Annotated in this window: 91 protein-coding genes, 1 rRNA gene and 2 riboswitches; of the genes, 89 read left to right on the plus strand and 3 right to left on the minus strand. The window is 53.5% G+C overall.

Translation table 11 applies throughout. The features are described from left to right. Positions 1-157 precede the first annotated feature (157 nt). Positions 158-274: ribosomal RNA gene (gene rrf / locus ACFO9Q_RS10215) — 5S ribosomal RNA — on the plus strand. A 104-nt stretch (positions 275-378) separates the two neighbouring features. Here rrf and ACFO9Q_RS10220 read toward each other — a convergent pair. Continuing rightward, complete coding sequence (locus tag ACFO9Q_RS10220; RefSeq protein ID WP_379181464.1) at positions 379-984, minus strand: transposase; 606 nt, start codon at positions 982-984, stop codon at positions 379-381. Positions 985-1,121: 137 nt separating this feature from the next. On the opposite strand from ACFO9Q_RS10220, the gene ACFO9Q_RS10225 reads away from it, so the two are divergent. The 10 genes from ACFO9Q_RS10225 (at position 1,122) to rsmI (ending at position 8,568) form a co-directional block, all read left to right on the plus strand. Further along, the gene (locus ACFO9Q_RS10225) at positions 1,122-1,313 is read left to right on the plus strand and encodes a sigma factor G inhibitor Gin (protein ID WP_379181466.1); all 192 of its coding nucleotides are present in this window, start codon (positions 1,122-1,124) and stop codon (positions 1,311-1,313) included. A 104-nt stretch (positions 1,314-1,417) separates the two neighbouring features. After that, positions 1,418-2,941, plus strand: a complete 1,524-nt coding sequence (locus ACFO9Q_RS10230) for an aminotransferase class I/II-fold pyridoxal phosphate-dependent enzyme (RefSeq protein WP_379181468.1) — start codon at positions 1,418-1,420, stop codon at positions 2,939-2,941. Positions 2,942-3,012: 71 nt separating this feature from the next. Then, a complete protein-coding gene (gene tmk, locus ACFO9Q_RS10235; protein ID WP_379181470.1) occupies positions 3,013-3,645 on the plus strand; it encodes a dTMP kinase in 633 nt (210 codons plus the stop codon). Positions 3,646-3,671: 26 nt separating this feature from the next. Continuing rightward, entirely contained in the window at positions 3,672-4,001 is a 330-nt protein-coding gene (locus ACFO9Q_RS10240; protein ID WP_379181472.1) for a cyclic-di-AMP receptor, read from the plus strand. Between the two features lie 18 nt (positions 4,002-4,019). Further along, positions 4,020-4,463 carry a YaaR family protein gene (locus tag ACFO9Q_RS10245; protein ID WP_379181474.1) on the plus strand — a complete coding sequence of 148 codons (444 nt, stop codon included), beginning with the start codon at positions 4,020-4,022 and terminating at the stop codon, positions 4,461-4,463. 28 nt (positions 4,464-4,491) lie between these two features. Continuing rightward, positions 4,492-5,469, plus strand: coding sequence for a DNA polymerase III subunit delta' (gene holB, locus ACFO9Q_RS10250; RefSeq protein ID WP_379181476.1), 978 nt, complete (start codon positions 4,492-4,494; stop codon positions 5,467-5,469). 4 nt (positions 5,470-5,473) lie between these two features. Next, positions 5,474-6,277 carry a PSP1 domain-containing protein gene (locus tag ACFO9Q_RS10255; protein WP_379181478.1) on the plus strand — a complete coding sequence of 268 codons (804 nt, stop codon included), beginning with the start codon at positions 5,474-5,476 and terminating at the stop codon, positions 6,275-6,277. Between the two features lie 115 nt (positions 6,278-6,392). Continuing rightward, complete coding sequence (locus ACFO9Q_RS10260) at positions 6,393-6,806, plus strand: initiation-control protein YabA (protein ID WP_379181640.1); 414 nt, start codon at positions 6,393-6,395, stop codon at positions 6,804-6,806. Between the two features lie 116 nt (positions 6,807-6,922). Further along, positions 6,923-7,573 carry a tRNA1(Val) (adenine(37)-N6)-methyltransferase gene (locus ACFO9Q_RS10265; protein ID WP_379181642.1) on the plus strand — a complete coding sequence of 217 codons (651 nt, stop codon included), beginning with the start codon at positions 6,923-6,925 and terminating at the stop codon, positions 7,571-7,573. Between the two features lie 98 nt (positions 7,574-7,671). Further along, positions 7,672-8,568 (plus strand): 16S rRNA (cytidine(1402)-2'-O)-methyltransferase, encoded by an 897-nt coding sequence (gene rsmI / locus ACFO9Q_RS10270; RefSeq protein ID WP_379181480.1) that lies wholly within the window; start codon positions 7,672-7,674, stop codon positions 8,566-8,568. Between the two features lie 112 nt (positions 8,569-8,680). Here rsmI and ACFO9Q_RS10275 read toward each other — a convergent pair whose 3' ends face one another. After that, entirely contained in the window at positions 8,681-8,935 is a 255-nt protein-coding gene (locus ACFO9Q_RS10275) for an AbrB/MazE/SpoVT family DNA-binding domain-containing protein (RefSeq protein ID WP_012772023.1), read from the minus strand. Positions 8,936-9,209: 274 nt separating this feature from the next. Between ACFO9Q_RS10275 and ACFO9Q_RS10280 the strand changes: the two genes are divergently transcribed. The 34 genes from ACFO9Q_RS10280 to ACFO9Q_RS10445 all read left to right on the plus strand — a co-directional run bounded on the left by ACFO9Q_RS10280 (position 9,210) and on the right by ACFO9Q_RS10445 (position 46,552). Further along, on the plus strand, positions 9,210-10,508 hold the full coding sequence (locus ACFO9Q_RS10280) for an HD domain-containing protein (protein ID WP_379181483.1): 1,299 nt from the start codon (positions 9,210-9,212) through the stop codon (positions 10,506-10,508). A gap of 80 nt (positions 10,509-10,588) precedes the next feature. Further along, positions 10,589-11,365 carry a TatD family hydrolase gene (locus ACFO9Q_RS10285; protein WP_379181485.1) on the plus strand — a complete coding sequence of 259 codons (777 nt, stop codon included), beginning with the start codon at positions 10,589-10,591 and terminating at the stop codon, positions 11,363-11,365. 181 nt (positions 11,366-11,546) lie between these two features. Continuing rightward, a riboswitch (cyclic di-AMP (ydaO/yuaA leader) is annotated at positions 11,547-11,765 on the plus strand. A gap of 239 nt (positions 11,766-12,004) precedes the next feature. Beyond that, complete coding sequence (locus tag ACFO9Q_RS10290) at positions 12,005-13,144, plus strand: ubiquitin-like domain-containing protein (RefSeq protein WP_379181488.1); 1,140 nt, start codon at positions 12,005-12,007, stop codon at positions 13,142-13,144. A 137-nt stretch (positions 13,145-13,281) separates the two neighbouring features. Then, the gene (gene rnmV, locus ACFO9Q_RS10295) at positions 13,282-13,830 is read left to right on the plus strand and encodes a ribonuclease M5 (RefSeq protein ID WP_379181645.1); all 549 of its coding nucleotides are present in this window, start codon (positions 13,282-13,284) and stop codon (positions 13,828-13,830) included. Continuing rightward, positions 13,827-14,705 (plus strand): 16S rRNA (adenine(1518)-N(6)/adenine(1519)-N(6))-dimethyltransferase RsmA, encoded by an 879-nt coding sequence (rsmA, locus tag ACFO9Q_RS10300; RefSeq protein ID WP_379181490.1) that lies wholly within the window; start codon positions 13,827-13,829, stop codon positions 14,703-14,705. Before rnmV ends, rsmA begins: the two co-directional genes overlap by 4 nt. A gap of 123 nt (positions 14,706-14,828) precedes the next feature. Beyond that, entirely contained in the window at positions 14,829-15,728 is a 900-nt protein-coding gene (gene yabG / locus ACFO9Q_RS10305; RefSeq protein WP_379181492.1) for a sporulation peptidase YabG, read from the plus strand. Between the two features lie 157 nt (positions 15,729-15,885). Further along, positions 15,886-16,158 carry a biofilm formation stimulator Veg gene (veg, locus tag ACFO9Q_RS10310; RefSeq protein ID WP_379181495.1) on the plus strand — a complete coding sequence of 91 codons (273 nt, stop codon included), beginning with the start codon at positions 15,886-15,888 and terminating at the stop codon, positions 16,156-16,158. 179 nt (positions 16,159-16,337) lie between these two features. Continuing rightward, a complete protein-coding gene (locus ACFO9Q_RS10315; RefSeq protein WP_379181497.1) occupies positions 16,338-16,526 on the plus strand; it encodes a small, acid-soluble spore protein, alpha/beta type in 189 nt (62 codons plus the stop codon). Between the two features lie 133 nt (positions 16,527-16,659). Then, positions 16,660-17,514, plus strand: coding sequence for a 4-(cytidine 5'-diphospho)-2-C-methyl-D-erythritol kinase (gene ispE / locus ACFO9Q_RS10320; protein WP_379181500.1), 855 nt, complete (start codon positions 16,660-16,662; stop codon positions 17,512-17,514). Between the two features lie 82 nt (positions 17,515-17,596). Further along, a complete protein-coding gene (gene purR / locus ACFO9Q_RS10325) occupies positions 17,597-18,421 on the plus strand; it encodes a pur operon repressor (protein WP_379181502.1) in 825 nt (274 codons plus the stop codon). Between the two features lie 15 nt (positions 18,422-18,436). Then, a complete protein-coding gene (locus ACFO9Q_RS10330) occupies positions 18,437-18,829 on the plus strand; it encodes a RidA family protein (RefSeq protein ID WP_379181505.1) in 393 nt (130 codons plus the stop codon). A gap of 130 nt (positions 18,830-18,959) precedes the next feature. Then, a complete protein-coding gene (gene spoVG, locus ACFO9Q_RS10335) occupies positions 18,960-19,247 on the plus strand; it encodes a septation regulator SpoVG (RefSeq protein WP_379181508.1) in 288 nt (95 codons plus the stop codon). Between the two features lie 123 nt (positions 19,248-19,370). Continuing rightward, the gene (glmU, locus tag ACFO9Q_RS10340; RefSeq protein WP_379181511.1) at positions 19,371-20,771 is read left to right on the plus strand and encodes a bifunctional UDP-N-acetylglucosamine diphosphorylase/glucosamine-1-phosphate N-acetyltransferase GlmU; all 1,401 of its coding nucleotides are present in this window, start codon (positions 19,371-19,373) and stop codon (positions 20,769-20,771) included. A 119-nt stretch (positions 20,772-20,890) separates the two neighbouring features. Next, positions 20,891-21,541: a 50S ribosomal protein L25/general stress protein Ctc gene (locus ACFO9Q_RS10345; RefSeq protein WP_379181513.1), complete on the plus strand. Its 651-nt coding sequence runs from the start codon at positions 20,891-20,893 to the stop codon at positions 21,539-21,541. 196 nt (positions 21,542-21,737) lie between these two features. After that, entirely contained in the window at positions 21,738-22,298 is a 561-nt protein-coding gene (pth, locus tag ACFO9Q_RS10350) for an aminoacyl-tRNA hydrolase (protein WP_379181647.1), read from the plus strand. Positions 22,299-22,372: 74 nt separating this feature from the next. Beyond that, positions 22,373-22,603, plus strand: a complete 231-nt coding sequence (locus ACFO9Q_RS10355; RefSeq protein WP_379181515.1) for an anti-sigma-F factor Fin — start codon at positions 22,373-22,375, stop codon at positions 22,601-22,603. 103 nt (positions 22,604-22,706) lie between these two features. Continuing rightward, positions 22,707-26,213: a transcription-repair coupling factor gene (mfd, locus tag ACFO9Q_RS10360; protein ID WP_379181649.1), complete on the plus strand. Its 3,507-nt coding sequence runs from the start codon at positions 22,707-22,709 to the stop codon at positions 26,211-26,213. Positions 26,214-26,288: 75 nt separating this feature from the next. After that, complete coding sequence (locus ACFO9Q_RS10365; protein ID WP_379181517.1) at positions 26,289-27,380, plus strand: peptidylprolyl isomerase; 1,092 nt, start codon at positions 26,289-26,291, stop codon at positions 27,378-27,380. Positions 27,381-27,486: 106 nt separating this feature from the next. Further along, positions 27,487-28,008, plus strand: a complete 522-nt coding sequence (locus ACFO9Q_RS10370; RefSeq protein ID WP_379181519.1) for a hypothetical protein — start codon at positions 27,487-27,489, stop codon at positions 28,006-28,008. A gap of 617 nt (positions 28,009-28,625) precedes the next feature. Beyond that, positions 28,626-29,897 carry an urea ABC transporter substrate-binding protein gene (urtA, locus tag ACFO9Q_RS10375; protein ID WP_379181521.1) on the plus strand — a complete coding sequence of 424 codons (1,272 nt, stop codon included), beginning with the start codon at positions 28,626-28,628 and terminating at the stop codon, positions 29,895-29,897. 129 nt (positions 29,898-30,026) lie between these two features. Beyond that, complete coding sequence (gene urtB, locus ACFO9Q_RS10380; RefSeq protein WP_379181523.1) at positions 30,027-30,932, plus strand: urea ABC transporter permease subunit UrtB; 906 nt, start codon at positions 30,027-30,029, stop codon at positions 30,930-30,932. A gap of 28 nt (positions 30,933-30,960) precedes the next feature. Next, positions 30,961-32,046, plus strand: a complete 1,086-nt coding sequence (gene urtC, locus ACFO9Q_RS10385; protein WP_379181525.1) for an urea ABC transporter permease subunit UrtC — start codon at positions 30,961-30,963, stop codon at positions 32,044-32,046. Further along, the gene (gene urtD / locus ACFO9Q_RS10390; protein ID WP_379181527.1) at positions 32,015-32,794 is read left to right on the plus strand and encodes an urea ABC transporter ATP-binding protein UrtD; all 780 of its coding nucleotides are present in this window, start codon (positions 32,015-32,017) and stop codon (positions 32,792-32,794) included. The genes urtC and urtD overlap by 32 nt, the downstream gene beginning before the upstream one ends. Then, on the plus strand, positions 32,772-33,467 hold the full coding sequence (gene urtE / locus ACFO9Q_RS10395; protein WP_379181529.1) for an urea ABC transporter ATP-binding subunit UrtE: 696 nt from the start codon (positions 32,772-32,774) through the stop codon (positions 33,465-33,467). Before urtD ends, urtE begins: the two co-directional genes overlap by 23 nt. Before the next feature lie 363 nt (positions 33,468-33,830). Then, entirely contained in the window at positions 33,831-34,553 is a 723-nt protein-coding gene (locus tag ACFO9Q_RS10400) for an urea amidolyase associated protein UAAP1 (RefSeq protein ID WP_379181531.1), read from the plus strand. A 41-nt stretch (positions 34,554-34,594) separates the two neighbouring features. Beyond that, the gene (locus ACFO9Q_RS10405) at positions 34,595-35,245 is read left to right on the plus strand and encodes an urea amidolyase associated protein UAAP2 (RefSeq protein ID WP_379181533.1); all 651 of its coding nucleotides are present in this window, start codon (positions 34,595-34,597) and stop codon (positions 35,243-35,245) included. A 98-nt stretch (positions 35,246-35,343) separates the two neighbouring features. Then, positions 35,344-39,081, plus strand: coding sequence for an urea carboxylase (uca, locus tag ACFO9Q_RS10410; RefSeq protein WP_379181535.1), 3,738 nt, complete (start codon positions 35,344-35,346; stop codon positions 39,079-39,081). Positions 39,082-39,083: 2 nt separating this feature from the next. Next, positions 39,084-40,985, plus strand: a complete 1,902-nt coding sequence (atzF, locus tag ACFO9Q_RS10415; RefSeq protein WP_379181651.1) for an allophanate hydrolase — start codon at positions 39,084-39,086, stop codon at positions 40,983-40,985. 683 nt (positions 40,986-41,668) lie between these two features. Next, a riboswitch (guanidine-I (ykkC/yxkD leader) is annotated at positions 41,669-41,794 on the plus strand. Positions 41,795-41,911: 117 nt separating this feature from the next. After that, on the plus strand, positions 41,912-43,150 hold the full coding sequence (locus ACFO9Q_RS10420) for an ABC transporter substrate-binding protein (RefSeq protein WP_379181537.1): 1,239 nt from the start codon (positions 41,912-41,914) through the stop codon (positions 43,148-43,150). A gap of 7 nt (positions 43,151-43,157) precedes the next feature. Continuing rightward, on the plus strand, positions 43,158-43,955 hold the full coding sequence (locus tag ACFO9Q_RS10425) for an ABC transporter permease (protein ID WP_379181539.1): 798 nt from the start codon (positions 43,158-43,160) through the stop codon (positions 43,953-43,955). A 54-nt stretch (positions 43,956-44,009) separates the two neighbouring features. Continuing rightward, positions 44,010-44,846 carry an ABC transporter ATP-binding protein gene (locus tag ACFO9Q_RS10430; protein WP_379181541.1) on the plus strand — a complete coding sequence of 279 codons (837 nt, stop codon included), beginning with the start codon at positions 44,010-44,012 and terminating at the stop codon, positions 44,844-44,846. Positions 44,847-44,869: 23 nt separating this feature from the next. Then, the gene (locus ACFO9Q_RS10435) at positions 44,870-45,013 is read left to right on the plus strand and encodes a hypothetical protein (protein WP_379181543.1); all 144 of its coding nucleotides are present in this window, start codon (positions 44,870-44,872) and stop codon (positions 45,011-45,013) included. Positions 45,014-45,318: 305 nt separating this feature from the next. After that, positions 45,319-45,858 carry a stage V sporulation protein T gene (gene spoVT, locus ACFO9Q_RS10440; RefSeq protein WP_379181545.1) on the plus strand — a complete coding sequence of 180 codons (540 nt, stop codon included), beginning with the start codon at positions 45,319-45,321 and terminating at the stop codon, positions 45,856-45,858. A gap of 340 nt (positions 45,859-46,198) precedes the next feature. Further along, a complete protein-coding gene (locus ACFO9Q_RS10445; protein WP_379181547.1) occupies positions 46,199-46,552 on the plus strand; it encodes a hypothetical protein in 354 nt (117 codons plus the stop codon). Positions 46,553-46,971: 419 nt separating this feature from the next. Here the strand turns inward: ACFO9Q_RS10445 and ACFO9Q_RS10450 are convergent, their stop codons facing one another. Next, complete coding sequence (locus ACFO9Q_RS10450) at positions 46,972-48,069, minus strand: DUF4397 domain-containing protein (protein WP_379181549.1); 1,098 nt, start codon at positions 48,067-48,069, stop codon at positions 46,972-46,974. A gap of 174 nt (positions 48,070-48,243) precedes the next feature. Between ACFO9Q_RS10450 and ACFO9Q_RS10455 the strand changes: the two genes are divergently transcribed. The 44 genes from ACFO9Q_RS10455 to lysS all read left to right on the plus strand — a co-directional run bounded on the left by ACFO9Q_RS10455 (position 48,244) and on the right by lysS (position 94,254). Continuing rightward, entirely contained in the window at positions 48,244-50,178 is a 1,935-nt protein-coding gene (locus ACFO9Q_RS10455) for an oligosaccharide flippase family protein (RefSeq protein WP_379181551.1), read from the plus strand. A gap of 142 nt (positions 50,179-50,320) precedes the next feature. Then, positions 50,321-50,800 (plus strand): hypothetical protein, encoded by a 480-nt coding sequence (locus ACFO9Q_RS10460; RefSeq protein ID WP_379181554.1) that lies wholly within the window; start codon positions 50,321-50,323, stop codon positions 50,798-50,800. 38 nt (positions 50,801-50,838) lie between these two features. Beyond that, a complete protein-coding gene (locus ACFO9Q_RS10465) occupies positions 50,839-51,267 on the plus strand; it encodes an oxidoreductase (protein ID WP_379181556.1) in 429 nt (142 codons plus the stop codon). Between the two features lie 61 nt (positions 51,268-51,328). Continuing rightward, positions 51,329-51,718, plus strand: coding sequence for a hypothetical protein (locus ACFO9Q_RS10470; RefSeq protein ID WP_379181558.1), 390 nt, complete (start codon positions 51,329-51,331; stop codon positions 51,716-51,718). Further along, entirely contained in the window at positions 51,715-52,440 is a 726-nt protein-coding gene (locus ACFO9Q_RS10475) for an RDD family protein (RefSeq protein WP_379181560.1), read from the plus strand. Before ACFO9Q_RS10470 ends, ACFO9Q_RS10475 begins: the two co-directional genes overlap by 4 nt. Positions 52,441-52,624: 184 nt before the next feature. After that, a complete protein-coding gene (gene mazG, locus ACFO9Q_RS10480) occupies positions 52,625-54,100 on the plus strand; it encodes a nucleoside triphosphate pyrophosphohydrolase (RefSeq protein WP_379181653.1) in 1,476 nt (491 codons plus the stop codon). A gap of 199 nt (positions 54,101-54,299) precedes the next feature. Then, complete coding sequence (locus tag ACFO9Q_RS10485) at positions 54,300-54,572, plus strand: HU family DNA-binding protein (RefSeq protein ID WP_379181562.1); 273 nt, start codon at positions 54,300-54,302, stop codon at positions 54,570-54,572. A 4-nt stretch (positions 54,573-54,576) separates the two neighbouring features. After that, complete coding sequence (locus ACFO9Q_RS10490) at positions 54,577-54,855, plus strand: RNA-binding S4 domain-containing protein (protein ID WP_379181564.1); 279 nt, start codon at positions 54,577-54,579, stop codon at positions 54,853-54,855. A 344-nt stretch (positions 54,856-55,199) separates the two neighbouring features. Beyond that, the gene (locus tag ACFO9Q_RS10495) at positions 55,200-58,130 is read left to right on the plus strand and encodes a carbohydrate-binding protein (protein ID WP_379181566.1); all 2,931 of its coding nucleotides are present in this window, start codon (positions 55,200-55,202) and stop codon (positions 58,128-58,130) included. A gap of 150 nt (positions 58,131-58,280) precedes the next feature. After that, positions 58,281-59,084 carry a DUF817 domain-containing protein gene (locus ACFO9Q_RS10500; RefSeq protein WP_379181568.1) on the plus strand — a complete coding sequence of 268 codons (804 nt, stop codon included), beginning with the start codon at positions 58,281-58,283 and terminating at the stop codon, positions 59,082-59,084. 110 nt (positions 59,085-59,194) lie between these two features. After that, on the plus strand, positions 59,195-60,115 hold the full coding sequence (locus ACFO9Q_RS10505; RefSeq protein WP_379181571.1) for a VOC family protein: 921 nt from the start codon (positions 59,195-59,197) through the stop codon (positions 60,113-60,115). Between the two features lie 26 nt (positions 60,116-60,141). Further along, positions 60,142-60,588 (plus strand): hypothetical protein, encoded by a 447-nt coding sequence (locus tag ACFO9Q_RS10510; protein WP_379181573.1) that lies wholly within the window; start codon positions 60,142-60,144, stop codon positions 60,586-60,588. 108 nt (positions 60,589-60,696) lie between these two features. Further along, the gene (yabP, locus tag ACFO9Q_RS10515) at positions 60,697-60,981 is read left to right on the plus strand and encodes a sporulation protein YabP (RefSeq protein ID WP_379181575.1); all 285 of its coding nucleotides are present in this window, start codon (positions 60,697-60,699) and stop codon (positions 60,979-60,981) included. Next, a complete protein-coding gene (gene yabQ / locus ACFO9Q_RS10520; protein ID WP_379181578.1) occupies positions 60,978-61,580 on the plus strand; it encodes a spore cortex biosynthesis protein YabQ in 603 nt (200 codons plus the stop codon). The genes yabP and yabQ overlap by 4 nt, the downstream gene beginning before the upstream one ends. Positions 61,581-61,593: 13 nt before the next feature. After that, positions 61,594-61,902, plus strand: a complete 309-nt coding sequence (locus tag ACFO9Q_RS10525) for an FtsB family cell division protein (RefSeq protein ID WP_379181580.1) — start codon at positions 61,594-61,596, stop codon at positions 61,900-61,902. 104 nt (positions 61,903-62,006) lie between these two features. Next, positions 62,007-62,549, plus strand: coding sequence for a S1 domain-containing RNA-binding protein (locus ACFO9Q_RS10530; RefSeq protein ID WP_379181583.1), 543 nt, complete (start codon positions 62,007-62,009; stop codon positions 62,547-62,549). Between the two features lie 794 nt (positions 62,550-63,343). Continuing rightward, on the plus strand, positions 63,344-65,815 hold the full coding sequence (spoIIE, locus tag ACFO9Q_RS10535) for a stage II sporulation protein E (RefSeq protein ID WP_379181585.1): 2,472 nt from the start codon (positions 63,344-63,346) through the stop codon (positions 65,813-65,815). Position 65,816: 1 nt separating this feature from the next. After that, positions 65,817-66,479, plus strand: coding sequence for a hypothetical protein (locus tag ACFO9Q_RS10540; RefSeq protein ID WP_379181587.1), 663 nt, complete (start codon positions 65,817-65,819; stop codon positions 66,477-66,479). 275 nt (positions 66,480-66,754) lie between these two features. Continuing rightward, entirely contained in the window at positions 66,755-67,480 is a 726-nt protein-coding gene (locus ACFO9Q_RS10545) for a vWA domain-containing protein (protein ID WP_379181589.1), read from the plus strand. Then, complete coding sequence (locus ACFO9Q_RS10550) at positions 67,464-68,399, plus strand: serine/threonine protein kinase (RefSeq protein WP_379181591.1); 936 nt, start codon at positions 67,464-67,466, stop codon at positions 68,397-68,399. The genes ACFO9Q_RS10545 and ACFO9Q_RS10550 overlap by 17 nt, the downstream gene beginning before the upstream one ends. 45 nt (positions 68,400-68,444) lie before the next feature. Next, positions 68,445-69,875, plus strand: a complete 1,431-nt coding sequence (gene tilS / locus ACFO9Q_RS10555; RefSeq protein ID WP_379181593.1) for a tRNA lysidine(34) synthetase TilS — start codon at positions 68,445-68,447, stop codon at positions 69,873-69,875. A 53-nt stretch (positions 69,876-69,928) separates the two neighbouring features. Beyond that, positions 69,929-70,465 carry a hypoxanthine phosphoribosyltransferase gene (hpt, locus tag ACFO9Q_RS10560; RefSeq protein WP_379181595.1) on the plus strand — a complete coding sequence of 179 codons (537 nt, stop codon included), beginning with the start codon at positions 69,929-69,931 and terminating at the stop codon, positions 70,463-70,465. Between the two features lie 111 nt (positions 70,466-70,576). Beyond that, positions 70,577-72,580 (plus strand): ATP-dependent zinc metalloprotease FtsH, encoded by a 2,004-nt coding sequence (gene ftsH / locus ACFO9Q_RS10565; protein ID WP_379181597.1) that lies wholly within the window; start codon positions 70,577-70,579, stop codon positions 72,578-72,580. A 458-nt stretch (positions 72,581-73,038) separates the two neighbouring features. Continuing rightward, a complete protein-coding gene (locus ACFO9Q_RS10570) occupies positions 73,039-74,112 on the plus strand; it encodes a BMP family lipoprotein (RefSeq protein WP_379181600.1) in 1,074 nt (357 codons plus the stop codon). A gap of 145 nt (positions 74,113-74,257) precedes the next feature. After that, positions 74,258-75,793 (plus strand): ABC transporter ATP-binding protein, encoded by a 1,536-nt coding sequence (locus tag ACFO9Q_RS10575; RefSeq protein ID WP_379181602.1) that lies wholly within the window; start codon positions 74,258-74,260, stop codon positions 75,791-75,793. After that, entirely contained in the window at positions 75,790-76,875 is a 1,086-nt protein-coding gene (locus ACFO9Q_RS10580) for an ABC transporter permease (RefSeq protein WP_379181604.1), read from the plus strand. The genes ACFO9Q_RS10575 and ACFO9Q_RS10580 overlap by 4 nt, the downstream gene beginning before the upstream one ends. A 1-nt stretch (position 76,876) precedes the next feature. Then, the gene (locus ACFO9Q_RS10585; protein WP_379181606.1) at positions 76,877-77,830 is read left to right on the plus strand and encodes an ABC transporter permease; all 954 of its coding nucleotides are present in this window, start codon (positions 76,877-76,879) and stop codon (positions 77,828-77,830) included. 298 nt (positions 77,831-78,128) lie between these two features. Further along, positions 78,129-79,067, plus strand: a complete 939-nt coding sequence (nadA, locus tag ACFO9Q_RS10590) for a quinolinate synthase NadA (protein ID WP_379181608.1) — start codon at positions 78,129-78,131, stop codon at positions 79,065-79,067. 34 nt (positions 79,068-79,101) lie between these two features. Next, positions 79,102-80,715 carry an L-aspartate oxidase gene (gene nadB / locus ACFO9Q_RS10595; RefSeq protein ID WP_379181610.1) on the plus strand — a complete coding sequence of 538 codons (1,614 nt, stop codon included), beginning with the start codon at positions 79,102-79,104 and terminating at the stop codon, positions 80,713-80,715. Continuing rightward, the gene (nadC, locus tag ACFO9Q_RS10600; RefSeq protein ID WP_379181612.1) at positions 80,708-81,592 is read left to right on the plus strand and encodes a carboxylating nicotinate-nucleotide diphosphorylase; all 885 of its coding nucleotides are present in this window, start codon (positions 80,708-80,710) and stop codon (positions 81,590-81,592) included. Before nadB ends, nadC begins: the two co-directional genes overlap by 8 nt. Further along, positions 81,589-82,359: a type III pantothenate kinase gene (locus ACFO9Q_RS10605; protein ID WP_379181614.1), complete on the plus strand. Its 771-nt coding sequence runs from the start codon at positions 81,589-81,591 to the stop codon at positions 82,357-82,359. The genes nadC and ACFO9Q_RS10605 overlap by 4 nt, the downstream gene beginning before the upstream one ends. 2 nt (positions 82,360-82,361) lie before the next feature. After that, entirely contained in the window at positions 82,362-83,261 is a 900-nt protein-coding gene (gene hslO / locus ACFO9Q_RS10610) for an Hsp33 family molecular chaperone HslO (protein ID WP_379181616.1), read from the plus strand. Between the two features lie 33 nt (positions 83,262-83,294). Beyond that, positions 83,295-84,260: a peptidylprolyl isomerase gene (locus ACFO9Q_RS10615; protein WP_379181618.1), complete on the plus strand. Its 966-nt coding sequence runs from the start codon at positions 83,295-83,297 to the stop codon at positions 84,258-84,260. 107 nt (positions 84,261-84,367) lie between these two features. After that, positions 84,368-85,306, plus strand: a complete 939-nt coding sequence (gene cysK, locus ACFO9Q_RS10620) for a cysteine synthase A (RefSeq protein ID WP_379181620.1) — start codon at positions 84,368-84,370, stop codon at positions 85,304-85,306. 191 nt (positions 85,307-85,497) lie between these two features. After that, the gene (locus ACFO9Q_RS10625; protein WP_379181655.1) at positions 85,498-87,165 is read left to right on the plus strand and encodes an anthranilate synthase component I family protein; all 1,668 of its coding nucleotides are present in this window, start codon (positions 85,498-85,500) and stop codon (positions 87,163-87,165) included. Then, entirely contained in the window at positions 87,162-87,743 is a 582-nt protein-coding gene (gene pabA, locus ACFO9Q_RS10630; RefSeq protein ID WP_379181622.1) for an aminodeoxychorismate/anthranilate synthase component II, read from the plus strand. Before ACFO9Q_RS10625 ends, pabA begins: the two co-directional genes overlap by 4 nt. Positions 87,744-87,784: 41 nt before the next feature. Further along, complete coding sequence (locus ACFO9Q_RS10635) at positions 87,785-88,615, plus strand: aminotransferase class IV (protein ID WP_379181624.1); 831 nt, start codon at positions 87,785-87,787, stop codon at positions 88,613-88,615. A 35-nt stretch (positions 88,616-88,650) separates the two neighbouring features. Beyond that, the gene (gene folP, locus ACFO9Q_RS10640) at positions 88,651-89,712 is read left to right on the plus strand and encodes a dihydropteroate synthase (RefSeq protein WP_379181626.1); all 1,062 of its coding nucleotides are present in this window, start codon (positions 88,651-88,653) and stop codon (positions 89,710-89,712) included. Between the two features lie 7 nt (positions 89,713-89,719). Further along, positions 89,720-90,106 carry a dihydroneopterin aldolase gene (folB, locus tag ACFO9Q_RS10645; protein WP_379181628.1) on the plus strand — a complete coding sequence of 129 codons (387 nt, stop codon included), beginning with the start codon at positions 89,720-89,722 and terminating at the stop codon, positions 90,104-90,106. Then, entirely contained in the window at positions 90,084-90,614 is a 531-nt protein-coding gene (folK, locus tag ACFO9Q_RS10650) for a 2-amino-4-hydroxy-6-hydroxymethyldihydropteridine diphosphokinase (protein WP_379181630.1), read from the plus strand. The genes folB and folK overlap by 23 nt, the downstream gene beginning before the upstream one ends. Beyond that, the gene (locus tag ACFO9Q_RS10655; RefSeq protein ID WP_379181632.1) at positions 90,596-90,811 is read left to right on the plus strand and encodes a helix-turn-helix domain-containing protein; all 216 of its coding nucleotides are present in this window, start codon (positions 90,596-90,598) and stop codon (positions 90,809-90,811) included. Before folK ends, ACFO9Q_RS10655 begins: the two co-directional genes overlap by 19 nt. A 44-nt stretch (positions 90,812-90,855) precedes the next feature. Continuing rightward, complete coding sequence (gene dusB / locus ACFO9Q_RS10660; protein WP_379181634.1) at positions 90,856-91,860, plus strand: tRNA dihydrouridine synthase DusB; 1,005 nt, start codon at positions 90,856-90,858, stop codon at positions 91,858-91,860. Between the two features lie 184 nt (positions 91,861-92,044). Further along, positions 92,045-92,521, plus strand: coding sequence for a transcription elongation factor GreA (gene greA / locus ACFO9Q_RS10665; protein WP_379181636.1), 477 nt, complete (start codon positions 92,045-92,047; stop codon positions 92,519-92,521). Between the two features lie 209 nt (positions 92,522-92,730). After that, complete coding sequence (lysS, locus tag ACFO9Q_RS10670; RefSeq protein WP_379181638.1) at positions 92,731-94,254, plus strand: lysine--tRNA ligase; 1,524 nt, start codon at positions 92,731-92,733, stop codon at positions 94,252-94,254. Positions 94,255-94,449: the final 195 nt, after the last annotated feature.

Raw genomic sequence — 94,449 nt, forward strand, 5'->3', positions numbered from 1 at the left:
GGAAGTGCAGCAATGCATGCAGCTGACGAATACTAATCGGTCGAGGGCTTATCCTACTATGTAAGACCTTAAGATGACTTCAGCACTCATCGCTTTCGCATCCAGTTTTCAGGGTACAATACCCTATGCGCAGCCGGTTATTCCGGTATACGCACCGTTTGGTGGCGATGGCGGAGGGGAACCACGCGTTCCCATCTCGAACACGACCGTTAAGCCCTCCAGCGTCGATGGTACTTGGACCGCAGGGTTCTGGGAGAGTAGAACGTCGCCAAGCACGAGGAACCTACTGCATATATGCAGTAGGTTTTTTGTTGTCTATAATAACCACTGAGATTCTGAGATTGATGTAGATATATGTTGCACTTAGAACCACCGAGCTTAGCGGTGGTAATAGGATACCTCGTGGCTCTGGAGACGAAGGACTCCGTCAGAGCGTTCACGGCGCAGGGAGCGGATAAGGAGTAGTCTCGGACCTAATGTCCATAATTGCCAGCTGACCAGGCTAATCATCAGCGATTCACTAATCCAAGGATACAGCAGCGCAACGAAGCATAGTCCTACCCAGAATAGATGGCGATGCACTCGGCGGAAGGCGCTGAATGTTAAGTCGCCAGCTGGGCGGTAGCCAATCCAAGGTAGTCCCAGTCGCCAGTTCCAGCGGCGGTCCTCAGCCATCTCTACGCGAATGAAGGTCAGCAATAAGATGATCTGTTGGATGAGCTGGAGGAGGCAGAATCCAAGCAGACAGGCTATCAGGCCATCTACCCCATACATAAGTGCATGGAAGGTGAAGAAGAGGATAGCAATACAGGCATGGCTCCACCTGAGCTCACTTCTAATCGTAATGCGTCTTATTAACTTATATTGATAGATCGTTGCACTCAACTGGTCTTCTAAGCTGCGGCGCACGTTCAACATCCTCTCTGCGGCCTTGTAAGTCTCGTACTTATATATCGGCTGGCTGCGCTGAATTGTCCATAGCACCGAATAGATTCACCAATCGCCCAGTTCCAGCATATGATATATAAATATTTGAAATACGCTATGAAACAGGTATACTCTGCTAGAATCTGTGCCATAATAGTAGGTAAATGAGTTACGCATAAAAGGTGGCGATAACGATGCATGATGAGCTCCACGTGGAATGTATTATATGCGGTGAGACTAAGACTGCAGGAGAAGGCATTCGCATTATATCCGAATTCATCTGTGATTCCTGTGAGACAGAGATGGTTCGCACCGATGTGATGGATGCGAAGTATCCCTTCTTCATTCATCAATTGAAGCAAATCTTTATAGAAAAGAATGCATGAGCGGACATCCATTATAGGAGTATCCGCTCTTTTTTTTGCAGAACAAATGATCCATCTATGATATAACAAGGGTATAAAGGTAGAAAAGAGGTCGTAATCTGTCGATGTATGCCCCACTATATGAAGCCTTGCTGAAGCATGTGAGCACCAATCCGACTCCTTACCATGTACCTGGTCACCAGCATGGACGAGCCTTCAGGGTGAATCAGGAGATAGAGGAATATACCCGCCCGCTGTATCCCATGGCTATGCTCGATCTGACGGAGATTCGTGCTACCGATGATCTTCATCATCCGGAAGCATCCATTCATGAAGCGGCATCGCTGGCAGCTGCATGCTATGGAGCAGAGGAGAGCTTCTTCCTCGTAGGCGGCAGCACGGCCGGTAATGTAGCGATGATTCTCACCGCTTGCAGCCAGCCAGACGATATCATCCTAGTTCAGAGGAACGTACATAAGTCAGTGCTGAATGGGCTGAAGCTAGCGGGTGCATCGGCTGTATTCCTAGCTCCTCAGATAGATGAGAGCAGCGGCGTTGCTACGGTTCCTACATTGAATCACGTTAGACAAGCATTGGAAGCCTATCCGCAAGCTAGAGCTGTGCTGCTCAGTAATCCGAATTATTATGGAATGGGTACCGAATTAACGGAGTATGCCAGCCTTATTCATAGCTATGAGTGTATACTGCTAGTCGACGAGGCACATGGTGCGCACTATGGCCTGCATCCAGAGCTTCCACCCTCTGCGCTGCAAGCAGGCGCCGATGCAGTCGTTCAATCCACTCATAAGACACTAACTGCCCTTACGATGGGGGCTATGCTTCACGTTCAAGGATCGCGAATACAGAGACAACAGCTTCGCCATATTTTATCAATGGTACAGAGTTCCAGTCCATCATTCCCGATTATGGCTTCGCTGGATATTGCCCGAGCAATGGTAGACCATTATGGAGAGGCGCTTTTTGAACCGTGCTTAGCTAGTGCCAGCTCTATTCGAGGATGGATTAGACAATCTCAATCCGTGATCGGGTTATTAGAAGATATGGATCGTGAAGGAATTCCTGCCTATGAGCATAGCGATCCTCTTCGTCTCGTTATCTATGATCGAACCGGTACACATTCCGGTGTAGCTCTGCAACGGAAGCTGGAAGAGAGCGGAATCTGGACGGAGATGGCTGACGACCGCTATGTAGTACTAGTCATAGGCATTGGTTCAACGGCAGAGGACCGTAATAAGCTGATTGCGGCACTCGAGACCGTGTCACTTGACGTACTTAAGGATAAGGAGACAGTAGGGGATGGTCAGTCATTCGTATGGAACACTAGCTCTAGCCCGCAGATGCTAATGCCGCCGGAGGAGCAAGTGGCAGCCCCCGTTCCATTCCATCGATTCTTCATTTCAGCTGATGAGGTCGAGATCGTCCCACTGAATGAGGCAGTAGGGAGACGGTCAGCCGAGATGATCATCCCCTATCCACCTGGTATCCCCGTTCTCTATGAAGGGGAGGTCATCATGGAGAGCACGGTGCAGCTTCTGCAGAAGCTGTCGGATGCTGGTGCTAAGCTGCAGGGGGCATCTGATCCCAGCGTCTTGCGAATTAAGGTGATGCAGCCGCCGCAATCCCCGTAACTGCTCATTGTACAAGGTGATTCGCTTTGTTATGATAGGGTTAACTTAAATGTAAGGAGCAACCTTAGCCCGTGAACAAAGGGATATTCATAACCATAGAAGGTGGTGAAGGTGCAGGCAAATCTACACTCATCGAGCGAATCTCGCATAAGATGCAGGAGATGGGCTATGCAGTAACCACGACAAGAGAGCCAGGCGGCATTCCGATTGCTGAGCAGATTCGATCGGTCATTCTGGACCGCAGCCATGTGGCGATGGACGCACGCACGGAAGCATTGCTCTACGCTGCTTCGAGGAGACAGCATCTTGTAGAGAAGGTAATCCCCGTACTTCAAGCCGGAGGAATGGTCATCTGTGATCGATTCGTCGACAGCAGCCTCGCCTATCAAGGATATGCAAGAGGGCTTGGCATGGAAGAGATATGGGCCATTAATCAATTCGCTATTGAAGATACCATGCCGGATCTAACCATCTACATGGATATTCCGCCGGAGATTGGCTTAAGCCGAATCAAGCAAGCAGATGAGCGTGAGCTGAATCGCCTGGATCTTGAGAAGCTTGAGTTCCATCATAAGGTACGTGAAGGCTATCTTAAGCTGCTCAAGCTCCACCCAGAGAGAATCGTTCGCGTCGACGCGAACCAGGCGGTGGATGCGGTGCTGAAGGATGTGCTGGAAGCGATTAGACTGAGGCTTGGCAGATAGTCACTTCGAACATAGGAGGAATTAGAATGAAGTTAGTCATTGCGATTATTCAAGATAAAGACAGCAATCGGCTGTCGAATGCACTGATTAAGGAAGGATTCCGTGCGACCAAGCTAGCCAGTACCGGCGGATTCCTCCGTGCCGGCAATACAACGTTCATGATCGGGATTGAAGATGAGCGCGTGCATGAAGTGCTGAAGGTCATCTCCTCTAACTGCAAGGTGCGAGACCAGCTCGTAACGCCGGTATCCCCGATCGGCGGATCTACGGATTCCTATATTCCATTCCCTGTTGAAGTGCAAGTTGGAGGCGCGGCTGTGTTCGTCGTTCCTGTCGAACGCTTCGAACACTTCTAGGATAGGTGCGACTCCGACATGAAGATTGATCCAGGATTCCGCCCCTTAGGACAGAACAGAACGAGCAATGACAACCCAGCGAAGCTGGTTGCGCCTAAGAACTTCTCCGACGTGATGGTCGGCCAGGAAGCTCAGCGCACACAGGAGCAGCTGCAGCTTAAGCTTCAGGAGATTCACAATCAAGGAGAGCGCTTGACGCGGTCGATGACGATTCGCGAGCTTAAGCTGTATCAGGTAATGGTGAAGCGGTTCCTTGAGGATACAGCTAGGCGTGGAATAGGGCTGAAGGAGATGCGGGGGTTCGATCGCAGAGGCCGTACGAAGCGATACAAGCTGCTCGATGAGATCGATGCAACCCTCATTACCCTCACGGAAGAGATGCTCGACTCCGAGCAAGGACGAATCGAGCTGCTTCAGAAGATCGGGGAGATTCGCGGCCTCTTGATTAACTTACTATTCTAGAATAGAAGCAAGGAAGGGTACAGTAGGTATGAGCTTGGAACAAGTGACTGGACAATGGAAGGCGAAGCGAATCCTGAAGCATGCTCTGCGCAGCGGTAAGGTGTCGCATGCTTATCTCTTCACAGGACCTTCAGGAACCGGCCGTCTGGAGATGGCACAAGCGTTCGCTAAGGCGCTGTTCTGCGAAGCTGGAGGAGAAGACGCCTGCGGGCATTGCCTGGAATGTCGCAAGTTCGAGCATGGCAATCAGCCGGATCTCATTCGGATTGCGCCGGACGGTCAGTCCATCAAGATAGACCAGATTCGCGAGCTTCAGCATGAATTCGCCTACAAGAACAGCGGGACGAAGCGCAAGGTATACATTATGGAACGAGCGGACAAGATGACGCTCCAGGCTGCGAACAGTCTGCTTAAGTTCCTGGAGGAGCCGGTATCTCCTCTAGTTGCGATTCTAATTACTGATAATGGACAAGCCGTCCTCCCAACCATTCGTTCCAGAGCGCAATGGATTCCGTTCTTGCCGAGAGCTGCTGAAGAGATGCTGAAGGTATTAACGGCAGAGGGTGCTCCGCCTCTAATGGCTCGTGCAGCCGTACAATTATCTTCCGGGCTTGATGGCGCTAGAGAAACTATCCAGCAGAATGGGTTTGCAGAAATTAGAAGCCTAGTGATACAATTAGGCAAGGAGTGTCTGACCCGATTCACCGCGGCGATGATTACGGCCCAGCAGCAATTATTCAAGACAGAACTTGCCGAACATGTGCAATTATTTCTGTCGATGTTGGTTTTATGGTTCAAAGATATGATTCACTTCCAGGCCGGAAGGCAGGAAAGCATCGTTTTCATAGATCAGATGGATTGGATAGGCAAGCAGGCGTTCTCAAGATCAATAGCCGGATGGGTATCCTGTATAGAGCATACTCTTGAAGCTGGCAAGCGAATTCGAGCGAACGTGGCCCCACAGCTTGCAGTCGAGCAATTATTGGTTAACTTACAGGAGGGCTAATTCCTTGTACAATGTCGTAGGTGTCCGCTTCAAGAAGGCGGGCAAGATATATTACTTCGACCCGGCCCTGCACCCCGTTGACAGCGATCAGCATGTGATTGTGGAGACAGCGCGAGGTATCGAGTATGGTAAGGTAGTAGTGGGACAGAAGCAAGTCGGTGAATCGGATGTAGTACTCCCGCTTAAGAAGGTCATACGCATTGCAAGCGAAGCAGATGCTAAGATTGTAGACGAGAATAAGTCTGCAGCGAAGAACGCATTCGCGATATGTCTGGAGAAGATCAGAGGTCATCAGCTCAAGATGAAGCTGGTTGATGTGGAATTCACATTCGACCGCAACAAGATTATATTCTACTTCACTGCTGAAGGAAGGGTAGACTTCCGTGAGCTCGTGAAGGACCTCGCTAGTGTATTCCGTACCCGCATTGAACTGCGTCAGATTGGGGTGCGTGATGAAGCGAAGATGCTGGGGGGCATCGGACCGTGCGGCAGAGTATTATGCTGCTCCTCATGGCTAGGCGACTTCGAGCCCGTATCGATCAAGATGGCGAAGGATCAGAATCTATCCCTCAACCCAACGAAGATCTCCGGTCTATGCGGACGTCTCATGTGCTGCTTGAAGTTCGAGCATGATAACTACGAGAGTGTTCGGGAGGAGCTTCCTGCAATCGGGAAGGTCGTCATTACTTCGTATGGAGAAGGCAAGGTTACCGGAATTAATACTTCAACCAAGTCGGTCTATGTCCAATTGTTCGATATCTCGGGCAAGCCGAAGGAACTGCCGTTAGATGATGTTGTTGTGAAGTAATTCAATCTCACAGCAGCATGTTGGTCCAAATGACTAAGCACGGCCTCCACGGAGGCTGATCTCAAGCTTGACGCTCTGGGGTGGGAAGTTGGATAAGTTAGATATATTCATTCAAATGGACGAGTTGGATCAGCGGATGGGTGCCTTCCATAGTGAACTTGGAGCACTCAAGCTGCGAATCAAGGAACTAGTAGAAGAGAATAAGCGACTCAGCATAGAGAACCATCAATTGCGCAAAATATTAAAGAGAGAAAATGCGCCGCTGACGGATCCAGCTTGGGATACTGAAGTCGACGGCAATACGAATGCCGATGCGGGGCCAAGAACGGAACAAGCTAGGGCTGCCAAGCCTTCCTCTAAGGAAGCAGCTGAGTCCTTCGCAGCTGCCATAGCGGCAACGGCCGTAGGCGAAGGCCATGACAACCTGGCTCGCTTGTACCATGAAGGGTTCCATATCTGCAATGTCTACTACGGCCATCTCAGAACTGAGGGAGATTGCTTGTTCTGCCTGTCGTTCTTAAACAAATAAGGTAGTGCCGTGCCGTCCTCTGCGAGAAGAGGACGGCCTATTTTATGATCATAAAGGGGAATGCATCTGTGACTGAATCCGTAACACTACTGGAAGGCGAGAGGCTCGACGACTTAATGACGGAGAACGGCCTTCGCATCATACAGAGCAGAGAAGTGTTCTCCTTCTCCCTAGATGCCGTCTTGTTGTCCAAGTTCGCTAGCGTGCCGAAGCGGGGCAGAATATTAGATCTATGCACGGGCAATGGAGTTATTCCATTCCTGCTGACGACTAGAACGAATGCTCAGATTGATGGGGTGGAGATTCAGCCTAGACTTGCGGAGATGGCGAGAAGGAGCAATCGGCTGAATGGTCTCGAGCATCAAGTCAATATTATGGAAGGAGATCTGAAGGAGTATGTGCATACGGCCGGTTACGGAGTGTACGATGCCATTACGGTGAATCCGCCCTATATGCAGGTAACGACTGGGGAGCAGAATGAGAATGAGCATTATGCCATAGCCAGACATGAGATGCTGTGTACGCTGGAGGACGTAGTGGAGGCTGCTGCTAAGCTAGTTAAGTCTGGCGGGAAGGTAGCGATGGTCCATCGGCCAGCACGCCTCCTCGACATTGTCGAATCGATGCGCAGATGGAAGCTGGAGCCGAAGAGATTACAGTTCGTCCATCCTCGAGCTGACGGAGAAGCGAATATGGTATTAATTGAAGCAATGCGTGACGGGAAGCCAGAGCTCCGTCTGCTGCCTCCCATTATCATCTACGAATGAACCGAGCGAGTTATTGATGAGTTCTGTTAAGAATTAAGTGAAGAGTCATGTGAAGAGTTATGTGAAGCGATATGCGAAGGGCAGGTTGAAGGTTAGCGATGGTGACGGTACAGAAGAGCTATGTGGATCAAGGAAGCCGTACAAGTGGAATATTATACTTAGTAGCTACACCTATAGGCAATCTTGAGGATATGACGTTCCGTGCCATTCGGACGCTTAAGGAAGTAGATGTGATCGCCGCAGAGGATACGAGGCAGACGCGGAAGCTGGTCACCCACTTCGAGATTCCGACCAAGCTGGTGAGCTACCATGAGCACAATAAGCAGTCCAGCGGTGTAGAGCTTATTAGACTGCTGCTTGAAGGCCGCTCCATCGCTATTGTGAGCGATGCAGGCTTGCCAGCTATCTCGGACCCAGGAGCAGATCTAGTAGCTGAGGCAGTAGCACAGGGAATTGCTGTCGTCCCTATTCCGGGCGCGAATGCGGCACTGTCGGCCCTGATCATGTCAGGACTGCCTACTGAGCGATTCCTGTTCGCGGGATTCCCTCCACGGGATAACAAGACTCGACTAGCATGGCTCGAGAAGCTTCGCAAGCAAGAGGGCACCTTAATGCTCTACGAGTCCCCTCACCGTCTTCGGAAGACACTGCAAGCCATGCTCGAGGTGCTGGGCAATCGGCGCATAGCGATCATTCGTGAATTAACGAAGCGGTATGAGGAAGCAGTGCGAGGAACGATAGAGGAGTGTATGATCCGCATAGAGGAGCATCAGCCGCTTGGAGAGTATTGCCTCATTATAGAAGGGGCAGAGAGCTATACAGAGCTGCGTGAACAATATATCGAGGAAGCTGGAGATTGGTGGGCAGAGCTTACACTGGATGCTCATGTGGCACACTATGAAGCAGCTAATCTGGATCGGAAGGAAGCCATCAAGAAGGTCGCGGTCGAACGAGGACTGCCGAAGCGGGACGTCTATAATGCAGTGAATCGATAATCTGGGTATAAAAAAAGACCTTCCTGGCCGGGTTCTAGCGCAGGAAGGCATCAAGGAGTATGATAAAGGTTAGAATTAACAAGTGCGGTAAATTTATTATAACCTATTTTGTTTATTTTGTCACAGGTGAAGGCATTTCTGATAAGCAAATGTGACAAACAATTTTTCCTTTGAAGTAGGAGACGTTCTCAGCATTGCCGCAGAAGATACAAGCTGGCTCGTATTTCTTAAGCATGATCCGCTCACCGTCTACATAAATCTCCAGTGCATCTTTTTCTCCGATTCCAAGTGTACGGCGAAGCTCGATTGGAATAACAACACGGCCTAACTCATCGACTTTACGAACAATACCTGTGGATTTCATCATAATCTATTGTTTCCCCTCTCAAAGTGAAATTCGTCACTATTCGACATAGTTTTTCTTTTTATAGTACCTATAATACCAACTTATACCAGATTAGTCAACCATGAAAATACGAGTGAAAATCTTATTTTTTCAGTGTCTTACTATACAGTAAGCGCTAAAATTCTTATTATAGAATACAACAAGATCCGACGAAATGGAAATGATAATGCGACACTATTCGACATTTAATCGACATTGTGTGTCGAAAAATTGAACAAATGGGATGTGATTACCAATGAATCGGCCGCTTACGGAAGAGAAAGTGTTCAAGGACCCTGTCCACAAGTATATCTATGTACAAGATCTGACGATCTGGAATCTGATCAATACAAAAGAGTTCCAGAGATTAAGAAGAATCAGGCAGCTAGGAACCTCATACCTAACCTTCCATGGCGCTGAGCACAGCCGATTCTCTCACTCCCTGGGAGTCTATGAGATTACCCGTAAAATCATCTCTCAATTCGAGCGAAGCGGCTATCCGGATTGGCCTCGCGAAGAGAGGCTCGTCTCGCTGTGCGCAGCCCTTCTCCATGACGTTGGACATGGACCCTTCTCGCATTCCATAGAAGAGATATTCGACACTCAGCACGAGGAGTGGACCTGCCGTATTATATTAGAAGAAACAGATATCAATCGGGTGCTTCGAGAGGTATCTGAGGACTTCCCAGACCGCGTGGCTGCGGTCATTCGGAAGACTTATCCGAAGCCGATCGTCATCAGCCTCGTATCGAGCCAGATGGATGCGGACCGCATGGATTATCTGCTCAGAGACGCCTACTATACGGGGGTTAACTATGGAACCTTCGATCTGGAACGAATTCTAAGGGTACTTCGCCCTTATCAAGGCCAGATCGTTGTGAAGGAGTCGGGGATGCATGCGGTGGAGGATTATCTCATGTCCCGATATCAGATGTATTGGCAGGTATACTTCCATCCGGTGACAAGGAGCTCTGAGATTATACTCAGGCAGATCTTCCGCCGAGCGAAGGAGTTAACCGAACAGGGCTATACCTTCGGATGGATGGCGAGACCGATTGACAGCCTGATTCGGCAGACCCTATCCGCACAAGATTATTACCGTCTCGACGAGGCGCTCATTCAGACAGCCTTCATGGAATGGTCAGAGGAAAGAGACCCTCTATTATCGGACTTATGCTGCCGATTCTTAGACAGACGGTTGTACAAGTATATAACCATTGAAGAGCCGGATGAAACCTTGTTGGCTGAGATTGCAAGGCAATGGCTGCGTATCGGCCTTGATCCAGACTATCATATGGAGATTGACTTCCCATTTGACCTGCCTTACGATGTCTATCGACCAGACTCGAATAAAGAAGATAAAAAAGAAAAAGCCCCGATTTTGCTGCTGGACGGACAAGATCGAACCGCTGAAATCTCAGCAAAATCTGACATTATCCGCTCCATAACCGGCTTGCATCAAGGCCGTTATCACCTCTATTATCCAGAGGAGCCGCTTCAGGCAGCCAAGGACAAGCTGGATGGACGAATACGGGCTCTTTTTGGAATCGGGTAGAAGGTTTGCTACTATAAGAACAGATAAGCTGATCTCAATCAGCTTCCCATCATGGCTTCATAAGCAGGAGGAATGCCCGCATGACTTATTCATTCATGGACACCCATACGCACCTCGATTCGGAGAAATTCGACGGCGAACGTGAGGAGATCATCGCTCGAGCAACAGAAGCTGGCATCAGCCATCTCATCAATATAGGATTCAATCGAGATACCATACCGACCACATTGGAGCTGGCTGAGCAGTATGACTTCATCTACGCGGCAGTTGGCTGGCATCCAGTAGACAGTATAGACATGAAGCCTGAGGATCTGGAGTGGATTGAACAATTGTGTGCCCACCCTAAGGTTGTGGCGATTGGGGAGATTGGCCTGGATTACCACTGGGATACCTCCCCGAAGGATGTTCAGCAGCGCGTATTCAGAGAACAGATTCGATTGGCCCGCAAGGTGAAGAAGCCAATCGTCATTCATAACCGAGATGCGCATGAGGATGTCGTTCGCATTCTTCGGGAGGAGCATGCGGAGGAGGTCGGGGGAGTCATGCACTGCTTCTCAGGCAGCTGGGAGACCGCGAAGCAATGCCTCGATATGAACTTCTATATTTCGTTCGGCGGACCCCTTACTTTTCAGAATGCAAGAGTTCCCAAGGAAGTGCTCGGGAAGGTTCCGCTTGACCGAATATTAATCGAGACGGACAGCCCATATATGGCTCCTCATCCAAAAAGAGGCAAGAGGAACGAGTCCTCCTATGTGGTTCTCGTCGCAGAGGCTGCAGCTGAAATATTAGGAAAATCTCTGGAAGAGATAGCAAAAATAACAACCGAAAACGGAAAAAATTGTTTTGGTATTGTGTGAAAGCCCTTCAGATCAAGAGGAATTGAGACCTTTCCGGCGATAAAACTAATTTTTGCCCATAAAATCAGCGTTTTATTGCATGGATTTCCTAAAATTTCGTGAATATCGGATTTTATCGCATCTTTACAACCTAGGGCTAGGGAAGGTATGATTCATTTCAGGACATCAGTAATGTATTGTATTTCCAGTCACGCTTAATCTCCGAATTGGAGAGCGGGGGAACCAAGTGTACATAATCCGAGCAAGGGAATGAACCCTTCTCAGCACGTGAACACATGAATTCTTCTTGGGGTGAATTCTGATTCTACTGTCTATGACCGGACGGACATGTGGAACAGATAGGGCAGCTCTCTCGCCCGAACCCGACAGCTAACCTCGTAAGCGTCTATAGAGAGCGATCAACTCGTGCATCCATTTCCATGAATCTCGTGTGTCAACCCGAGAAGCCACGAAACAGATCCTCTGTCGAAGGCTTCTTTTATTTTTGAATAACTCGTAAAGCGTCGACATAGGGTTATTCATGGAGGTATGGGCAGGGTTATGTACCTGGAAAGCGTGCTTGCACGCTAATAAACCAATAGTCGCGTCATGTATCATGCGTAACACACGGCGGCGAGGCTATGAAGGAGGACCGATGAAGTGGGCATTACTCAAGTGAAGGAGACCCATGGGAAACGATCATCCAGCATGTCCAACGCATTGCGATGGAAGCATGAGAATTTGCGTTTGGTTCTACTAAGTGCCATTATCTCAATCGCTATGACTTTCATGTTTTTGGTGTTGTTGTACGGATCGGCTGATAAGAGCGTATCCGTAGTAGTGAATGGACAAGAGACCGTTGTGAAGACTAAGCAATGGGTCCTGCAACGCCTACTGGATGAACAAGCTATCACGATAGGACCGCATGACAAGGTATCTCTCCCGCTGAATGCAACAGTGAAGGATGGAGACCGAGTCGAAGTAACCCATGCGGTAGCTGTCTTAGTGAAGGCTGACGGCAAGACATCGACGGTGTACACGACAGAGAAGACAGTGCAGGCAGCGATCGAGGAATCCAATATTCCTGTTCGTAGTCAAGATAAGATAAGCCCATCCCTCAGCACAGCCATTGAGCCGAATATGACGGTCTCGGTTGTACGAGTGGATACCCGTGTGTCTGAGACACAGCGGAAAGTTCCATTCACTGTCGTGAAGAAACAAGATTCTACTCTTGCCCATGGCAAAGAGAAGCTGGTTCAAACCGGCAAAGAAGGAACCGTCGTTGAACAAGTTGAGAAAGTATACGAGGATGGAGTTCTCGTGTCGGAGAGATTAGTGAACAAGGTCGTATCCGCAGCCGCTGTCAATCAGGTCGTTGCTATTGGTACGAAGAAGGAGCAGCCTAAGATTCAGGTGCTCTCTGCAAGTTCAACCTCCATGACCAAGGGCGGACGTACTTTCAAGGCGAAGAAGATTATTAAGAACGTAACACTGACCGCTTATTCGGCCGGTGTAGCAAGTACAGGCAAGGATGTGAATCATCCGGGCTATGGCATTACTGCTTCAGGTGCAAGAGTTCAGGAAGGCCGTACCATTGCGGTTGACCCTAAGGTCATTCCGCTTGGCTGGTGGGTGTATATCGAAGGAATAGGCTTCCGCCGCGCTGAGGATACTGGCGGTGCCGTCAAGGGCAACAAGATTGACGTGTACTTCGATAGTACCAAGTATGCCAATAAGTTCGGCAGGAAGAAGGGCTTCACGGTCTATGTCCTAGGTCCGAATAAGCCAAGTGCAAGCTAGAGCGGGGATAGGCTTCGAGAAGAAGAGAAGTCAATTCTGCTTGTGAATTATTCATACGTATTTGTCAGCCAAATATGCCATGATAAGGAGAGGCAACGCCTCTTCTTTTTGCATGTTACAAGGAAGGAATGGTCTTGGTGATTAAGGAGATCATTGTCGTCGAAGGCAAGGATGACACCACAGCGATTAAGCGAGCCGTAGAGGCCGATACGATAGAGACGAATGGCTCGGCTATCGGTGAAGATGTGCTTCGCCGAATCGAGCTGGCCCAGCAGCGCAGGGGCATTATTATATTCACAGATCCGGATCATGCCGGTGAGCGTATCCGTAAGATTGTCGCGAGGCGGGTGCCGGGCTGCAAGCATGCGTTCCTTCCGCAAGAGCAGGCGTTGTACAAGGGAGATATCGGCGTGGAGAATGCTTCACCTGAAGCCATTAGGCAAGCTCTGCTGGATGTTCGAACGGAAGCGCCGGAAGGTTCAGGGGATATTACGTGGGAGCATCTCATGGATGCAGGTCTCATCGTACACCCACAGGCCGCTGACCGCAGGCTGCGGATGGGTAAGCTGCTCGGAATCGGATATGCTAATGGCAAGCAGTTCTATAAGCGCTGTACAAGCTTCCGCATCTCCAAGGAAGAGTTCGCGGAAGCGCTGCGTGAGATGGAACAGGGGGAGAGAGCATGAAGGCAGCTGAAGTAGGTACACCGAAGCGAACGAAGGAGATCATAGCGAAGTACGGATTCTCCTTCAAGAAGAGTCTGGGGCAGAACTTCCTGATTGACCAGAATATATTGCATAACATTGTAGCGGCAGCCGAGCTCGACAAGTCCAAGGGCGCGCTGGAGATTGGGCCGGGTATCGGAGCACTCACCCAGCAGCTTGCGGAGGAAGCGGGTACGGTGACTGCGGTGGAGATTGACCAGCGACTTATCCCGATACTTAGAGATGTACTGGCCGAACAGCCACATGTTGAGGTTATCCACGGCGACGTGCTGAAGCTCGACTTGAAGCAGCTGTTCCAAGAGCAGTTCTCTAAGGTAGAGCGAGTCAGTGTCGTCGCGAATCTGCCCTACTATGTGACTACGCCGATCCTGATGAAGCTGCTTGAAGAGCGTCTTCCCTTGGAGAATATCGTAGTCATGATTCAGAAGGAAGTGGCGCAGCGCATGGCAGCGAAGCCAGGCGGGAAGGAGTACGGCAGCCTTAGCGTCGCCGTTCAATACTACTGTGAGCCGAAGCTCGTCTGCATCGTCCCTCACACCGTATTCATTCCACAGCCGAATGTAGATTCAGCCGTCATCAAGCTAACACTGCGGGACACACCGGCCGTAGAGGTCCCAGATGAGGACCATTACTTCCGAATCGTGCAGGGAAGCTTCACACAGCGCCGTAAGACGCTTGCGAACAACTTGACCAGTCTTGTAGGCAAGGAGAACCGTGAAGCGCTTACAGAGCTGCTGACGGCGTCTGGGATCGATCCAACCCGCCGGGGTGAGACCTTGTCTCTTGAAGAGTTCGCCGTCATTAGCCGGGCATTCCTGGCCAAGGGCTGGGGGTAACGGAGTTCAGAAGCTGTTCATCAGTCTATAGGCTGCTGAACAGCTTCTTGCTCGTTCTGGTCGTGAAGTGTTCACCAAACTTCTCGTCCTTCCATAGGATAGACGAGAAGAGGTGATATGCCCATGAAACAAGGGGACCTGGTCGTCCGCAAATCGTACGGCGGTGACGTGCTGTTCCGTATCGAAGCAATCCAGCAAACCCATGCAGTCTTAAAAGGAACGGATTACCGCCTGCTTGCGGATTCTCCAATACCCGACCTGTCAGTCGTTCGTGATCCGGAATACACGAGCGCATCGCAGCAAGTGCGAATTAAGGTCAACGAGTCGATGAAGCGTATGCACAAGCAGCGAGAGCTGCAGTCTGAGCAGACGGAAGAAGAGATACGGGTAGCGCTGCAGCAGACGCAGCCCTACTTCGAGGTACCAGGCAAGGTACTGCATCTGGATGGCGACAATAATTACTTAAAGAAAAGTATGCAGCTCTACTCCAGCATGAGAGTGCCTGCACATGGCATACATGCCCATGAATCACAGATGTCCGATATGCTCTACCGGCTACTACCCCAGTTCCGGCCCGATATCGTCGTCATTACGGGTCATGATGGTGTGCTTAAGAACCGGAGGCAAGAGGACCTGCTCAGCCTCTCCAGCTACAAGAATTCACAGAACTTCGTAAATGCGGTCCGAGTCGCCAGAGACTACGAGAAGAACCGTGATGGTCTGATAATCGTAGCCGGCGCTTGCCAGTCCCACTTCGAAGCATTGCTCCAGACAGGAGCGAACTTCGCGAGCTCACCTGGCCGCATTCTCATCCACGCTCTGGATCCCGTATACATCGCAATTAAGGCAAGCTACACCTCTATCCGGGAGACGATTAACCTGGCTGATGTTATTCATGGCACAATTAGCGGAGTGGACGGAGTCGGAGGCATAGAGACGTTAGGACGTCATCGGGTAGGAATGCCTAAGTCTAAGGTCACCCCGGCAGCCACTACGCTCGCTTCTATACGCAGGACAACTTGATAATATGCCTCTTATTAGCCAAAAAATACATCGGCTTATAAAAATGGGCGAAAACACCGTTGACAACCCGAACACCCTACTGATATAATATTTTGCTTTGTTTGACAACCCCTCTCCTATTGGTTATAATGGACAAGGAAAGAGGTGGTAGTGGACAATGGCAAAAAATGCGCTGTTGGAGATTAAACGCAACTTGGAAGCTCACGTAGGTTCCAAAATTCGTCTTCGAGCTAACGGTGGCCGGCGAAAGACCATCGAACGTACCGGTGTCTTGGAAGAAATCTACCCATCTGTTTTCATTGTCAAGCTGGATCAGGAGCAGCATGCATTCAAGCGCGTCTCCTACAGTTATGCCGATATATTGACGGAATCGGTGGAAGTGACCGTGTGCAACGACGAAGGTCAAGTCCGTATTACCCATATTCAATAACAGAATCTATATATAGCCTGAACAAGGCTGTTCCGAGCGCAGAGACATTCTGTGCTCTTTTTTTTGTCCCCCCATGAGCGAGGTTCCTTCCTTGCATGTCCACCTCGTTAACCGCGCATACTACGGGTAGCCTCAGGTACATGCTGCACGAGCGAATGTCCTACACTAGGAGGGTTAAGATGAGCCGAAGAAGGCGCAGTGTCATGTCGGAACAGCTCAAGTACGAGCTGGCCAAGGATCTTGGATTCTACAACACGGTTCAGGAAGAAGGCTGGGGAGGTATAAGGGCGAAGGATGCCGGCAATATGGTGAAGCGGGCGATTCAGCTCGCGGAGCAGGCAGCGGCGAATAAGACCAACAATCCTTAGGCTTACAAGAGGTCCAACCCACAGAAGCTAAGAGACGAACAGCGGCAGCGGCTGCCTGTTCATTTCTTAGCTTTTATTCAGTCTGTTTGTTATAATGGGCAATATGCTAACGAACGAACGGGTGGACGTAGAGATGAAAATATACGAAAAAGCTCCTGCAAAAATAAACCTGCTGCTTGACGTCATGCGCAAGCGCCAGGATGGCTTCCATGAGGTCGAGATGATTATGACCATGGTGGATCTAGCCGATCGATTGGAGATGGAAGAGCTCCCTCGCGATACGATTATTATCTCAAGCCAAGCGGGATATATCCCTCTCGATGAGAAGAATCTAGCGTTCCAAGCAGCCAAGCTGATCAAGGACCGCTATGACGTGCGCAAGGGAGTATACATTCATCTCGACAAAAAAATACCGGTAGCCGCCGGGCTCGCTGGCGGATCCAGTGATGCTGCAGCAACGCTGCGCGGGCTTAACCGGCTGTGGCAGCTGAATATACCTGAGCAGGAGCTGTGCGAGCTCGGAGCCGAGCTTGGTTCGGATGTGCCCTTCTGCGTAACGGGGGGAACCGCGCTTGCGACCGGGCGCGGTGAGAAGCTGGAGCGGATCGACAACCCGCCTCAATGCTGGGTAGTGCTAGCCAAGCCGCCGATTAATGTATCGACTGCGGACGTATATGGCCGTCTCCGAGCGAATGAGCTGAAGAAGCATCCTTCCGTGCCCAATATGCTTGAAGCGATCAAGGCTGGCTCCTTCGGCGACATCTGCTCCGAGATGGGCAATGTGCTGGAGACCGTAACGCTCGACCTCTATCCGGAAGTGCTTCAGCTTAAGGAGAGTATGCAGCGGCTTGGGGCGGATGGCGTCCTCATGTCAGGCAGCGGGCCTACGGTATTCGGTCTCGTATCCAAGCCAGCGAAGCTCTCCCGCATCTATAATGGGCTGCGCGGCTTCTGCAAGGAAGTCTACGTGGTAAGAATGCTCACATGAACCGGACGTTGTTCTTGATTAAATCCGTATAAAGATGTTATATTGTCTTTATATTATTCGGATTTAGCGGGGTGAGAAGTTGTTGAAGAAGTTGAAACGCAGTGCAAGACTGGTAGAAATGACACAATACCTGCTAAGTCGTCCTCACACGTTAATTTCGCTGACAGCATTTGCTGATCGATACCAGTCGGCCAAGTCTTCCATTAGCGAGGATCTAGCCATCATTAAGGAAGTCTTCGAAGAAGAAGGCTTAGGTGAACTGCATACCTTAGCCGGCGCTGCCGGCGGTGTGAAATATATTCCGAAGATGAACACAAGAACGGCTCTGAACATTATGACGAGCATCTGCCGCCAGCTCGAGCAGCCGGAGCGGGTACTGCCAGGCGGATATCTCTATATGACCGATATGCTCGGACAGCCGGACTTGCTTGCCGATGTAGGCAGAATGTTCGCTACCGCCTTCGCGGATCGCCGAATCGACGTCATCATGACGGTCGAGACGAAGGGCATTCCACTGGCCTATGCGACAGCGGCCTGTCTGAACATTCCTGTTGTTATCGTACGGAGAGACAATAAGGTGACCGAGGGGTCAGCCGTTAGCATCAATTATGTATCAGGCTCGAATAAGAGAATTCAGACCATGTCCTTGGCGCGCAGAGCGCTCAAGGAGCAATCCAGGGTTCTCATTATAGATGACTTCATGAAGGCGGGCGGCACCATCCAAGGCATGATGGACTTGCTCTTCGAGTTCAAGGCCACAGTGGCTGGTGTCGGCGTCTTCGTAGAATCCAGCGAGTTCGAGGTGGAGGACCGTCTGCTCGAGGATTACGTATCTCTAGCGAAGCTGAGTGCGGTAGATCTGAAGTCGAAGCAGACCACGGTCGTTCTAGGCAACTATTTCGGATAGAGAGGCGGAAGCCCAGTGACAACGAACCTGCAAGTAATCTCAACAGACCAAGCTCCTGCAGCGATTGGACCTTATTCTCAGGCTATCCAGATGGGCGGACTGCTCTTCACGTCAGGACAGATTCCTCTGAATGCAGCCGGACAGCTTGTAGAGGGCGGGATGGCGGAGCAGACGCATCAAGTATTCCGCAATCTAGAGGCTGTACTCGCTGCGGCGGGGACGAGCTTCCAGCATGTGGTTAAGGCTACTGTATTCCTGAAGGACATGAATCAGTTCCAGATTATGAATGAAGTCTATTCTTCTTACTTTGGAGAGCATAAGCCAGCTCGCTCCGCTGTAGAGGTAGCAAGGCTGCCGAAGGATGTTCTTGTCGAAATAGAACTCATTGCATCGACTATTGTCGAATAGCAACGAAAAAAGTTAATACCTAAAAAAATATTTTAAGCGGAGCATTATTTTACCAAAAAGGCAGAAGGATTTTGCATGTAAACGTGGAATTATACACCAAGTCTCTGATAGGCAAAGGTGGTGAACACAAGTGCAAATTACTGATGTCAGACTCCGCCGCGTAAATTCGGAAGGGCGTATGAAAGCTATTGCTTCAATTACCATTGACAACGAATTCGTCGTTCACGATATTCGCGTCATTGACGGTAACAATGGTATGTTCGTAGCAATGCCAAGCAAACGCACTCCGGATGGAGAATTTCGGGATATCGCTCACCCGATTTCTTCAACGACACGGGAGAAGATCCAAGCTGCTGTTCTCGCTGAATATGAGCGTGCAGCAACGGAAGAAGTTGTGGCGATTGAAGAAGGAGCTTAAGACTGGGTGAGTGGAGAAGAGGGCCTTTGGGCTCTCTTTTCTTTTGTAATGGAATGGGATATAGTCTTACGTATACTTCAACTATATACTATCGATATACGATAAGGCAGGAGGAATTGGAACGTGAAGAGGTTAGCGATTGTGCTTGCAGCAGGACAGGGCAAGCGAATGAAATCGAAATTATATAAGGTTCTCCATCCGGTGTGCGGCAAGCCTATGGTAGGACATGTAACGGATATTGTGAAGGAAGCGGCTTGTGAGCGGACGGTTGTCATTGTCGGTCACGGAGCAGAAGCGGTTCAAGCTTATCTGGGAGATGGAGCCGAGTACGTGCTGCAAGCACAGCAGCTCGGAACCGGCCATGCCGTCCGTCAGGCGGAGCAGCTGCTTGGGCAAGAGGAAGGGACGACCATTGTCGTCTGTGGAGATACGCCGCTAGTTACAGCGGAGACAATCGAGGCCATGCTGGAGCTGCATGCATCGAGCGGTGCTGCTGCAACGGTGCTGACGGCCTCATTCGATAACCCGACAGGCTATGGGCGGGTTATTCGCGGTGCGGACGGTGCGGTTCAGCGTATCGTGGAGCAGAAGGATTGTTCGCCAGAGGAAGCTGCTGTGAAGGAGATCAATACGGGTACCTATTGCTTCGATAATCAGAAGCTGTTCGCTGCGCTGGCGCAGGTAACGAGCAATAACGCACAGGGGGAATTCTACCTGACTGACGTTGTTGGTATTTTCCGGGAGGCGGGCGAAGTGGTTCAAGGGTATTGCACGTCCGATCTGGCAGAAGCTATCGGGGTGAATGACCGGGTTGCGCTGGCTGAAGCGGAACGTCTCATGCGGGAGCGTCTGAACCGGCATCATCTGCTAGGCGGCGTGACGATCATTGATCCGGCGTCTACTTATATAGAAGCAGGAGTGGAGATTGGCTCCGATACGGTGCTGTATCCGGGAACGATACTGCGTGCGGGGACGAAGATCGGGGAGGATTGTGTAATCGGTCCGCAAGCGGACATTGCAGGATCATCCATTGGCAACGGCGTGACGGTGAAGTATTCGACGGTTGCGGATTCCGTCATCGGTGACGAGTCAGCGGTAGGTCCCTATGCGAATCTCCGTCCAGGCTCGAAGCTCGGCCGCGGCTGCAAGATCGGCGACTTCGTCGAGCTTAAGAATGCTACGCTGGATGATGGCAGCAAGGTGTCCCATCTGAGCTATATCGGAGACGCTGAGGTAGGCAAGGAAGTGAATATCGGCTGCGGTGCGATTACGGTCAACTACGACGGCTACAACAAGTTCAAGACGGTCGTAGGCGATCATGCCTTCGTGGGCAGCAACGTCAACTTGATTGCGCCAATTACGGTAGGAGAAGGGGCTTATATCGTAGCGGGCTCTACCGTTACGCATGATGTTCCGGCCGGGGATCTGTCCATAGCGCGGGAGCGCCAAGTGAACAAGCCGGGCTATGCGGAGAAGATCCGCAATCGAGCGAAGGCGAAGAAGGAGAACAGCCGCAAGGAATAGAACCGAATAGAACCCGTGAAGCCAGTCTAATCGAGCCTGCTTGTTTAATCTAACCGCGTTATGGGTAAGAATATATGGAACTTACATCAACCTGAAGAATCATTTAGGAGGGTTACCATATGTCAATTACAATGAATGCGGAACAACGGACGACAAGCACGAAGGGCGAGCTGCGCCAGCTGCGGAAGCAAGGAAGAGTGCCTGGTGTTATATACGGCAAGAAGCTGGATGCTCCGGCTGCCATCACGGTAGAGGAGAAGGAGCTGCAGGCGCTGCTTCGTTCGCATCCCAATGCGGTGCTGGAGATTAACATTCCATCCACGGGCAAGCAGCCGGTCATGATTACCGATGTGCAGCGCGACCCGATGTCACGCCAGGTTCTTCATATTGATCTGCATCAGATTAATATGAATGAAGAAGTGAAGACGGCCGTTCGAGTCGAGGTGACGGGTGATTCTGCCGGCGTCAGAGAAGGCGGAGTGCTGCAGATCAACCTTCATGAGGTAGAGGTGCAGTGTCTGCCGGGCAGCATTCCTGAATCCATTGAAGTTGATGTGACGTCCTTGAATGTCGGGGATAACTTGCTCGTCAGCGATCTGAAGGCGCCGAAGGGTGTCGAGATCAAGACCGATGGTGAGCAGGTTGTCGTAGGCGTGCTGGCGCCGCAGAAGGAGATCACCGAGGAGGAAGCGGAGGACGCTGCAGTGGAAGCTGTGGAGGCGGAGTCCCGTTCCGAGGAAGCGAACCGGGCCGAGATGGAGAAGGCTTAACAGCAGATACACCGAAGTAGGACTTAAGTCGGGATTGCGAGCAAGCAGCAAGAGCCGAAGAAGGAATCGAAGTGTGCGTTACGGGAAGAGTCGCTTGTATAGCGGCTCTTTTTGTATGCGGAGCGGGCATGGTATGATGAGTAGGATGATCGATGACGCAGATGCTGCAACAGGCAGGCAAGGAGTGGAATGGAGTATGAAGTGGATTGTTGGGCTGGGCAACCCTGGAACGAACTACGCGGGTACGAGGCATAATGTAGGCTTCATGGTGGTGGATGAGCTGGCGAAGCGATGGGGCATATCGGTGAGTCAGAGCAAGTTCAAGGCACTCATAGGCGAGGGCAATGTGCAGGGGACGAAGGTATTCCTGATCAAGCCGATGACCTATATGAATCTATCGGGGGAGTCTGTAAGGGCATTCCTGGACTTCTACAAGGGAGATATCGAAGACGGGCTGATTCTCTATGATGACCTGGATACGGAGGTAGGACGCATTCGGCTGCGATATCAGGGCAGCTCAGGCGGGCATAACGGGATTAAGTCCTTAATTCAGCATCTGGGAACACAGAGCTTCAATCGCGTGAGGATTGGCATCTCCAGGCCGCAGCCGGGTATGAATATTGCCGATTATGTCCTATCTACCTTCCCTAAGGGGGAGCAGGAGCTGCTGGCGAAGATGGTAGAGGATGCTGCTGATGCCGTAGAGTTCTCCTTGAAGGCGGAGTTCGAGCAGACGATGGCGAAGTTCAACCGATAATCTGGGCATCCATCTATAGATTGGTTCTCATCTGGGCATACTGACCAGTATAACTGCTTGTCAGGAGGCATAAGATGGCTATACATTATGTGTGCCGGCATTGCCGGACGCCGATTGGCTCCATCCACCGGGATGAGATTACGGAGCAGCAGCTTGGCTTCCATTTCTTGACCCCTGAGGAACGCGGCGATATAATAGCGTATGACCCCAGTGGGGATGTCACTGTGAAGGTTAGCTGCGATTATTGCCGCGAAGCCTATGAAGCGAATCCCGAATTACACCTGGTAACCAGTCCGCTGCAATAGGACGGGTTGCCGGTTATAGTTGTAAGGCCTTGGCATGTGGCTGAGGCTTCTTTGCGTGTATAGAAGCGAGGTGCCACTAACGTTGAAAGCGTTAATTCAAGCAATGACTGCGGATGCTGATGTTCAGAATGTACTGACCGGAATTCGCAAGGGGATGCGAGAGCAGATGATCTCAGGGCTCGCGGGCTCGTCCAGGCAAGTGCTGATCGCTGCACTGCGGCAGGAGATCGATCGTCCAATGCTTGTCGTCACTCATAATATGTTCGCTGCTCAGAAGATTGCGGATGATCTGCTTGAATGCTTATCACCGGATGAAGTGCTGCTCTATCCTGCGAATGAACTCATGGCTGCGGAAGCGGCGATCTCGAGTCCCGAGACGCTGTCGCAGCGGGTGGATGTCCTCATCCGTCTGTCCCAAGGGTTCCGCGGGATTGTTGTCGTGCCATTCTCCGGCGTGCGTCGTTATCTGCCGATCAGCGGCGTCATGGCAGAGGCGCAGGTTCAGATTCGAGTGGGTGAGACGCTGGCCATGGACAGCTTCCTGCGCAAGCTGTCGGGACTCGGTTACTCACGTGTGGATCGCGTCGAGGGCAAGGGTGAGATGAGCGTTCGAGGCGGAATCGTCGACTTCTACCCGCTGACGACTGCTCAGGCCTATCGCGTAGAGTGGTTCGATGATGAGATTGATTCCATTCGAACCTTCGACCCGGCCGATCAGCGCTCGCTTGCGAAGGTGGAGACGATCATCGTGCCGCCTAGCCAGGAGATTCTGGCTGATGGTCACAGGTTCGAGACGGCCGCTCAGCACGCTGCCTCTCTGCTCGAGAAGCAGCTGGAGAAGATGGCGGACCGTACCGCGAAGGAGCGGCTGCGCGCCGAGATCGGCGGCGAGATTGAGCGTCTCCGTGAGCATATGTACTTCCCTGAAATTTATAAATACATCTCCTTGTTATATCCGGAACGTCAGACGATTCTTGACTACATGCCAAGCGACACGCTGCTCATCCTAGACGAGCCTACGAGGCTCATAGAGACGGCGCGCCAGCTGGAGCGGGATGAAGCAGAGTGGGCCACTCATCTGCTACAGAACGGGAAGTCGCTGCAGGGCTTCGTCCTCGCACGGGCAACCGAAGATGTGCTGCATCATCGTCCATTCCCGACGCTGTTCCTGTCCCTGTTCCTGCGGCAGATTCCGCATACCCAGCCGCAGAACATCCTGAACATGACCTCTCGGGCGATGCAGAACTTCCACGGCCAGATGAATGTGCTGAAGGCCGAGATGGACCGCTGGCGCAAGGCGGGAGCGAATGTGATCATGCTGGCCGGCAATGCCGAGCGGATGGACCGGATGCGCCGGGTGCTGCAGGACTACAGCATCGAGCCTCCTCAGCTGCTCGAGGGCAATCTGCAGTCCGGCTTCGAGCTTCCGTCTTCACATCTGGTCGTCATTACCGAAGGCGAGATGTTCTCGCAGAAGCAGCGGAAGGCGCGGAAGATGGACCGCAAGATCGACAATGCGGAGCGAATCAAGAGCTATACGGAGCTGAAGGTCGGAGACTATGTTGTTCACCAGAACCACGGTATCGGCAAGTACCTGGGCATCGGCACGCTCGAGATCGGCGGCATTCATAAGGATTACCTTCATATTCTGTATGCGGGCGGCGACAAGCTGTCGGTGCCGGTCGATCAGGTTGACCTGATTCAGAGGTATGTAGGCAACGAAGACAAGGAACCGAAGGTGAACAAGCTCGGCGGCAGCGAGTGGACGAGAGCGAAGAGCAAGGTGCGCGCCTCCGTTCAGGACATTGCCGACGATCTCATCAAGCTGTATGCGCAGCGTCAGACCGCGACAGGCTTCGGGTTCGGACCGGACACGGCCTATCAGCAGGAGTTCGAGGCCATGTTCCCCTATGATGAGACGCGGGATCAGCTGCGTGCCATCGAGGAGATTAAGAAGGACATGGAGGCCGGCCGGCCGATGGACCGTCTGCTCTGCGGCGACGTGGGCTACGGGAAGACGGAGGTTGCGGTGCGCGCGGCGTTCAAGTCGGCGATTGAAGGCAAGCAGGTGGCCATCTTAGTTCCTACGACGATACTAGCTCAGCAGCATTACGAGACGTTCCGCGAGCGATTCTCCGGCTATCCCTTCAACATTCAAGTGCTAAGCCGCTTCCGCTCCCGCAAGGAGCAGAACGAGACGATGAAGGGGCTGAAGGCTGGTTCGGTCGATGTCGTCATCGGCACGCACCGTCTGCTGTCTCAAGACATTGTCTTCAAGGATCTCGGCCTGCTCATAGTGGATGAAGAGCAGCGCTTCGGTGTGTCCCACAAGGAGAAGCTGAAGCGGTTGAAAACAAACGTAGACGTCCTCACCCTGACCGCCACGCCAATCCCAAGAACCCTTCACATGTCGATGCTCGGCGTGCGCGACCTGTCTGTCATTGAGACCCCGCCGGAGAACCGGTTCCCGGTCCAGACGTATGTGGTCGAGTACAGTCCATCGCTCGTGCGGGAGTCTATCGAGCGGGAGCTGGCGCGCGGCGGCCAAGTCTACTACTTGTACAACCGGGTGCAGGGAATCTATCAGATGGCGGAGCATATTAACGAGCTTGTCCCGGATGCTAAGGTGGCGGTCGGTCACGGGCAGATGTCCGAGCAGGAGCTGGAGAAGACGATACTCGACTTCCTGGACGGCGAATCCGATGTACTCGTCTCGACCAGCATTATAGAGACAGGCGTAGATATACCGAACGTGAACACGCTCATCGTGCATGATGCGGACAAGATGGGCCTGTCCCAGCTCTATCAGCTGAGGGGACGCGTAGGCCGGTCGAACCGGATTGCCTACGCCTACTTCACCTATCAGCGGGATAAGGTGCTGACGGAGGTGGCTGAGAAGCGGCTGCAGTCCATCAAGGAATTCACCGAGCTGGGCTCCGGCTTCAAGATTGCGATGCGTGACCTTGCGATCCGCGGAGCGGGTAATCTGCTCGGCGCCGAGCAGCATGGCTTCATCGCCTCGGTAGGCTTCGATCTGTATTCACAGATGCTGGCCGATGAGATTGCGAAGCGCAAGGCGGAGATGCACGGCGAAGAGGTGAAGATCGAGCGCGCTGTCTCCACTCTCATCGACGTCAGCATTGATGCCTATCTGCCATCCGACTACATCTACGACAGTATTCAGAAGATCGAGATCTACAAGAAGGTGGCGTCCGCCAAGACCTTCGAGGAAGCCGATGATCTGAACGAGGAGATTATCGACCGGTTCGGCGACCTGCCGGCTGCGGTGGAGAGCTTGCTAACCGTAGGCCGGTTGAAAATATACGGAGCCGAGTACGGCATCGAAGTCATCTCCCAGAAGGGAGATGATCTCGAGCTGAAGTTCGCCGCGGCTCAGAAGGCACGCATCGATACGAAGAAGGTAGATCAGCTCTGCTTGTCCTTCGAGAATCGGTTCAAGCAAGGCAGCCATCAGGAGCCTAATCCCTTGGTGGTGCTCCGCGGCAAGGGAATGACCATTGAACAGAAGATCGAGCTGCTGGAGCGGTTCCTGCAGCACTTCAAGGATGTGCTGAAGCCGAAGGAGACGCTTCAGAAGGCGACGCTCTAAGACGGACGGTTGGCGCGCACCAGCCGTCATCTGTTACAATACAGACAAGCTAGTTACTACGAGAGGGGTTAAGGCATGTTGCATAGTACACGCAAGTCGGCATGGCAGAGACGCGTATTGCTTGCTGTGGCAGCGGTGCTCGTTATGACAATCATGGCGGCCTGCGGAGCCAAGAACGATGAGAAGGACTCGATTGCCATTCCAGGAGCTGGAGATGGCAAGACGGTGGCTACTTACAAGGATGGAGAAGTGACACAGCCTGAGTTCGACAAGTACTTGAATATTTTCAGCGTGATGAACCCTGGGTATGAACAGATCATTACGATCGGCGAGTTCAAGGAAGAGCTGCTTAAGCAATATGTCGCCTACAAGGTGCTTGGCGCTGAAGCGTCCAAGGATACGGTGAAGGATGCGAAGGAGCAGGCGGATTCACAGTTCGAGCAGTTCAAGGCTCAGCTGGAGAAGGATCAGGCTGCGAAGGATGCGATGGCGAAGGCTAAGGTTACGAATGATGACATTAAGGCATACATGAACCTGATGCTGACGGTCGTTACCCATATGAATTCGAAGGTAACGGAAGACGATATGAAGGCGGAGTTCGATAAGAACAAGTCGGATTACGATATTGTATCCGTCCGTCATATTCTGATTGGCACTACGGATCCGCAGACGAAGAAGGAAATGCGCAAGAAGGAAGACGCACTGAAGCGTGCGAAGGAAGTGAAGGCGAAGCTGGAGGCCGGCGGCGACTGGAACAAGCTCGCTAAGGAATACTCGGATGATACCGGATCGAAGGACAAGGGCGGCCTGTATGAAGATGCTCAAGCTAAGGGCTGGGTAGAGGGCTTCAAAAAAGCCGCAACCACACAGGAAGTCGGCAAGATTGGCGAACCGGTGGAGACCGAATTCGGCTACCATGTGATGAAGGTCGAGAAGCGTACGTCCACGGAGTATGCGAAGCTGGATGAAGCAACGAAGGAAGAGCTGAAGAGCGGTGTAGCTTACGCCCTCATGAACAAGTTCATGACGGAGGATCTGACGAAGCTGGATCTGAAGATCACGCTTCCGAAGGATGAGAAGCCTGCGGCATCCCCGGATGCATCTGCCGCTCCTTCTCCTGACGCATCAGCGTCGCCTGAAGCTACGGCTTCACCTGCAGCGAAGTAAAACAGCATATGAACAAAAAGTTGCCTGAGGATTCTATCCTTGGGCAACTTTTTTTATAAATTGACGTTGATAAAAAGGAAGATATACAAATACAAGGAGTGTATACATGAAAAAATCGGTATGGCTTGGGTCGATAATTGTTCTGACCCTTCTCTTTATTATTGTGTTAACTCCATTAAGTACAAGTAAGGAAAGAACCTCTAACAAGTTTGCAGAGCATCTCTTTAATTATTCACTTCCACCGGAGACATCACTTGTTGCAAAGCATCAGTCTAATGGGAAAAACTTTGTTGATGGCGGCGGCAGTGGTGGTTATTGGAATGTAGCAGCTGTCATGGAATTAAGCTCAAAGCTCACGAGGAATGAGATTCTTGCATATTATCAGAATGTTGGGTCCTTTCCATATCCGAAAGGAAATCAACGGGGGGTACCATTGGAGTTGTATTTTAAGGAGGAGAGTCGAAGAGTTGAAAGGTCCGACGGATTTTATTATCGCAGTCAGACGGGCGAGATCAGGACTGTTCACTCATACCCTCTTGACACTAATTCAGTAACCCTAATCAAAGGTGAAACAAAGTATATTCTACAACTAGTAAGTGGTTTTGATTACTTTCTCAACTTTAATTAAGTAAATATTGCGTTACTACTTAGGTACCTCCTTGCTAGCTAACCAATAGGTGCAGTTTATACCTTATTCACGGTCGTATGACCTCGCTAGCTAACCAATAGGTGCAGTTTATACCTTATTCACGGTCGCATGACCTCGCTAGCTAACTAATAGGTGCAATATATACCTTATCTACGCTCGTATGACCTCGCTCGCTAACTAATCTAAGAAACTGAATTGATCACTTAGCGCTCCGTGGACAAGACCCTTTCTAAAGAGACCTAAGTAGTAACAATATTACTGCTTAAAAGCCAAAATGGCTTTTGAGCAGTTTTTTGTATCCTTGCTTATTAAGGAAGAGCAAGTTTGAACGTTAGATATCATGTATCAGTATATAGAGAAGTGACAAAAGTCCTATTATATCTAGTTATAATGTAACTAAACCTAACATAAAGTTTTAGTTAAAGTGACTGAATGGGATGGTGAGAGCTCCGAATGTAAAAGTTTAAAATTTTTCATGTAAACTATCTTGACATAAAAGCTGACCCCAACCTATAATAAGGACACGAACGTTGGAATAACATTCCATGGAAACGTTCGGAAATGGATAAATACATAGAGAGTTGGGGAGTGGAGAGATGAAGAAGAAGTTGTTCGCACAGATGGGGTTCTTATTACTTGCACTTAGCTTGGTACTGGCGGCATGCGGCGGGAATAACAATGAGCCGGCTTCCAGCGCAACGAATGCACCGAAGACTACCGATGATGGCGGGACGACAGCTGAAGGCGGAGAGATCAAGGTCGGCGTACTTCATTCTCTCAGCGGCACGATGGCAATCAGCGAAGTGTCCGTTCAGAAGGCGGAGCTGATGGCGATCGAAGAGATCAACGCAGCTGGCGGCGTACTAGGCAAGAAGATCGTTCCGGTCATCGAGGATGGCGCATCTGACTGGCCGACCTTCGCAGAGAAGGCGCGCAAGCTTATCTCGGAAGATAAGGTAGCTACCGTGTTCGGCGGATGGACGTCATCCTCCCGTAAGACGATGCTTCCGGTATTCGAAGAGCTGAATGCATTGCTCTGGTACCCGGTTCAGTATGAGGGACTTGAGGCGTCGAAGAATATCTTCTACACCGGGGCGACTACGAACCAGCAGATCGTGCCTGCGGTTAGTTACTTGCTCGAGCAGGGCAAGAAGAAGTTCTACCTGCTGGGCTCTGACTATGTATTCCCTCGCACGGCGAACATGATCATTAAGGAACAGCTGAAGGCGGAAGGCGGCGAGCTGGCAGGCGAAGAGTATACACCGCTCGGCCACACCGACTACAGCACGATTATAAGCAAGATTAAGGAAGCGAAGCCGGATGTCGTGTTCAACACGCTGAACGGCGACTCCAATGTAGCGTTCTTCAAGCAATTGAAGGATGCCGGCATTAGCGCGAAGGATCTGACGACTCTGTCGGTGTCCGTAGCGGAAGAAGAGATTCGCGGAATTGGTGTAGACGTGCTGGAAGGCCACTTGGCAGCATGGAACTACTACCAGACGACCGATACCCCTGCGAACAAGACATTCGTGGCCAACTACAAGAAGAAGTATGGGGAAGATACCGTAACAGCTGACCCGATTGAAGCGGGTTACACAGCGGTCTACCTGTGGAAGGCGGCAGTTGAGAAGGCTGGCTCTGCGGAAGTGGATAAGGTTCGCGAAGCGGCGAAGGAGCTGGAGTGGGATGCTCCAGAGGGCAAGGTTAAGATTGACGGCGAGACGCAGCATCTGTACAAGACGGTTCGAATCGGTGAAGTGCAGGCGGACGGTCAATTCAAGGAAGTGTGGAACTCAGGCGAGCCGATTAAGCCGGATCCGTACCTGAAGGGCTACGAGTGGGCGAAGAACCTGAACACCGGCCAATAGTCTAAGTCTAATCGTACTCATATATGCAGCCATACAGGGGGAAGTATTCGGTACCTTCGGATGCTTCCTTTCCTGTATCGTTACGCAGACAGCTAGATATTTTTTTCCCACTAATTAAGGGGTGAATTCATGGACGTATTCGTACTGCAACTGTTCAATGGATTAAGCGTAAGCTCCATCCTGCTGCTCATTGCACTGGGTCTGGCGATAACCTTCGGCCTCATGAAGGTCATTAATATGGCGCATGGCGAGCTTATTATGATTGGCGCCTATGCAACGTATCTGACACAGAACCTGTTCCAGGACTACCTTCCGAAGTCTATGTTCGACTGGTACTTCGTGCTGGCGATTCCGGTCAGCTTCGCCATCGCATTCCTGATCGGCCTTGTGCTGGAGGTCGTGCTTATTCGATTCCTCTACGGCCGGCCGCTGGACAGTCTGCTTGCTACTTGGGGAGTGGGGCTGGTGCTGCAGCAGCTTGCCCGTACGATCTTCGGAGCGCCTAATGTAGGGGTCACCAGTCCGAAGTGGCTGGAAGGCGGAATGACGATTATGGGTGATGTCGTCCTTCCTTACAAGAGATTGTTCATCATTGCACTTGTTGCCGCTTGTCTCATTGCGATGTACTTCTATATCTACCGCAGTCATGAAGGAAGAAGAATGCGCGCCGTGATGCAGAATCGGGATATGGCCGCCTGCCTCGGAGTCTCTACGCGCCGGGTCGATGCCATCACGTTCGCGATTGGTTCAGGAATTGCCGGCATTGCGGGTTGTGCGCTCACGTTAATCGGACCGATAGGTCCGGCGATTGGCACTTATTATATTGTGGATGCCTTCATGGTCGTCGTGCTCGGCGGCGTAGGCAAGCTCGTTGGCACGGTGTTCGGCGCTCTCGGCATCGGCGTGTTCAACACTCTCTTCGAATATTGGACGACGGCGTCCCTTGGCAAGGTGCTCGTCTTCTTACTCATAGTGGCATTCCTGCAATGGCGACCAATGGGTCTGGTAGCTATGCGTACGCGATCGCTCGACTAATCTTGATGAAAAGTAGGTGGGTAACCTCATGCGAATGCGAACTCTATCGCCCCAGCGGATATGGATCTTAATCGGCTATGCTGCCGCTGCTGCGGCCTTGTTCTCTGCTCCTCTATTCGTTAGCGACTTCCGGCTTAACCTGCTTGCCAAGTTCCTGGCCTTCGCCATCGTGGCGCTCGGGCTGGATCTCATCTGGGGCTTCACCGGCATACTCAGCCTCGGACATGGCGTCTTCTTCGGCCTCGGCGCCTATGCGATGGCGATGCACTTGAAGCTGCAAGCCAGCGGTGGCAAGCTCCCCGACTTCATGGGGTGGAGCGGGGTGAAGGAGATGCCGTGGTTCTGGCTTCCCTTCGAATCGTTCGGGGCAGCTATTGCGCTTGGCATCTTGCTGCCAGCCGTGCTGGCGCTCATTCTCGGCTCCTTCACCTTCCGGAATCGAATTCGCGGCGTCTACTTCACGATCCTAACGCAGGCGCTCGTCGTCATTACCGTCACGCTGTTCATTGGCCAGCAGGCCTTCACCGGCGGAACGAACGGAATTACCGGCTATGGCAAGCTGCTTGGTTATTCCTTAGGATCTCCGGATACGAAGCGTGCTCTGTACTTTATTACAGCTGCTGTGCTCATCCTCGTCTTCATCGGCTGCCGCTACCTGGTAGGGAGCCGCTTCGGCAAGGTGCTTCGTGCCATTCGAGATGGCGAGAATCGGGTGAGATTCATCGGGTACAATCCCGCTATGTATCAGATGGTTGTTTTCACCATATCGGCTGCGATTGCGGGTCTGGCTGGTATGCTGTTCGTGCTTCATGTCGGCATTATCTCTCCATCCATGATGGGAATCGTCCCATCAATTGAGATGGTGCTATGGGTAGCGATAGGCGGGCGCGGCACTCTAATCGGCGCAGCGCTCGGAGCCATCGTCATGAACTGGGCGAAGAGTACGTTCAGTGAGACGTATCCGGATGGTTGGTTGTTCTTCATGGGGCTGCTGTTCGTTGTCGTCGTTGTGTTCTTGCCGAAGGGCATTGTCGGTCTGGTGAGCCAGATTAGATTGCGCAAGAGAAGGAGTGGAGCGGAGCATGAAGAAGGAATCCGTTATCCTGCAGTGTAGTGAGGTAACCGTTGAGTTCGACGGCTTCAAGGCGGTTCAAGGGATGAACCTGAAGCTGGAGCAAGGGGAGCTTCGCTTCCTCATTGGTCCGAATGGAGCAGGCAAGACGACGATATTAGATGTCATCTGTGGCAAGGTGAAGCCAGCTGCCGGCAAGGTGACCTTCAATGGGAATATCGATATTACCCGCCGCAAGGAGCATCAGATTGCGGAGCTTGGTATCGGACGCAAGTTCCAAGCTCCATCGATCTTCCCAACGATGACGGTGGAGGAGAACCTGGAGATCTCCATGCGTCAGCGCCGCAGTGTATTCGCTACCCTGTTCGCACGTATGCAGGGAGAAGAGCGTGACCGGATCGAGGCGCAGCTGGAGATGATTGGACTTCAAGATAAGGCTTCCTGGCGTGCGGGTGGACTATCCCACGGAGAGAAGCAATGGCTGGAGATCGGTATGATGCTGCTGCAGGAGCCGGAGATTCTGCTGCTCGATGAACCGGTAGCGGGTATGACGGATAAGGAGACCGATAAGACGGGCGAGCTGCTGAAGCAGATTGCGCGCAAGCGCTCAATTGTCGTCGTGGAGCATGATATGGAGTTCGTGCGCAACTTCGCCAGCAAGGTGACGGTTATGCATGAGGGCAAGCTGCTTAAGGAAGGCTCGATGGATGAGATTCAGCGGGACGACCGAGTGGCGGAAGTGTACCTAGGGAAGCGGAGGGATGCTGATGTTAGCCGTTCAACAGCTTGAATCCGGATATGGCGAGAGCGTCATCCTGCGCAATGTGACGCTGAAGGTGAAGCCCGGGCAGGTCGTGTGCCTCTTGGGGCGCAACGGAGTGGGCAAGTCTACGCTGATGAAGTCGATTATGGGGCTGCTTAAGGCGCGGCGGGGGACGGTATCCTTCGCGGGGGCGGACCTGACGAAGAGGGCTCCTGGTCAGCGAGCGCGGAAGGGTATTGGGTATGTTCCGCAAGGCAGGGAGATCTTCGGGCAGTTGTCTGTGTATGAAAATATCCTGCTAGGCCTAGAGGCCTCGCGCGACGGAGGCAAGGAGATTCCAGAGGAGGCTATCGCGAAGTTCCCGGTGCTGCCGACCATGTATGATCGCCGTGGAGGCGACCTGTCCGGCGGGCAGCAGCAGCAGCTGGCCTTCGCACGGGCGCTGGCCTCCAAGCCGGAAGTGCTGCTGCTCGATGAGCCATGCGAAGGGATTCAGCCCTCGATTGTGGATGATATCCGCGATGTGATCCGTGGCATCAAGGCGGACGGCAAGACGGCCATCCTGCTCGTGGAGCAGAGCCTGGAGTTCGTGAAGAGTGTAGGGGATTACTTCTACATTCTGGAGAAGGGTGCAGTCGCTTGGGAAGGTGGACTCGACTCGCTGAGCGATGATGTCATTAAGAAGTATCTGACGGTGTAGGTGTATGTTATAATACCTGACATAGTTATTGACAGTTTCAATGCAGCCCCGCTATACTACGAATTAACGTTATGTTATCTGACAATTGAATAAGGTTCTCCCTTGTGTAAGGAGGAGGACGACAAGCTGTCTAGGGTTCCGTTGTTAGGTGCTCTGCCCCGAATGCCAGTGTGCGGGACAGAAGTGAGCTGAGCAAGTTTGGTCCAAGAGACGGCGTACAGCGAGTAAGCGGCGTTGCCTGGAGTTAACGCGGAGTGCGGCTGTATAACACGGAAGGACAAAAGCCTGGGAGATGATCTCCTTGGCTTTTTTTTAATTTATCTTAGAACCAGAACTAGCAAATTGCCTTGGGGAGGTTACGGGATGGAGAACATTCGAGAGAGTTGGAGTAAGACGATTGGTGCGGGCGGCAAGTGGTCGGGGGTCGTGGGGCGCGGGAAGGTGCTGCGGTTCACAGCACTGGAATCAGGAGCGAATGTATCGCTGCTCCTCTACCATGCGAAGGACCTGACGGAGCGGTACAACATGCCGGATACGCTGAAGGCGCAGTATACGGCTCATCTGACGAGAGGGAATGTGCTCATGAGTGATAATGGCCGCGCAATGGCCAGCATCGTAGAGGATAGCTTAGGCTGGCATGATCCGCTCGGCGGATATACAACGAGGGAGATGACGGACGAGAAGTATGGGGTGACCAGCTACCAGGCTGAGCGGAATGAATGGCTGCGGAGCGGGCAGGAGAACTTGACGGTTGAGCTGGTACGGAGCGGGCTGAGACCGCGTGATCTCGTCCCGGTGGTGAATCTGTTCTCGAAGATTGCTGTGCAGCATAATGGCGCGATGGTCTATGAGCTGGGGCATTGCCCTGCAGGAGCAACCGTCACGCTGAGGACAGAGATGGAGCTGCTGGTCGTGCTGTCCAATACGCCGCATCCACTTGACCCGCGTGAAGCGTATCCGGCTGTGCCTGTTCAGCTGGAGGTGCTGGAGGCTGAAGCGGTGGAGGAGACGGATTACTGCTTGAACTTCCGGGGGGAGAACCGCCGGGCGTTCGAGAACACGCGGGAATATTACGCTCTTCTGTAGGTTAGTGGAGTAATCATAGATACATGGAGGAGGAGTAGGCAATGGCTGTATTCAACCGAGTGGAGAGCTCTCGCAAGCTGGAGGATGCCATCTATAGCAAGACTGTGCTCGCTGGAGATGGGTGGTCTCGGGAGCTGGAGCCGGGACAAGTGCTGCGAATCGTAGACCTGGAAGGGAATCAGGCGGCGGATACGCTGTTCTACGACGCGGACAATCCGGAAGATCACTATAGTGCTGCAGCGACTATCGCGGGGCAAGGGAATATCTACTTAACGACAGGCTCCGTACTGAGAGCGGAGTCGGGAGAGGTGCTGCTGGAGATGGTTGCGGATACCTGCGGGCGACATGACACGATTGGCGGGGCTTGCTCGGCGCAGAGCAATACTGTGCGTTATTCGCATGATACGCTGCCCATGCACAATTGCCGCGATACCTTCATGCTGCAGCTGGCCGAGCAGGATGGGCGATATTCGAAGCGGGATCTGGCGCCGAATATTAACTTCTTCATGAACGTCCCGGTCACGCCTGAGGGCGGGCTGACGTTCGCGGACGGCGTGTCCGCGCCAGGGTGCTATGTCGAGCTCCAGTCGAAGCGCCGGACGCTAGCTGTGATAAGCAATTGCCCGCAGCTCAACAATCCATGCAATGCGTATAATCCAACGCCTATACAGGTGTTGATCTGGGATAAGTAACAAGTTCGGCTAGGTCAATAAGGTCAGCATGTTCAGTAAAGTTCAAGGTCATCCAGCTCAACAAGTTCAATTAAGGCTCATCAAGGGAGTGGTTCACGATGTTCACGAAGATTCTAATCGCCAATCGCGGCGCGATTGCAGTACGTATCGAGCGTACGCTGAAGAAGCTAGGCATTGCGTCAGTCGCTGTCTACACTAGTGCGGATCAAGATAGTCTGCATGTGGATGGGGCGGATGAAGCGGTTCTCATCGGCGAAGGAGCAGCTAAGGACAGCTACTTGAATGCCGAGCTCATCCTGAAGACGGCAATCGAGACGGGGGCTCAGGCGATTCACCCGGGGTACGGCTTCCTGAGTGAGAATGCCACCTTCGCGAGAGCCTGCCGCGAGCATGGCCTGGTGTTCATCGGACCAACTCCTGAGCAGATGGAGCTGTTCGGGCTGAAGCATTCCGCTCGCGAGATCGCGGAGCGGGCACAGGTGCCGATGCTGCCGGGAACGCCGCTCATCGACCAGCTGGAGGAAGCGGTGAGCGAGGCTTCACGCATCGGCTATCCGGTCATCTTGAAGAGCACGGCCGGCGGCGGCGGGATCGGGATGCGCATCTGTGAGGACGAGGAGACGCTTCGCTCGGCTTACGATGCAGTGTGTCATCTCGCCGAGACGAACTTTAAGAACGGCGGTGTGTTCCTGGAGAAGTACATTGCGAGGGCTCGGCATGTGGAGGTTCAGATTTTCGGCAACGGGTTCGGGGAGGTCGTGGCTCTTGGGGAGCGGGATTGCTCCATTCAGCGGCGGAATCAGAAGGTAATCGAAGAGAGTCCGGCTCCGCTGCTGTCGGATGAGGTGCGGCAGGCCATGTATGAGGCGGCACAGAGGCTGGCGGCGGAAGCGGGCTATCGGAGCGCGGGGACGGTGGAGTTCCTCTATGATCCGGAGAGCTGCGAATTCTACTTCCTCGAGGTGAACACCAGGCTGCAAGTGGAGCACGGCGTCACTGAGGAGGTGCTTGGAGTCGACTTGGTGGAGTGGATGGTTCGCGAGGCGGCGAATGAGCTTACCGGGCTGGCAGCCAAGGTGCCTCAGCCGCAAGGTCATAGTATACAAGCGAGAATCTACGCGGAGGACTGTATCCATGACTTCCGTCCAAGCGCCGGCCAGCTGGATGCCGCGATATTCTCACCCTCTGCTCGTGTGGAGACCTGGGTGCGCGACGGCCTGACGGTAACCTCCCTATATGATCCTATGCTTGCCAAAATCATCGTACACGCAGACACTCGCGAAGCGGCCATCGCTAAGCTGATTGAGGCGCTGGAGGAGACGCGTCTGTATGGATTGACGACGAATCTGCAGTACCTTCAGGCGCTGCTTGGTGAAGAAGCGGTTCGCGCGGGGGAAGTCTACACGCGGATGCTGAATGGCTACCAGCCTGAAGAGCGTGCGCTGGAGGTAGTGGACGGCGGTGTGCAGACGACCGTGCAGGATTGGCCGGGCCGGACGGGCCACTGGGATGTCGGCGTACCGCCTTGCGGTCCGATGGACCCGCTGTCCTTCCGAACCGGGAATAAGCTGCTAGGCAATGCCGATGATGCGGCGGGGCTGGAGCTTACCCTTCGCGGCGGAGCCTATCGCTTCCGCAGTGAAGCTTGGTTCTGCTTGACCGGCGCAGATATGCAGCCGGAGCTGGATGGGTTGCCGGTGCCGATGTACCAGCCGGTGCTGGCTGGCCGCGGTCAGGAGCTCGTGTTCGGCGAGGCAAGGGAAGGGATGCGGACCTATCTGCTCATTAAGGGCGGACTCGATATGCCGAAGATTCTCGGGAGCTCCGCTACGTTCACTCTAGGCGGCTTCGGCGGTCATGGCGGGCGGGCGCTCCGAACGGGGGATGTGCTGGGCATTGCGCGTTCTTCATCAGCGTTGGAAGCTCCAGCGGAGCTCCTTGCGCTGGATGAGCCTTCCCGGCCGGCTATGACCAGGGAATGGACAATTGGCGTCATTCCCGGTCCCCACTGCTCCGAGGAATTCTTGCAGCCAGATTACCTTAAGCAGCTCACGGATACGTCTTGGGAGGTTCACTTCAACTCCTCACGGACGGGGGTGCGGCTCATTGGTCCTGCCCCGCATTGGACGCGGGAAGACGGAGGGGAAGCGGGACTTCACCCTTCCAATATTCACGATAATGCGTATGCCGTTGGTACGCTTGATCTGACCGGTGACATGCCGATTCTGCTCGGACCGGACGGTCCTAGTCTAGGGGGATTCGTCTGCCCGGTCACGACGGCATCGGCTGAGTTCTGGAAGCTGGGGCAGCTGCATGCGGGTGACCGGGTGAAGTTCCGTCTGGTGACGCTGGAACAGGCAGATGCTCTGCGCAGCGCGCAAGAGCTGGGTCTTGCGGCGATTGGGAGAGGGGAGCGGGCGGCTCTGCTTAGTGGTAGTCTAGTTGAACCAGCTGAGCTAATGGATCGATTAGCCCCAGTCACCTCACTCGACCCGGCCGATCTAGTAGAACGAGCTGACCTGGCAGCGCCTGTTCAACCGCTCGAGCATAATCCATCCTATCCGCTGCTGGTTGAGGAGTCTGATGGACGCAGATTCCCTATTGTCATTCGGTGTGCTGGGGATGAGAATCTGCTGATCGAGTACGGTGCGATGGAGCTGGATCTGCTGCTGCGCTTCCAAGTGCATGCTCTCATGACCGCTATCGTAGAGTCTGAATCCATTCCAGTATTGGATCTGACACCGGGCATCCGCTCGCTGCAGGTACATCTGGATCGCACGCGCATCACGGTTCGTGAAGCTTGCCGCCTCATCCTGGAGCTGGACAGTGCGCTGCCTCCTCTTGAGTCGATCCAAGTTCCGTCGCGCATCGTGCGCCTGCCGCTCTCGTGGGATGATCCTGCGACTCAGCTGGCAATCGATCGCTATCAACAGAATGTCCGCCCGGACGCTCCTTGGTGCCCGAGCAATCTGGAATTCATCCGCCGGGTCAACGGTCTGCCATCTATAGAGGATGTGCGCACGATCGTCTACGAAGCGAAGTATCTCGTCATGGGACTTGGAGACGTCTATCTGGGTGCCCCAGTCGCTACCCCTATTGATCCGCGCCATCGTCTGGTGACGACGAAGTACAATCCGGCCCGCACATGGACGCCGGAGAATGCGGTCGGCATCGGCGGAGCTTATATGTGCGTGTACGGCATGGAGGGTCCGGGAGGCTATCAGTTCGTCGGCCGTACGATTCAGATGTGGAACAAGCTGCGCAGCACGGAGAGCTTTAAGCCGGGCAAGCCTTGGCTTTTGCGGTTTTTTGACCAGATTCAGTTCTACCCCGTGGAGGCGGATGAGCTGCTGAGGCTGCGAGAGGACTTCCTGCGCGGTCGCTACGAGGCGGATATCACGGAGACGGTATTCGATCTTGGTGAGTATCTGCAGTTCTTGCAGTCGATTGAATCGTCGGCGGACGCCTTCCGGTCGACACAGCAAGCGGCGTTCCAGGCGGAGCGAGAGAGCTGGAAGGAGCTTGGCCTGGCGGAGTATGTGTCGGAGCAGGAGCAGGCGTTGCCAGCGGCTGAGGATGAACTGCCGGAGGGGGCCGTTGCGGTGCGATGCTCGATGCCGGGCAGCGTGTGGAAGGTGCTCGTGGAGCCGGGACAACGGGTGAGCAAGGGGGAGACCGTCATGATCGAGGAGAGTATGAAGATGGAGTTCAACCAGCTCGCGCCCTGCGACGGCATTGTCACCTCTCTCTTCGTACGTCCCGGGGACGGGGTCCATGCCGGACAGCTGATTGCCCATATTGTGAAGGAACAAGAGAGTGAGGTGCTTGTATCATGATTATGCCATTCCCTAAGATGTGGACGGTGCAAGGACTAGCTGAGCAGTATGCATCAGGTGAGCTGACGCCTGTTGCTGTAGTGGAAGAGATTATTCGCCGCGCGGAAGCAGATGCTGCAATGAACATCTGGATCGTTCCTCCTAGCCTGGAGTTGATTCAACCTTATCTAGACGGCCTGCGCGAGATGGACCGTAACGCTAGCCCGCTCTGGGGCATTCCGTTCGCGATTAAGGACAATATCGACTTGGCAGGCGTCCCGACGACGGCAGCTTGCCCCGAATATAGCTATGTGCCTAGCGAGCACGCTGCGGTTGTAGAGAGATTGATCAGGGCCGGAGCCATCCCCATTGGCAAAACCAACCTAGACCAATTCGCGACCGGCCTCGTCGGAACGCGCAGCCCCCATGGCGAGACGCATAATGCGCTGCGTCCCGAGCTGATCAGCGGAGGCTCGAGCTCGGGCTCCGCCGCAGCGGTCGCTCGCGGGCAGGCTGCCTTCTCGCTCGGCACGGATACGGCAGGCTCCGGCCGCGTGCCGGCCGCCCTGAACAGGCTCGTCGGCTACAAGCCGAGCCTGGGGGCATGGCCGACCAAGGGAGTCGTCCCTGCCTGTGCCAGCCTGGACTGCGTCACCGTGTTCGCAGCCACTCTGGCGGACACGCTCGCTGTCGACGCCGTCGCTCGCGGTCCGCATGCCGAAGACCCATGGTCGCGCGTGATTCCCGCGCCAACTGCGAAGCTTCCTAGGCGCATCTGTCTCCCAGACACCGCCCCCGACTTCTACGGACCGTATGCGGAGGAGTACCGCTCCGCATGGGAGCAGGCTGTACAGCGCTTGAAGTCGCTGGGACTACCCGTCGAATACGTCGACACGACCTTCTTCGCGGCCGCCGCGGCGATCTTGTACGAGGGGCCGTGGGTAGCCGAGCGCTGGGCTGCCCTGGGCGGCTTCGTCGAGAGTCGGCCGGGCGTCACCTTCCCGGTGACGGAGCGGATTCTTCGCTCCGGCGCAGCTAGCGAGCATAGCGCGGTATCGGTATTCCGCGCGATGCATCAGCTGCAAGCCTACAAGCTGGAGGCCCGCAAGCTTCTGGATGGCGATGCTGTGCTCGTCATGCCGACGGCGGGCGGTACGTGGACGAGGGAGCAAGTGAGGCTGGACCCGATTGCGACGAACCGGGATATGGGCCGATACACGAATCATTGCAACCTGCTGGACTTATCTGCCGTGGCCGTGCCGGGTGAGGACGCCGATGTGGATCTGCCATTCGGGATCACCTTCTTCGCACTCGCGGAGGGTGAGGGGCTGCTGGCTGGGGTGGCGGATAAGTTCTTGATGATGGCGGAGCCATTAACCTATGCTGTGCAGCATGATGGCAGCTTGAATGGGCATGCGTTGGGTGCTGAGCACTCAGGAGTGGGCGTGAGTAGTCTGGCATCGACGCCTACTACCGGTTCGGCCCTCGCGGTGCTGCCATCTGCAACCGTGTCGCAGAGTGGTGAGTCGGTATCCGCGGAAGAGACCACTCTAGTAGCCGTCTGCGGCCTCCACATGCGCGGCTTCCCGCTGGAGAAGCAGATGAACGAGTGCGGCGCACGCTTCATTAAGGAAGCGGCAACCGCTCCTAAGTATAAGCTGCTGAAGCTGAACACGACTCCTGTTAAGCCTGGACTGGTTAAGCAGGTGGAGGGCGGAGCTTCCATTCAGCTGGAGGTATGGGAGATGCCGAAGTCGGCATTCGGCGGCTTCACCGCAGGGATTCCGGCCCCGCTGGGTATCGGTAAGGTGGAGCTTACGGATGGCACGGAGGTGCCGGGCTTCATCTGCGAGGGCTACGCGGAGCAGGAGGCGGAGGATGTCACAGAGCTCGGCAGCTGGCGCAAGGTTATGCTGCAGAGCTGACCACCGAAGGTTACTCTGAGAGATGTAAGCCTCCTGAGCGGTCTTAAGTGTCCAATATCGCCCGTCAGGCGTAAGCTAGCGAAGACTTAAGCCTTCCGCGAGGTCTTAAGTCGCGTAAGGAAGGGTGTTCGAAGCGGTGTAAGCCTCCTAGGCGGTCTTAAGTGTCCAATATCGCCCGCCAGGCGTAAGCTAGCGAAGACTTAAGCCTTCCGCGAGGTCTTAAGTCGCGCACGGAAGGGTGTCAGGAGCGGATTAAGCCTCCTGAGCGGTCTTAAGTGTCCACCAGCGGGCATCTTCACCTAGCGCTGAATCACTTGAGTTAAGAATCAAGGAATCACTTGGGACTTGCCGTCTACGAATGAGTATAGGTACAACCCAATGACCGTGATGAGTGCTAAGGCGCTGACTATTAGGATGATAATCCATGCTGCTTTTTGCAATGGGAACACCTCCCTCTGAAGATGGACTGCTGCGCTAGTAATCGATGCTTACTAGTTCTAATCAAGCTTAAGTCTAACATATAAGCAGTGACTAACTGAATTCATCTCCGTCATTATGTAATAAAACCTAACACAACCATTGACAGATCCGTACATTCGCCGATATACTACGGTTAAACGTTAGGTTATATGACAGAGTTGACAAGTGGATACCGGTTCTCGTACGCAAGTTGTACTCGAGAACGACAAGTGGTCTAGGGTTCCGTTGACGCCGAGCGCGTCAAGTCTGGTCCGAGAGACGACGTATAGAGGGCTTACACTTCACACACAGCCTGCTATATAACACGGAAGGACAAAAGCCTGGGAGACTTCTCCCCGGCTTTTTGTTATATACAAAAGGCTGCCGCGAGCAGCCAAGGCACAAAAAGAGACGGGAGTGGGGAGAAAATGGGGAACTCAAGCTTGAACACAAACACGTCCAGGAGCATGAGAAGGAGAGAGGCAGTTGGTGTAACCAGAACGATGCAAGCAGGCTTAGTCGATACCGCGAATGGGTATGATGGTGCCAATCATCAGGGCGGCATAGACAGACACGCGCGCCTTGCACAGGAAGCGAGCCGCATAACAAGCAGCGAAGCATGCGTACCGAGCCGCCGCATAACAAGCAGCGAAGCGACCGTACTCGGCCGCAATGGTGCATCAACCATGACCAAGCGCCGCACTGCCACCACCTTCATCGCCATCGCCATGGCCCTCCTGCTGCTGTTCGTCGCAGGATGCGGCAATAACGGTGGCAGCTCAGCTGGCGGCGATTCGGAAGATGCAGTCAAGATCGCACTCAGCCCATGGCCGGGCTGGTACATGTGGTATCTGGCCGAAGAGAAGGGCTTCTTCGAGAAGCATGGCGTGAACGTGAAGCTCGAATTCTTCCCTGTCTATAGCGATTCCCTCCAAGCTCTGGCTACAGGCAAGGTAGATGCTAACTCCCAGACGCTCAGCGACACGCTGGCTCCGATCTCCAAGGGCATTAAGCTGAAGGCGGTGCTCGTGAACGACAACTCGAGCGGCGGCGACGCGATTGTCAGCAAGCCTGACATCCAGTCCATCAAGGATCTGAAGGGCAAGACAGTCGCAACCGAGCTCGGAACGGTAGACCATCTATTGCTGCTCACCGCACTCGCCGAGAATGGCATGAGTGAGAAGGATATCAACTATGTCAATATGACGGTCAATGATGCGGGTCCTGCCTTCATCTCCGGGAACACCGATGCTTCGGTCCTATGGGAGCCATTCCAGACGACAGCGGTGAAGGAAGGCAAGGGCAAGGTGCTCTACTCCTCCAAGGATACCCCGGGCCTCATTCCCGATCTGCTCGTATTCCAAGAGAAGTTCGTTAGCAGCCGTCCCGATGATGTGCAGAAGATTGTCGATGCTTGGTTCGATGCGCTGAAGTACTTCGAAGAGAATGAAGAGGAAGCGATCAAGCTGCTCGCAGAGAAGGCCGAGACGACGCCGGAAGACTTCAAGCTTGGCCTCGAGGGCATTAAGCTGTTCTCTGTGGAGGACAATCTGAACGCCTTCAAGAAGGGTGAAGACTACACCTCGCTTAGCTTCACTGGCGCGAAGACCGCAGAGTTCCTGAAGGGACTGGACATGGTGGATGAGATTAAGGATATCGATGCCATCTTCGACCCGCAATTTGTTACCAAAAACGCAGGGAAGTGATTCGTGAATGAGAACGGCGACGCGTAAGCCATACAAGATGCAAATATTCAAGGAGATCGGCACGAAGCCGTTCGCCATCACAGGAGGACTGTCCTTCCTACTGCTCCTCGCCCTATGGTCCGCACTCAGCTACACGGAAGCGGTCAATCCGCTCTTCCTCCCGAAGCCGCATGAGGTGCTCCGAACGTTCGGAGAGCTGCTCGGCAGTCCAGAGTATTGGGAACATATCGGAATCAGCGTGTTCCGTGTCAGCGCGGGCTTCCTGCTCGCATGCCTAATCGGCATTCCGATCGGCATCTTCGCGGGCACCTTCAAGTACGGAGAAGCGTTCATTGAACCGCCGATGGAATTCATCCGCTATATGCCGGCAGTAGCCTTCATCCCGCTCATCATGGTATGGGCCGGAATCGGCGAGTGGGCGAAGATTCTGCTCATCTTCATCGGCTGCTTCTTCCAGCTCGTGCTGATGGTATCCGATATCACAAGGCGGGTATCGCATGATCTGCTGCATGCGTCCTTCACACTCGGCGCCAGCAGGTGGAAGGCGATTGAGACGGTCCTTATCCCGGCCATCCAACCGCAGCTGATGAACACGCTCCGCCTCATCTTAGGCTGGGCCTGGACGTATCTGGTTGTCGCGGAGCTCGTTGCGGTGAACAGCGGTCTCGGTTATGCCATTATGAAGGCTCAGCGGTTCCTCAATACCGACCAGATCTTCGTAGGGATCATCGTCATCGGACTGCTGGGACTAATAAGCGACCGAATCTTCGCATTCTTGAATCGCAGGTTCTTCCCGTGGGCTTAAGACACGGGCAAGTGAACGGAAGCTACCACAACCTAATGAGGGGAGGCGACTAGCATGCCATCAACAGCTCACAAGGAAGCGATACGCTCGGAAGAAGCTTCATCCACTGCTGCCTATACTCACGCAAGGCCGGCGAGCGGGCGCATCGACATTCGAGACGTGCAGAAGGTGTACACATCCTCCAAGGGACCGGCATTCGAGGCGCTAAGAGACATTAATCTCTCTATTGAGCCGAATGAATTCATTACCATTCTCGGTCCGTCGGGCTGCGGCAAGTCGACTCTGCTGCGAATTGTCGCAGGACTCGAGGATGCCTCTGGCGGCAGTCTCACGGTGGATGGAGAAGAGATCGTGGGACCGGGGGCTGACCGCGGGATGGTTTTCCAAGGGTATACGCTGTTCCCCTGGCTTACCGTTCGTGAGAATATCGAGTATGGTCCTAAGCTGAAGGGCTTCCCTACGCTGGAGAGGAGGGCGATGTCGAATAGGTGGCTGAAGACGATTCGGCTCGAGAAGTTCGACAAGGCGTATCCGAAGCAGCTGTCTGGCGGGATGAAGCAGAGGGTGGCGATTGCCAGGGCGCTCGCGAATCGGCCGAAGGTGCTGCTGATGGATGAACCGTTCGGAGCGCTGGATGCCCAGACGAAGCTCGAGATGCAGGAGATGCTGCTGGAGGTGTGGGAGAAGGAGAAGACGACGGTGCTCTTCATTACCCATGATATTGATGAGGCCATCTTCCTATCTCAACGAATCGTGGTCATGGGTGCCGGCCCGGGACGAATCCTGAAGGAGTTCAAGGTGGAACTGCCGGAAGAGCGTTCGCCCGAGGTGCGGGAGCATCCGGAATTCCTGGCACTTAAGCGTGAACTGGCGAAGCTGCTGAAGCATTAGAGCCTATACGAGGAGGGATTAGGATGAGGATGAGCCGCACAAGTCGGAACGATAATCGAGGAAGGAAGAGAGCCTCTGTACCATCTTGGTTAGCCCTGCTGGCAACCATGCTGCTCTACCGTCATCCCGAGGCTGCGCGAAGCAGCAAGTGGCTTCATCACTCCTAGCTCCAGCTGAACTCATACCCACATATGATAACACCCCGCCCTATTGGGCATCTCTGGGGTGTTTTTTTTATGCCAATATAGGGATAGGAATCGGAAGGATGGGTTCGTCCTCTAGTGGGATAATAAGGGCACGACATCGGATATGAAGGGGCTTCCACCAGAATCTAGAGCGTGCATAAGAATATGGGAGCAGATGAATACTATGGTCAGATTCCGATACCTTCAAGGATCTCTCCTCTTCTTCATACAGCAGCAGGTAGTATCCAGTCGACTGAAAATCTTCTAGGAAAGTGGGGCAACACGAAATGAAAGCAACTGGAATTGTGCGACGCATCGACGATCTCGGGCGGGTGGTCATTCCGAAGGAGATTCGCCGCACACTGCGCATCCGCGAGGGCGACCCGCTCGAAATTTTTGTAGACCGCGACGGAGAGGTTATACTCAAGAAATATTCCCCAATCAGCGAGCTGGGCGACTTCGCGAAGGAGTATGCGGAATCGCTGTTCGAGGGCACCAATCATATTACGATGATAACGGACCGTGATACGATCATTGCCGTGGCGGGCGCTTCGAAAAAAGAGTTCATTGATAAGCCGATCGGTTCCATCCTTGAAACGTGTATGGAAAACCGGAAAACCGTAACCGAAGCTGGCGGTTCGTATGAAATTATTAAGGATGTATCGGAGGCGTACAGCGCATTCGTAGCAGCACCAATCATTGCAGGCGGCGACCCTATCGGTACAGTAGTCCTGCTCAGCAAGGATGACGATATGAAGATGGCCCAGATGGAGATGAAGATGGCGGAGACAGCCGCAGGCTTCCTCGCGAAGCAGATGGAGCAATAAGCCGATCATTACAGAGTGGAATACAACAGCTTCTTCGGGACCAAGAGACTTGGGCGGAGAAGCTTTTTTCCTATTAATTGATTAACACTTATCAAGTTGTTGAATATTAAATTGCCAACTTCGTATTCAATCCGTTCGCCTCCCCGAGCGTCTTGCCTCTGCAATTTACCAAGCCTTTTGACTGTGTTGCTTGAAGGTCATTGGAACTATGCTAATTAAACTATATACAAGTTATTGGTTTTAAAGTATTGTTGTTATTGTTCAGAAAAGTAAACATTTTACTTCATTAAGAAGATTGAGTTGAATCAAATTCTATTTAAAATGGAGATGACAACTAATAATGAAAAGAATGAAAAAACTTTATTGGTCTTTCTCTTTCATTATAATTTTCTGTATTATTTTATTTTTCTTTTTTGGTAATCCGGTGAATTACTATACATTGAGAGGAGAATTTAAAAAATTGTTGGAAGAGAAACACAATCAAGAATTTATTGTTAATAGAATTAGTTTTGATGTTATGCATAGAACCTACCATTCTTATGCAACACCTAAAAGTGAACCAAAATTAAAGTTTTATATTGGTCAAAGTAATGTAACAAAAGAAATTATCGAAGATTATGATTATATAAAAAAAATGAGAATGAATGAGAAAGATAGAATGAGACTATGTGAGATATCCCCCGATTATTGCTAGAATTAAATTTTCTATATTAGAGATGAGAAATGTTATGATGAAAAAATAATTTCAATACTTGTGTTAGTTGTTATAATAACAATTCCTTCTATAAACGTATTTGCTGAAAACGAAAAAATTGACGGAAACCACCTAGGTGAGTTTACCGGCCATTTTGCTTGTTGTTTAAAGTAATAACGGATATCTTCATTCCAACTAGTGAAGATTAAATAACAATTTTTACGTAATTCTAGCAGGATGCCCGCGATACTGTTGGTGATGCACTTGTTGACTTTTCAATCAAAAATATCCTACTAAAGTTGCGCTTGTTTGAAGGCCGAGTAGATAGGTTTTTGCAAAAGTTTGAATAATGCGACAATTAGCCCTCCTCATGCAAAAATGCATGACGAGGGCTGTATGTGTATGTGCGCCGCTGCGGGCTAGCTGTCTTGAAGAGGCAGAGCTTCGAGCGGCGGCGTTCCGCCGGCAAGCCCGACTGCGGCAATCGTATAGACGGTGCTGGGCTCAAGCTTCACGCCGGGCACAGTAAGGACAGCCTTGTTCGAGCCTGTCGGGAATACCTGCAGATCGACGGAGCCCGGAGGCACAGTAAGATAGGCGCCAGCTTCACCGAAGGCAACGTCGCTGTATAGAGTCGGACCATTCTTCACCTTAATATCTACGTTAGGAGCTCCTGGCGCCAGATGAATGAACCGAATCTTCGCCTGCCCCTGAACCGGGGTGACATCGTCCACATACGCATTAAGAGTCAGATTCGCGAGCTTGCCTGCCGCAGCGGCGGTATAGGCTGTTCCCTCCTTGAAGGAGACGGTCTTCGTCAGCACAGCGGTCTGGCTGCCGGCCGGCTTAATCTCGATGCTGTAGCTGCCTGCAGGAATCATTAAGTAGGGAGTGCTGTCCTTGTACTTAATATTCGAAGCGATTAACGTGCCATTGGCATAGACATCGACCGCCGGTGCATCCGGAGAGGCGTGGAGCAGGCGGACGGATGCGTAGGTCGAAGGCGGCATGTTATTCGGATTCGGAGGAGGAGCAGGGTTGGGACTCGGCTGCTCGGTCCGGATATAGGGCGACTGCTGCTCGTAGCCTCCATAATAAGGTTCGTTGTACGGGTTCGCACCGTATGGGGTGTACCCATTCGCACTGCCATATGCGCTGTATCCACCGTTCGTACCATAGCCATACCCATCATATCCGCCATATCCTGAGTAGCCCGCGGAGTTGCTAGGTTCATCCGGCCGCTTCCCTCCGCCCTGTGCGCCAAGCACGTTGTTCGGGAAGGACGGGTTGCCGTTGCCTGAAGCAGGAGAGACCAACGGCCCGTTCGCATTGGGGGATTGTTGGTCGAAGGGATCGCCATACCTCGCCACTTGCTCTGCCAGCCTGCAGAGAGCTTCAACATGCTTACGGCCATAATAATGATGCAGCTCCGGATTCGCACACTTGTAGTAGTCGGCCAATAGTCCGTAGAAGCTTGCTTGCTTCCACAGATATAACGTGACTTCTTCATTAGTCATGAGCGGTACTTGCCTCCTTATGAATGCGATGTTACTACTCTATTCCATGGAAGGGCTGTCTCATGACAATTATTACAATGAACAGTTCCGGGTGGGAGGAGCTGCGGTATAATGGGAGAAGTTCATAGGATTAGGATAGGATAGGGATCGGGCGGTGCTGGCGGTATGAGCAGGATGGGCAAGGATAGGGTAGGGGTAGGGAACGACTGGGACCAGGACCAGGGATTGAACAAGATGAAGAGCGTAGATTCTTCTCGTATAGATAATGGTGAAAAAAACGTCGAAACATCATCATTAGCCATCCAGCCTTGGCTAGGCGGCGCGATGGTGATGGGGGCAGCTGCGCTCATCTCGAAGCTGCTCGGTACCTTGCAGAAGATTCCGCTGCAGAATCTGGCGGGTGACCGCGTATTCGGCATCTATAACACGGTATATCCGTTCTATCAACTGCTGCTAGTCCTTGCGACAGCAGGGCTGCCGACAGCGGTGGCTCTGCTCATGGTCGAGAGGATGGAGGCCGGAGCAGGGGAGTCTGGCACCAGACGCGTGCTGAAGGCGGCGCTCTTGCTGCTGGGAATGACGGGAGCTGCGACTTATGGCTTGGTGTGGGTAAGTGCGAGTCACTTCGGTGATTGGGTAGGGGACCGCGAGACGATTGCTTCCTTCAAGAGCGTAGCTTGGGCGCTGCTAGTCGTCCCTCTCGTTGCTGCAATGAGAGGATACTATCAGGGCTTAGGGAGGATGACCATGTCCGCAGGCTCGCAAGTGGTGGAGCAGGCGGTACGAGTGGCTGTGATGCTGGCTCTGCTAGCTGCAGGATTAGCGAACCACTGGGATGATGCTCGCCTGTCAGCAGGAGCGCTGCTCGGATCAGCAGCGGGTGGCGCTGCAGCGCTGCTGTTGTTCGTGATATATGGTGCGCGGGAGCGGGTGCGGATGCGGCGGGAGCTGCTTACTGCCGAGGGGCGCCTCGATGAGCGCCGCGATGGCATGTTGGGTGAGAGTGTGCGCGGAAGTATCAGCTCACCCGGGCTGGTAACGAAACAAGCACTCTCCTTGCCTCTCCAGCCTTCGACCCTTCCCTCGGGTGTCTCCTGTGAATCTCGTATACCAGCAGCAGTTGGCAGCGGGAGGCGAGACGTATTCAATGAGATGAGGCAGCTGGCTCGGCTGGCACTGCCTATTGCGCTAGGCTCCATAGTGGTGCCCATCGCCGGAGCTGTCGATGCGCTAACGGTGCCTCGTCTGCTGGTGGAGAGCGGGCGAAGCGAGGAGGCTGCCATGTCCGCCTTCGGCATCTACAGCCGCGGGCAGACGCTCATTCAGCTGGTGACCATGGTTGCGGCGGCAGCGGGAGCAGCTCTTGTACCTGGTCTTGCCGCGGCCAGATCGAAGGGAGAGCTGCTGGCAGCGAAGGAACGGGCTGCCTGGGCGATGAATGCAGCTTGGGCGCTTGGTGCAGCTGCGAGCTTAGGCCTTGTATTGTTGGCCGAGCCCATTAATATCATGCTGTATGCCAATGCCAGCGGCACCATGGTTATGGCTATCGTGGGGGCCACCGCCCTTGCCGGCGCGGTGAGTGCAGTAGCCGCGCCGCTCCTGCAGGGGCTTGGCGCCGTACGCATCCCGGCGGTACTCTTGCTCGTCGCCGCGCTGCTCAAGGGCGCGCTGAACGCGGCGCTCGTGCCGGCCTACGGCATCGCCGGCGCGGCTTGGGGCGGCTTCGCCGCCCTGACGGCGGCCGCCTTGCTGGGCGCGGCCGCCGTCCGGCGCGCTGCCGCTGCTGGCGCGCCTTCCATGCCCGGGGCCGCCGCTGGGCTTCGCCGGCGGGCCGCGGGCACGGTCCTCGCGCTCGCGGTCATGGCCGCGGCGCTCGTCCTGGCCGAGCGAGCGCTGGGACCTGCGCTCGCCGGCTGGCTGCCGCCGCGGGCGGCAGCCACGGCGCTCGCGCTGACGGGCGTAGCCGTCGGCGCTGGCGCCTATGGCGCCGCGATGCTCCGCAGCGGCGCTGTCCGCGCGCGCGAGCTCGCGCGGGTTCCGGGCGGCGCGAGGCTGGCCGCCCGCTTGCGCCGGTGGCGCGTGCTGCCGCCGGCTTCGCGCGGCGAATAATTGACGAGGACAATAAGGTGCACAAGTGCACTAGGTTAACGTCAATCTAGGTTCGAGGAGCGTGATAAGGTGCACAAGTGCACCAGGTTGTCGTCGAGTGTGGAGCAAACAGGGTTATCTTATAAGAAATGAGAAGTGATTTATGGAAGCACACGTCGTTACTTGCTCAAGTGTAGGTGTATATGCTCACGCGCTAACAAGAGGGAAACCTTATGAAGTCTTAAAAATTGATGATTATAAATATAGAATCACTGGTGATCACGGAAAAAGAGTGTGGATCCACAGGGGTCATTTTATGGAAGGAACGGTTCCGATTCCATCTCTAGTGCGTTGGCAATTCGATGATGATGTTGATGATAAGCTTGATTTTATTGACATCAGTATGGAGTTTTCTGATGGAAGCAAACGTTGGTCGATGGTAACTACACCAGAAAAATTATTAAAATATTTCGCTTATCCTGATAAAGTAGGATTTCACCTAGAGAACCTTATTAATATGAAAACACTAGATCAGCCTGTTGTGGATGAGATATTAAGAGAATTAGAACAAAATGATGAGTTAAACAAGGCTAGTAAACCATTAGAATGTTATCCGGAAGATGGCTTCGTAAGCAGCCCCTAATTATATAATCTTTTTTATTTCTAATAAGGGAGCTAGCCATGAAAAGAATAAACAACATAGAAACTAAACTCTCGCACAGATTCAACGAGAATGACCACGAACGATTGAGTAATAAAAATATAAAGTTTGCTGACATAATGATTGACGGAGAATCCCTGTACCATAAATTAAAGAAGTATGACATGATACCTGCTTTGGGCTGGGGAAGTTTAGAACAACAGAGTTTAACGCTGGAATATCTCTTATTCAAGAAGCCATTCGAGCTTACGTATCATAGGTATCCCATTCTAATCTGCCCTGAGTGTGGGGACCTAGAATGTGGGTTTCTATCCGTAAGTATAGATTTGGAAGATGACATCGTGACTTGGAGTAATTTTATGCTAGAACACGATAATGTTTTAATTGATTTAGGTCCTTATTATTTTCATTGGGATGACTATCGGAGAGCAATTAAAAAATACCATTAGTATAGCTCGACTCAATACTGAAAAGCTTAATTAAATGGTTTTCGAATAGGAGAATAACGTGATGAGAAGAATCTATTACATCTACGGTCTGTGGCTAATCGGTGCAATAATATGGCTGTATTTTGGCGAGGTTGTACTGAATTATTATGAAAAAAATAGGAACATGACCTTCAATTCAAACCCATACATTATGGCTTCAAGTCTAGTTAATTTTATTGACGGTTTATATTTCGGGAGTTTAATTATGATAGGCAGGAGATCCTCATTTAACAAGCCACTATTATTAGCTGTAACATTGCCTGCTATTTTGCTTAGCTTATTAGGGGCATTTCAGCTTGTTATCGTTCTTCCCGGATTAGATTTGTTGTATGACAATTCATCATATCTATTGAAAATCTCTGGCTTTTCACTAGTATTAGCATTCTATACAGGCAAGGTGAATCCCACATGAAAAAAGCATCGTTGCCAAGTAGATTTTTTGCAAGTCTCATCGATGTTTATATCATCGTATCCGCCATCATTATTTTAACGTTTATAGTTATGAACGGGATGGATGAGGCTACTCTCCTATCCACGATAATTGTAGTCATTATCATGATATCAGGAGTATCAGCCCTAGTCTTCAAGGATGTGTTGGGCGGGAGGAGTATAGGGAAGCGAATCTTCAACTTAGGTGTTAGAGGGCTGGATGGATCCATACCATCAACCAAGAAGCTAATCTCTCGCAATAGAGCCTCTTTCTTTTGGCCCAGAGATGTTTATCAGCTTCTACTAGGTAAGGATAAGCGAAGACAAGGGGATATAAATCATGCGCTGGAAGTATATCAACTAGGCAGTGCAGGAACTAAGACAAGTCGTGCGCTTAGAATTATTCTCTCTATAAGCTTGATTGTGATCGTAATGGTGGGTGGCTTTACTACGATGATCAAACAAAATGCATCATACAAGACGGCAATAGTCTATATTGCGAACGATAAAGCCGTGCAAGAAGTCATTGGCGAGCCAATCCGATTCGGCTTCTTCCCGCAAACAAGCATAAGCATGAGTAATGGATACGGTGAAGCAACCTTCCGATTGAAGGCCACTGGAGATAAAGATAGTGTCATCATATATATCATGTTACATAAGGAACCGAATAAGAAATGGGTAGTCAAAACGATGAATTACCATTAACTAACCCAGAGATTTTCACTCCATTTCCGCGAGGAATAACAGGCCGCTCCGCACCCCGCCCTGCCCTGTAAACTTTATTTTCACCCCAGGATGCAGTAAGATGGTGTCTGTACCCAGTCGCCATGGCTGAAGTACAAGCCATCCGAATGGAGGACCCGCCGTGTCTGAAGGAGTAGCAGGTACTATGATTGTTGTCGGCCTTGGGACAGGTGATCCCGACCAGCTGACGCTAGGCGTATGGCGCAGGCTGCAAGCCGCTGAGCATGTGTTCGTGCGCACCGAGCACCATCCTATGATGTCTCTGCTAAGAGACGAAGGAATCACCTATCAGTCATTCGACTACATATATGAGGAGCAAGAGTCCTTCCCTGATGTATACGCCGCAATCGCGGACGAGCTGACGGCGAGGTCGCTGCAAGCGGGACCGTCCCAGACGATCCTGTATGCTGTGCCGGGACATCCGATGGTCGCAGAGCGAACGGTTCAACTGCTCCGGGAACAATGCGCAGCACGGCATATCTCCCTGACCATACTTGGCGGCGAGAGCTTCCTCGATCAAGCATTCACCAGGCTCGGGTTCGACCCGATTGAGGGCTTCGCCCTCCTGGATGCAGCTGAGCTGAAGGCTTCCATCCTGCAGCCGCGGCTGCACACGATTATTGGCCAAGTGTACGATACCTTCACTGCTTCGGATGTGAAGCTGGCGCTCATGGAGCGATATCCCGATGACTTCGAGGTTGTCGTGTGCCATGCCCTCGGCGTAGCTGGCGAAGAGCAGATGGTGAAGGTTCCGCTCTATGAGCTGGATCGCACACCTGGTATCGGGAATCTCACGCTGATCTGGGTACCTCGTTCGGATGACGACAAGGTGCTGGGCCGTTCCTTCGACCGTCTGCATGAGATTGTCTCGATTCTGCGCAGCCCTGAGGGCTGTCCATGGGATCAAGAGCAGACTCATCAATCGCTTCGCGTCAACTTCATTGAAGAGCTGTACGAAGCGCTCGAGGCTATCGACAATGATGATCCTGATGGGATGTGCGAGGAGTTCGGAGACGTCCTGCTCCAAGTGATGCTCCATAGCCAGATGGAGGAAGAGACGGGAGCGTTCTCCGTCTATGATGTCATTGAGGGGCTGAATGAGAAGCTGATCTTCCGCCACCCGCATGTGTTCGGAGAGCGTGCAGCGGGTAATTCAGGTGAAGCGCTGGCGAATTGGGAGCAGATGAAGGCGGAGGAGAAGAAGCGGAAGGGCAGAGATCAGGACAGGACATCCGTCCTCGATGGAATCCCTGGTGACTTGCCTGCGCTCATGAAGGCATATAAGCTGCAGAAGAAGGCTTCGAAGGTTGGCTTCGATTGGGGCGAGCTGGAGCCAGTGCTCGCTAAGATTGCGGAGGAGCTGGACGAGCTGCGCGAGGCGATCCAGATCTCGGATGAACAGGATCAGGCGGGTGAACTCGGAGACTTGCTCTTCGCTGTAGTCAATGCAGCTAGATTCATTCATGCGGATCCGGAGGAGGCCTTGTCCCGTACGAACAAGAAGTTCAAGGACCGATTCTCTTATATCGAAGACCAGCTTCGTATAAGCGGGCGAACATTTGACCAGACTGACTTAACAGAAATGGATCGATGGTGGGAAGAGGCTAAGACCCGTTCATAGACTAGATTCGCCATATTTCGCCGTCATTCCGCATCTTTCGTAAAAAAATTTCACCTAACAGCAGGAATTAATGAAGCGAGAGCAGAAGTAGTATCCTTCGGCAAAGTTCATGACCTAAGGTACGGCGCGGTACTCGCGATATTCGTTCCGAAAGCTCATCAAAAAAATCGATGTTATCTAAAATTAGGAGGCAACAATAATGAACAAAACAGACCTGATCAACAACATTGCAGAAAAAAGCGGCTTGACTAAGCGTGACGTAGAATCCGTACTGAACGGCTTCCTTGGCGAAGTAACAGACGCTCTAGCTGGCGGCGACAAAGTACAACTCATCGGCTTCGGTACATTCGAGACTCGCAAGCGCTCCGGTCGTGTAGGCCGCAACCCGCAGACTGGTAAGGAAATCACGATTCCTGAGTCCAAGGTTCCTGCATTCAAAGCCGGCAACAAACTAAAAGAAGCTATTAAGTAGTCTCATGAGACTCGATAAATTCCTCAAAGTGTCACGTCTAATCAAGCGGCGCACCGTCGCTAAGGACGTATCCGAGCAAGGACGCGTCTGGATTAACGGCCGTGAAGCGAAGGCGAGCAGCGCGGTCAAGGCCGGTGACGAGCTCCAGATTCAATACGGTCAGAAGATCGTGACGGTGCGCGTTGAGCGCATCGCCGAGACGACGCGTAAGGATGAAGCTAGCGAATTGTACACTTTGCTGAGAGAAGAACAACGCCAACCCGAGGGTGACCTCGGCTGGTAAGCAGATAAGGGCTGTCCGAAGGGTTTTTAATCCTGAGGACGGCCCTTTTTTTATTATGACGTGTTCAGAGGCACGGTGTTCTGAAGAATAGGGGATTTCAATTGATGAACGTGAACAACTTCCATATATGATTCATTTTCGTTGGAAAATGATAGATTTCGTTGCTCCGTGAGGAAGAAAAATATTCGCTGCGGCGCTATAGTGACTGTGCACACTTATTCCGGTTGTGAATTCATACATAGTCGTGAGGAGGTGAAGGGAGCGGGAGGACAAGCGGAAAGTGTGTAAGAGGAATTGTAGGCGCTCTTATGAAAACAAACTATTATTCTGAAGGAGGATATGTCATGTCGGTATGGAGTATAACGCGCAATAAGGGCAAGCTCGCCCTGCTGTTGGTATTCGCTCTGTTGCTTGCGCTGCTTCAAGGCGTCGGAGGTTCGAGAGAGGCGTATGCGGCAGCGGAGCGGTTCGAAGCCGAGAACACCAACAAAGCGAACGTAACCACGTCCAGCACTAATTCGGGGTACTCCGGAACGGGCTATGTAACGGGCTTCACGAGCGAGTGGTCGCAGATCAGCTTCGATAAGTCGATGTCCTCCAGCTCCTCGGTTACACTGGAGATCCGATACGCCAATGCAACCGGCGGTACGGTAACGAACCTTGCCCTGTATGTGGGCAGTACGAAGATCAAGCAGCTGAGCCTTCCCCAGACGTCTTCCTGGACGACATGGGCGACGCTGACGGAGACGTTCACTGTCCCGGCCGGCTATCAATCAATCAAGATCAAGAGCGAATCGAACGTCGCGTCGTCCGCGAACGTCGATTACTTGGACCTGACGATCGGCACGTCCCCGACACCAACGCCAACGCCAACACCAACGCCAACACCAACGCCGACGTCGACCCCGACAGCAACACCAACCCCAACACCGACGTCAACCCCAACCCCAACACCGACGCCAACGCCGACGCCGACGCCTCCACCGTCGGGAACGTCGTTGTATGAAGCTGAGAACGCGACGCTATCCGGCGGTGCCGCGGCGAGCTCCATGTACCAGAACTATTCGGGCACGGGCTATGCCGAAGGCTTCGCGTATAATTCCTCCGCTAGAGCGGACTTTGCAGTTAATGTTACGTCTGCAGGCAGCCGGGCGATCAAGATTCGCTACGCTGCAGGCGGCGGTGCCGCCTCGGGCCAGGATCTGTATGTGAACGGAGCGAAGGTGAAGACGCTTAGCCTGTCAAGCACGGGAAGCTGGTCCACATGGGCGGACCTGAACGAGACGGTAACGCTGAACAGCGGCGTCAACACGATCTCCATCCGGAGCAACGCGAACACCGGTTCAATCGCCAACCTGGATTATATCTATGTAACGCCGGATGCGCCGGGCTCCTTCACGCAGAACGCTCCCGCAAGCGGAGCAACCGGGGTCGCCCTTAAGCCGAACTTCGTATGGGGAGCCTCGGCCGGGGCGGTTACCTACAACCTGGTGGTATCCGTTAACTCGAACTATTCCAGTCCTGCGATCAACCTCACCGGCATCTCCGGAACGAGCTATCAGCCTGCCGTCAATCTGGCCGGCAGCACGAATTATTATTGGAGAGTAACGGCGGTCAACAGCGTCGGCACACAGATTGCAACCAATGCCGGCATCTCCTTCACGACGGCGGCAGCGCCGACGCCAACGCCGACGCCAACGCCTCCGCCAGGCGCGACCAACTATTATGTGTCGCTCGGCGGCAGCAACACGACGGGTAACGGTAGTTCGGCGAACCCGTGGCGCACCATTGCTTATGCCGCATCGCAGGTAGCGGCAGATGCAGGCCACACGATCAACGTCGCAGCGGGTACGTTCGTCGAATCGCAGGCGATTCGACTGCCGCTCGGCGTCAACCTGAAGGGCGCAGGTAAGACTTCGACGATCATCACGGCTAATGCAGCCATTCCTTCCAACACGGCTGGTTGGGATTCCAGTAATCCGGATTGGAAGCTGATCTATGAAGGAAGCCTGATCCAGCTGTTCTCTCCGGGCTACTCCGGATCGAATCCGCGCTACGGCGATCCTGCCAACATGCTGAACTCAGCGAACGGCAATCAGACGCTAAGCGGGTTCACACTGGACGGCAATGCGAAGACGGTGAAGGCCGGCGTCTGGGTTGAGAATCGGAATAATGTGACCATGCACGATGTGGACATTAAGAACTTCCAGCAGCGTGGCGCGGTATTCGGACGCAGCGATATGTGGTGGTATATTCCATTGCCTGAAGGCAAGTGGATGAACAATACCAAGATCTACAATGTGAACTTCACGAACAACGGCGCACAGCTGGGCAGCGAGACGCTGGGCAACCTGAATATCGCCGGCCTCGACGGCGCGGATATCTACAACATCACAGTTAACGATACGGTCGGATACGGCATCAAGTTCATCTTCGTCGGCCACTTCCGGAATGTTAAGATTCACGATGCGGACATTACCGTGAGCGAGAGCGATCCAGCCTGGGGGGAGAAGATCTCCATCGAGCTCTGGAATCTCAGCTACGGCAATGAGGTATACAATGTGAACACCAATACATGGATGTCCTTCGTCAACCACGCGGATGTGAACGACGACTATCTGCCAAGCGGTACGGACGCGAACAACTTGAAGGTCTACAACGTCATCATGATCGACCAGGACGGCAGCAGCGGCAAGGAAGCGTTCGAGGCTGCATTGTCCGGCGTTCAGATCTATAACAACTATGTTCAGGACAAAGGCTTCGGCATCGCGATCTGGTGGGGAGCCGGAAGCTACACACTCAAGAACTTTATTATCCGCAACAACATCTTCGCCAACGTGAACCGCACGCCGGGCTTCGGCTTCGGCAACAGCTCGGCGGTCTTCGTGCCGGATACGGCCTCGAACATCAAGATCTACAACAACATATTCGACCGGATGGGCAATGGCCTGCAGTTCAACAGTGCTTCCAACGTGGAAGTCCGCAACAACGTCTTCCTGAACACAGAAGGCGCTGATGTGGAAGGTGCGGGCGTGACGGCATTCACGAACAACCTGAAGTATCATACGAACAGCCAGAAAGCCGACTTCGTGCTGAACGGCAGCTCGCTGGGCGCGGGCAACATCAAGGGTCTCCCTGGCTTCAACAACACGGGAAGCCGATGGGATTCGTACTACAAGCCTGCTTCGTCCACCAGCTTCGTCGTCAACAAGGGGATTAACGTAGGGCAGCCTTATAACGGTACCGCACCCGATATCGGGCGCTGGGAGTATTAATCGAATCACTATTTCCATAGCAGCTTAACCACACGACCCGCTGTCTCTCAGGAGGCAGTGGGTTTGTGATGGTTGCAACATTCCCCCGCCCTTCCACGTATCCTCTTATAGCTCTTCTACCTATGAATGACTTATTGGAGGATCGAATCCATGAACGTAAGGCAATCAACCCATAATAAGCGACCTGTATTACACGCCCTGCAGCAGCTCTTGCGCTTCGCCCGCGAGCAAGCCCTCGCCTGCATCTTCCCTGTCATGATCTTCTTGACGCTTGCCGTATCCAAGTACATCGACAATCCCTACTTGCCCCGCTACGACTTCATTCTGCTCATCTGCATCTTGGCTCAGGCAGGCATGCTTCTCACCAAGCTGGAGACGTTGGATGAGCTTAAGGTCATCTGCCTGTTCCATGTCATCGGTCTCATGCTGGAGCTGTTCAAGGTCCATATGGGATCATGGTCTTATCCGGAGGCAGGCTGGTCCAAGCTGCTCGGCGTTCCGCTCTACAGCGGCTTCATGTATGCGAGCGTGGCGAGCTATATCTGCCAGTCTTGGCGGCGGATGCGGCTTAACATTACCGGGTGGCCGGCGCCTTGGCTAACGGTATCGATCAGCGCAGCGATTTACTTGAATTTTTTCACCCACCACTATGTCTGGGACTTCCGCTGGCTGCTAACCGTGCTGCTGTTCCTCGTCTTCTACCGCACACAGGTTCACTTCCAAGTCGGCCTTCACATGTACCGCATGCCTATGGTGCTGTCCTTCCTGCTCATCGGGTTCTTCATCTGGATTGCGGAGAATATCTCGACCTTCCTGGGCGCGTGGACGTATCCGGATCAAGAGCAGCAATGGCAGCTCGTCCATCTCAGCAAGATCAGCTCCTGGTTCCTGCTCGTCGTCATCTCGGTCATTATTGTAGCGCAGCTTAAGAGGGTGAAGACTCAATATTATTAGGTGGTAAAAGAAGGATATATTCAATAAAAAGCGAATATACATTCGTATAAGCATCAACATCTATAAGCTCATACCTAATTCATGCGGCTCAAATAAAGGAGGAGACGATCTTGACGAGAGACATCACGAACAACAGGAACGAATCATTAAGGGAAGGACGGGTGCTGCTATCCCGATCCCTGCTCATCGAGAATCGAATCGGCAGTGTATTCGTACACGTCAGTGAGCTAAGAAGCTCAGCCGAATGGTATGCTCGTCTATTGAATGTGGAGGTTCAGGAACAGAGGCTGGTTGGCGGAGGACCTGTCTATTGGTTCGAGCTCGAGGGGACGGGCATCATCCTCGACTCTAATCGGGAGAATCGCCTGGACCCTGCATGGCGGGAAGAGATGAAGCCCCGGTTCATGTTCGCAGCAAGTGATATCGATGAGGCTTATGCTTATACCAATAGACGGGCTGAGGTGTATGGTGAGACTCAGGATCATGGTAGCATGGCGTACTTCACATTCCGTGACCCGGACGGCAACGCCCTTATGGCTTGCTGGACCAAGGAGGGCCAGTTGACTGTTGACCCAACAAGGGGCGATGTGACGAGCTCGATACAGCCTAAGGTTACAGGGGTGTTCCTCGATGTGAAGAACGCAGCGGAAGCTGCTCGCTGGTATACAGACCTGCTGGGCATCCCGCTGCAGGAGGAGTCAGATCGAACAAGCGGATCCGTCTATCGACTGCCGGTCATTAGCGGCGCTGTCCTCTTGCTTGATGCGAATCGCAGCAGGAGCGGAGAGGATTACAGCATTCTGTTCATGCTGGGTACCAACGATATCGAGGAAGCCTACACTTACGTGCAGCAGCAGGGGATAGACGTGTTCACCGGAATTGAGAGACACGGGGAGATGGCGTTCTTCACCGTAGTAGATCCAGATGGCAATGTCATTATGATCTGTGAGGAGAGGCCTTGGCTTTTTTTTACACCGGGGATAGAGGATATGGGTGGGGGCAGAGCGAATTCTAATTCACCCATACCTTAGTCCTCATGCAGAACGGAGGTAGACCGATGAGCAAGACCAGTCCTACCGCAAGCCGCTCCTTCCTATTCGCTATTGTGCTCAGCATCCTCTACGCGGCAATCGGACTCACCCACTACTATCTCGCCTACTACAATGAGCAACTGCTTCGGATTGAACCCATCATCACCTTGCTGCTAGCTGTCTTATTCTCCATGCCCATCATCCTCTTCATTCGACATGGCTACTGGCGTGTCACGATGCTCGCCCTGCTCCTCTTCGTACCCATCTATGCGGCTGCTGCCTACTTGTTCGATTACGCGGAGCTGCTGCCCTTCAAGGACGAGATGTTCACCTTCATCATTCTAGGCTTCAATGTGACGAGTGTCGTGTTCGGTATCCTGCTCGGTGTCGCTGTGAATGCGTTAGTACGCTTCAGACAAGGGATAGAGACTGAGGGTACCGCGCGAAGCCGTACGGAGCATTCAGTGGATTAAGCTGATTCAAGCGATGGTCATCAGGGTAAGTAAGCGAAGGCGTCGAGTTCTAATCCGGCGTCCCCTCCCATAAGCTAGTCTTAGTATTGACTGGGAGGGGACGAGTCTATGAATGACCAATTGAAGGGGCAGAAGCGGCAGGAAGTGAAGATGCTGAACCGCAAGCTGCTGGAGATTACAGGCGTATTGAATGTGGAGAGCTTCGACAGCGAAGAATTCCTGCTGGAGACGGATCTTGGCTTCCTGACGATTAAGGGACAGAACTTGCATATTAAGCATCTAAGCTTGGAGCAAGGCTTAGTTGCCATTGAAGGCTATGTCCACTCTCTCGCCTATCTGGACGCTAACACTTCTTCCAAGTCCAGGGGATTGCTAGGGAAGCTATTCAAGTGACACTTAGCATGCAATGGTGGACGATGGCCATGATGCTGCTGTCCGGCGTCGGCATGGGAGCGGTCTTCGATGGCTACCGGGTCGTGTCGAATGAGCTTAAGCTGGCTCGTTGGTGGCTTCCGATGCTCGACTTGATATACTGGACGGCTGCTACAATCATCGTATTCCGAGTGCTGTATGCCAGCAACAACGGCGAGGTGCGGGCGTATGTCTTCCTCGGGCTGCTCATTGGGGTTGTCTGTTATTACTGGCTGTTCAGCAAGCCGGTGATTGCGCTAACTGTATGGTTAATAGGGGCCGTGCGCGCTCTGATTCGCTTCTTCATGAAGTGCGTAGATATTCTCGTGATTAAGCCGATTCTATTATTGTACAAGCTTATTCTCGTCCTATTGGGCTTTGCCGCGGCGTTTACTGTATTCCTTTTGAAGATTGTGGTACAATTGGTACGTCCTTTTTGGCTATTGCTATTATGGATATTGAAGCCCGTTACTCGCCCTCTCGGAGGCTGGGTCATGCCCATAATTCGGAAGTGGGAGCTTCCTGCCAGATGGCAGAAGGTGAGAGGGGGAACAATAACTTTGTGGAAAAAATGGTTCTAGGAGGTAATAAGCGTTGGCGTCTTCAGCTGTTGTTAAGAATACTGTCCAGGCCGGATCTAAGCGAAGAATTAAGATATGGATGATCGGAATCGTGCTCTTCATGAGCTGGGCGACCTATACGATCCTGAACCAGGCAAGCCAGCAAAGTGCTACTAAAGCTAAGCTATCGTCTGTAATAGAGAGCAAGAGTGAGATTGAAGGAAAGAAGAGCGAGCTGCAGCAGCAGATCGACCGGCTCAGTGATCCCGAATATATTGCTCAGATTGCGACCAAGGAGCAAGGTATGGTCAAGCAGGGCGAGCAGCAAATTCACACGGAATAGACAGCCTGGCAGGGTGAACGTCTGTTGACCTTGCTTCTTGGCTTGCGCTATAATTAAAGTAGTTAGAACTATCGCAAAACGTTTAGGGAGGAACATTTTATTTTATGGCAATAGAAGTGGGCGCCAAGTTGGAAGGTAAAGTGACAGGCATTACGCATTTCGGGGCATTCGTCGACTTGTCGGGAGGTGTCACAGGGCTCGTTCACATCTCGGAGATTGCCGACAACTACGTCAAGGACGTGAAGGATCACCTGAAGATTGACGACGTCGTCAAGGTTAAGGTTATCAATGTGGACAAAGACGGTAAGATAGGGCTCTCCATTAAGCAAGCAATAGACCGTCCAGAAGGTCATCAGCCTCCTCCTGCACGCGAGCGTTCAGGCAGCGGTGGTGGTGGCGGCGAACGCTTCAATCGTCCTAGCGGCGGTGGTGGCGGCGGCGGGTTTAATCGTGGTCCCGGCGGCGGCGGCGGTCAAGATCGCGGCGGACGTCCTTTCAACAAATCCTCCCAAGGCAGAGCGCCATTCGGTAAGCCATCCTTCGAGGATAAAGTGTCACGCTTCCTGAAGGACAGTGAAGAACGTATCTCATCCCTTAAAAAGAACACGGAAGGCAAGCGCGGCGGCCGTGGAGCTAAGCGGGTATAACGCGCAGTCATATTTCATACAGGAGCAGAACCTTCGGGTTCTGCTTTTTTTGCGTCCGGATGCTAGTATGGAGAGCCGCTGGCACAAGCTGGGGAACTCCGGCACGGCACGGCTGGAGATGGAACAGCATCGGAATGTGATGCTTCAGCATTTCTGGTGAGCCGCATGCGCAGGTCCCACTGTCCTCCCTGCTCAGAGAGACTTAACGCGGATAAACCTCCTTAAGACCACTCTGACCCTCCAGCTAAGCCGACTTAACATGGAATATCCGCGTTAACGTATACTCGAACCCTGAGCATGTCGGCTCTCTAGCCTGTCCTGAAGCCCAACTCGCCCAACTCCAGCCCGCTATCTTCCTCCGCGGCAAGTAGAAGTCTGACGAATGGCTTGCCGAAGGATGCGGCTCATTGCTCATCAGCCTGTCCCCAGCCGAATGGTCTGTCGATTCCACCACTCTTATGCATGGCACCGATTTTTATTCCATAAATTTTCCCCGCGATAACCTAATAACCCGACAGGTTCGGACTCCGTTTCGCCAAAAATAAGAGCGCTTACAACTACAACTAGCTTCCAGCATTCCCCATCCACCAAATGTCGTGACAGAGTCGAATGCTTACGCCGCCTGCCTCCAGCGCCTCCTGACAAGCAGCGCGAGCGGCTGATTCTTTGTCGGAAAAAACTTTGGTTCGCCCTACGTCTTCTGACAAACTTCCTGTGAGGACCCTCCTATAATGGGGAACACGATAACAAAACGGAAATGGTGGTGTCTGAGCGTGGACAAGGAAAACGTAGTGATGTTTCCTGGAATAAAGAAGGCGGGCAGAGTGCAAGCGGCTATTCGCAAGGGAAGCGAGAGGGCAGCTGCTGCAAAATGGCTTCAAGTCGTAATCTCTAAGAAATGGGCCATTCTGCTCGTTGCGGTAGGCTTCCTGTTAGGCCGAGCTGTCATCCTGGAATCCCTTATGCCGTTCGCGGCAGCCTACTTCGCCGTCATCTACTTCATGCGTAAGGATATCTACTTATGGGCAGGCTTGTCCCTCGTCGTTGGAAGCTGGTTCGCCGTTACCCCTGCGCCGATGTGGATCGCGATGGAGATCGCAGTCCTGTATCTGCTCATACGAGGGTTAGAGACTTACGAGAAGGCCGAACTTTCCACCGCCCCGCTGCTCGTGTTCATCTCGACGATGCTTGTGCAGTTGTTCGGTGTTTTCATAGATAATGCGCTGGGCTGGTATGACTTCATGCTCGTGGCTGTAGAGGCGGGGCTCGGCTTCGTCCTGACGCTCGTGTTCATTCAAGCGATCCCTGTCCTGACGATGTCGAAGAAGACGGCATCTCTGAAGAATGAGGAGATCATCTGCCTAATGATTCTCCTCGCATCCGTCATGACAGGCGCCGTCGGCTGGGTGTTCTACGATATGTCGGCCGAGCATGTGATGTCCCGGTATATGCTGCTGCTGTTCGCGCTTGCTGGCGGTGCGCCTCTGGCGGCTTCGGTCGGAGTCGTCGCTGGACTCATCTTGAGCCTGGCAGACATTCACTCCATCGTACAGATGAGCCTTCTCGCCTTCTCTGGTCTATTAGCCGGACTGCTCCGTGAAGGAGGGAAGATGGCAGTGGCGTTCGGCATGCTGCTCGGAACGTCCATCTTGTCCATCTATGTAGGCAACCAAGCCGACGTGATGTCGTCCACTTGGGAGTCTGTCGCCGCAGCGGTGTTATTCATGCTTACCCCGAGAATGATGATTCGAACCATCGCTCGGTACGTTCCCGGAACGAACGAGCATGCGAAGTCGCAGCATGAATATGCGAAGCGTGTGAGAGAGGTGACCGCACAGCGAGTATCGCAGTACTCGGAGGTGTTCAAGCAGCTGTCCCGCAGCTTCGGTCAACTGAATGGAGGGGAAGTAGCGGCGAAGCGGGAGGAGGAGCTCGGTCACTTCATGAACGCCGTGGCGGAGAGGAGCTGTGCGACCTGCCATCGGAAGAATATGTGCTGGGAGGACAAGTTCTATCAGACCTACAAGGTCATGACAGAGATGATGACGACGGTGGAAGGAGATAAGGTGCCGGCGGTGAATGATATTCCCCGCTCTTGGGCAGCCCATTGCATCAAGACGAACCAGGTGCTCTCCTTGATGAAGAGCCAGTATGAGCTGTACAAGAATGATATGCATTGGAAGAAGCAGATCTATGACTCCCGTCAATTGGTCGCCGATCAGCTGTCGGGCGTATCCCAGGTGATGGAGGACCTGGCCAGAGAGATTAAGCGGGAGGGACAGACGCTGCATCTGCAGGAGGAGCAGATTAGAGAAGCCTTGGAGGGGCTTGGCCTATCGATTCAGGACATCGATGTCATTAATCTGGAGGAGGGGAACGTTGAGGTAGAGGTATATCATCTGTTCGGAGGAGGCTATGACGAGTGTCGCAAAATCATCGCACCGCTCCTCTCGGACATTCTCGGCGAGCATATCGCCGTGAAGTCTGAGCGGCGGCCGGAGCGGAACGGCGAGCCTACGCTCGTGGTGTTCGGCTCGGCGAAGGAGTTCGAGATCGAGACCGGCATTGCCGGGGCAGCCAAGGGCGGCGACCTGCTGTCGGGAGACAGCTTCACGCTCGTGGAGCTTGGCAACGGCAAGTATGCGGTGGCCATATCCGACGGCATGGGCAACGGCGAGCGTGCCCGCCAAGAGAGCAGTGCAGCCTTGTCCATTCTGCAGCAGCTGCTGCAGTCGGGGATGGATGAGAAGCTGGCCGTGAAGTCGGTCAACTCTGTCCTGCTGCTGCGCTCGAGCGACGAGGTGTTCGCCACGGTGGACTTAGCGCTTATTGATCTGAATACGGCGAAGACGACCTTCATGAAGATCGGCTCTACCCCAAGCTTCATCAAACGAGGAAACGAGGTGATTCCGATCACGGCGAACAATCTGCCTATCGGCATCCTGCAGGATATTGATATTGATCTGGTGACGATGCAGCTGCAGCCAGGGGATACGCTCATTATGATGAGCGACGGCATCTATGATGCTCCTGGGCTTGCGGTGAACAAGGAGATGTGGATGAAGCGGGTGCTCGGCGAGATGAAGACGAATGACCCGCAGGAGATGGCCGATGCGCTGCTGGAGACGGTCGTCCGCCATCATGATGGAGCGATTATCGACGATATGACGGTCGTCGTAGCACGTGTGGACAAGCATATGCCGGAGTGGGCGTCATTCCGCTGGCCGGGAGTATCCAAAATCGAGCGTCCAAGGACGGTGAGCTAAGATGGCAGCAATTACGATAGGTTGGGGTCAAGCGATTAAGGGAGCGGTATCTGCCTTGAGGAAGATGATTCATACGATTGGAAGCGGGCTGCAGGGGGAGAAGAGAGAGGGATTAGAGGTAATGGAAGAGGAAGGGGCCGTGAGCTTAACGTATGCGATTCCGGCAGGGGGAATAGTTATTGGTGGGACGCCAGATGCAGCGATGTCCACGCCGACCAGAGCAGGAGGGGCGAGCTTCAGCGCTGCCCAGGTGAAGGGGATCCGCGCGGCAGCAGCCGAAGCAGCGGCTGCTGCGGCCTTGGCAGCAGGGGGAGTGCCGGGAACTGCTGCAGCTGCAGGAGGGTCAGACCGGCATAGACCGAAGCTAGGCCAACTCATTGCGATGCCGGTTCGCAAGCAACCAGCGGCGTCGAGCGACAAGGCGAGATGGCTTCGTGAGGGCTATACAGAGACGCGCAAGAGCGGGGCGAAGGTGCTTGCCTTCGACAAGTCGCGGCAAGGAGGAGGGCACCCGGCACAGAGAGATCGAATCATCAGTGGCGCAGAGCAAGCGGTGCACACAGAGGGCAAGAAGCAGCGGCATGCGGAGTCTCGTGAACGAGCAGCCAGCCAGCCGAGAGGCTCACCTGCTGTGCAGACAGCCAGATGGGAGACAGATGCCTAAGCATTTTGCATACCAACAAGATCTATTCCTGCTAATATGAAGGAGAAGAAGGAGGAGACGCCTATCGGCCCATCTAGCAACTTCTGCCCGTAATCACTGTAATCATCCTATACTCATCGACAGTCTTATGAGGGCTGTTCCCTATACAAGACATCTAGTATGCCCATTCGCATACGGATGTCTTATTCGTATTGGGGCTGGAACCGCAGATTAGAAGGTTAAGAGAGCTCATTCTAGGCAAAGCTGTTAGTAGATGCTAGAAGGAGGGAACAGCAATGAAGCAGATTCTATTGATTACGGATGGGTGCTCCAATGTAGGTACAAGTCCGGTCGTAGCGGCGGCACATGCGAAGGCGGAAGGGATATCGGTGAACGTCGTCGGGGTGCTGGACTATGGCGATGTGGGAGAACTCGGTGCTGCAGAGATTGAAGAGATTGCTAGAGCTGGCGGAGGGATGAGCCGCCTTGTCCATATGAGGCAGCTGTCACAGACTGTTCAGATGATGACGCGCAAGACGGTCATGCAGACGGTGCAGCTGGCTGTGCAGAAGGAGCTGAAGCAGGTGCTGGGCAACGGGTCGATCGAGGCGCTGCCTCCAGAGAAGCGCGGCGAAGTCGTCCGGGTCATTGACGAGCTGGGCGAGACGCAGGCGCTGAAGGTTGCTCTGCTGATTGATGCGAGCGCGAGCATGAAGCCGAAGATGGCAGCGGTCGAGGAGGCCATTCAGGACCTCATGCTGAGCTTGCAGGCTCGGCAGGGGAAGAGCGAGCTGTCTGTCTTTCATTTTCCAGGAACGCGGCATGGCGAGGAGTGTGTGCTAGACCGGGATTGGACCTCCAATCTGAACGGGGTGCATGCGATATTCCCGAGATTGCAGATGGGAGGAACGACGCCGACGGGACCTGCTCTGATGCATGTGATTGATTTTTACCGCGGGGGGGATTATGGTAAGAGAAGCAGAGATGAACGGGATGGGATGATGAGTGACTACGTCGTATAACTTAAGCTTGCGCAAGGGCACTATCATTACGGGGAAGTGGAAGCAGGGAAGGTACCTGGTCGAGCGGCTGCTGGGCGAGGGGGCGAACGGCAAGGTGTACCTCGTACAGCGCGATCGGGTGTGGTATGCGCTCAAGGTCGGGGCGGATGCGGTCGATCTTCAGTCGGAGATTAACGTGCTCCAGTCGCTGTCCAAGCTGAAGAGCTTCGGCGGAGGGGAACCGTTCCTCTATGACGTCGATGACTTCAGCGATGTGACGGGCAAGGACTATCCGTTCTATACGATGCGGTACGTGCGCGGTGTGACGCTCTCGGAGTACATGGATCAGAATGGGAAGGAATGGTTCCCGCTGGTCGTGCTGGGACTGCTGAACAAGCTGTCTGTGCTGCATGAGAACGGATGGGTGTTCGGGGATCTCAAGGTGGAGAATATTCTCGTCGCCGATTACGGCAACGTGGAACTCGTCGACTACGGCGGCGTGACCGCCGCAGGCAAGGCTGTTCGCCAGTTCACCGAGATCTATGACCGCGGCTACTGGAATGCGGGCTCGCGCTCGGCCGATGCTCGCTACGACCTGTTCTCGCTGGCGGTGCTCTGCCTCCAGCTGCACGAACCCAAGCGGCTGCAGCAGCTGACCGCCGCGCTGCTGCCGCAGAACCGCTCGCCCGAGGAGCTCCTCCGGCTCGCGGAAGCCAGCCAGCCGCTGAGGCCCGTCAGCGGCTGGCTGGAGCAGGCCCTCGCCGGCCGCTTCGCCAGCGCCGGCGAGGCCGCGGCCGCATGGCGTACGCACATGCACCCGCGGCGGGCCAAGCAGCGGCCGGCGGCGTCTACGCCCGGCTGGCTCAAGGGGCTGTTCGCCGGCTCGGCGCTCCTCCTCGCCGCCTCCGTGTACTGGTTCATCGTGCGAGGCGGCATGTAGCGCGAGTAGCAGCATGATTAGATGGGTAATGGGGTGTAAGGTTGCATGCACGAGCAGAACAGCGATATCTTGAAGCGGGTCAGCGAGCTCGCAAGGACGGAGGGGCTCTGGCAGGAAGGCGATACGGTGGTGACGGCGGTGTCCGGCGGCCCGGATTCAATGGCGCTCCTCCATATGCTGGCTAAGTTAGCCGAATTACATAAGCTTACGATTGTGGCCGCCCATGTGAATCATGGCTTCCGGGAGGCCTCCGCGGGAGAAGCAGAGACGGTGAGGCGGTTCTCGGAGGAGCTCGGTCTTCCGTTCGAATATGCCGTCTTCGATCTGCCTGCTTATATAGTAGAGACAGGAATGAACGCGCAGGCGGCAGCCCGGAGCAAGCGGTACGGCTTCCTGGAGCAGACGGCTGCGAAGTACGGAGCGTCCAAGATTGCGCTGGCCCACCATGGCGACGATCAAGCCGAGACCGTGCTCATGCGCTTCATCCGGGGAACCGGCCCGGGCGGGTTAGCTGGAATTACCATGAAGCGCAGCTTGAGAAACGTGGAACTCATCCGCCCGCTGCTTCGTATGAACAAGTTAGACTTGCTCCGTTACTGCGAGAAGCATGCGGTGCCTTACTGCATCGACAGCAGCAACGAACAACGCTATTATTTCCGGAATAAGATCCGGATGGACGTCCTTCCTTACTTGTCCCAATATAATCCGCGGCTCACGGAATCCTTGCAGCATCTGTCCGAGATGGCGCATGGCGAGGATGAGTGGATGGAGAGCCAGACCTTGCAGCAATTCCAGATGATCGTCGTTCAGCGGCCCGAGGGATACGCCTTGGCGTGCAAGGATTTGACCGGTCTTCACGTCGCTTTACAAAGGAGATTGATTAAACTAATATTAAATTATCTGTCACAGGAAGCGGATTCCATCTCCTACGAGCAGATTGAGGGGATGCGGGCTGCAGCAAGGCCGGATGCTCCCAGCACTTGGCAGGCGGATGTACATGGCGGAATCAAGTGCGTGCGGGAATACGACCTTCTGCGATGGCAGAGGGTGAGTGCCGGGAGTGACCGCGCAGCTGGCTTCAGCTGCATCGTTCCAGAGCACGGAGAGCTTCCGCTGCCTGTCAGCGGCTATGTGCTGGAAGCGCTCGGAGCAGGGGATAGACGTGTGGCAGGAGATCGGTTCGAAGCCTTCTTCGACGCCGCCGAGCTTCATTATCCGCTCACGGTTCGAAGCCGGCAGCCCGGAGATCGAATTCAAGTATTAGGATTAAATGGTTCCAAAAAGGTGCAAGATATGTTCGTCGATGAGAAGGTTCCGCCGTCCGAGCGGGACAGGTACCCTCTCTTAGCGGACGCGGATGGCCGGCTGCTCTGGATTCCCGGAATTCGGCGTTCCGCCCATGCGCTGGTCGGTCCTCAGACGAAGCACGTCATCGGCTTCCGGCTGCGCAAGGCAGATGCGCTGGATAACGAATAAGATGCACTGGTATACTCATAAACATAGTTATTACACGTAGGGGGATTCTCAAGTTGCTGAATGATATTCAAGAGGTATTGTATGACAAGGAACAGATCGCAGCTAAGGTGAAGGAGCTCGGAGAGATCTTGAGCCGGGACTTCGAAGGGCGTAATCCGCTCGTGATCTGCGTCCTTAAGGGCGCATTCATCTTCATGTCCGATCTGGTTAAGGAGATGAATATCAAGCTGGAGCTTGACTTCATGGCGGTATCGAGCTACGGGGCTTCGACCAAGTCGTCAGGCGTCGTGAAGATCATTAAGGATCTGGATGTCTCCGTGGAAGGCCGGGATGTCCTCATTGTCGAGGATATCATCGACAGCGGGCTGACGCTCAGCTATCTGATTGATGTGCTGGAGCGCCGCAATGCGAAGTCGGTTACGGTTGTCACCTTGTTCGACAAGCCTGCACGCCGCACCGTCGATCTGGAGGCGGATTATACAGGCTTCACCCTTCCGGATGCCTTCGTCGTAGGCTATGGCCTCGACTATGCAGAGAAGTATCGCAACCTTCCGCTTATCGGTGTGCTCAAGCCGGAAGTTTACGAATAAATTTGATTAAGCGATTCACCCTTGCATGTCCCGCTCGTCACAGGAGGTTCTATTGTGATGGAAAGTCATGCTATGGTAAAATATTTTAAGCGTCTTGAGAGGAGGTAGGGGATGAATCGGATCATCCGCAATACTGGTTTTTATTTGATCATCTTTTTGGTGACCGTCGGGATCGTTCAATTTATTAGCAACCAGAATGACACCACCGTAGGCATTCGCTATGATCAGCTTCGACAGGCTATCAGTGACGACAACGTAGCTAAGCTTACGATGAAGTACGATGGTCAGACTTATTGGGTCACAGGTAAATATAGAAAAGCTCCTGCTGATGCGGAGAGCGATCAATTCGTATCAAGAGTTCCTCTCGAAGCCGGCGAGGATTTGAAGGATGCGGGGGAGAAGTACAAGTTCGAGTTTGAAGCGAAGAAGATGGATACGCCTAGCATTTGGCTGACGTTCCTTACTTCCATCATTCCTTTTGTGATTATTTTCATCCTGTTCTTCTTCCTTATGAATCAAGCCCAGGGCGGCGGCGGCAAGGTCATGAACTTCGGCAAGAGCCGTGCGCGTCTGTACAATGAAGAGAAGAAGCGCATCACGTTCGAGGATGTTGCGGGGGCAGACGAAGAGAAGCAGGAGCTGGTGGAGGTCGTTGACTTCCTGAAGGATCCGCGCAAGTTCAACCTGGTTGGCGCACGTATTCCGAAGGGCGTCCTGCTCGTCGGTCCTCCAGGTACAGGTAAGACGTTGCTGGCCAGAGCCGTTGCAGGCGAAGCCGGCGTGCCGTTCTTCTCCATCTCCGGTTCGGACTTCGTCGAGATGTTCGTCGGTGTCGGCGCATCCCGTGTCCGTGACTTGTTCGAGAATGCGAAGAAGAACGCGCCATGTATCATCTTCATCGATGAGATCGATGCCGTAGGCCGTCAGCGTGGAGCTGGACTCGGCGGCGGACATGATGAGCGCGAGCAGACGCTGAACCAATTGCTCGTAGAGATGGATGGCTTCGGTGCGAATGAGGGAATCATCATCGTTGCTGCAACGAACCGTCCGGATATTCTCGATCCTGCCTTGCTTCGACCGGGCCGCTTCGACCGTCAGATTACGGTCGACCGTCCAGATGTGAAGGGCCGCGAAGCGGTACTGAAGGTACACGCTCGCAACAAGCCGCTCGACAAGGATGTCCGTCTGGACATTATTGCGAAGCGCACAACAGGCTTCACCGGTGCGGATCTGGAGAACTTGCTGAATGAAGCAGCCCTCCTGGCAGCCCGTCGCAACAAGAAGGACATCGCGATGAATGAAGTGGACGAAGCGATTGACCGCGTTATCGTTGGTACGCAGAAGAAGAGCCGCGTCATCTCCGATCGCGAGAAGCGTATCGTCGCTTATCACGAAGCAGGACACACCATTGCCGGTTACTTCCTGGAGCATGCCGACATGGTTCACAAGGTGACGATTATCCCGCGCGGCCGTGCCGGCGGATATGTCATTATGCTTCCGAAGGAAGACCGTATGCTCGTCACGAAGCAAGAGCTTCTCGATAAGGTTACGGGATTGCTTGGCGGACGCGTTGCCGAGGAGCTGTTCATCGGTGAGATCGGCACTGGCGCATACAGCGACTTCAAGCAAGCGACTTCCATCGTACGCAGCATGATTATGGAGTACGGGATGAGCGACAAGCTTGGACCGATGCAGTTCGGCAGCTCCTCCCAAGGTCAAGTGTTCCTGGGCCGTGATATCGGACATGAGCAGAATTACTCGGACGCGATTGCCTACGAGATTGACCAAGAGATGCAGAACTTCATCACGCAATGTTATGACCGTGCGAAGACTCTCCTTAGTGAGAAGAGCAAGGAGATGCATCTCATTGCGAACACGCTGCTAGAGGTTGAGACGCTCGAGCTGGAGCAGATTAAGCGACTGATCGAGACGGGTTCACTGGATGGCAAGCTGCCTGAGGGCAGTTCCGCTCCTGAGGGTGAATCGACGGCTGATCCAATTGTAGACACGGTTGGCGGCGTCAAGGTTCGCATTCAGACTCGTGAAGGCGAGATCGAACCTCCTGCTCTTGATGAGAACAAGGGTGAAGGCTCAGACGACCCGAATAAACAATAACAACATTGGGCATGAACATATTTCAACTTAAGAAGCTATCCCGACCCACTTTTTGTGGCGGGATAGCTTTTTTCACGCATTATGGGGAGATTATGGGGAATAATAGGGATTGAGCGATGAGATCCTTGGATTTATGCTAAGGAAGGGCTTGAACAATGTTCGGGAATAGCCGATAATAGGGATGTTACGGCTTCATTAACTACCCTTAAGTGGGGTAATATTCTTTGTTTTATGGCCAGAATCTTACATTTAAGTTACATCGTGAACATCAATGAGTTGTTGACTGCCATGAATTCGATGGAACACGTCACCTTTCCTGACACAATTTCATTGACGTTTGAACTTTTGTAATTATAATGGTGTAGTAACAGCCGTGAAGAGCAGAGACTATGTACACGTACGATGAGGCAGCAGCTATTCCGGGCAGGACCAATAATAAGAGCAGGGGAGAGATCGCAATGAAGAAACAACTTAGCTGGACATTAGTACTCGTCCTAGTGCTGACGCTTGTCCTATCCGCATGCGGCGCGAAGAACAATGAGGACGGCAAGAACAACAATACCGGCGGCAACGCAGGCAATGAGGCATCACCATCACCAGATGCTCCGAAGTCGGATCTCAAGATTGGTATGGTTACAGATGTAGGCGGCGTGAATGACAAGTCGTTCAACCAGAGCGCATGGGAAGCTCTTCAGCAAGTGAAGAAGGATACCGGCGCAGAGGTCAAATACTTAGAATCCAAGGGCGATGCAGACTTAGAGCCTAACCTGAATCAATTCGTACGTGATAAGTATGACCTGACTTGGGGAATCGGCTTCCTATTCTCCGAAGCGATGGCTAAGGTTGCGAAGGATAACCCGGACGCGAAGCTTGCTATCATCGACAACGTGGTAGAGGCGCCTAACGTAGCTTCCGTTACATTCGCGGAGCATGAAGGTTCTTACCTGGTAGGCGTGGTAGCTGGCCTGATGACGAAGACGAACAAGATTGGCTTCGTTGGCGGCATGAAGATTCCGGTCATTACGAAGTTCGAAGCAGGCTTCGTAGCTGGCGTGAAGGCAGTTAAGCCTGATGCTAAGGTATCCATTAACTACACAGGCGACTTCGGTAAGCCTGACCTGGGTAAGGCAGCTGCTGCAACGATGTACAATGACGGTGTGGACATTATCTTCCACGCTTCCGGCGCAACAGGCAACGGCGTATTCAATGAAGCGCAGGAACGTGTGAAGTCCGGCAAGAAGGTATGGGTTATCGGCGTCGATAAGGACCAATCCCTGGAGTTCGGTGATGAAGTGACACTGACTTCGATGACGAAGGGTGTTAAGGCCGCTGTTGAGAAGATCTCCAAGGATCTTGTTGATGGCAAGTGGGCAGGAGGTTCCGTTCAAGAGCTGGGTCTGAAGGATGATGCGGTTGGTCTTCCAGAGACTTCTACGAAGAACGTGCCTGCTGACGTACTGACTAAGGTGGAAGAGTACAAGGCGAAGATCGTATCCGGCGAGATCAAGGTCCCAACTGAGCCTGGCAAATAACACTTGCATAGACGGCTCGGAACTCGATCTTGAGGTAAGGCAGATTGATTATCCGACAAGACCGGCTTAGGGGCCGGTCTTGTCCTGTTTTATGAATTCATAGGTAAGTATTTAGTCACCGGATCCTATCGGGGAGATGATGAGAATGGACCAGAGCATACCAGCTGTTGAGCTGAAGGGTATTACGAAGCGATTCCCTGGCCTCGTCGCCAATGACTCCATTAATTTTGAACTGCGCCGCGGTGAGATTCATGCACTGCTGGGCGAGAACGGCGCTGGCAAGTCCACGCTAATGAATATTCTATTCGGATTGTATCAGCCCGATGAAGGCGAGATTGTTGTGAACGGTGTTCCTACTGTCATTGATGGCGCTTCCACAGCAATTGATCTTGGCATTGGCATGGTTCATCAGCACTTCAAGCTCGTAGAGCCCTTCACAGTGGCTGAGAATATCGTGCTTGGCAATGAGCCTCGTAACGGAATTGCGATTAGCTACAAGCAAGCGAATGATAAGGTTCGGAGCATCTCCGAGCGCTATGGTCTGAGAGTAGATCCGCAGGTGCGGATTCAAGATATAACCGTTGGGATGCAGCAGCGCGTCGAGATTCTGAAGACGCTGTATCGCGGTGCCGACATCCTCATCTTCGATGAGCCGACGGCCGTGCTCACCGTTCAGGAGATTGAAGAGCTGATTGAGATTCTTCGCAGCTTGGCTGCGGAAGGCAAGTCCATCATCCTCATCACGCACAAGCTGAAGGAGATTATGACCATTGCGGATCGAGTGACCGTTATTCGCCGAGGCAAGGTCATCCGTACGGTGCTGAAGGCAGAGACGAATGAGAAGGAGCTCGCTTCCCTCATGGTCGGTAGAGAAGTGAACTTCCAAGTGTCGAAGACGAAGAGCACGCCGGGCGACGTAGTCCTGTCGGTCAATCATCTTCAGATGAAGGGTGAGCAGGGTAAGTCGATCCTGAACGGCGTCGAATTCCAGATTCGTGCGGGTGAGATCCTTGGTATTGCGGGAGTAGACGGCAACGGCCAGAGCGAGCTTGTACAAGCGATTACGGGAATGCGCAGCCTGCAAGGCGGAGTTGTGCAGCTGAACGGAAGAGACGTCACGAATCGCTCCCCGCGTGAGATCTCCGTAGCTGGAGTTGGTCATATTCCAGAGGATCGACACAAGCACGGCCTCGTCCTAGACTTCTCTCTGAGCGAGAATATGATTCTCGGCAGCTACTTCGAGCCGGAATTCGGACGCGGCCTATTCCTCGACTTCAAGGCGATGAATACACTTGCGAGCAAGCTGGTGGATGAGTTCGATGTGCGTACCTCTGGTATCGGTGTGCAGGCAAGGGCATTATCCGGAGGGAATCAGCAGAAGGCTATCATTGCTCGCGAACTATGGCAAGATCCAGACCTTCTAATCGCAGTTCAGCCTACACGCGGCCTTGATATCGGAGCGATTGAATATGTGCACAAGCGTCTCGTGGAAGCCAGGAATAATGGCAAGGCCATCCTGCTGATCTCCTTCGAGCTGGACGAGCTCTATGCCCTCTCTGATCGGATTGCTGTTATGTATGAAGGCAGACTGATGGGCGAAGTGGACGCGGATGTTCGAGACGATGAGCAGCTAGGCCTGATGATGGCAGGAAATACGGTAGAGGAAGGACGAGTGTCATGAACACAGGCGGTAAGGTATTCAACAAGTCTTCGATTCTCGTCCCGCTCACAGCCATTATATTAGGCTTGATTACTGGGGCCATTGTCATGCTGGCCGGCGGTTATGATCCGATCTTGGCGTACTCTTCACTGTTCGGCAAGCTGTTCGAGCAGCCTTATGATCGGGCGGAAGCTGTCCGCGCGATTACTCCCCTTATTTTCACCGGTCTCGCCATCGCCTTCGCCTTCCGTACGGGGTTGTTCAACATTGGGGCAGAGGGACAATTCGTCATGGGGATGACAGGGGCTACTATAATCGGGGTCTCCATCGATGGATTGCCTTGGATCATTCATGCCCCGCTTGCCGTCATTGTCGGAGCGGTGTTCGGCGGCCTATGGGCTGCGATTGCCGGCTGGCTGAAGGCTGCTAGAGGCGTGAATGAAGTCATCTCGGGCATTATGCTGAACTGGATTGCGCTATTCCTGGCGAACTTCTTAATGGCCAGATTCTTCGTCATGCCGAACCAACAGAAGACGGAGACGGTTCCGGGCTCGGCATCCATGGCCATCGGCTGGTTATCCGAACTGATGGACAATGCTCGCGTTCACTGGGGAACACTCGTAGCTGTTATCTGTGTAGTCGTGTTCTTCATCATCCTGTGGAAAACAAAGCTAGGCTACGAGCTGCGTGCGGTCGGCCACAATCCAGACGCGGCTCATTATGCAGGTATGAACGTCAATCGTACTCTCATGAAGTCTATGTTCATTAGCGGTGTGTTCGCTGGTCTGGGCGGAGCATTCGAGATTCTAGGGGTATTCGGCTACCAGACCGTAATGGCAGGCCTTCCGGGCTACGGCTTCGATGGCATCGCGGTTGCTCTGCTGGGAGGCAATACGCCAATCGGTGTCCTGCTGGGTGCGGTGCTCTTCGGAGGATTAAGCTACGGTTCAGCAGGAATGAGCTTCGGGGCAGAGGTGCCTCCGGAGATCGTGCGGATCGTGATCGGCTCGGTAGTCTTCTTCGTAGCGGCACACGGTATCGTGAAGTTCCTATTGAAGCCGTTCATGGCACGTCGAGCAGATAAGCGGAAGGAGGCAGCTTAACATGGAGATACTTGGACAACTCATTAATACGACGCTGGTCTTCTCGGCTGCTCTTATCTTCACCGCTCTCGGCGGCTTATTCTCGGAACGCTCAGGGGTGATTAACATCGGACTGGAAGGTCTGATGGTCGTGGGCGCATTCTCCGCGGCAGTCGTGACCGATTATTCCATTCGTGCAGGCTACGGAGGCGCATCGCCATGGATTGGATTCCTGGCGGCTCTGATCTTCGGTATTCTATTCTCCTTGCTCCATGCGGTATCGACCATTACGTTCCGAGCGGACCAGACGGTCGTCGGCGTCGTCATTAATATACTTGCTCTCGGCTTCTCCATCTACTTGACCAAGAGCTTGTATGAAGGCTCCGGCCAGACGCCTACACTTGAGGAGACGTTCCACAAGTGGCATATTCCGGGCTTGTCTGATATCCCCTTGCTCGGGGAAGCGATCTTCACCGCCCATCCAACGACGTATATCGTCATTCTGCTAACTATAGTAAGTTACTATGTGTTGTACAGAACTCCGTTCGGCCTGCGCCTCCGCTCCGTCGGAGAGCATCCGAGCGCAGCCGATACGGTTGGAATTAACGTCAATCGCTATCGCTACATCGGTGTGATGATATCTGGTGCGCTTGCCGGTCTTGGCGGGGCAACGATTACGCTCACGACGACCAGCAACTTCGCGCACAACACGATCTCCGGCCAAGGCTTCATCGCGATTGCTGCCTTGATCTTCGGCAAGTGGAATCCGATTGGTGTAGCTGGAGCGGCAATCTTCTTCGGCTTCGCACAGGCGCTGCGCAACTTTGCTCAATTGTATGAGTGGTCGCAGAGCATTCCGACCGAATTCTTCTACATGCTGCCGTACTTGCTCACCTTGATTGTCCTTGCTGCAGCCGTAGGACGCTCCACGGCGCCGAAGGCGCTCGGTCAGCCCTACGACCCAGCCAAGCGGTAGCCTTATTAGTATTGGAACAGCCCTGCAGACCTGTGTGAATGACATATGGACTGCAGGGCTTGTTTTTTTATAACAAGTGCCGCTGGCATCGTATATCCGTTGTTGACAGGTTCCTTAAGCGAGTGTAAATTAAATCTTAATCAAATGAATTTATCCCTTTTGGTTTACACTATAGGCAACGACTCTATAAGTTTGTGCATGATTTCACAATGTCACCTGCTTACATCAGTCTGCGCCCCATTCGGAATGGGCACTTCACCTAGAAGCCCCCATCCCTCATAAGAGGAGAGGATTACCTGTGGAAGCATTAGCACTGGAACGCAAGGCAGAACAGAACAGGGAATTGCGTGAACGGCTGCTGCAATTGAAGCAAGAGCGTAATGCCATCATATTAGCTCATTATTATCAGCGTGATGAGATTCAAGAGGTTGCCGACTTCCGCGGTGACTCGTTCCTGCTCGCCCAGAAGGCAGCGGAGACCGATGCCGATGTCATTGTATTCTGTGGCGTTCACTTCATGGGCGAGAGTGCGAAGATCCTCGCGCCGAACAAGACGGTCATTATCCCGGACGAGCGGGCTGGCTGTCCTATGGCGGATATGGTCAATGTAGACGGCCTTCGCAAGCTGAAGGCCCAGCACCCGAATGCCAAGGTCGTGACCTACATTAACTCCTCTGCAGAGATTAAGGCGGAGACCGATATATGCTGTACGTCCGCCAATGCTGTGAAGGTCGTTAACTCGGTCGAGGGCGATGAGGTCATCTGGGTACCGGACAAGAATCTCGGCCATTATGTCCAGCAGCATACGGACAAGAAGATGATTATATGGGAAGGCTACTGCAACACTCATGACATGCTCACCGTCAAGGATGTTGAAGAGATGAAGGCCAAGTACCCGAATGCTCAGTTCGTCGTTCATCCAGAGTGCCGACCTGAAGTGGTAGAGCTCGGAGACTTCGTCGGAAGCACAACCGCTATCATTAAGTATTGCAAGGAATCAGACGTTCAGGAATTCATCGTAGGCACAGAGGATGGAACCGGTTACCAGCTTCGTCTGGACAGCCCGAACAAGACGTTCCACTTCGCCTCGAAGTATCTGGTCTGCCCCAATATGAAGGTCAACAACTTGAAGAAGCTGGTCCGCTGCTTGGAGACGATGCAGCCGCAGATCTACGTTCCGGAGCAAGTGGCGGAGCAAGCACGATTGTCCTTGGAGCGCATGCTGCTAGTTAAGTAGCCTGCGCTACTCCCATCTCTATGGAGGAGCAGCCATGATTCCAAGATATTTGGTTGACGTATCGCTGGATGAACTTCCAGTCATAACAACAGACGTGATTGTCATCGGGGCCGGCATTGCCGGTCTTTTTACCGCTATACGGGCAAGTGAGACAGGCTCTGTCCTCATGATTACGAAGAAGTCACTGCTCGACAGCAATACTCGCTATGCGCAGGGCGGCATCGCGGCCGTCATCTCCGAGGACGACTCACCCGCCTATCACAGGCAGGATACGCTAATCGCAGGAGCCGGACTCTGTTCGGATGAAGCGGTGAATATTCTTGTCCACGAAGGAACGAAGGGGGTCAAGGACCTCGTTAAAATGGGTACGCAGTTCGATCAGGAGAACGGGGAGTTCGCTCTGACGAAGGAAGGGGCGCATAGCCAGCGCCGCATTCTGCATGCCAATGGGGATGCTACAGGCTATGAGATCGTCCGTGCGCTCTCCGAGAAGGCAATGGAGAATCCGGCTATTGAAGTATGGGATGATCACTTCGTCATTGACCTCATTACGGATGATGGCGAATGTGTGGGGGCACTCGTGCAGAAGCCGGACGGATCCCGGTTATTCGTCCGAGGCAAGGCAACGGTACTATGCTCTGGCGGGGCCGGACAGCTGTATCGCTATACGACGAATCCCGAAGTGGCAACTGGAGACGGCATAGCCATGGCCTATCGCGCTGGCGCCTACATACAGGATGTGGAGTTCTTCCAATTCCATCCTACCTCACTCTGCTACCCAGGGGCGCCGCGCTTCCTGATCTCCGAAGCGGTTCGCGGGGAGGGCGCTGTCCTTCGCAACATTCGCGGGGAGCGCTTCATGGAGCGCTACCATCACCAGCTGGAGCTCGCCCCGCGCGATGTGGTGGCAAGGGCAATTGTGAGCGAGATGGAGGAGACGAAGTCCACCTTCGTCTATATTGACGTCACCCATGAGTCTGCCGATATGGTGAAGCATCGGTTCCCGAACATCTATGAGTACTGTCTGAGCTATGGTCTCGATCTGACGACCGATTGGATTCCGGTTGCACCGGCGGCTCATTATATGATGGGCGGAGTGAAGACCGACTTGAATGGAGAGACCAATATTAAGCGATTGTTCGCTTGCGGCGAAGTGTCTTCAACCGGTGTACATGGAGCGAACAGGCTCGCCAGCAATTCCTTGTCCGAAGCGATTGTATTCGGCCGCCGCATCATCAAGCGCATTCAAGAGCTGGACGGTCATTACGGTAGCATTCATGTCGAATACAAGCAGGAGCGCAGCGGCGTTCCGATGCAGGCTGTCGTTGAGAAGCGGCTGAAGCTGCAGAAGATTATGGTTCGCTATGCTGGCCTGCGGCGTGACGCGAAGGGGCTGGCCAAGGGGCTGGAGGAGCTGAAGCGCCAGCTGCCCATCTACCAGTCTGAGCTGACGAAGCGTGAGGAATATGAATTCGCTAATCTGCTTACGTGCGCCATGCTGACGACGGAAGCCGCTCTGCAGCGGGAAGAGAGCCGGGGGGCTCATTACCGGGAGGATTTTCCCGAACGGGATGACCTTCTCTGGCGCAAGCATACGGTGCTTCATCGGGAATACGGCTTAACAGAGGAGCGGATTGAGCATGATTGAATTACTCTCAGGCAGCTACAATGAGACACTGCGCGAGCAGATCAAGAGCTGGCTGGCAGAGGATATCGGGAGCGGAGACATCACGACAGCTTCAACGATTCCAGCGGGATCGTTGTCCAAGGCTGTTATTCATATGAAGGACAGCGGGGTAGTTGCCGGAATGCCGGTGGCGCAGCTTGTCTTCGAGATTGTAGATCCATCCCTTGAGTTCGAGGCGAAGGTGAGCGATGGCGACTCCGTGACTCACGGGACGATCATTGCAACGGTGGAAGGGAGTACGCACAGCTTGCTGACCGGGGAGAGGCTTGCCCTGAACCTGCTGCAGCGGCTGTCCGGTATTGCGACCAAGACCCAGAGCTTCGTTAAGGCGCTGGATGGACTGCCAACCCGACTAGTCGATACTCGCAAGACGACTCCAGGACATCGGATGCTGGAGAAGTACGCGGTTCGTGTCGGTGGCGGACATAATCATCGCTTCGGCTTATATGATGCGGTAATGATCAAGGACAACCATATCAAGGGTGCTGGTGGAATTCGTGCGGCCGTCGAAGCCTCGCGCAGAGTTATTCCACATACGATGAAGATTGAAGTAGAGACGGAATCGCTGGAGCAGGTAGAGGAAGCGCTGGCAAGCGGAGCAGATATTATTATGCTGGACAACATGGACACACAGCTCATGAAGCAAGCCGTAATGCTTATTAAGGAGAGATCTCCTCATGTCGTGGTCGAGGCATCCGGCGGCGTGCGCATCGACACCATCTATAGCATGGCCGCATGCGGGGTGGATGTCATCTCCGTAGGAGGCTTAACCTACTCCTTCCATGCGCTTGATATCTCGCTTGATCTGAACGAGAAGAAGGGGGGGCGCTTCTCTTGATTCTTGTCATTGATGTAGGCAATACGAATATTGTACTGGGCATCTACCGGAGCAAGGAGCTGCTCCACCACTGGCGTCTCAGTACGAATCGTTCCGCGACGGTAGATGAGTACGGCATTAATATCTACAATCTGTTCAGCTTCGCGGGGGTCAAGCTTGATCAGATTGAGGGAGTCATTATCTCGTCTGTCGTGCCTCCCCTCATGCGGACACTTGAGCAGCTATGTCTGAAGTATCTCCGCAAGTCGCCGCTTGTGGTAGGCCCTGGGGTCAAGACGGGCCTTAACATCCGCTATGAGAACCCTCGCGAGGTAGGAGCCGACCGCATCGTCAATTCCATTGCCGGTATTGAGAAGTATGGAACGCCGCTTATCGTCGTCGACTTCGGAACCGCCACTACCTTCGATTATATCGATGAGCATGGCAGCTACCTCGGCGGCGCCATCGTGCCTGGCATAGGCATCTCTACAGAAGCCTTGTACCAGAGGGCGGCCAAGCTTCCACGCATCGAGCTGGTCAGGCCGAAGTCGGTTATCGGGAGGAATCCTGTGACATCGATGCAGGCTGGCATTATATTCGGATATGCGGGGCAAGTAGATGGAATCGTACAGCGGATTCGCAAGGAGTTCCGCGTATCCCCGCGCGTCATTGCAACTGGAGGACTGGCTGAATTAATCGCAGCGGAATCGGACACGATTGAAGAGGTGGATCCGCTGCTTACCTTAGAGGGATTACGCATTATCTATGAGAGAAATCAGGAGGTGTAAGGATGGAGCACAATAAGGATATACTAGTTCGCGGAACGGCTTGGGGCGGCAAGATCCGCGTCTTCGCAGCGCGTACGACCGAGCTGGTGGGCGAGCTGCAGCGCAGGCACGGCACGATGCCAACCGCGACCGCGGCTCTAGGGCGGACCGCAACCGCCGGCGCCATCATGGGTGCTATGCTGAAGGGCGAAGAGAAGCTGACCATTCAGGTGAAGGGCGAAGGTCCTATTGGACAGATCGTCGTGGATGCGAATGCGCATGGGGAAGTCCGCGGCTATGCCGACCACCCGCATGTGCATCTGGCCAGCAATGACAAGGGCAAGCTTGACGTAGCTGGTGCGGTAGGCCGCAGCGGCTACATTCATATTAGCAAGGATCTCGGACTGAAGGAGCCCTACCGTGGAAGTGTCCCCATCATATCAGGGGAGCTGGCGGAGGACTTCACCTATTACTTCGCTGTCTCTGAGCAGACGCCGTCAGCTGTTGGATTAGGGGTACTGGTCGATACGGACGGCTCCGTCATCCATGCTGGAGGGTTCATCGTACAGATTCTTCCCGGACTTACCGATGAAGAGCTGACGAAGCTGGAGCAGGCGGTTGGTATGATTCCGCCGGTAACAGCGCTGCTTGATCAAGGAGAGACGCCGGAGGGCGTGCTGAAGTGGATTGTCGGGGATGATCTCGTTATTCATGATACATTGCCGCTGGCGTTCGCATGCAAGTGTTCATCAGACCGGGTTGAACAGACGCTTGTATCGCTCGGCGAGTCAGAGTTAACTCAAATTATCGAAGACAACGGAAAAGCTGAAGTCGTCTGCCATTTCTGCAACGAGACCTACTCATTCGACCGCACGCAGCTGGAGAAGCTGCTTGATCAGGCGAAGCCGAAGCCGATACAGTAGTCAGGGGCTGGAACAACAATGAGGAGAGACCGGTTGCTGAAGGGGATAGTCATCCTTCAAGCTGTGTGTATGATTGTGCTTGCCGTATTCGTAATAATGAAGCTTATGCCTGCGCAGGACAAGTTGGGTCCGATCGGGGGAGGGCATACAGGCGAGGATGAAGAGCCTGCTGGCCAGCAGGGATCGAACGAGTCCGTCAGTCAGCTGGCCGCCGAGCTGGAGGGCGGCTCGGTGACGATGAAGGAGCTTCAGGACAAGCTGCTGGAGCAGTATGGCGGAGCGGTTCTTCGAACGATGATGCTTCATCGCGCCATCGATCAAGAGGCTGAAGCGCATGGTCTGCAGGTTGATCCGAAGCGGCTGCAGGATGAGCTGACGAGCATGATGGAAGGCTATGAAGACGAAGATAGCTTCTATGCGTTCATGAAGGATCAGCTGGGGTTCTCTCCGGAGGATGTCAGGGAGGATATCAAGTATAAGCTGCTGCTTGAGCAGATCGCTGCAAGATCCGTCCAAGTGACGGAGGAGGAAGTGGCCGAGTACAGGCGTGAGCATGAGAGTGAATACGGACCGAAGACGCAGCTTGGACTCGAATGGATCGTGACCGAGACGAAGGATGAGGCAGATCAGGTGCTGGGGCTGCTTGCGGACGGGGAAGAGTTCGCTGATGTGGCGAGAAGCTATTCCATAGACACGTATACGAAGGAGTCCGGCGGGTCGCTCGGCTTCGTGGACGAGGAGGATCCCTTCTACGCAGGAGAGCTGCTGGATACAGCCAGCCGGCTTCAGACGGGCGAGATTGCGGGTCCCATTGCAACGGAGGACGGTTATGCAATTATTCGATTAGCCGAGCGCAGAGTGACGAAGGGGCTTCAGGGTACGAAGCTGGACGATGAGATACGCAGGAGGCTTACTCTCTCGAAGGCTCAACCGCTCGGTCAGGTCGAAGAGTCTCTGTTGAACAAGTATGGGGCTAGAGTCATAGTTCCGCTTCCATAGGGGATGCTTTTGGCTCACAATGGGTATTGACAACGGATACCAGAGATTGTTAAGATGGAATCAGTTAAACCAACTGATTTAGTCGGAATAAGGAGGCAATCATTCTCATGGCTAGAATTGTACAGAGCGTCACTGAACTTATCGGCGATACACCTCTCGTCCGCTTGAACCGTCTCGTGCCCGAGGGCAGTGCAGAAGTGTATGTTAAGCTGGAGTACCAGAATCCAGGTGCAAGCGTGAAGGACCGTATTGCTATATCAATGATTGAAGTAGCTGAGTCGGAAGGCCGCATTAAGCCAGGCGATACCATTGTAGAGCCTACTAGCGGCAACACGGGTATCGGACTTGCTCTTGTCGCTGCTGCTAAGGGCTACAAGGCGATTCTAGTTATGCCTGAGACGATGAGTATTGAGCGCCGCAACCTGCTTCGCGCTTATGGCGCTGAGCTCGTGCTGACGCCAGGCTCTGAGGGGATGAACGGGGCTGTTCGCAAGGCGGAAGAGCTTGCTGCAGAGAACCCATCGTACTTCATTCCTCAGCAATTCAAGAACCAAGCGAACGTGAAGGTTCACCGCGAGACGACTGGCCCTGAGATTGTCGAAGCCATCAATTCGCTGGACGGCAAGCTGGATGCCTTCATTGCAGGTATTGGTACAGGCGGAACGATCTCCGGTGCAGGTGAAGTGCTGAAGAACAACTTCCCTGACATTAAGATCTACGCAGTGGAGCCAGCAGCATCTCCGATGCTGTCAGGCGGCAAGCCAGGTCCTCACAAGATTCAAGGAATCGGGGCGAACTTCATCCCGGACATCTTGAATCGTGAGATCTATGACGGCGTCATCACGGTAGAGAACGAAGAGTCCTTCGAGTATGCTCGCCGTGCTGCTCGTGAAGAGGGCATTCTGTGCGGAATCTCTTCAGGCGCTGCAATCTATGCCGCTCTGAAGGTTGCTAAGGAGCTGGGTGCAGGCAAGCGTGTCGTTGCCGTACTGGCCTCTAACGGAGAGCGTTACCTGAGCACGCCGCTGTTCAACTTTGAGAACTAATTCTAGTGAGATAGACAAGGGTTCCTGCATCTTGCAGGAACCCTTTCTTTTTGCCCACGTATTCGGTATACTAGCTTCCAATAAGAGAGCCCCTTAAGGGGGAGCGGGAGGGGCAAGTCAGCTTGCAGTCATACGAACAATTAGTCACATTGCCCGAGTGGTTGGCCTGGGCAGAGGAAGGGCGCTACAGCATGCTTCCTGTCGTCATTGTACATAAGCTGCCAGCAGGGGCTTCGCGTATAAGGACGTGGGAGCGGGCTTGGGAGCAAGCCGCCCCTTACTCCTTCGTACTTGAGAGCGGGAAGGACGGCCGATATACGTACTTCGGACTTAGACCGGTATCGGTCATTCGCGGCAACGGAGATCAAGGTGCGGTGACGGATATCGATTGCGGAGGAGAGGCTCGAGCGATAGAGGCCGCGCCGCTGGACGCGGTCAGGCAGTGGATGTCGAGTTATACAGCGCCTAAGCTCGCAGGGGAAGGGCCGAAGTGGACGGGCGGGTGCATAGGCTACTGGAGCTATGATGTCATTCGGTCCATCGAGCGGCTTCCGCATCTGGCAGCTGATGATCTAGGCGTTCCCGATTACCTGTTCATGCAGGTGAATGAGCTATGGGTGATCGACCACGAGCAGGAGCTGATCTATTGCGCCGTGCAGACTCCAGTCTCGGCTGGGACGGGTACTAGTATAGGCACGCTCGGTCAGAAGGGGCATAGCGCCAACACGCATGAGCATGATACTGATGCCGTTCTCATCAGCGACAGCAGTGGCGCTGCCGCCGGAACTAGCTTACAGCAGCGTTATGAGGCTGCGGTACAGCAGGCTCACCGGATGGCTCAGCTATGGGAAGAGCTGTTCGAGACGTCGGCTGGCGGGCGTTACGGTGCGCAGAGCGAGCGGAGGCAGCAAGCCTTGGAGAGGGACAGCACGATGGCGATTGATGTGGAATCGGTCTCGGGCATTCAGTTCTCCTTGCCTAAGGAATCCTTCATGGAGGCTGTGCAGGCTATTCAGAGGTACATTGGACAAGGTGACGTCTTCCAGGTCAATCTGTCCTTAAGGCAGAGCATGCGAACAGAGGCACAGCCGGAGGAGCTGTATGAATGGCTGAGGCTCGTTAACCCTTCCCCGTACATGGGGCTGCTGCGATGCCCGGACTTCCAGCTCGTCAGCGCTTCGCCAGAGCTTCTCGTGGAGAAGCGCGGAGACAGGCTGATTACAAGGCCGATTGCCGGAACGAGGAGGCGCGGCCGCACCGAAGCCGAAGACCGGGAGATGGCGGCAGAGCTGCATAGCAGTGAGAAGGAGCGGGCCGAGCATATTATGCTCGTGGATCTCGAGCGCAATGACTTAGGGAGAATCTCGCGCTATGGCACCGTCGAGGTGAAGGAGCTGATGGTCATCGAGAGCTATTCCCACGTCATGCATCTCGTCTCTCAAGTGGAGGGACAGCTGGCCGAGGGCAAGGATGCTTACGATGTCATTGCAGCGACCTTCCCTGGGGGTACGATAACCGGCGCGCCGAAGATTCGAACGATGGAGATTATCGAAGAGCTTGAGCCTGTGCGCCGCGGACCGTATACAGGATCAATGGGTTGGATTGACTATAACGGCGATATGGAATTTAATATAATTATAAGAACGATGACGGTGAAGGACGGTACGGTTCACATTCAATCCGGAGCAGGTATTGTCATTGATTCGGAGCCGGAACGTGAGTATTACGAGTCGCTAAGCAAGGCCAAGGCGTTATGGAAGGCCATTCAATTCAGCGAGCAGCTCGAAGCAGTGGAAGCAATTGAAGCGATTGAAGGAATTGAAGCAATAGAAGCAGTCGAAGGGGGCGGGGATCTATGATTCTGGTAGTCGATAATTATGATTCTTTTACGTACAACCTGGTTCAGTATCTTGGCGAGCTTGGAGAAGAGATCATCGTGAAGCGCAACGATGAGATAGATCTGGCAGGCATCGAACAATTGGCCCCGGACCATATCCTCATCTCGCCAGGTCCGTGCTCACCTAACGAAGCGGGAATCAGCTTGTCTCTAATTGAGCACTTCAAGGGCAAGATTCCAATCTTCGGCGTATGTCTCGGCCATCAATCGATTGGACAGGCATTCGGCGGAGAGGTTGTGCGTGCGGACAAGCTGATGCACGGCAAGACGTCGGAGATGCACCATGACGGCAAGACGATCTTCGAAGGTGTCCCGTCTCCCTTCACCGCTACACGCTATCATTCGTTAATTGTACGCCGGGAGACGCTGCCAGACTGTCTGGAGATTAGCGCAGAGACGGAGGACGGGGAGATTATGGGACTCCGGCACAAGGAGTATGCCATTGAAGGTGTACAGTTCCACCCCGAGTCCATCATTACGCAGCATGGCCTTACTCTGCTTCGTAACTTCCTCAAGCAGCGCACCGGTGCCGTACAATGAAGCTCGGATATAATGGGTCCGTGATTCCAGCGGGCGACGCCGTGATCTCAGTTTATGATCACGGTTTTTTGTACGGATTAGGGCTGTTCGAGACGTTCCGCACCTATGATGGCACCCCCTTCCTGCTGGACCGGCATCTGCATCGGCTGAGGGAAGGGTGTGCTCAGCTTGGCATCCCATACGATCGCACAGCGGCTGAATTATCGGAGCTCATCTCTAAGCTGCTCGGGGAGAACCGCTTGCAGGATGCGTATGTCAGATTAACGGTCTCCGCGGGGACGGGGGAGCTCGGACTGCCTTCAGGAGATTACACAGCGCCGAATGAGATCATCATGGTCAAGGCGCTTCCTCCAATGAGCGATGAGCTGTACGTGAGCGGGCGGGAGCTGAGGAAGCTGCAGACGAGCAGGAACACTCCTGAAGGCGCTATTCGGTTAAAATCTCTCCATTATATGAATAATATTGTTGCTCGAAAAGAAATGCTGGCCATCGGGGCCGCTGCAGGAGCAGAGGGCTTGATGCTCACCCGTGAAGGCTGGCTGGCCGAAGGCATCGTCAGCAATCTATTCTTCGTCCGCCAGGACCGTGTCATCTGCACGCCTTCAATCGATACCGGCATCCTGCCCGGCATTACAAGAGGGTATGTGCTCGAGCAGGCCGAGCTCGCGGGCCTCCAGACCGAGCAAGGCTTGTATACATGGGATGATCTGCTGGGAGCCGAAGAAGTATGGCTCACTGGCTCGGTGCAGGAGCTTGTCCCGGTGACGAAGCTGACGGATGCGAGCGGTGCGTCGAAGATCGTCGGGGGCGGCAAGTCTGGCCCCGTCCACCGCTTGCTGCTGAGCCGTTATAGGGAAGCTGTCCATCAATAGATGCTTAAGCAGGAGAGGGGAGGTATGAGCCGCATATGAATAGAGCTGAACAGCAATCATCGGTCAGCGAGCCGCCCAAGAGGGAACCGATGCCTGTCGTGGTCGGCAAGCTCCAGCTCTCAGAGGAAGCTGATTCTGGGGCGCGTGGCTTAGAGACACACAGCTCTGGGATAACCAGCTCTGAGGCAAGAGCCGCATCAGAGCTGCCTGTCTCAGCAGCATCAGAACCAGCAGCCAACCCATTCGGCAGGCTCGGGGCCTTCTACCAGCGATCCTATGAGCTGGGCAAGGGCGTTCATCTGGAGCTCGGCAAGCGTACGCTCATCATGGGCATTCTCAACGCGACGCCGGACTCCTTCTCCGATGGAGGCCGCTACCACCATGTCGAAGCCGCGGTAGAACATGCTCGAACGATGGTGGAGGAGGGTGCCGACCTCATTGATATCGGCGGCGAATCGACAAGGCCAGGCTTCGAGCCTGTCTCGCTCGAGGAGGAGCTATCCCGCGTCCTTCCTGTCATTCGCGCCGTCAGACAGGCGCTGCCACATGTCCCGATCTCAATCGATACGTACAAGGCAGAGACGGCCAGACAAGCTCTGGAGGCTGGTGCCCATATCATCAACGATATATGGGGCTTGCAGCATGACTCGGAGATGGCCGCCGTCGCGGCGGCTCATGGCTGCCCTGTCATCATCAGCCACAACCGACCCGCCCGGGACTACGCGGACCTCGTCCCGGACGTGCTCGCCGATCTGCAGCGCAGCATCGGCATCGCCGAGAGCGCCGGCGTCGCGGGCAGCCGGATCTGGCTCGATCCGGGCATCGGCTTCGCCAAGACCTATGACGACAACCTCGCCCTCATGGGCCAGTTGTCGGCCATCACCGCGCTCGGGTACCCGGTGCTCCTGGGTACCTCGCGCAAGCGGTTCATCCGGCAGACGCTGAATCTGCCGGTGGACGAGCTCACCGAAGGCACCGGCGCGACCGTCGCCCTCGGGATTGCGCAAGGCTGCCAGCTCGTGCGGGTGCACGATGTGGCAGCCATGAAGCGGATCGCGTTGATGACCGACGCGATCCTCTATCACCAAGGGAGGTAACACCCGCATGGATACGATGCACTTAAGGAACATGTCCTTCTTCGGCTACCACGGGGTATACCCCGAAGAGAACAAGCTGGGCCAGCGGTATATGGTCGATATCATCCTGAAGCTGGATCTGGAGCAGGCTGCACGGACCGATGACCTGGAAGCGACGATTAATTATGCCGATATTCACGCCTTCACGAAGAAGATTGTCGAAGGGAAGCCCTTCAAGTTAATTGAAGCGCTGTGCGGGAACATTGCATCCCGCGTGCTAGAGAATTATACTATGGTACATGAAGTGACGGTGAAGGTGACGAAGCCGAATCCGCCCTTCGATATTGTGTTCGACGGCGTCACCGTGGAACTGAGCAGAGGTCGGGATAGCCATGGAGGGATCGTTCCCGTCTAGGAATGAAGACGTTCAGCATGAAGCCTATATTGCGCTGGGGGCCAATCTTGGAGACCGCGAAGCTACGCTTATGCGAGCGATAGAGCAGCTTCAGGAGCATGCTGAGATTATCGTTACACGCAGATCAGGGCTCTACGAGACCGACCCGGTCGGTTATACAGAGCAGCCTGCTTTTATGAATATGGTCATTGCCATTCGCACGTCGCTGACGCCGCTGCATCTGCTGCGATTGCTGCTAGGTGTCGAACGTCAGCTGGGGCGAGTGAGGGATATCCGTTGGGGACCGCGGACGATTGATCTGGATCTGCTGCTGTATGACGGGGTAACCATGGAGGAGGAGGAGCTGATGCTTCCCCACCCCCGAATGATGGAACGTTCCTTCGTGCTCGTTCCGCTTCATGATGTTCTGCCCGAACCTCACCCGTTATACCAAGACGTACATGCTGCATCGAGCGCCGCGCTCAGGGATAGGAAGGATGGCATCAAGCTATGGAGAACCATCAATTAGCGCAGAGAGTCCGGGCGTTCCGGAAGCTGAAGGGCTACACCCAGCAGGAGCTTGCCGCGGAGCTGCAGATATCGGTAGCCGTACTGGGCTCCCTCGAGAGAGGCACCAGGAGGCCTGAGCAGAAGCTGCTCGAGCGAATCGCAGATAAGCTGAACATTGACTATAATGAGCTGACAGATTCAGAGCATTCATCATAATTCATGACCTAATCTCGTATAGATGGAGAGGAGCAAGGAGCAACATGCTAACAATCGGAGACATCCAGATGAAGAACAACGTGGTGTTAGCGCCGATGGCTGGCGTGTGCAACCCGGCTTTTCGTCTCATAGCGAAGGAATTCGGAACAGGCCTTGTCTGCGCAGAGATGGTCAGCGACAAGGCGATTCTGCACCGCAACAAGCGCACGCTCGACATGCTGTTTGTAGATGAGAGGGAGAAGCCGCTTAGCTTGCAGATCTTCGGAGGAGACCGCGACTCTCTGGTTGAGGCCGCTAAGGTGGTTGACGAGCAGACGAACGCTGATATCATTGACATTAATATGGGCTGCCCCGTTCCTAAGGTGACGAAGTGCGATGCCGGAGCGCGGTGGCTGCTGGATCCGAACAAGATCTACGAGATGGTGTCCGCTGTCGTTGACGCGGTGAAGAAGCCCGTAACGGTCAAGATGCGCGTAGGCTGGGACAGTGAGCACATCTACGCCGTTGAGAATGCGCAGGCGGTCGAGCGTGCAGGCGGCGCCGCCGTCTCCGTACACGGGCGCACGCGGGAGCAGCTGTATACCGGTCACGCCAACTGGGACATTATAAGGGATGTTAAGCAGTCGGTATCTATTCCCGTTATTGGGAACGGGGACGTCTTCTCTCCTGAAGATGCTAAGCGTCTGCTTGAACACACCGGCTGTGAGGGCGTCATGATTGGACGCGGAGCCTTGGGCAATCCGTGGATGCTCTATCGCACCATTCAATACCTGACGACTGGTGAGCTCCTCCCAGAGCCTGCGCCAGGTGCGAAGATGGAGATTGCCATCTTGCATATGGATCGCCTCATCGAGCTCAAGGGTGAATCAGTGGCCGTTCGAGAGATGCGCAGGCATCTGGCATGGTACCTGAAGGGATTGCCTGGCGGCGCAAGTGTGAAGGATGCCATTATGGAGGAGACTTCCCGTGACCGCCTTGTTCGGATGCTGGAGGATTATGTCGTGTCGCTAGAGCAAGCGGGATCAGTGGAGCAGCCGGCAGTACACTAGCTGGCGCTCCGGTTTTTTTTCACCGATTGTGGGGTAATTGGCTGCGATTGACAATCCTTGTACGATTGAATATAATCAGGCAATATAATCTCGATAAGTTAGAATGTAAGCGTAATAGATGAAGATAACCGTGAATTCATACCAGGTATGAATAATATGCCACATGACAGGAGAATCGGGATAGATGGCTGACAAGGAAATCATTCTGACTCAAGAGGGACTGAAGAAGCTGGAAGAGGAGCTTGAGAATCTCAAGTCCGTCAAGCGCCGCGAAGTTGCGGAGCGAATCAAGGTAGCGATCGGCTACGGCGATATCAGCGAGAACTCCGAGTACGAGGATGCGAAGAACGAGCAGGCTTTCATTGAAGGCCGTATTATTACCCTTGAGAAGATGCTCCGCAACGCGCGGATTATTAATAATGATGAGATTGATATCGATACGGTGAGCATCGGCTCAATCGTGACCGTTGAGGATGTAGAGTACGGCGATACGATGGAGTATGCTATTGTGGGTACGGCGGAATCCGATCCTCTGAAGAACAAGATCTCGAACGAGAGCCCGGTAGGCAAGGCGATCTTGGGTAAGAAGAAGGGCACTATTGTTGAAGTTAACGTCCCGGCCGGCATTATTCAATATAAAATCGTCGACATCAAGAAGTAGATAAGAAGTAGGAAGCAACCCCCGTTATATGACGGAATTGCAGGTTCATATCAACTACAACAAGCTCGAGCGGGAGAGGGTCCGAATATCGCCTTCTCTTCCAATGCGAGGTCTTAAGCTTCCTTATGGAAGCTTTTTTGCTAATATAGGATAAGTTGCGGAGTTACGCTATAATGGTTGAATAATGATAGTGGTGTTAAGGGAGATGAATGGTGTTGGAGCACGAGAACAATGAACAACAGCAAGAGCAAGAGTTAAGTGAGCTGCTGCAGATTCGCAGAGATAAGCTGGACGGGCTGCGCGAGCTTGGGGTCGATCCGTTCGGCCGCCGATTCGAGCGTTCCCATCAAGCGAAGGATCTGCTCACTGCCTATGAAGAGACAAGCAAGGAAGATCTTGAAGCGCAGGCGTTCGAGGTTAGCATCGCCGGCCGGATCATGCAGAAGCGGGGCATGGGCAAGGCAGCCTTCGCCCACATTCAGGATCTGAGCGGACGCATACAGATCTATGTGCGCAAGGATACGGTGGAAGAGAATAAGTACGCGGCCTTCGACATGCTCGACATCGGGGATATCGTCGGTGTGCGCGGCGTCGTCTTCAAGACCAATACCGGCGAGGTATCGGTGAAGGCGAAGGATATTGAGGTATTGACGAAGTCGCTGCTTCCTCTGCCGGACAAGTTCCATGGCCTGAAGGATGTCGAGCTTCGCTACCGTCAGCGGTACGTAGACCTGATCGTGAGCCCGGAAGTTCAGCAGACGTTCATCAGCCGTTCGAGGATTATCCAGTCGATGCGTCGTTACCTGGATTCCCGCGGGTACCTGGAGGTCGAGACGCCAACCCTGCATTCCATAGCTGGAGGAGCTGCGGCTCGTCCGTTCGTCACCCATCACAATGCGCTGGATATGCAGCTGTACATGCGGATCGCGATTGAGCTTCATCTGAAGCGTCTAATCGTTGGCGGTCTGGAGAAGGTATACGAGATTGGCCGCGTCTATCGGAATGAAGGCATCTCCACCCGTCACAACCCCGAGTTCACGATGATTGAGCTGTACGAAGCCTACGCAGATTATCGCGATATTATGTCTCTGACAGAGAATCTAATCGCTCATATTGCCGAAGAGGTATTCGGTACAACGAAGATTACGTATCAGGGCCAAGAGATTGACCTGACGCCGGAATGGCGCCGCGTCTCCATGGTTGATCTGGTGAAGGAAGTAACCGGAGTAGACTTCGGCGCGGAGATGAGCGACGAGGAAGCCCACCGCCTGGCGAAGGAGCACAAGGTTCCGGTGGAGGCGCATATGACCTTCGGCCATATTCTGAACGCCTTCTTCGAGCAGTTCTGCGAGCATACGCTCATTCAGCCGACGTTCGTTACGGGACACCCTGTAGCAATCTCGCCCTTGGCCAAAAAAAGCGAAAAAGACGGCCGCTTCACCGACCGCTTCGAACTGTTCATCGTCGCTCGTGAGCATGCCAATGCATTCACCGAGCTCAATGACCCGATCGATCAGCGCGAGCGGTTCGAATCGCAGCTCGTTGAGCGCGAGCACGGCAATGACGAAGCGCATGAGATGGACGACGACTTCATCCGCGCGCTTGAGTACGGCATGCCGCCTACTGGCGGGCTAGGTATCGGGATTGACCGCCTAGTCATGCTGCTAACGGACGCACCGTCCATTCGTGATGTCCTGTTGTTCCCTCATATGCGCGAGCGCGCAGGCGAATAGGCCATATAGAGAGCCGTTCAGGAACGTTCCTGAACGGCTCTCTTCTATAGTAGGAATGCGAGTGTGAAGGTGGTCTTTCCACGCTTTTAGAATTTATTCATTTATTTTATAAAAAACACTTGCAATGCAATAGGCATCCGTGATATATTATTTCTTGTCGCCGCTGAGGTAAACGCGAACGACACACAAGAAACA

The organism is Paenibacillus sp. GCM10023252 (assembly GCF_042653305.1).
GTDB lineage: Bacteria > Bacillota > Bacilli > Paenibacillales > Paenibacillaceae > Pristimantibacillus.

What these genes read in the sequence shown, in the direction of transcription:
- ACFO9Q_RS10225 (WP_379181466.1), top strand. Translation starts at nt 1,122, where the DNA reads ATGCATGATGAGCTCCACGTGGAATGTATTATATGCGGTGAGACTAAG.
- ACFO9Q_RS10230 (WP_379181468.1), top strand. Translation starts at nt 1,418, where the DNA reads ATGTATGCCCCACTATATGAAGCCTTGCTGAAGCATGTGAGCACCAAT.
- ACFO9Q_RS10240 (WP_379181472.1), top strand. Translation starts at nt 3,672, where the DNA reads ATGAAGTTAGTCATTGCGATTATTCAAGATAAAGACAGCAATCGGCTG.
- ACFO9Q_RS10245 (WP_379181474.1), top strand. Translation starts at nt 4,020, where the DNA reads ATGAAGATTGATCCAGGATTCCGCCCCTTAGGACAGAACAGAACGAGC.
- holB (WP_379181476.1), top strand. Translation starts at nt 4,492, where the DNA reads ATGAGCTTGGAACAAGTGACTGGACAATGGAAGGCGAAGCGAATCCTG.
- ACFO9Q_RS10260 (WP_379181640.1), top strand. Translation starts at nt 6,393, where the DNA reads ATGGACGAGTTGGATCAGCGGATGGGTGCCTTCCATAGTGAACTTGGA.
- ACFO9Q_RS10265 (WP_379181642.1), top strand. Translation starts at nt 6,923, where the DNA reads ATGACGGAGAACGGCCTTCGCATCATACAGAGCAGAGAAGTGTTCTCC.
- rsmI (WP_379181480.1), top strand. Translation starts at nt 7,672, where the DNA reads ATGGTGACGGTACAGAAGAGCTATGTGGATCAAGGAAGCCGTACAAGT.
- ACFO9Q_RS10275 (WP_012772023.1), bottom strand. Translation starts at nt 8,935, where the DNA reads ATGATGAAATCCACAGGTATTGTTCGTAAAGTCGATGAGTTAGGCCGT.
- ACFO9Q_RS10280 (WP_379181483.1), top strand. Translation starts at nt 9,210, where the DNA reads ATGAATCGGCCGCTTACGGAAGAGAAAGTGTTCAAGGACCCTGTCCAC.
- ACFO9Q_RS10285 (WP_379181485.1), top strand. Translation starts at nt 10,589, where the DNA reads ATGACTTATTCATTCATGGACACCCATACGCACCTCGATTCGGAGAAA.
- rsmA (WP_379181490.1), top strand. Translation starts at nt 13,827, where the DNA reads ATGAAGGCAGCTGAAGTAGGTACACCGAAGCGAACGAAGGAGATCATA.
- yabG (WP_379181492.1), top strand. Translation starts at nt 14,829, where the DNA reads ATGAAACAAGGGGACCTGGTCGTCCGCAAATCGTACGGCGGTGACGTG.
- veg (WP_379181495.1), top strand. Translation starts at nt 15,886, where the DNA reads ATGGCAAAAAATGCGCTGTTGGAGATTAAACGCAACTTGGAAGCTCAC.
- ACFO9Q_RS10315 (WP_379181497.1), top strand. Translation starts at nt 16,338, where the DNA reads ATGAGCCGAAGAAGGCGCAGTGTCATGTCGGAACAGCTCAAGTACGAG.
- ispE (WP_379181500.1), top strand. Translation starts at nt 16,660, where the DNA reads ATGAAAATATACGAAAAAGCTCCTGCAAAAATAAACCTGCTGCTTGAC.
- ACFO9Q_RS10345 (WP_379181513.1), top strand. Translation starts at nt 20,891, where the DNA reads ATGTCAATTACAATGAATGCGGAACAACGGACGACAAGCACGAAGGGC.
- pth (WP_379181647.1), top strand. Translation starts at nt 21,738, where the DNA reads ATGAAGTGGATTGTTGGGCTGGGCAACCCTGGAACGAACTACGCGGGT.
- ACFO9Q_RS10355 (WP_379181515.1), top strand. Translation starts at nt 22,373, where the DNA reads ATGGCTATACATTATGTGTGCCGGCATTGCCGGACGCCGATTGGCTCC.
- mfd (WP_379181649.1), top strand. Translation starts at nt 22,707, where the DNA reads ATGACTGCGGATGCTGATGTTCAGAATGTACTGACCGGAATTCGCAAG.
- ACFO9Q_RS10365 (WP_379181517.1), top strand. Translation starts at nt 26,289, where the DNA reads ATGTTGCATAGTACACGCAAGTCGGCATGGCAGAGACGCGTATTGCTT.
- ACFO9Q_RS10370 (WP_379181519.1), top strand. Translation starts at nt 27,487, where the DNA reads ATGAAAAAATCGGTATGGCTTGGGTCGATAATTGTTCTGACCCTTCTC.
- urtA (WP_379181521.1), top strand. Translation starts at nt 28,626, where the DNA reads ATGAAGAAGAAGTTGTTCGCACAGATGGGGTTCTTATTACTTGCACTT.
- urtB (WP_379181523.1), top strand. Translation starts at nt 30,027, where the DNA reads ATGGACGTATTCGTACTGCAACTGTTCAATGGATTAAGCGTAAGCTCC.
- urtC (WP_379181525.1), top strand. Translation starts at nt 30,961, where the DNA reads ATGCGAATGCGAACTCTATCGCCCCAGCGGATATGGATCTTAATCGGC.
- urtD (WP_379181527.1), top strand. Translation starts at nt 32,015, where the DNA reads ATGAAGAAGGAATCCGTTATCCTGCAGTGTAGTGAGGTAACCGTTGAG.
- urtE (WP_379181529.1), top strand. Translation starts at nt 32,772, where the DNA reads ATGTTAGCCGTTCAACAGCTTGAATCCGGATATGGCGAGAGCGTCATC.
- ACFO9Q_RS10400 (WP_379181531.1), top strand. Translation starts at nt 33,831, where the DNA reads ATGGAGAACATTCGAGAGAGTTGGAGTAAGACGATTGGTGCGGGCGGC.
- ACFO9Q_RS10405 (WP_379181533.1), top strand. Translation starts at nt 34,595, where the DNA reads ATGGCTGTATTCAACCGAGTGGAGAGCTCTCGCAAGCTGGAGGATGCC.
- uca (WP_379181535.1), top strand. Translation starts at nt 35,344, where the DNA reads ATGTTCACGAAGATTCTAATCGCCAATCGCGGCGCGATTGCAGTACGT.
- atzF (WP_379181651.1), top strand. Translation starts at nt 39,084, where the DNA reads ATGCCATTCCCTAAGATGTGGACGGTGCAAGGACTAGCTGAGCAGTAT.
- ACFO9Q_RS10420 (WP_379181537.1), top strand. Translation starts at nt 41,912, where the DNA reads ATGAGAAGGAGAGAGGCAGTTGGTGTAACCAGAACGATGCAAGCAGGC.
- ACFO9Q_RS10425 (WP_379181539.1), top strand. Translation starts at nt 43,158, where the DNA reads ATGAGAACGGCGACGCGTAAGCCATACAAGATGCAAATATTCAAGGAG.
- ACFO9Q_RS10430 (WP_379181541.1), top strand. Translation starts at nt 44,010, where the DNA reads ATGCCATCAACAGCTCACAAGGAAGCGATACGCTCGGAAGAAGCTTCA.
- ACFO9Q_RS10435 (WP_379181543.1), top strand. Translation starts at nt 44,870, where the DNA reads ATGAGGATGAGCCGCACAAGTCGGAACGATAATCGAGGAAGGAAGAGA.
- spoVT (WP_379181545.1), top strand. Translation starts at nt 45,319, where the DNA reads ATGAAAGCAACTGGAATTGTGCGACGCATCGACGATCTCGGGCGGGTG.
- ACFO9Q_RS10445 (WP_379181547.1), top strand. Translation starts at nt 46,199, where the DNA reads ATGAAAAGAATGAAAAAACTTTATTGGTCTTTCTCTTTCATTATAATT.
- ACFO9Q_RS10450 (WP_379181549.1), bottom strand. Translation starts at nt 48,069, where the DNA reads ATGACTAATGAAGAAGTCACGTTATATCTGTGGAAGCAAGCAAGCTTC.
- ACFO9Q_RS10455 (WP_379181551.1), top strand. Translation starts at nt 48,244, where the DNA reads ATGGGCAAGGATAGGGTAGGGGTAGGGAACGACTGGGACCAGGACCAG.
- ACFO9Q_RS10460 (WP_379181554.1), top strand. Translation starts at nt 50,321, where the DNA reads ATGGAAGCACACGTCGTTACTTGCTCAAGTGTAGGTGTATATGCTCAC.
- ACFO9Q_RS10465 (WP_379181556.1), top strand. Translation starts at nt 50,839, where the DNA reads ATGAAAAGAATAAACAACATAGAAACTAAACTCTCGCACAGATTCAAC.
- ACFO9Q_RS10470 (WP_379181558.1), top strand. Translation starts at nt 51,329, where the DNA reads ATGAGAAGAATCTATTACATCTACGGTCTGTGGCTAATCGGTGCAATA.
- ACFO9Q_RS10475 (WP_379181560.1), top strand. Translation starts at nt 51,715, where the DNA reads ATGAAAAAAGCATCGTTGCCAAGTAGATTTTTTGCAAGTCTCATCGAT.
- mazG (WP_379181653.1), top strand. Translation starts at nt 52,625, where the DNA reads ATGATTGTTGTCGGCCTTGGGACAGGTGATCCCGACCAGCTGACGCTA.
- ACFO9Q_RS10485 (WP_379181562.1), top strand. Translation starts at nt 54,300, where the DNA reads ATGAACAAAACAGACCTGATCAACAACATTGCAGAAAAAAGCGGCTTG.
- ACFO9Q_RS10490 (WP_379181564.1), top strand. Translation starts at nt 54,577, where the DNA reads ATGAGACTCGATAAATTCCTCAAAGTGTCACGTCTAATCAAGCGGCGC.
- ACFO9Q_RS10495 (WP_379181566.1), top strand. Translation starts at nt 55,200, where the DNA reads ATGTCGGTATGGAGTATAACGCGCAATAAGGGCAAGCTCGCCCTGCTG.
- ACFO9Q_RS10500 (WP_379181568.1), top strand. Translation starts at nt 58,281, where the DNA reads ATGAACGTAAGGCAATCAACCCATAATAAGCGACCTGTATTACACGCC.
- ACFO9Q_RS10510 (WP_379181573.1), top strand. Translation starts at nt 60,142, where the DNA reads ATGAGCAAGACCAGTCCTACCGCAAGCCGCTCCTTCCTATTCGCTATT.
- yabP (WP_379181575.1), top strand. Translation starts at nt 60,697, where the DNA reads ATGAATGACCAATTGAAGGGGCAGAAGCGGCAGGAAGTGAAGATGCTG.
- ACFO9Q_RS10530 (WP_379181583.1), top strand. Translation starts at nt 62,007, where the DNA reads ATGGCAATAGAAGTGGGCGCCAAGTTGGAAGGTAAAGTGACAGGCATT.
- spoIIE (WP_379181585.1), top strand. Translation starts at nt 63,344, where the DNA reads ATGTTTCCTGGAATAAAGAAGGCGGGCAGAGTGCAAGCGGCTATTCGC.
- ACFO9Q_RS10540 (WP_379181587.1), top strand. Translation starts at nt 65,817, where the DNA reads ATGGCAGCAATTACGATAGGTTGGGGTCAAGCGATTAAGGGAGCGGTA.
- ACFO9Q_RS10545 (WP_379181589.1), top strand. Translation starts at nt 66,755, where the DNA reads ATGAAGCAGATTCTATTGATTACGGATGGGTGCTCCAATGTAGGTACA.
- tilS (WP_379181593.1), top strand. Translation starts at nt 68,445, where the DNA reads ATGCACGAGCAGAACAGCGATATCTTGAAGCGGGTCAGCGAGCTCGCA.
- ftsH (WP_379181597.1), top strand. Translation starts at nt 70,577, where the DNA reads ATGAATCGGATCATCCGCAATACTGGTTTTTATTTGATCATCTTTTTG.
- ACFO9Q_RS10570 (WP_379181600.1), top strand. Translation starts at nt 73,039, where the DNA reads ATGAAGAAACAACTTAGCTGGACATTAGTACTCGTCCTAGTGCTGACG.
- ACFO9Q_RS10575 (WP_379181602.1), top strand. Translation starts at nt 74,258, where the DNA reads ATGGACCAGAGCATACCAGCTGTTGAGCTGAAGGGTATTACGAAGCGA.
- ACFO9Q_RS10580 (WP_379181604.1), top strand. Translation starts at nt 75,790, where the DNA reads ATGAACACAGGCGGTAAGGTATTCAACAAGTCTTCGATTCTCGTCCCG.
- ACFO9Q_RS10585 (WP_379181606.1), top strand. Translation starts at nt 76,877, where the DNA reads ATGGAGATACTTGGACAACTCATTAATACGACGCTGGTCTTCTCGGCT.
- nadB (WP_379181610.1), top strand. Translation starts at nt 79,102, where the DNA reads ATGATTCCAAGATATTTGGTTGACGTATCGCTGGATGAACTTCCAGTC.
- nadC (WP_379181612.1), top strand. Translation starts at nt 80,708, where the DNA reads ATGATTGAATTACTCTCAGGCAGCTACAATGAGACACTGCGCGAGCAG.
- hslO (WP_379181616.1), top strand. Translation starts at nt 82,362, where the DNA reads ATGGAGCACAATAAGGATATACTAGTTCGCGGAACGGCTTGGGGCGGC.
- cysK (WP_379181620.1), top strand. Translation starts at nt 84,368, where the DNA reads ATGGCTAGAATTGTACAGAGCGTCACTGAACTTATCGGCGATACACCT.
- ACFO9Q_RS10625 (WP_379181655.1), top strand. Translation starts at nt 85,498, where the DNA reads ATGCTTCCTGTCGTCATTGTACATAAGCTGCCAGCAGGGGCTTCGCGT.
- pabA (WP_379181622.1), top strand. Translation starts at nt 87,162, where the DNA reads ATGATTCTGGTAGTCGATAATTATGATTCTTTTACGTACAACCTGGTT.
- folP (WP_379181626.1), top strand. Translation starts at nt 88,651, where the DNA reads ATGAATAGAGCTGAACAGCAATCATCGGTCAGCGAGCCGCCCAAGAGG.
- folB (WP_379181628.1), top strand. Translation starts at nt 89,720, where the DNA reads ATGGATACGATGCACTTAAGGAACATGTCCTTCTTCGGCTACCACGGG.
- folK (WP_379181630.1), top strand. Translation starts at nt 90,084, where the DNA reads ATGGAGGGATCGTTCCCGTCTAGGAATGAAGACGTTCAGCATGAAGCC.
- ACFO9Q_RS10655 (WP_379181632.1), top strand. Translation starts at nt 90,596, where the DNA reads ATGGAGAACCATCAATTAGCGCAGAGAGTCCGGGCGTTCCGGAAGCTG.
- dusB (WP_379181634.1), top strand. Translation starts at nt 90,856, where the DNA reads ATGCTAACAATCGGAGACATCCAGATGAAGAACAACGTGGTGTTAGCG.
- greA (WP_379181636.1), top strand. Translation starts at nt 92,045, where the DNA reads ATGGCTGACAAGGAAATCATTCTGACTCAAGAGGGACTGAAGAAGCTG.
- lysS (WP_379181638.1), top strand. Translation starts at nt 92,731, where the DNA reads ATGGTGTTGGAGCACGAGAACAATGAACAACAGCAAGAGCAAGAGTTA.